The organism is Pseudomonas sp. MWU13-2105 (genome assembly GCF_023242315.1).
In the GTDB taxonomy this organism is placed as follows: Bacteria; Pseudomonadota; Gammaproteobacteria; order Pseudomonadales; family Pseudomonadaceae; genus Aquipseudomonas.
The window spans coordinates 56,169-170,283 of the sequence record NZ_JALLIY010000017.1 but is presented as its reverse complement, the minus strand read 5'-3'; the positions used below and the strand labels follow the sequence as shown (position 1 = coordinate 170,283).

The 114,115-nt window shown below is 61.2% G+C and carries 107 protein-coding genes, 4 tRNA genes and 1 pseudogene (2 of these 112 only partly in view); 37 read left to right on the top strand and 75 right to left on the bottom strand.

Annotation, left to right across the window (positions count from 1 at the left end; translation table 11 throughout):
- From M5B96_RS24125 to rluD, 19 genes are all read right to left on the bottom strand, one after another.
- Positions 1–174 carry the 5' portion of a glycosyltransferase family 2 protein gene (locus M5B96_RS24125; protein WP_248799501.1) on the bottom strand. The gene continues 894 nt to the left of window position 1, outside the view, so only the first 174 of its 1,068 coding nucleotides appear in the window; it begins with the start codon at positions 172–174; its stop codon lies off the left edge, out of view.
- A gap of 1 nt (position 175) precedes the next feature.
- The gene (locus M5B96_RS24120; protein ID WP_248799500.1) at positions 176–1,672 is read right to left on the bottom strand and encodes an oligosaccharide flippase family protein; all 1,497 of its coding nucleotides are present in this window, start codon (positions 1,670–1,672) and stop codon (positions 176–178) included.
- Between the two features lie 55 nt (positions 1,673–1,727).
- On the bottom strand, positions 1,728–2,507 hold the full coding sequence (locus tag M5B96_RS24115) for a cephalosporin hydroxylase family protein (protein WP_248799499.1): 780 nt from the start codon (positions 2,505–2,507) through the stop codon (positions 1,728–1,730).
- Entirely contained in the window at positions 2,494–3,216 is a 723-nt protein-coding gene (locus M5B96_RS24110) for a WbqC family protein (RefSeq protein ID WP_248799498.1), read from the bottom strand. The genes M5B96_RS24115 and M5B96_RS24110 overlap by 14 nt, the downstream gene beginning before the upstream one ends.
- A 7-nt stretch (positions 3,217–3,223) precedes the next feature.
- Complete coding sequence (locus M5B96_RS24105) at positions 3,224–3,736, bottom strand: GNAT family N-acetyltransferase (RefSeq protein ID WP_248799497.1); 513 nt, start codon at positions 3,734–3,736, stop codon at positions 3,224–3,226.
- Positions 3,733–4,887, bottom strand: coding sequence for a class I SAM-dependent methyltransferase (locus M5B96_RS24100; RefSeq protein ID WP_248799496.1), 1,155 nt, complete (start codon positions 4,885–4,887; stop codon positions 3,733–3,735). The genes M5B96_RS24105 and M5B96_RS24100 overlap by 4 nt, the downstream gene beginning before the upstream one ends.
- Positions 4,888–4,890: 3 nt before the next feature.
- On the bottom strand, positions 4,891–5,733 hold the full coding sequence (locus M5B96_RS24095) for a phytanoyl-CoA dioxygenase family protein (protein ID WP_248799495.1): 843 nt from the start codon (positions 5,731–5,733) through the stop codon (positions 4,891–4,893).
- 48 nt (positions 5,734–5,781) lie between these two features.
- Entirely contained in the window at positions 5,782–6,882 is a 1,101-nt protein-coding gene (locus M5B96_RS24090; RefSeq protein ID WP_248799494.1) for a DegT/DnrJ/EryC1/StrS family aminotransferase, read from the bottom strand.
- Positions 6,879–8,102, bottom strand: a complete 1,224-nt coding sequence (locus M5B96_RS24085) for a class I SAM-dependent methyltransferase (RefSeq protein ID WP_248799493.1) — start codon at positions 8,100–8,102, stop codon at positions 6,879–6,881. Before M5B96_RS24085 ends, M5B96_RS24090 begins: the two co-directional genes overlap by 4 nt.
- Positions 8,099–8,650: a dTDP-4-dehydrorhamnose 3,5-epimerase family protein gene (locus M5B96_RS24080; RefSeq protein ID WP_248799492.1), complete on the bottom strand. Its 552-nt coding sequence runs from the start codon at positions 8,648–8,650 to the stop codon at positions 8,099–8,101. Before M5B96_RS24080 ends, M5B96_RS24085 begins: the two co-directional genes overlap by 4 nt.
- Positions 8,647–9,726 carry a CDP-glucose 4,6-dehydratase gene (gene rfbG / locus M5B96_RS24075; protein ID WP_248799491.1) on the bottom strand — a complete coding sequence of 360 codons (1,080 nt, stop codon included), beginning with the start codon at positions 9,724–9,726 and terminating at the stop codon, positions 8,647–8,649. Before rfbG ends, M5B96_RS24080 begins: the two co-directional genes overlap by 4 nt.
- Entirely contained in the window at positions 9,723–10,493 is a 771-nt protein-coding gene (gene rfbF, locus M5B96_RS24070) for a glucose-1-phosphate cytidylyltransferase (protein ID WP_248799490.1), read from the bottom strand. The genes rfbG and rfbF overlap by 4 nt, the downstream gene beginning before the upstream one ends.
- A 194-nt stretch (positions 10,494–10,687) precedes the next feature.
- Positions 10,688–10,764 (bottom strand) — tRNA-Pro (locus M5B96_RS24065).
- 93 nt (positions 10,765–10,857) lie between these two features.
- A tRNA-Lys gene (locus M5B96_RS24060) sits at positions 10,858–10,933 on the bottom strand.
- 5 nt (positions 10,934–10,938) lie between these two features.
- Positions 10,939–11,015 (bottom strand) — tRNA-Pro (locus tag M5B96_RS24055).
- 9 nt (positions 11,016–11,024) lie between these two features.
- Positions 11,025–11,100: transfer RNA gene (locus M5B96_RS24050), tRNA-Asn, on the bottom strand.
- 398 nt (positions 11,101–11,498) lie between these two features.
- Positions 11,499–14,063 (bottom strand): ATP-dependent chaperone ClpB, encoded by a 2,565-nt coding sequence (gene clpB / locus M5B96_RS24045; protein ID WP_248799489.1) that lies wholly within the window; start codon positions 14,061–14,063, stop codon positions 11,499–11,501.
- A gap of 130 nt (positions 14,064–14,193) precedes the next feature.
- Positions 14,194–14,919, bottom strand: a complete 726-nt coding sequence (gene pgeF / locus M5B96_RS24040; protein WP_248799488.1) for a peptidoglycan editing factor PgeF — start codon at positions 14,917–14,919, stop codon at positions 14,194–14,196.
- Complete coding sequence (gene rluD, locus M5B96_RS24035; RefSeq protein WP_248799487.1) at positions 14,916–15,878, bottom strand: 23S rRNA pseudouridine(1911/1915/1917) synthase RluD; 963 nt, start codon at positions 15,876–15,878, stop codon at positions 14,916–14,918. Before rluD ends, pgeF begins: the two co-directional genes overlap by 4 nt.
- A gap of 150 nt (positions 15,879–16,028) precedes the next feature.
- Between rluD and M5B96_RS24030 the strand changes: the two genes are divergently transcribed.
- The 4 genes from M5B96_RS24030 (at position 16,029) to M5B96_RS24015 (ending at position 20,439) form a co-directional block, all read left to right on the top strand.
- Entirely contained in the window at positions 16,029–17,045 is a 1,017-nt protein-coding gene (locus tag M5B96_RS24030) for an outer membrane protein assembly factor BamD (protein WP_248799486.1), read from the top strand.
- Positions 17,046–17,280: 235 nt separating this feature from the next.
- Positions 17,281–17,514: a PP0621 family protein gene (locus tag M5B96_RS24025; protein ID WP_248799485.1), complete on the top strand. Its 234-nt coding sequence runs from the start codon at positions 17,281–17,283 to the stop codon at positions 17,512–17,514.
- Positions 17,504–19,093, top strand: a complete 1,590-nt coding sequence (locus tag M5B96_RS24020; protein WP_248799484.1) for a sensor histidine kinase — start codon at positions 17,504–17,506, stop codon at positions 19,091–19,093. The genes M5B96_RS24025 and M5B96_RS24020 overlap by 11 nt, the downstream gene beginning before the upstream one ends.
- 2 nt (positions 19,094–19,095) lie before the next feature.
- The gene (locus M5B96_RS24015; protein ID WP_248799483.1) at positions 19,096–20,439 is read left to right on the top strand and encodes a sigma-54-dependent transcriptional regulator; all 1,344 of its coding nucleotides are present in this window, start codon (positions 19,096–19,098) and stop codon (positions 20,437–20,439) included.
- A 12-nt stretch (positions 20,440–20,451) separates the two neighbouring features.
- On the opposite strand, the gene thiO is transcribed toward M5B96_RS24015, so the two are convergent.
- The 7 genes from thiO to M5B96_RS23980 are packed head-to-tail and all read right to left on the bottom strand — an operon-like array spanning position 20,452 to position 27,327.
- Positions 20,452–21,552 carry a glycine oxidase ThiO gene (thiO, locus tag M5B96_RS24010; protein ID WP_248799482.1) on the bottom strand — a complete coding sequence of 367 codons (1,101 nt, stop codon included), beginning with the start codon at positions 21,550–21,552 and terminating at the stop codon, positions 20,452–20,454.
- Positions 21,553–21,605: 53 nt separating this feature from the next.
- Complete coding sequence (locus M5B96_RS24005; RefSeq protein ID WP_248799481.1) at positions 21,606–22,004, bottom strand: type IV pilin protein; 399 nt, start codon at positions 22,002–22,004, stop codon at positions 21,606–21,608.
- 8 nt (positions 22,005–22,012) lie between these two features.
- Complete coding sequence (locus M5B96_RS24000; protein WP_248799480.1) at positions 22,013–25,141, bottom strand: pilus assembly protein; 3,129 nt, start codon at positions 25,139–25,141, stop codon at positions 22,013–22,015.
- A complete protein-coding gene (locus M5B96_RS23995; protein WP_248799479.1) occupies positions 25,128–25,634 on the bottom strand; it encodes a PilX N-terminal domain-containing pilus assembly protein in 507 nt (168 codons plus the stop codon). The genes M5B96_RS24000 and M5B96_RS23995 overlap by 14 nt, the downstream gene beginning before the upstream one ends.
- Positions 25,635–25,646: 12 nt before the next feature.
- Positions 25,647–26,339 carry a PilW family protein gene (locus tag M5B96_RS23990; protein ID WP_248799478.1) on the bottom strand — a complete coding sequence of 231 codons (693 nt, stop codon included), beginning with the start codon at positions 26,337–26,339 and terminating at the stop codon, positions 25,647–25,649.
- The gene (gene pilV, locus M5B96_RS23985; protein WP_412548645.1) at positions 26,336–26,845 is read right to left on the bottom strand and encodes a type IV pilus modification protein PilV; all 510 of its coding nucleotides are present in this window, start codon (positions 26,843–26,845) and stop codon (positions 26,336–26,338) included. The genes M5B96_RS23990 and pilV overlap by 4 nt, the downstream gene beginning before the upstream one ends.
- Complete coding sequence (locus tag M5B96_RS23980; protein ID WP_248799476.1) at positions 26,842–27,327, bottom strand: GspH/FimT family pseudopilin; 486 nt, start codon at positions 27,325–27,327, stop codon at positions 26,842–26,844. The genes pilV and M5B96_RS23980 overlap by 4 nt, the downstream gene beginning before the upstream one ends.
- 99 nt (positions 27,328–27,426) lie before the next feature.
- Here M5B96_RS23980 and M5B96_RS23975 point away from each other — a divergent pair, with 99 nt between their 5' ends.
- Positions 27,427–28,011 (top strand): GspH/FimT family pseudopilin, encoded by a 585-nt coding sequence (locus M5B96_RS23975; protein WP_248799475.1) that lies wholly within the window; start codon positions 27,427–27,429, stop codon positions 28,009–28,011.
- Here the strand turns inward: M5B96_RS23975 and ispH are convergent.
- The 6 genes from ispH to murJ form a co-directional block, all read right to left on the bottom strand.
- A complete protein-coding gene (gene ispH, locus M5B96_RS23970) occupies positions 27,988–28,935 on the bottom strand; it encodes a 4-hydroxy-3-methylbut-2-enyl diphosphate reductase (protein ID WP_248799474.1) in 948 nt (315 codons plus the stop codon). The genes M5B96_RS23975 and ispH overlap by 24 nt on opposite strands.
- Positions 28,936–28,970: 35 nt before the next feature.
- A complete protein-coding gene (fkpB, locus tag M5B96_RS23965) occupies positions 28,971–29,408 on the bottom strand; it encodes an FKBP-type peptidyl-prolyl cis-trans isomerase (protein WP_412548646.1) in 438 nt (145 codons plus the stop codon).
- 7 nt (positions 29,409–29,415) lie between these two features.
- Positions 29,416–29,931 (bottom strand): signal peptidase II, encoded by a 516-nt coding sequence (gene lspA / locus M5B96_RS23960; protein ID WP_248799472.1) that lies wholly within the window; start codon positions 29,929–29,931, stop codon positions 29,416–29,418.
- Entirely contained in the window at positions 29,924–32,755 is a 2,832-nt protein-coding gene (gene ileS, locus M5B96_RS23955; protein WP_248799471.1) for an isoleucine--tRNA ligase, read from the bottom strand. The genes lspA and ileS overlap by 8 nt, the downstream gene beginning before the upstream one ends.
- A complete protein-coding gene (gene ribF, locus M5B96_RS23950; RefSeq protein WP_248799470.1) occupies positions 32,752–33,702 on the bottom strand; it encodes a bifunctional riboflavin kinase/FAD synthetase in 951 nt (316 codons plus the stop codon). Before ribF ends, ileS begins: the two co-directional genes overlap by 4 nt.
- A 129-nt stretch (positions 33,703–33,831) precedes the next feature.
- Entirely contained in the window at positions 33,832–35,370 is a 1,539-nt protein-coding gene (gene murJ / locus M5B96_RS23945) for a murein biosynthesis integral membrane protein MurJ (protein ID WP_248799469.1), read from the bottom strand.
- Between the two features lie 253 nt (positions 35,371–35,623).
- Here murJ and rpsT point away from each other — a divergent pair, with 253 nt between their 5' ends.
- On the top strand, positions 35,624–35,902 hold the full coding sequence (rpsT, locus tag M5B96_RS23940; RefSeq protein WP_016967023.1) for a 30S ribosomal protein S20: 279 nt from the start codon (positions 35,624–35,626) through the stop codon (positions 35,900–35,902).
- Positions 35,903–36,101: 199 nt separating this feature from the next.
- Here the strand turns inward: rpsT and M5B96_RS23935 are convergent, their stop codons facing one another.
- The 5 genes from M5B96_RS23935 to rplU all read right to left on the bottom strand — a co-directional run bounded on the left by M5B96_RS23935 (position 36,102) and on the right by rplU (position 40,080).
- Positions 36,102–36,563, bottom strand: coding sequence for a CreA family protein (locus M5B96_RS23935; RefSeq protein ID WP_177096025.1), 462 nt, complete (start codon positions 36,561–36,563; stop codon positions 36,102–36,104).
- Positions 36,564–36,582: 19 nt separating this feature from the next.
- The gene (gene proB / locus M5B96_RS23930; protein WP_248799508.1) at positions 36,583–37,701 is read right to left on the bottom strand and encodes a glutamate 5-kinase; all 1,119 of its coding nucleotides are present in this window, start codon (positions 37,699–37,701) and stop codon (positions 36,583–36,585) included.
- Between the two features lie 205 nt (positions 37,702–37,906).
- Positions 37,907–39,130 carry an Obg family GTPase CgtA gene (cgtA, locus tag M5B96_RS23925; RefSeq protein WP_248799468.1) on the bottom strand — a complete coding sequence of 408 codons (1,224 nt, stop codon included), beginning with the start codon at positions 39,128–39,130 and terminating at the stop codon, positions 37,907–37,909.
- Between the two features lie 342 nt (positions 39,131–39,472).
- Positions 39,473–39,730 carry a 50S ribosomal protein L27 gene (gene rpmA / locus M5B96_RS23920; protein ID WP_042934223.1) on the bottom strand — a complete coding sequence of 86 codons (258 nt, stop codon included), beginning with the start codon at positions 39,728–39,730 and terminating at the stop codon, positions 39,473–39,475.
- A 35-nt stretch (positions 39,731–39,765) separates the two neighbouring features.
- Complete coding sequence (gene rplU, locus M5B96_RS23915) at positions 39,766–40,080, bottom strand: 50S ribosomal protein L21 (RefSeq protein ID WP_003176051.1); 315 nt, start codon at positions 40,078–40,080, stop codon at positions 39,766–39,768.
- 241 nt (positions 40,081–40,321) lie between these two features.
- On the opposite strand from rplU, the gene M5B96_RS23910 reads away from it, so the two are divergent.
- The 3 genes from M5B96_RS23910 (at position 40,322) to M5B96_RS23900 (ending at position 42,369) form a co-directional block, all read left to right on the top strand.
- The gene (locus M5B96_RS23910; RefSeq protein ID WP_100941439.1) at positions 40,322–41,290 is read left to right on the top strand and encodes a polyprenyl synthetase family protein; all 969 of its coding nucleotides are present in this window, start codon (positions 40,322–40,324) and stop codon (positions 41,288–41,290) included.
- A gap of 195 nt (positions 41,291–41,485) precedes the next feature.
- Entirely contained in the window at positions 41,486–41,827 is a 342-nt protein-coding gene (locus tag M5B96_RS23905; RefSeq protein ID WP_248799467.1) for a zinc ribbon domain-containing protein YjdM, read from the top strand.
- Positions 41,828–42,111: 284 nt separating this feature from the next.
- Positions 42,112–42,369 carry a hypothetical protein gene (locus tag M5B96_RS23900; RefSeq protein WP_248799466.1) on the top strand — a complete coding sequence of 86 codons (258 nt, stop codon included), beginning with the start codon at positions 42,112–42,114 and terminating at the stop codon, positions 42,367–42,369.
- 192 nt (positions 42,370–42,561) lie between these two features.
- Here the strand turns inward: M5B96_RS23900 and M5B96_RS23895 are convergent, their stop codons facing one another.
- Positions 42,562–43,179 carry an FKBP-type peptidyl-prolyl cis-trans isomerase gene (locus M5B96_RS23895; protein ID WP_248799465.1) on the bottom strand — a complete coding sequence of 206 codons (618 nt, stop codon included), beginning with the start codon at positions 43,177–43,179 and terminating at the stop codon, positions 42,562–42,564.
- Between the two features lie 109 nt (positions 43,180–43,288).
- Positions 43,289–43,777: a TIGR00645 family protein gene (locus tag M5B96_RS23890; RefSeq protein WP_248799464.1), complete on the bottom strand. Its 489-nt coding sequence runs from the start codon at positions 43,775–43,777 to the stop codon at positions 43,289–43,291.
- 170 nt (positions 43,778–43,947) lie between these two features.
- Here M5B96_RS23890 and M5B96_RS23885 point away from each other — a divergent pair, with 170 nt between their 5' ends.
- A complete protein-coding gene (locus M5B96_RS23885) occupies positions 43,948–45,774 on the top strand; it encodes a hypothetical protein (protein ID WP_248799463.1) in 1,827 nt (608 codons plus the stop codon).
- An 18-nt stretch (positions 45,775–45,792) separates the two neighbouring features.
- On the opposite strand, the gene M5B96_RS23880 is transcribed toward M5B96_RS23885, so the two are convergent.
- Both M5B96_RS23880 and M5B96_RS23875 read right to left on the bottom strand, forming a co-directional pair.
- Positions 45,793–46,113 (bottom strand): hypothetical protein, encoded by a 321-nt coding sequence (locus tag M5B96_RS23880; protein ID WP_248799462.1) that lies wholly within the window; start codon positions 46,111–46,113, stop codon positions 45,793–45,795.
- A gap of 181 nt (positions 46,114–46,294) precedes the next feature.
- On the bottom strand, positions 46,295–48,733 hold the full coding sequence (locus M5B96_RS23875) for a Lon protease family protein (RefSeq protein ID WP_248799461.1): 2,439 nt from the start codon (positions 48,731–48,733) through the stop codon (positions 46,295–46,297).
- Positions 48,734–49,007: 274 nt separating this feature from the next.
- Here M5B96_RS23875 and M5B96_RS23870 point away from each other — a divergent pair, with 274 nt between their 5' ends.
- Together M5B96_RS23870 and M5B96_RS23865 are read left to right on the top strand one after the other, a co-directional pair.
- Positions 49,008–49,496 (top strand): DUF3015 domain-containing protein, encoded by a 489-nt coding sequence (locus M5B96_RS23870; protein ID WP_248799460.1) that lies wholly within the window; start codon positions 49,008–49,010, stop codon positions 49,494–49,496.
- Between the two features lie 73 nt (positions 49,497–49,569).
- Positions 49,570–51,423 carry a DUF4105 domain-containing protein gene (locus M5B96_RS23865; protein ID WP_248799459.1) on the top strand — a complete coding sequence of 618 codons (1,854 nt, stop codon included), beginning with the start codon at positions 49,570–49,572 and terminating at the stop codon, positions 51,421–51,423.
- Positions 51,424–51,519: 96 nt separating this feature from the next.
- On the opposite strand, the gene M5B96_RS23860 is transcribed toward M5B96_RS23865, so the two are convergent.
- The gene (locus tag M5B96_RS23860; protein WP_248799458.1) at positions 51,520–51,870 is read right to left on the bottom strand and encodes a hypothetical protein; all 351 of its coding nucleotides are present in this window, start codon (positions 51,868–51,870) and stop codon (positions 51,520–51,522) included.
- 305 nt (positions 51,871–52,175) lie between these two features.
- Here M5B96_RS23860 and M5B96_RS23855 point away from each other — a divergent pair, with 305 nt between their 5' ends.
- A complete protein-coding gene (locus tag M5B96_RS23855) occupies positions 52,176–52,670 on the top strand; it encodes a GreA/GreB family elongation factor (protein WP_248799457.1) in 495 nt (164 codons plus the stop codon).
- A 288-nt stretch (positions 52,671–52,958) separates the two neighbouring features.
- Here the strand turns inward: M5B96_RS23855 and ettA are convergent, their stop codons facing one another.
- Complete coding sequence (ettA, locus tag M5B96_RS23850; RefSeq protein ID WP_248799456.1) at positions 52,959–54,623, bottom strand: energy-dependent translational throttle protein EttA; 1,665 nt, start codon at positions 54,621–54,623, stop codon at positions 52,959–52,961.
- Between the two features lie 291 nt (positions 54,624–54,914).
- Here ettA and M5B96_RS23845 point away from each other — a divergent pair, with 291 nt between their 5' ends.
- The 5 genes from M5B96_RS23845 (at position 54,915) to M5B96_RS23825 (ending at position 63,365) form a co-directional block, all read left to right on the top strand.
- Positions 54,915–58,766 (top strand): bifunctional diguanylate cyclase/phosphodiesterase, encoded by a 3,852-nt coding sequence (locus tag M5B96_RS23845; RefSeq protein WP_248799455.1) that lies wholly within the window; start codon positions 54,915–54,917, stop codon positions 58,764–58,766.
- 143 nt (positions 58,767–58,909) lie between these two features.
- Entirely contained in the window at positions 58,910–60,163 is a 1,254-nt protein-coding gene (gene glyA / locus M5B96_RS23840) for a serine hydroxymethyltransferase (RefSeq protein ID WP_248799454.1), read from the top strand.
- 384 nt (positions 60,164–60,547) lie between these two features.
- Complete coding sequence (locus tag M5B96_RS23835; RefSeq protein WP_248799453.1) at positions 60,548–61,861, top strand: C4-dicarboxylate transporter DctA; 1,314 nt, start codon at positions 60,548–60,550, stop codon at positions 61,859–61,861.
- 98 nt (positions 61,862–61,959) lie between these two features.
- On the top strand, positions 61,960–62,673 hold the full coding sequence (locus M5B96_RS23830) for a FadR/GntR family transcriptional regulator (RefSeq protein WP_248799452.1): 714 nt from the start codon (positions 61,960–61,962) through the stop codon (positions 62,671–62,673).
- A gap of 23 nt (positions 62,674–62,696) precedes the next feature.
- On the top strand, positions 62,697–63,365 hold the full coding sequence (locus M5B96_RS23825) for a GntR family transcriptional regulator (RefSeq protein ID WP_248799451.1): 669 nt from the start codon (positions 62,697–62,699) through the stop codon (positions 63,363–63,365).
- A gap of 168 nt (positions 63,366–63,533) precedes the next feature.
- Here M5B96_RS23825 and yjiA read toward each other — a convergent pair whose 3' ends face one another.
- The 3 genes from yjiA to M5B96_RS23810 all read right to left on the bottom strand — a co-directional run bounded on the left by yjiA (position 63,534) and on the right by M5B96_RS23810 (position 66,920).
- Positions 63,534–64,520, bottom strand: a complete 987-nt coding sequence (gene yjiA, locus M5B96_RS23820) for a GTPase (RefSeq protein WP_248799450.1) — start codon at positions 64,518–64,520, stop codon at positions 63,534–63,536.
- A gap of 120 nt (positions 64,521–64,640) precedes the next feature.
- A complete protein-coding gene (locus M5B96_RS23815; protein WP_017123431.1) occupies positions 64,641–64,838 on the bottom strand; it encodes a YbdD/YjiX family protein in 198 nt (65 codons plus the stop codon).
- A gap of 15 nt (positions 64,839–64,853) precedes the next feature.
- Positions 64,854–66,920: a carbon starvation CstA family protein gene (locus M5B96_RS23810; RefSeq protein WP_248799449.1), complete on the bottom strand. Its 2,067-nt coding sequence runs from the start codon at positions 66,918–66,920 to the stop codon at positions 64,854–64,856.
- Between the two features lie 245 nt (positions 66,921–67,165).
- Between M5B96_RS23810 and M5B96_RS23805 the strand changes: the two genes are divergently transcribed.
- Positions 67,166–67,534: a PilZ domain-containing protein gene (locus tag M5B96_RS23805; protein WP_248799448.1), complete on the top strand. Its 369-nt coding sequence runs from the start codon at positions 67,166–67,168 to the stop codon at positions 67,532–67,534.
- A 161-nt stretch (positions 67,535–67,695) separates the two neighbouring features.
- On the opposite strand, the gene M5B96_RS23800 is transcribed toward M5B96_RS23805, so the two are convergent.
- From M5B96_RS23800 to katB, 4 genes are all read right to left on the bottom strand, one after another.
- Positions 67,696–68,424, bottom strand: a complete 729-nt coding sequence (locus M5B96_RS23800; RefSeq protein WP_248799447.1) for a hypothetical protein — start codon at positions 68,422–68,424, stop codon at positions 67,696–67,698.
- 44 nt (positions 68,425–68,468) lie between these two features.
- Positions 68,469–69,836, bottom strand: a complete 1,368-nt coding sequence (gene radA, locus M5B96_RS23795; protein ID WP_248799446.1) for a DNA repair protein RadA — start codon at positions 69,834–69,836, stop codon at positions 68,469–68,471.
- 46 nt (positions 69,837–69,882) lie between these two features.
- Positions 69,883–70,434 carry an ankyrin repeat domain-containing protein gene (locus M5B96_RS23790; protein WP_248799445.1) on the bottom strand — a complete coding sequence of 184 codons (552 nt, stop codon included), beginning with the start codon at positions 70,432–70,434 and terminating at the stop codon, positions 69,883–69,885.
- 181 nt (positions 70,435–70,615) lie between these two features.
- On the bottom strand, positions 70,616–72,157 hold the full coding sequence (gene katB, locus M5B96_RS23785; RefSeq protein WP_248799444.1) for a catalase KatB: 1,542 nt from the start codon (positions 72,155–72,157) through the stop codon (positions 70,616–70,618).
- A 286-nt stretch (positions 72,158–72,443) separates the two neighbouring features.
- Between katB and mscL the strand changes: the two genes are divergently transcribed.
- A complete protein-coding gene (gene mscL, locus M5B96_RS23780; protein WP_248799443.1) occupies positions 72,444–72,857 on the top strand; it encodes a large-conductance mechanosensitive channel protein MscL in 414 nt (137 codons plus the stop codon).
- Between the two features lie 35 nt (positions 72,858–72,892).
- On the opposite strand, the gene M5B96_RS23775 is transcribed toward mscL, so the two are convergent.
- Positions 72,893–73,669, bottom strand: a complete 777-nt coding sequence (locus M5B96_RS23775) for a ferredoxin--NADP reductase (RefSeq protein WP_248799442.1) — start codon at positions 73,667–73,669, stop codon at positions 72,893–72,895.
- 416 nt (positions 73,670–74,085) lie between these two features.
- Between M5B96_RS23775 and M5B96_RS23770 the strand changes: the two genes are divergently transcribed.
- Together M5B96_RS23770 and M5B96_RS23765 are read left to right on the top strand one after the other, a co-directional pair.
- Positions 74,086–74,799 (top strand): helix-turn-helix transcriptional regulator, encoded by a 714-nt coding sequence (locus tag M5B96_RS23770; RefSeq protein WP_248799441.1) that lies wholly within the window; start codon positions 74,086–74,088, stop codon positions 74,797–74,799.
- A 148-nt stretch (positions 74,800–74,947) separates the two neighbouring features.
- Positions 74,948–76,072: a methyltransferase gene (locus tag M5B96_RS23765; RefSeq protein ID WP_248799440.1), complete on the top strand. Its 1,125-nt coding sequence runs from the start codon at positions 74,948–74,950 to the stop codon at positions 76,070–76,072.
- Between the two features lie 40 nt (positions 76,073–76,112).
- Here the strand turns inward: M5B96_RS23765 and M5B96_RS23760 are convergent, their stop codons facing one another.
- The 3 genes from M5B96_RS23760 to M5B96_RS23750 all read right to left on the bottom strand — a co-directional run bounded on the left by M5B96_RS23760 (position 76,113) and on the right by M5B96_RS23750 (position 78,814).
- Positions 76,113–76,280 carry a DUF2474 domain-containing protein gene (locus M5B96_RS23760; RefSeq protein WP_248799439.1) on the bottom strand — a complete coding sequence of 56 codons (168 nt, stop codon included), beginning with the start codon at positions 76,278–76,280 and terminating at the stop codon, positions 76,113–76,115.
- An 89-nt stretch (positions 76,281–76,369) separates the two neighbouring features.
- Complete coding sequence (gene cydB / locus M5B96_RS23755) at positions 76,370–77,377, bottom strand: cytochrome d ubiquinol oxidase subunit II (RefSeq protein ID WP_248799438.1); 1,008 nt, start codon at positions 77,375–77,377, stop codon at positions 76,370–76,372.
- Positions 77,378–77,380: 3 nt separating this feature from the next.
- Positions 77,381–78,814 (bottom strand): cytochrome ubiquinol oxidase subunit I, encoded by a 1,434-nt coding sequence (locus tag M5B96_RS23750; RefSeq protein WP_248799437.1) that lies wholly within the window; start codon positions 78,812–78,814, stop codon positions 77,381–77,383.
- 337 nt (positions 78,815–79,151) lie between these two features.
- On the opposite strand from M5B96_RS23750, the gene M5B96_RS23745 reads away from it, so the two are divergent.
- On the top strand, positions 79,152–80,414 hold the full coding sequence (locus M5B96_RS23745; RefSeq protein ID WP_248799436.1) for an MFS transporter: 1,263 nt from the start codon (positions 79,152–79,154) through the stop codon (positions 80,412–80,414).
- Here the strand turns inward: M5B96_RS23745 and M5B96_RS23740 are convergent.
- Positions 80,411–80,863: a DUF4879 domain-containing protein gene (locus tag M5B96_RS23740; RefSeq protein WP_248799435.1), complete on the bottom strand. Its 453-nt coding sequence runs from the start codon at positions 80,861–80,863 to the stop codon at positions 80,411–80,413. The two genes, M5B96_RS23745 and M5B96_RS23740, sit on opposite strands and share 4 nt — an antisense overlap.
- A gap of 249 nt (positions 80,864–81,112) precedes the next feature.
- On the opposite strand from M5B96_RS23740, the gene M5B96_RS23735 reads away from it, so the two are divergent.
- Positions 81,113–82,408 (top strand): NCS2 family permease, encoded by a 1,296-nt coding sequence (locus M5B96_RS23735; RefSeq protein WP_248799434.1) that lies wholly within the window; start codon positions 81,113–81,115, stop codon positions 82,406–82,408.
- Positions 82,405–83,484: a tRNA (uridine(54)-C5)-methyltransferase TrmA gene (gene trmA / locus M5B96_RS23730; RefSeq protein ID WP_248799433.1), complete on the top strand. Its 1,080-nt coding sequence runs from the start codon at positions 82,405–82,407 to the stop codon at positions 83,482–83,484. The genes M5B96_RS23735 and trmA overlap by 4 nt, the downstream gene beginning before the upstream one ends.
- A 145-nt stretch (positions 83,485–83,629) precedes the next feature.
- Here the strand turns inward: trmA and M5B96_RS23725 are convergent, their stop codons facing one another.
- The 3 genes from M5B96_RS23725 to M5B96_RS23715 all read right to left on the bottom strand — a co-directional run bounded on the left by M5B96_RS23725 (position 83,630) and on the right by M5B96_RS23715 (position 86,664).
- Entirely contained in the window at positions 83,630–84,469 is an 840-nt protein-coding gene (locus M5B96_RS23725) for an amidohydrolase family protein (protein ID WP_248799432.1), read from the bottom strand.
- A 138-nt stretch (positions 84,470–84,607) separates the two neighbouring features.
- Entirely contained in the window at positions 84,608–85,891 is a 1,284-nt protein-coding gene (locus tag M5B96_RS23720; protein ID WP_248799431.1) for an MFS transporter, read from the bottom strand.
- A 41-nt stretch (positions 85,892–85,932) separates the two neighbouring features.
- Complete coding sequence (locus M5B96_RS23715; protein ID WP_248799430.1) at positions 85,933–86,664, bottom strand: GntR family transcriptional regulator; 732 nt, start codon at positions 86,662–86,664, stop codon at positions 85,933–85,935.
- Between the two features lie 262 nt (positions 86,665–86,926).
- Between M5B96_RS23715 and aroQ the strand changes: the two genes are divergently transcribed.
- Entirely contained in the window at positions 86,927–87,367 is a 441-nt protein-coding gene (gene aroQ / locus M5B96_RS23710; protein WP_248799429.1) for a type II 3-dehydroquinate dehydratase, read from the top strand.
- Positions 87,368–87,372: 5 nt separating this feature from the next.
- Complete coding sequence (locus tag M5B96_RS23705) at positions 87,373–88,227, top strand: shikimate dehydrogenase (RefSeq protein WP_248799428.1); 855 nt, start codon at positions 87,373–87,375, stop codon at positions 88,225–88,227.
- 59 nt (positions 88,228–88,286) lie between these two features.
- Here M5B96_RS23705 and M5B96_RS23700 read toward each other — a convergent pair whose 3' ends face one another.
- Both M5B96_RS23700 and quiC read right to left on the bottom strand, forming a co-directional pair.
- Positions 88,287–88,964 carry a TetR/AcrR family transcriptional regulator gene (locus M5B96_RS23700; protein WP_248799427.1) on the bottom strand — a complete coding sequence of 226 codons (678 nt, stop codon included), beginning with the start codon at positions 88,962–88,964 and terminating at the stop codon, positions 88,287–88,289.
- A gap of 105 nt (positions 88,965–89,069) precedes the next feature.
- Complete coding sequence (gene quiC, locus M5B96_RS23695) at positions 89,070–90,980, bottom strand: 3-dehydroshikimate dehydratase QuiC (protein ID WP_248799426.1); 1,911 nt, start codon at positions 90,978–90,980, stop codon at positions 89,070–89,072.
- A gap of 414 nt (positions 90,981–91,394) precedes the next feature.
- Here quiC and M5B96_RS23690 point away from each other — a divergent pair, with 414 nt between their 5' ends.
- The 3 genes and pseudogenes from M5B96_RS23690 to M5B96_RS23680 all read left to right on the top strand — a co-directional run bounded on the left by M5B96_RS23690 (position 91,395) and on the right by M5B96_RS23680 (position 94,256).
- A complete protein-coding gene (locus M5B96_RS23690) occupies positions 91,395–92,651 on the top strand; it encodes an MFS transporter (RefSeq protein ID WP_248799507.1) in 1,257 nt (418 codons plus the stop codon).
- A gap of 61 nt (positions 92,652–92,712) precedes the next feature.
- Positions 92,713–93,266 (top strand): annotated as a pseudogene (locus M5B96_RS23685) (neutral zinc metallopeptidase); the annotation flags it as partial.
- On the top strand, positions 93,267–94,256 hold the full coding sequence (locus tag M5B96_RS23680) for an alpha/beta hydrolase (RefSeq protein ID WP_248799425.1): 990 nt from the start codon (positions 93,267–93,269) through the stop codon (positions 94,254–94,256).
- 153 nt (positions 94,257–94,409) lie between these two features.
- Here M5B96_RS23680 and M5B96_RS23675 read toward each other — a convergent pair whose 3' ends face one another.
- From M5B96_RS23675 to M5B96_RS23665, 3 genes are all read right to left on the bottom strand, one after another.
- On the bottom strand, positions 94,410–95,003 hold the full coding sequence (locus tag M5B96_RS23675) for an HAD family hydrolase (protein ID WP_248799424.1): 594 nt from the start codon (positions 95,001–95,003) through the stop codon (positions 94,410–94,412).
- Positions 95,000–95,869, bottom strand: coding sequence for an acyl-CoA thioesterase II (gene tesB / locus M5B96_RS23670; protein WP_248799423.1), 870 nt, complete (start codon positions 95,867–95,869; stop codon positions 95,000–95,002). The genes M5B96_RS23675 and tesB overlap by 4 nt, the downstream gene beginning before the upstream one ends.
- A 289-nt stretch (positions 95,870–96,158) precedes the next feature.
- Positions 96,159–96,728 carry a GNAT family N-acetyltransferase gene (locus M5B96_RS23665; protein ID WP_248799422.1) on the bottom strand — a complete coding sequence of 190 codons (570 nt, stop codon included), beginning with the start codon at positions 96,726–96,728 and terminating at the stop codon, positions 96,159–96,161.
- 93 nt (positions 96,729–96,821) lie between these two features.
- Here M5B96_RS23665 and M5B96_RS23660 point away from each other — a divergent pair, with 93 nt between their 5' ends.
- Positions 96,822–97,742, top strand: coding sequence for a histone deacetylase (locus M5B96_RS23660; protein WP_248799421.1), 921 nt, complete (start codon positions 96,822–96,824; stop codon positions 97,740–97,742).
- Between the two features lie 280 nt (positions 97,743–98,022).
- The gene (locus M5B96_RS23655; protein WP_248799420.1) at positions 98,023–99,261 is read left to right on the top strand and encodes a TIGR03862 family flavoprotein; all 1,239 of its coding nucleotides are present in this window, start codon (positions 98,023–98,025) and stop codon (positions 99,259–99,261) included.
- Positions 99,262–99,392: 131 nt separating this feature from the next.
- Here M5B96_RS23655 and M5B96_RS23650 read toward each other — a convergent pair whose 3' ends face one another.
- Both M5B96_RS23650 and yedA read right to left on the bottom strand, forming a co-directional pair.
- On the bottom strand, positions 99,393–100,727 hold the full coding sequence (locus tag M5B96_RS23650; protein ID WP_248799419.1) for a DEAD/DEAH box helicase: 1,335 nt from the start codon (positions 100,725–100,727) through the stop codon (positions 99,393–99,395).
- 57 nt (positions 100,728–100,784) lie between these two features.
- Positions 100,785–101,675: a drug/metabolite exporter YedA gene (gene yedA / locus M5B96_RS23645; protein ID WP_248799418.1), complete on the bottom strand. Its 891-nt coding sequence runs from the start codon at positions 101,673–101,675 to the stop codon at positions 100,785–100,787.
- A 161-nt stretch (positions 101,676–101,836) separates the two neighbouring features.
- Here yedA and M5B96_RS23640 point away from each other — a divergent pair, with 161 nt between their 5' ends.
- Both M5B96_RS23640 and M5B96_RS23635 read left to right on the top strand, forming a co-directional pair.
- Positions 101,837–102,298, top strand: coding sequence for an Lrp/AsnC family transcriptional regulator (locus M5B96_RS23640; protein WP_248799417.1), 462 nt, complete (start codon positions 101,837–101,839; stop codon positions 102,296–102,298).
- Positions 102,299–102,356: 58 nt separating this feature from the next.
- Complete coding sequence (locus M5B96_RS23635) at positions 102,357–102,572, top strand: type II toxin-antitoxin system Phd/YefM family antitoxin (RefSeq protein ID WP_248799416.1); 216 nt, start codon at positions 102,357–102,359, stop codon at positions 102,570–102,572.
- Positions 102,573–102,782: 210 nt separating this feature from the next.
- On the opposite strand, the gene M5B96_RS23630 is transcribed toward M5B96_RS23635, so the two are convergent.
- The 4 genes from M5B96_RS23630 to M5B96_RS23615 form a co-directional block, all read right to left on the bottom strand.
- On the bottom strand, positions 102,783–103,163 hold the full coding sequence (locus M5B96_RS23630; RefSeq protein ID WP_248799415.1) for a hypothetical protein: 381 nt from the start codon (positions 103,161–103,163) through the stop codon (positions 102,783–102,785).
- Between the two features lie 613 nt (positions 103,164–103,776).
- A complete protein-coding gene (locus tag M5B96_RS23625) occupies positions 103,777–104,388 on the bottom strand; it encodes a PolC-type DNA polymerase III (RefSeq protein ID WP_248799414.1) in 612 nt (203 codons plus the stop codon).
- A 26-nt stretch (positions 104,389–104,414) separates the two neighbouring features.
- Complete coding sequence (locus M5B96_RS23620; RefSeq protein ID WP_248799413.1) at positions 104,415–104,894, bottom strand: NYN domain-containing protein; 480 nt, start codon at positions 104,892–104,894, stop codon at positions 104,415–104,417.
- 339 nt (positions 104,895–105,233) lie between these two features.
- Entirely contained in the window at positions 105,234–106,019 is a 786-nt protein-coding gene (locus M5B96_RS23615) for a DUF2076 domain-containing protein (RefSeq protein ID WP_248799412.1), read from the bottom strand.
- A gap of 183 nt (positions 106,020–106,202) precedes the next feature.
- On the opposite strand from M5B96_RS23615, the gene M5B96_RS23610 reads away from it, so the two are divergent.
- A complete protein-coding gene (locus M5B96_RS23610) occupies positions 106,203–106,865 on the top strand; it encodes a YciC family protein (RefSeq protein WP_248799411.1) in 663 nt (220 codons plus the stop codon).
- A 10-nt stretch (positions 106,866–106,875) separates the two neighbouring features.
- Positions 106,876–107,958: an endonuclease/exonuclease/phosphatase family protein gene (locus M5B96_RS23605; protein WP_248799410.1), complete on the top strand. Its 1,083-nt coding sequence runs from the start codon at positions 106,876–106,878 to the stop codon at positions 107,956–107,958.
- Between the two features lie 53 nt (positions 107,959–108,011).
- On the opposite strand, the gene M5B96_RS23600 is transcribed toward M5B96_RS23605, so the two are convergent.
- From M5B96_RS23600 to cydP, 5 genes are read right to left on the bottom strand one after another with little or no spacing between them, the layout of a single operon-like run.
- On the bottom strand, positions 108,012–108,299 hold the full coding sequence (locus M5B96_RS23600; protein ID WP_248799506.1) for a cyd operon YbgE family protein: 288 nt from the start codon (positions 108,297–108,299) through the stop codon (positions 108,012–108,014).
- Positions 108,296–108,418, bottom strand: a complete 123-nt coding sequence (gene cydX / locus M5B96_RS23595; protein ID WP_248799409.1) for a cytochrome bd-I oxidase subunit CydX — start codon at positions 108,416–108,418, stop codon at positions 108,296–108,298. The genes M5B96_RS23600 and cydX overlap by 4 nt, the downstream gene beginning before the upstream one ends.
- A 22-nt stretch (positions 108,419–108,440) precedes the next feature.
- Positions 108,441–109,577, bottom strand: coding sequence for a cytochrome d ubiquinol oxidase subunit II (gene cydB / locus M5B96_RS23590; RefSeq protein WP_248799408.1), 1,137 nt, complete (start codon positions 109,575–109,577; stop codon positions 108,441–108,443).
- Complete coding sequence (locus M5B96_RS23585) at positions 109,570–111,141, bottom strand: cytochrome ubiquinol oxidase subunit I (protein ID WP_248799407.1); 1,572 nt, start codon at positions 111,139–111,141, stop codon at positions 109,570–109,572. Before M5B96_RS23585 ends, cydB (M5B96_RS23590) begins: the two co-directional genes overlap by 8 nt.
- Positions 111,138–111,323, bottom strand: a complete 186-nt coding sequence (cydP, locus tag M5B96_RS32820; protein ID WP_412548644.1) for a cytochrome oxidase putative small subunit CydP — start codon at positions 111,321–111,323, stop codon at positions 111,138–111,140. The genes M5B96_RS23585 and cydP overlap by 4 nt, the downstream gene beginning before the upstream one ends.
- Before the next feature lie 371 nt (positions 111,324–111,694).
- On the opposite strand from cydP, the gene M5B96_RS23580 reads away from it, so the two are divergent.
- The gene (locus M5B96_RS23580; RefSeq protein ID WP_248799406.1) at positions 111,695–111,883 is read left to right on the top strand and encodes a DUF2892 domain-containing protein; all 189 of its coding nucleotides are present in this window, start codon (positions 111,695–111,697) and stop codon (positions 111,881–111,883) included.
- An 89-nt stretch (positions 111,884–111,972) separates the two neighbouring features.
- On the opposite strand, the gene hrpB is transcribed toward M5B96_RS23580, so the two are convergent.
- On the bottom strand, positions 111,973–114,115 hold the 3' portion of the coding sequence (hrpB, locus tag M5B96_RS23575) for an ATP-dependent helicase HrpB (RefSeq protein WP_248799405.1). It continues 392 nt past the right edge of the window; 2,143 of the gene's 2,535 nt are visible here — the last part of the coding sequence; the start codon falls outside the window, past its right edge — the gene reads right to left on this strand; it ends in the stop codon at positions 111,973–111,975.

Genomic DNA, 114,115 nt, shown 5'->3' with positions numbered 1-114,115 from the left:
GACGACCCGACTATCTTGGCGACAATACTCAAGGACCATTTCCTTGGTACCATCTTTGGAAAAATTATCGTACACACAGACTTTTAGATCTTCAACATTTTGAGCCAGCGCGCTTTCAATCGCGCGCTTTAGCATTTCAGGGCGCTTATAAGTAGGAATGACCGTTGTAATCATTTTACACCCTGCTCCGCACAAACATAACAACCGCCTTCCTGACTTTCGGCAGAACCACCGCCACAGAAAAAAAACAAATAAGCGAAACAAAAGACAGAAGCCCGATATTCAAAAACCGCTCTGTTTGCGAAAATATCAACAGCTTCCCTAGCAGAAGGACAACTGCCCATCCTGTTACGGTTGGCAGCAATAAAGACTCTCGATACCAGCGCCACTTCTCGCCAATCAGGAATTTTTTATGCATTATCTGAATACCAATGAGCGCATAACTACTGTTCAACGCAATCCAGACAGACGCAGCGCCTACGCTACCCCATCTCAAACAGACAAAATAGATCATCGGCCCCAGGATAAATACCGCAACAGCATTGATGTACATGGCAAATCGCGTCCATCCATGGGCTAACTGCAGTGCGTAGGGTATGTTCATCAAACCATTAATTGCATTACCTATGGCCAAAACGCTGACCAACAACCAAGCGTTGTCTACCAGTTGCAGGTCAGAAGTCCAAACCAACAGAATTTCTTTCGAAAACATTGCCACCACGCAAGTAACAGGAATCACGACAAGAGCGACAATCTGACTGGCATAGTGATACTCCTCCACCAATGCAGGCTCATCCTCAAGCGACACCAACTGCGTAAACCGCGGCAGGTAGGCTGTAAACACCGGTGTAACGAATCTAAAAACAACAGCGGCGACAGCAGAAGCAAAGACATAATATCCAAATGCTTTCAAATCCAGCATTTTACTCAGAAGAATTTTATCAATCTGAGTCAAGAGTGTCGCCAACAACGCAATACCGGTCATTCCAAATGCAAAATCCCAGACACCGCGAAGTACATCCATCGAAAATTTTGGGCTTTTGTATGACAGCAATCGCCAAAACAGTGTACGAAAAACCAAAAGCTGCACCAATGCAATAAACCCTTGCCACGCCAAGAAAGCGTGAACCGTCGGACTCAGTAGCCACAGCACTAAAAGAGCACCAATGCTCTGCACAGTCGAGAACACAATAAGAATAATATTCAGGGAGACTTGGCGCTGTAGGCCATTCATACCCCCGGTATAAAGATTCAGCGGCCAGCGCAAGGCAACAACAAACGCCATAACGCATAAAGCTGTTCTCAGCGACTCTCTTGAAATACCCTCAGGATTCAACCAATAAAAAGCCAAATAATGAGAAATCAATGCCACCAACAACCCGACGAACAAAGCTACAGAACAATAGACGACCTCCAGTGTTCTTGCAGTGTGCGCCATCTGCACCTGACCGTCAGGAAGAACGGAAAGCCTGGCCATCTCTCTACCAAGAGATTGGGACAGGCCCAAGTCCAGAACCGCGAATACTGCTTGGAGAGATATAAAAATACCAATAACGCCGTATGCTTCAACCCCCATTAGCTTTATGTAAAAAGGTATGAAGGCCAAGCTCATCAGAGCTAACCAGCCCGCACCGAAGAAATTGGCCAGTACATTATTGCGAGTCGATGTCACAGATCCCAACCATAATAACAGTGGAAAGGGTGCTAGCACATTGCCAGCACCTCAATCATTTTACTTTTTTCAGATAGCCATCCGGAGCTACGGAAATCAATAATTTGTGGTCTATCTTCTTGTCAATTTCAAAATCGCCGTGCGCCTTCAAATACTCGTGAACAGCCGATTTAGGGCTATTACCCGCGCCCCAAGATCGGTCCACTATCAGGTCTTTTGGCATATCTTCAATCAGGGTATCGAAGACTACGCAATAACTGCCAACGCTGACGAGCCCCGCATAAGCCTCAAGCTCAGCAAGCACATGATCATGCGTATGATTAGAATCCAGGCAGACCAATACGCGCTTGTAGCCTTTCGCATATTCCCGAACCTTGAAGATCGTATCCTCGTCGATGCTCGAGCCCTGGATCATTTCAATCATGTTCGACAACGGATGCGCCTTGATCGCGTCATGGTTGTGCTGGCGAATATCGATATCGATGCCCAGAACGCGACGCTTGCTTGCACGTGGATCTAGACTGGTGCCCTGTTCAACGGCCTCGCAGTAATCGAGCATCGCCAGCATCGAGGCACTGAAAATCAACGAGCCGCCGTGGGCAATTCCGGTTTCAATAATCAGATCCGGCTTGATATCCCAAATCAGTTCCTGCATCGCCCATGTATCGTTGGGGAACTGAATCGCCGGACGACCGAACCAGGAAAAGTTATAGGCCCACTTGTGCCGGCTGATCTCGCGAACCCAAACCCGGGACAGCGCCTGCAGATCGGTGTCAGCTCCCAACGCTTCAATATTCTCTGCGACTTCCTGACGAAACTGCTCATGCGGGTTCATTCTTAAAGCTTCTCCAATCTGTAGTTCCAGAATTTATAGACTCAAGCCCAAGCTTGCCGCAGTTTGCCACCAGGTCCAGGGCAGAAACATACGGCGTAAAATCTCCGTGGGCTTGAGGGTAAGGCTTGCAGTTGTAGGTCATGTATTCGACGGCCACCCCCGAACGCTCGAACAGTTCGTGATCGAGGTAACGCCGGGCACCATGACCCGTAATGTACTTGTCACCTTCCAGGCATTTGACCACGGAAAGGACGCGATCGCTGCTGCTTCCCGGGATATCCAGGGACTCCACGTCAATAAAGCGACAGTGGGCATCCAGGCCAAAATACTCGACCAGTGCCATTAAGGATGCACGGGACAGTGCCCCGATATTAGCGTAATCCGCTGCGTAGACCCCCTCGACGAGCCCCAGCGCGTCGCGACGAAAGGGAGCATTCGCCAAGCTGCTTTCCAGCAATGCGAAGTGAACGTCTCGCCATTCTTTGCTAGGTGGCACCTGCACTTCGTTTATCTTTTGCCCAAGATGAAGATCCACCAAGGGAACCGCCATCCAGCGCATACCCTGAGGGGTCTTGACTTGTACCCGATTGACAAAACTGCCCTTTGAGAACTGCACGTCGTCGTAATGAACAAAAACGTCAGCCAGGCGTACTTGCTCCAAGAGCCCCACCCATGGAAAAAGCATCGATTGTGAAATGACGATGTTCATAATTCACTTAGCTCAAAAAAAGTTCCATAAGCACCACATCATGCCATGCACCGGAAATGAACACGTGATTCGAGAGCTTCCCACAGTGCTTGAAACCGGCCTTTTCATAACATCTTACTGCAGCGGCATTGTCGCCCCGGACCTTCAGCCAGATCTTACCCAGCCCCCAGGTATCGCGCATGTATGCACCGGCCAGGGCCAGCACCTCCTGGCCGATACCACGTCCCTGGGCAGTGGAGGCCAGGCAAATACCCAGCTCCGTATTCCGGCTGATAAAGTCGGTATTCTTGAACTGCAGAAAACCCAGTGCCGTGTCATCGGCAGGATCCGCCAGGATAAACATGAAGCTATCGTTGGCGCCTGCAAATCCTTTCAGCCAATCACGCACCTGGTTTTCATCACTGCCTCGCGGGCGGGCCAGCAATTGCGCCTGTAGCACAACATCGTTGCGCATACTGCGCAACAGAGGCAGATCAGCCTCTTTCCAAGCACGAAGAAGGACATTCTTTCCGGCGATCATGCCGATTGCTCATCCAGATACACCAGGGAAATATCCCGGTCTTTCAGCCAGCTCAAACCGTCGATGACTGCGTGAGCGATGCTGGGATTCAATCCCACATAAAGCACCTTCACATCCTCTGGCAGTGAATCAGGGGCGAGGATCGGCTTGCCGAACAGCTCTTTGCCCTGCTGGAAAGGACTGGCATCCAGGAAGCAGCTGACCTTATCGAAGTCATTCATTGCACTTGCAATATAGGCACCGTAGAAGCCCGACCCATAAATGGCCTTGGTGACACCGGCATGAGCTTTCGAAGTTTCGGAAATACACAGGTTGACCGACTCCCAGTAATGAGCCAACGATTCCGACTCCTTGATCGTTTCAGCGATCTCGAAAGCTATTGGCTTCTTGCTACCTTTACGAGCAGTAAAGACAAGAGCGCCCCGATGCGCGGCGGCGTCGATCTGGATATCGGTAAATCCGGCAGCGTCCAGTAAATAGGCCAGTGAAGGCGTGGTGAAATGGTTGACGTGATCAATCACCACAAAATCCGCGACGTTGCCGAAAGTGTCAGGAACGATGCCATAGAACACGCCACCGTCCTTGAGCAAGGCATAAACCTTTTTTACCGTGTCGATAGGCTGAGGGATATGCTCCAGTGCGAAGAAAGAGGTCAGCACATCAAAGTTGGATGCCCAGGATTGAGGCGTCGTATGAATCGCGTATTTTTCGGTACTGACGAATTTTTCCCAGTACTCCTTGTACATTGAACTGACATCGAACAAATGGATGTTCAGGTCGGTACGCACGCCACTCAACTTTTTGAGCGTGGAGGCCTTCGCGCAACCATAGTCAAGAACGGTAGCACCTTCAGGCAAGTTCAGCTTGCTCAGCAGAGTGGTTATCTGGTGGTCAGTGCGGTAGACAATTTCACCGTCCTTGACCTCATAAATCTGATCTTCTTCTTCATCACTCAGAAGAATCTTATAATCGGACTCATAATAAGCAACCGTATCGGCAAAAGCCTCGCTGCGCAGATGCGAGCACACCGGGCACGACCAAACATTGACTTGTCCATCGCGAAGCTCACACAGCGAAGTCAGGGACTGATTCGAGTTGGCCGCATAAATAGGCTTCTCGATCTCAGTGAGACAAACATTGCAGTGCATCATTTTTTACTCCGCGTGAAATAATTCTGGATGTACGGCGCGAAAATCGACGCCAGCTGCATAGGACCCTTTCCAGCCATGCGAGCGGCCGACGGGATCTGCAAAATTGAAGTACCTGAACTGCATGGACCAGCGCGCCCTATCACTCTTGTTATAACCAGAACAATGCAAGAGCATGAAATCGATGATCACCAGATCCCGCGGCGAAGTCAGGGGGGCGATCTTACTGTACTTCTCCAGGTACTGTTGCTCATCTTTGATCATCAACGCGTAGGCGCCAGTACGGCCAGCACCTTCAGGGTCGGCATTGCAGACAGGCAAGGCTCCCAGCTTATGCGATTCCGGGCAGAATACCACCGGCCCCAAGGCCTCCGTCACACTGACCAGCGGGCTCCAGAAAACCAGCCCATCGACACTACGCAGCTGGGCAGGGTATTCCTGATGCCACATCGCACGATACTTATCCTCGAATGGGCAATCGATACGAATGCCGTAGCCTCCCGCTGCGATACCGGGGGTAGACCCTTGCCTCAATTCCGAAAACAGCGATTCATGGCACGGATGGGCGACCAGTCGCATGAAGGCGGGAATCTGCTTCACCGCATCATAGACCTCCCCTCCCCAGGAACGGTTTACCTTGATCAGATCCAGAAAGCCTTTGTCGAATGCCTGCGGGTCATAGACACCTCTCTGGTCCGCGATACCGTGCCTGAGCATGACCTGACCAATGACCGTATAGATACCGCGCTGGACCGCATCGATATCGCACTCGTCATAGAAATTCCGAATAATCAAAACACCCTTGTGTTCAAACTCGGTGATCTGTTCTGGGTTCAAGTATTTATTCATGGCGCGCTCTGGATCAGGGTCTACGAACACTCGACCCATTCGAAGTTTTTACAGTGTCGAAAAAACCGAACACACCCGATCCACATCAGCAGTGGTGAGGTCGTGATAACTCGGTAGATTCATCGCACGCAGGGGAATGGAATAGGCGTTCACATTCTCAGGCCGCGCTTCGAACATCGGTAAGCTGGAGAGCGGATGGAAAAATACACGGGCATCGATATTGGCGGCTTGAAAAGCACTCTGCAGCCGCTCACGACTCATCCCGGTATGTTCTGCAAACACCACCGTTGGCATCCACGCACCAATGAGCGTGCCTTCACGCTGTGCATTGAGCTCAATATCCGGGTATGACTTGAGCCGCTCCCGATAGAGTTCCATGATTGCCCGCTTACGCTGGATCAGGTCCTCGATGCGCTCTATCTGGGCACAGCCTATTGCCGCCTGAATATTCGACATCTTGTATTTGAAACCAATGACGTCCGGCCAGAACTGCTTGGTCTGCCCCCTTGCCCTGCCATGATTTGAAAGCGTCAGCACTTTTTCATACAGAGCAGCATCGTTGGTGACGAACATGCCACCCTCACCGGTGGTCAGCGTTTTGGTGCCATGGAAGGAAAAACTGCCAAAAGCGCCCATGCTACCGGCGCGCTTGCCGTGATACTCCGAACCGATCGCTTCGGCCGCATCCTCGATAACGGGAATGCCGTGGCGCCGACCGATGTCCAACAAACGGTCCATATCACAGAGATTGCCGTACAGGTGTACCGCAACGATGGCCTTGGTCTTGGCGGTGATGGCAGACTCAACCCGCTCAGGATCAAGACACCAGGTATCGGGGAGAATATCGACGAATACAGGCGTAGCCCCGAGATGCTCGACAGGCGAGACGGTGGCAACCCAATTGGTGTCCGCCATGATCACTTCGTCACCCGGACCTATGCCCAGAGCAGCCATGCCCATGTGCAGCGCACCGGTGCAGCTGGAAGTAGCGATCGCATATTCAACACCAAGATGGGCCTTGAACGCATTCTCGAAACGCGCAATGTACTCGTAGCACCTATCGCCCCAGCCATTTCTGGCCGCGTCCGCAGCGTACTCGACCTCCAATTCGGTGATCGAAGGTTTGGTGTAGAAAATCCGTTCGCTCATTTGACCTCCAGCGTGGGAATGGCGGCGACAAACTGCCCCCCCCATTCTCTTACATAGCGATGATGGCCGATCACTTCATCGGCGATGTTCCAAGGCAGAATCACCACCGTATCAGGGTGGGTTTCCTTGAGTTTCTCTGGCGAATACACCGGGATATGGCTCCCCGGCAGATACTTGCCTTGCTTGGACGGCGCGGCATCACAGACATAGGATAAGAGATCGGGCTTGACGCCCGCATAATTCAACAACGTATTGCCCTTTGCCGCAGCCCCATAGGCGACGACCTGCTTGCCTGCACGTTTTTGCTCGAGCAGGAAACTGAGCAGGCCATTCTTGACCTCATCGGCTCGTCCCTGAAAACCTTGATAAATCCCAAGATCACGCAGACCAAACTGCAATTCGGCATCCAGGACACGAACGATCCCAGGACTATCGCTGCGCAGGTCTTCAGCGTGACAGCCATACACACGCAGGCTGCCGCCATGGGTCGGCAGTTCTTCGACATCGCAGACCCGCAAGCCGGCCAGGGCAAAGATCCGCTTTACGGTATAGAGCGACAGATAGGAAAAATGCTCGTGATACACCGTATCGAACTGAGTGTGCTGAATCAGACGCATGAGGTGCGGAAACTCAAGCGTAATGGTCCCACCTGGCTTCAACGCAGCCTTCAACCCACGCGTGAAATCATTGATATCCGGCACATGGGCAAAAACATTGTTGCCCGCGATCAGGTCCGCCTGACACCCCTCGGATGCGAGTCGCCGACCCAGCGTCTCGCCGAAGAACTCACGCAACACCTTGATGCCAAGGTCCTCTGCCGCCGCGGCCGTACTGGCAGTCGGCTCGATGCCCAGGCACGGTATATCGGCAGCGAAAAAGTTCTTCAACAGGTAACCGTCATTGGACGCCACCTCGATCACAAAGCTATCGGATCCCAGCGCCAGGCGCTCGATCATGGCTTTCGAATAGGCCCTGGCGTGCTCCAGCCAACTGGTCGAGGTCGATGAGAAGTAGGCGTAGTCCTTGGAGAAGAACAGGTCTGCCTGGGCGTAATCTTCGGTTTGTACCAGCCAGCAGTTGTCACACACCTTGAGCTTCAGCGGAAAGTAGATTTCCGGCGCACTCAACTCCGCTTCGCTCAGATACGAATTGGAGGGAGGAGCAAAGCCAAGGTCCAGAAACGTGTGCTGTAGCGGCTCACAACAATGGCGACATTTCATACATGAAGTCCGGCGAATTCGTTAGATAGCAAAGCGTGATTCTTGTCGCGCTCGGAAAGATCGGTAACGGGCAATGGCCAAGTGATTCCAACTCGTGGATCGTCGTAACGTACGGCCCCCTCGGCTGCCGGCTCATAGAAAGCCGTGTGCAGGTAGAGCAATTCGCTATCGGCCTCCAATACCTGAAAACCGTGAGCGCAACCTTGCGGAATCACCAGCATGCGACCGGTTTGCGGAGTCAGTTCTTCAGCGTGCCACTGCAGGAATGTCGGCGAGTCGGCGCGCAGATCAACCACAACATCCCATACGCGTCCCTTCAGGCAGCGGACCATCTTCATCTCCGCATGAGGCGGATGCTGAAAATGCAATCCACGCACGGCACCTACGGCGGTGGTGCGAGAATGATTGATCTGCGCAATGTGCAGCCCCCCCAAAGCCTGAGCCAGGCTCTTTTCGCAAAACAGGCGGCTGAACGCTCCACGGTGGTCCTGATAAGGCTGGGTTTCAACCACCAGCGCCCCATCTAGGGTTGTGGGCCGAATATTCATGACTCGACCCAGATACAACCGGCCTCTGCTGCCGCGCGGATATACCGCGCCAGCTGATCACGGGTGATTGCCTGCCCCGTGGAGGACTGATGACGATACCAATCAGCGGTCATTTCCAGGCTCTGCTCCAGACTCCAGACCGGCTGCCAACCCAGGCGCGCACGTGCTTGCGCGCAGTCGAGGTAAAGCAGGCTGGCTTCATGGGGCTGCGCCACCGATGTCGTGTGCCAGGAGAGTTCGGGCCAGTGTCGCTGCAGCCCTGTCAGCACCTCCGCAACCGTACGATTGTCTTGCGCGGCAGGACCAAAATTCCAGCCGCCGGCAACCGACTTGTCGGACGCCAGAAGACGCTGGCCAAGCAGAAGATAACCGGACAAGCATTCGAGCACGTGCTGCCATGGGCGTGTCGATTGGGGAGAGCGAATTTCCAGCGATTGGCCAGCTTGCACAGCCTTGACCAGATCGGGAATGAGACGATCCTCCGACCAATCCCCCCCCCCGATGACATTGCCAGCGCGTGCAGAGGCGATCAACGGCGCGCCATCCGCCCCCCAGAACGCCTTGCGATAGCTGTCGACAACCAATTCACTGGCAGCCTTGGAAGCACTATAAGGGTCATGACCGCCAAGGCGGTCATTTTCACGATACCCCCAAGGCCACTCTTGGTTGGCATATACCTTGTCCGTCGTGATCACGACCACCGCTCGCACACAGGGCGTCAGCCGGCAGGCCTCAAGGACGTTCGCCGTGCCCATCACGTTGGTCGACCAACTTTCCAGCGGGTCACGATACGAACGCCGAACCAGCGCCTGGGCTGCGAGGTGAAAAACGATTTCCGGCTGAGCCTGCTCGAACGCACTGCGCACCACCGCATGATCGCGAATATCACCACGCAAATCAATCGAAGCGCTGTTCAACAGATCCCAGTGAGCCGGTGCGCTCTCGGGAGCCAAACCGAGTCCCGTCACCTGCGCACCCAGTTCCAAGAGCCAAGTCGCCAACCAGCTGCCCTTGAACCCCGTATGCCCGGTCAGCAGGACCCTGCGGCCTCGATAGATCTCAGCGAACTGATTCATGCCCAGCGCTTCCAGGGTGGATTACCCTTGCTCCACAGGTCCTCGAGGTGATTCTTGTCTCGCAGAGTATCCATCGCCTGCCAAAAACCGCGGTGCTGGTAAGCCATGAGATTTCCCTCTTCGGCCAGTTGCATCAGCGGCTCGGCTTCCCAACTGGATTGATCGTCAGCGATATAGTCGATGACCGCCGGATCCAGCACAAAGTAGCCGCCATTGATCCAGGCGCCGTCACCGGCAGGTTTTTCCTGGAAGCTGTTGACCCGACTGCCTTGCATGTTAAGCGCACCATACCTGCCCGGCGGCTGGATGGCCGTTACGGTAGCAAGCTTCCCGTGGGCATGGTGGAAGTCGATCAACTCTCGGATATTGACATCAGCCACACCGTCGCCGTAGGTAAAGCAGAACGGCTCGTTGCCAAGGTGCTCTCGGACACGCTTCAAGCGCCCGCCGGTCAAGGTATCCTCACCGGTATTGACCAATGTCACACGCCAAGGCTCAACATAGCGCTGATGGACTTCCATGGTGTTACTGGACATATCGAACGTCACATCGGACATGTGCATGAAGTAGTTGGCGAAATACTCCTTGATCACATACCCCTTGTAGCCGCAGCAAATTACGAAATCATTGATCCCGTAGTAGGAATAGATCTTCATGATATGCCAGAGAATCGGCTTGCCACCGACTTCGATCATCGGCTTGGGACGCAGATGAGACTCTTCAGAAATACGCGTGCCCAGCCCACCCGCCAGAATTACCGCCTTCATGGAAAACCTTACCTACAAATGCCTATGAGAACCGCTCAATCCGCGGCAATGACCCTTATTTTTCGAGCACTACAGACAGATTGACAAAAGGAAGGTTTTAGCATGACCTCAACGCATTGAACAGTCCTTGATCCATCGCAGCCTCTTGAATCCAGATACAAAAAAGGCGTCCTATTGGACGCCTTGTTTGTATATGGTCGGGGTAAGGGGATTCGAACTCCTGACATCCTGCTCCCAAAGCAGGCGCGCTACCGGACTGCGCTATACCCCGGTAAAAAAAAGGCACCCGTTACAGGCGCCTTCTGCGATCAGCGCTTTTGGCCTCTGATCTTAAGATTCAATCCCAGCGAACTGGTATCAAAAATGGTGGGTCGTGTGGGATTCGAACCTACGACCAATTGGTTAAAAGCCAACTGCTCTACCAACTGAGCTAACGACCCAAAAATGGTCGGGGTAAGGGGATTCGAACTCCTGACATCCTGCTCCCAAAGCAGGCGCGCTACCGGACTGCGCTATACCCCGATTTGAAATTGGCTCCGTGACCAGGACTCGAACCTGGGACCCAATGATTAACAGTCATTTGCTCTACCGACTGAGCTATCACGGAACTACATATTTCAAGTTACAACCTTTACCGCAGACTTCCATCACTGAAAGCTTCCTCAACCAGGCTTTTGCATCGCTGCGTTCGCTTGTCTGAGGCGCGCTATTCTACAACTCTGGAAACCTCTGTCAACCCCCTAAATTGCTTTCAAGACAATGATTTGCAATCTTTTTTCCGAATTTCCCTTGTAAGAGAAGTCCGAGGGGTGACGTACTGCGGGGCGCACTTTACAAGCCTTTGCCCCTGAGTTCAACGCCCTTTCGAAAAAAAGCCTTCCAAAATCGCAATCCCCCCTTTGTAGGCGCCAGCTTGCTGGCGATAGCGGTCGCATAGTCGATGCAAGACTTAGCGGCCTCATCGCCGGCAAGCCGGCTCCGGGGATCGTGCAGATCCCCAAGGACTCAGGCAAACACGATCTCGTCGTTGGCCACCGTGGCCGTCACGCTGGTTCCCGGCAGGAATTGCCCCGACAGGATCAGTTGCGCCAACGGGTTCTCGATCCAGCGCTGGATCGCGCGTTTGAGCGGCCGCGCGCCATAGACCGGGTCGTAACCTACCGCGATCAGCTTATCCAAGGCCTCGTCGCTCAGCTCCAGCTTCAGCTCGCGCTCCGCCAGACGGCTACGCAGGCGACCCAACTGGATCTCGGTAATGCCAGCGATCTGATCTCGCGCCAGGGGCTCGAAAATCACCACCTCGTCAATCCGGTTGATGAACTCCGGCCGGAAATGCGTACTCACCGCGTCCATGACCGCCGCCCGTTGCGCTTCACGATCTCCCACCAGTTCCTGGATCTGTACCGAGCCCAGGTTGGAGGTCATCACGATCACGGTATTGCGGAAATCCACGGTACGACCATGGCTATCGGTCAGGCGACCGTCTTCCAGCACTTGCAGCAGGATGTTGAACACATCCGGGTGGGCCTTCTCGACCTCGTCCAGGAGGATCACCGAGTAAGGCTTGCGCCGCACCGCCTCGGTCAGGTAACCGCCCTCCTCATAGCCCACATAGCCTGGTGGAGCCCCGATCAGGCGGGCCACGGAGTGTTTCTCCATGAACTCCGACATATCGATGCGCACCATGGCCTCCTCGGTATCGAAGAGGAACTCGGCCAGCGCCTTGCACAGCTCGGTCTTGCCCACGCCGGTCGGGCCGAGGAACATAAAGGAACCGCTCGGCCGGTTCGGATCGGACAAACCGGCCCGGGAGCGCCGCACCGCGTTGGCCACCGCCACCACCGCCTCGTTCTGGCCGATCACGCGCTGGTGCAGCAGGCTCTCCATCTTCATCAGCTTGTCGCGCTCACCTTCGAGCATCTTGGACACCGGAATACCAGTCCACTTCGACACGACTTCAGCGATTTCCTCTTCAGTCACTTTGCTGCGCAGCAGCTGGTTCTCGCTCTTGCCATGCTGGTCGACCATCTGCAGGCTGCGTTCCAGATCCGGAATCACGCCATATTGCAGTTCAGCCATACGATTGAGGTCGCCCTTGCGGCGTGCCGCTTCCAGTTCCTGGCGCGACTGCTCGATTTTCTGCTGGATCTGCGCCGAGCCCTGCACTTCGGCTTTTTCCGAAGTCCAGACTTCTTCCAGATCGGCGTACTCGCGCTCCAGGCGGACAATTTCTTCCTGGAGTTTTTCCAGGCGCTTTTTTGCCGCTTCGTCGTCTTCTTTCTTCAGGGCCTGGGATTCGACCTTGAGCTGGATCAGGCGCCGCTCCAGACGGTCCAGCACTTCCGGCTTGGAGTCGATCTCCATGCGGATACGGCTGGCGGCCTCGTCGATCAGGTCGATGGCCTTGTCCGGCAACTGGCGGTCGGTGATATAGCGATGACTGAGCTTGGCCGCCGCGATAATCGCACCGTCGGTGATCGCCACCTTGTGGTGCACTTCATAACGCTCTTTCAGGCCGCGAAGGATGGCAATGGTGTCCTCTTCGCTCGGCTCATCCACCAGCACCTTCTGGAAGCGCCGCTCGAGGGCCGCGTCCTTCTCTATATATTGGCGATATTCATTGAGCGTGGTCGCCCCGACGCAGTGCAGCTCGCCACGGGCCAAGGCCGGCTTGAGCATGTTGCCCGCATCCATCGAGCCCTCGCCCTTGCCGGCGCCGACCATGGTGTGCAGTTCGTCGATAAACAGAATGATCTGCCCTTCCTGCTTCGACAGTTCGTTGAGCAGCGACTTCAGGCGTTCTTCGAACTCGCCGCGGTACTTGGCGCCGGCAATCAGCGCGCCCATGTCCAGGGACAGCAGGCGCTTGCCCTTCAGGCCATCCGGCACCTCGCCATTGATGATGCGCTGGGCCAGGCCCTCGGCAATCGCGGTCTTGCCCACACCGGGCTCACCGATCAGTACCGGGTTGTTCTTGGTCCGCCGTTGCAGCACCTGGATCGTGCGGCGGATCTCGTCATCACGACCGATCACCGGATCGAGCTTGCCCTCTTCGGCGCGCTTGGTCAGGTCGACGGTGTACTTGTCCAGGGCCTGGCGCGCGCCTTCGGCGTTGGGGTCATTGACCGCCTCGCCGCCGCGCAGGTTGTTGATGGCATTCTCCAGGGCCTTCTTGCTCACGCCCTGGCCGAGCAGCAACTTGCCCAGCTTGCTGTTCTCGTCCATGGCGGCGAGCAGCACCAGCTCGCTGGAAATGAATTGGTCGCCCTTCTGCTGGGCCAGGCGATCGGCCTGGTTGAGCAGGCGCGCCAGATCCTGGGACATGTTCACGTCGCCGGTGGGATTCTGGATTTTCGGCAGGCGATCGAGCTCTTTGCTCAGTTCCTTGCGCAGGCTGTTGATATCGAAGCCGACCTGTAACAGCAGCGGCTTGATCGAACCGCCCTGCTGCTCCAGCAGCGCCTGCATCAAGTGCGCAGGCTCAATGGCCGGATGATCGTGGCCGACCGCCAGGGATTGGGCGTCTGACAACGCCAACTGCAATTTGCTGGTTAAACGATCTATACGCATGAGTCACCTTCCTTTGGAGCAGGCCGGAGCAAAGGACGCACCTGAATAAAGAAACCTGCCAGATGCCCCAGTAGATGCGGCCTATTCTGAGAGATTCAAGCGTCACAAGCTTGACGAAGATCAGAAGAGTCTAGTCTTGCAGCCAGATCAGGGAGGCGAAGCGACCGGTACGCGGACTGCGCCGGTAGGAGAAAAAGCGCGGATCGCTGACCGTACACAGCCCGCCACCATGGACGGCGCTGATTCCACGGGCAGCCAGGCGCAGACGCGCCAGGGCATAGATGTCAGCCATGAAGCGCCCGGCATTGACGCTGGGGACGAAGGCTTCGATTGTTTCAGGATGCGTAGAGAGAAAGGCTTCGCGCACTTCCGCCCCGACTTCGAAGGCCCCGGGACCGATGGCCGGGCCGAGCCAGACGAGGATCTGCGAGGCCGGCACGTCCAGGCGCTCGACGGTGGTTTCCAGCACACCCGCGGCCAACCCGCGCCAACCGGCGTGGGCTGCCGCCACACGAGTACCGGCACGGTCGCAAAACAGCACCGGCAGGCAATCGGCGGTCATCGAGGTGCAGGCAATGCCCGGAGTACGGGTCCAGCTAGCGTCGGCTTCGGCGGTCAGCGTCGGATCGGCCTCGACCACCCCGACACCATGCACCTGGCGTAGCCAGGCGGGCTGAATGGCGAAGGTATCGGTGAGCCGGCGGCGATTTTCCGTGACGGCGAGCGGGTCGTCGTCGACATGGTCGCCGAGGTTGAGACTGTCGAACGGCGCCAGGCTGACGCCGCCCGCCCGCGTGGTCACGCAGGCCCTGACCCGGGCCGGCGCAGGCCAGTCGGGAATCAGCCAGTCACTCACCCGACGAACGCCTCGCGGTCCTGCTTGAGCAGCGTCAGCAACCAGACGAAATCGTCCGGCAGCGGCGATTCCCAGCTCATGCGCTTACCGCTGGTCGGATGATCCAACTCGAGGAAGCGTGCGTGCAGGGCCTGGCGCGGGAAGTTTTTCAGCGATTCGACCATGGTCACGCTGGCCGCCGGCGGAATACGGAAGCGACCGCCGTAGGCCGGATCGCCGACCAACGGGAAGTTGATGTGGGCCATGTGCACGCGAATCTGGTGGGTACGACCGGTCTCCAGCTTGACCCGGACATGGGTGTGGGAACGGAAGCGCTCCAGCACGCGATAGTGACTCACCGCCTGCTTGCCGCCCTCCATTACCGCCATGCGCTGGCGCTGCTGGCCGTGACGACCGATGGGCGCATTGATCTTGCCGCCGGCGGTGACCACGCCGATCACGATGCATTCGTAGATCCGGCTGACGCTACGGCTCTGCAATTGCGTGACCAACTGCGTCTGCGCCTGGATGGTCTTGGCCACCACCATCAGACCGGTGGTGTCCTTGTCCAGGCGATGCACGATACCCGCGCGCGGCACATTGATGATATCCGGCACGTGGTGCAGCAAGGCGTTGAGCAAGGTGCCGTCGGCATGACCGGCGGCCGGATGCACCACCAGGCCCGCGGGCTTGTTGATCACCAGGATATCGTCGTCTTCATAGACGATATCGAGTTCGATATCCTGGGCGATCCATTCACCCTGAGCTTCCTGCTCGGCAGTCAGTTCAAGAACAGCACCGCCATGGACAATGTCGCGTGGGCGGATAACCGCTCCATCCACAGTCAGGCGGCCGTCTTTGATCCAGGCGGAAAGGCGCGAGCGTGAGTGCTCAGCGAAGAGTTGGGCGGCGACTTGATCGAGGCGTTGACCGCCCAGTTCGGACGGCACCTCTGCGCGAAGTTCAATTTTATCGGACATGCTCGGACTAGGCGTCGGCACAGCCTTTGGTTTCGGCTGCGCGCTTGTGGTTAAATACGGCGTCTTTTGCCCCGAGGCTATCAACGGGGCACTCATCATAACAGGACGGCCCCGCCCAAGACAGCGGCCGTCATAGGGACGCAAGCCGCCATGCAAGTGAGACACCTGCTGCTGATCGCCATCCTCGCACTGACTGCTGCTTGCTCGTCGAAGGAAGTCGTCGACGAAAACTTGAGCGAAGTCGAGCTGTACCAGCAGGCGCAGGCCGACCTGGACAACCACAGCTATACCAGCGCCACCGCCAAGCTCAAGGCTCTGGAGTCGCGTTATCCGTTCGGTCGCTACGCCGACCAGGCCCAGCTCGAACTGATCTACGCCAACTACAAGAATGGCGAGCCGGAGGCTGCCAAGTCGGCCGCCGAGCGTTTCATTCGCCTGCACCCGCAGCATCCGAACGTCGACTACGCCTATTATCTCAAGGGCCTGACCTCGTTCGACCGCGACGTCGGCCTGCTGGCGCGCTTCCTGCCGCTGGACATGACCAAGCGTGACCCGGGCGCGGCCCGCGACTCCTACAACGAGTTCGCCCAGCTCACCAGCCGCTACCCGAACAGCCGCTACGCGCCGGACGCCAAGCAGCGCATGATCTACCTGCGCAACCTGCTGGCGGCCTACGAGATCCACGTCGCCGACTACTACCTGACCCGTCAGGCCTATGTCGCCGCGGCCAACCGCGGTCGCTATGTAGTGGAAAACTTCCAGGAAACCCCTTCGGTCGCTGACGGCCTGGCGGTGATGGTCGAGTCGTACCAGCGCCTGCACCTGGACGAACTGGCGGCCTCGAGCCTCGAAGTGCTGAAAAGCAACTACCCGACCCATCCATCGCTGGTGGATGGTCAGTTCGTGCCACGCGTGGCCGAGGCCGACAACCGTTCGTGGATGAGCAAGGTGACCCTCGGCCTGATCGAATCCCGTCCACCGCTGCCGCCGGGAGAAACCCGCGCCAACCAGGACGTGGTCCGGCAGTTCCAGGACGCCAAGGATGCGATTCCGTCAGACTTGAAACCACTGGAAGGCGATGCCGCCCAGGAAGATCAGCACCAGGCCGAAGGCAACAACAGCAACCGCTCCTGGTTCAGCTACATGACTTTCGGCGTGTTCGACTGAGTCCACTCTCTATGGGAGCGGAGCTTGTCGGATCACCGCACCGCCGCGAAGAGGCCCTTGAGGCCGCCAAAAGCTTCGCGGGCAAGCTCCGCTCCCACATGACCGGCGACAAGCATCAGAAAAGAGCCTTTCGAGGCTCTTTTTTTTGCCTTCCTGACGCCCCCCATCAAATGCGCTGTGCGCCCGGCATGTCCTTGGCTAAACTGCCGGATCATTTGCCAATAAGCGGGTTGCCATGGTTCGCCTACTGTTCTGGATTGCACTGATTGCGGCCGCCGTGTGGTTCTGGCGCAAATTCAATCGGCCCGCCGCCCCCACCCGCCCGGCGGACGCACTGGATGCCGCGCCCATGGTCCGTTGTGCCCATTGCGGCGTGCACCTGCCCCGTGACCGCGCCCTGAACGTGGAACAGGCCTGGTATTGCAGCCAGGCCCACCTCGAGCAAGGCCCGGGCCCTCGTGAGCGCTGAGACCTTCAGTCTCGGCGGTGCCCAGGCCCAGCGCCTGCTCCGGCTTTATCACCTCTACCGCCTGAGTATCGGCATCGCCCTGGTGTTGCTGATCTCCAGCAAGATGGACGACAAGTTGCTGGCGCTGGCCGACGGCGAGCTGTTTCGCACCGGCAGCTGGATCTATCTGATCCTGAATATCCTGGTGGTGGCCCTGCTGGAAAACCCCAAGCGCCAGGGCCAGGTCTTCACCCTGGCGCTGGCCGATGCGGTGATGCTGTCCGGCCTGTTCTATGCCGCCGGCGGCGCACCGAGCGGCATCGGCAACCTGCTGATCGCCTCCGTGGCCATCAGCAACGTGCTGCTGCGCGGCCGGATCGGCCTGCTGATCGCCGCCGTCTCGGCCATCGGTATCATCTACCTGACCTTCTACCTGAGTTTCAGCCGCCCGGACGCCGCCAGCTATTATGTGCAGGCCGGCTTGCTGGGCATCTTGTGCTTCGCTGCCGCGGTATTGGTGCAGGGCCTGACCCGGCTGCTGGCGGTGAGCGAAAACCTCGCCGAACAACGCGCCAGCGACGTTACCAACCTGGAAGAGCTCAACGCCCTGATCCTGCAACGCATGCGCACCGGCATCCTGGTGCTCGACGAGCAACACCGGGTACAGCTGGCCAATCAAGGGGCGCTGACGCTGATGGGCGAGCAGGACCTGAGCGGCCATGTGATCGACGCTTATTCCGTGGAACTGGTCGAACGCCTGCAGGTGTGGCAAAGCAACCCGACCCTGCGCCCGCGCAGCCTGAAAATCCTCGGCGCCGGCCCCATCCTGCAACCCAGCTTCATCGCCCTGAAACGCGGCGAACACACCCAGACCCTGGTTTTCCTCGAAGACCTGTCACAGATCGCCCAGCAGGCCCAACAGCTCAAGCTGGCCGCCCTCGGGCGCCTGGCCGCCGGCATCGCCCATGAAATCCGCAACCCGCTGGGCGCCATCAGTCATGCAGCGCAGTTGCTGCAGGAGTCGGAGCTGATGCCGGAGGCGGATCGCCGTCTTACGCAGATCATCCAGGACCAATCCAAGCGCATGAACCTGGTGATCGAGAACGTGCTGCAACTGTCCCGGCGACGCCAGACACAAGCGCAACTGCTCCACCTCAATGACTGGCTGCAGGCCTTCGTCAACGAATGGCGCGAACGCGCCCGCCCCAGGCAGTGCCTGCACCTGCAAATCGATGACGCGCACCTGCAGACCCGCGCCGATCCGCTGCAACTGGCCCAGGTACTGAACAACCTGCTGGAAAACGGCCTGCGCTACAGCGCCCAGTTGCATGAACTGGCGCAGGTCTGGCTGACCTTGGCAGTGGACCCGAACAACGGGCTGCCGACCCTGGAAGTCGTGGACAACGGCCCCGGCGTCGCCGCCGAGCAGCGTCAACATCTGTTCGAACCCTTCTTCACCACCGAGAGCCAGGGCACCGGCCTGGGCCTCTACCTGTCCCGCGAGCTATGCGAAAGCAACCAGGCCCGCCTAGACTACTCGGTACGCCAAGGCGGCAGTTGCTTTCGCATCACCTTCGCTCACGCACGCAAACAGAGTTGAACATGAGCCCACGGCAGAAGATCCTGATCGTCGACGATGAACCGGATATCCGCGAACTCCTGGAAATAACCCTGGGCCGGATGAAACTCGACACCAGCAGTGCCCGCAACGTGGCCCAAGCCCGGGAAAAGCTGGCCGAGGAAAGTTTCGACCTGTGCCTGACCGACATGCGCCTGCCGGACGGTACCGGCCTTGAGCTGGTGCAGCATATCCAGCAACGTTATCCGCAGTTGCCGGTGGCGATGATCACCGCCTATGGCAGCCTCGACACCGCAATCAACGCCCTGAAATCCGGCGCCTTCGACTTCCTGACCAAACCGGTGGACCTGGCGCGCCTGCGCGAACTGGTCGCCAGTGCCCTGCGCCTGCCCAGCAGCGGGGGCAAGCAGCCATCCATCGACAGCCGGCTGCTGGGCGATTCACTGCCCATGCGTGCCCTGCGCAAGCAGATCGACAAACTGGCGCGCAGCCAGGCGCCGGTGTATATCAGCGGCGAATCGGGCAGCGGCAAGGAATTGGTGGCGCGACTGATCCATGAACAGGGGCCACGCGCCGAACGGCCATTCGTGCCGGTGAACTGCGGGGCGATTCCGGCCGAACTGATGGAAAGCGAGTTTTTCGGTCATCGCAAAGGCAGTTTTACCGGCGCGGTGGAGGACAAGCCGGGGCTGTTCCAGGCGGCCAATGGCGGCACGCTGTTTCTCGATGAAGTCGCCGACCTGCCGCTGGCGATGCAGGTCAAGCTGCTGCGCGCCATCCAGGAAAAGGCCGTGCGCAGTGTCGGCGGCCAGCAGGAGGAAATCGTCGATGTGCGGATCCTCTGCGCTACCCACAAGGATCTGAACGCCGAGGTCGCTGCCGAGCGTTTTCGCCAGGACCTCTACTATCGCCTGAACGTCATCGAGTTGCGGGTACCGCCCTTGCGCGAGCGTCGCGACGACATCGAGCCCCTGGCCACCAATGTCCTTGAACGACTGGCCTCGGGCAGCGGCATGCCGGCCGCCCGCTTGCATCCGCTGGCGCTGGATACGCTCAAGGGCTATCGCTTCCCGGGTAACGTCCGCGAACTGGAGAACATGCTCGAACGGGCCTACACCCTGTGTGAAAACGAACAGATCGAAGCCGGCGACCTGCGCCTGGCCGAAGGCGGCGGGAGCTGCGCGCAAGTCGGTGAGCCGAGCCTGGCGCAGATCGACAATCTGGAGGATTACCTGGAGAGCATAGAGCGCAAGCTCATTCTCCAGGCGCTGGAAGAAACCCGCTGGAACCGCACGGCGGCAGCCCAGCGCTTGAACCTGTCGTTTCGTTCAATGCGCTATCGGCTGAAGAAGCTCGGGCTGGATTGAGGTCTATCCAGCTCAGATCCGGCCCGCGGGCGCATAAGGCGCCGGATTGATGATCGGCTCACGCCCGAGCAACAGATCGGCAAACAACTGGCAGGACGCCGGTGCCAGCACCAGCCCATTGCGATAATGCCCGCAGTTCAGCCATAACCCGTCGAACCCCGGCACCCGACCGATATAAGGGATGCCCTCGGGCGAACCCGGTCGCAATCCCGCCCAATGCCCGACCACTTCGGCCTGCGCCAACGCCGGAATCAACTCCACCGCCGACGCCTTGAGGCTTTCCAATGCCGACAGCGTCGGTGTCTTGTCGAAACCCTCATGCTCCAGCGTGCTACCCACCAGGATATGTCCGTCACGCCGGGGAATCGCATAACGGCCCTTGGCCAGGACCATGCTCGAAAGGAAATCCGCCGCGCACTTGTAGAGAATCATCTGGCCCTTGACCGGCTCCACCGGCAGCGCCAGCCCCAGGCGACCCAATAGCTCGCCGCTCCAGGCCCCCGCCGCCAGCACCACCTGATCGGCACGTAGCTCGTCGGTGGCGGTGCGCACGCCGACCACCCGCTCGCCGTCACGGAGAAACCCGACGACTTCGCACTGCTCGTGAATCGTCACATTGGGCAAGGCCTGCAAAGCCGTCTTGAGGGACTTCACCAGGCGCGGATTGCGCACATTGGCGACATCGGCCATGTAGATGGCCCGGGAATAGCCCTCGCCCATCACCGGCACCGCGTCGTGCACCGCCGAGATATCCACCGCGCTCAGGGGACGCCGTTCACGTTCGGCCCAGGCCAGGGCCTCGGCTTCGTCATCCAGGTCGAGCCAGTACAGGCCGGTGGTATGAACCTCGGGATCGACCCCCGTGCTGGCAAACAGGCGCTCGCCCAGTTGCGGATAGAAGTCCTGGGACCAATGGGCCAGGGCCGTGACCGCCGGACTGTAGCGCCAGGGATACAGCGGGGAAACGATACCGCCGCCGGCCCAGGAAGACTCCTGGCCAAGTCCGGAACGATCGAGCAAGGTCACTTGCCCGACCTCAGCGGCCAGATTGAAGGCAGTCAGCAGGCCAATCACGCCGCCGCCGATGATTACCACATGTTGTTGCCCGGCCATCTCATCATCCAACCAGAAAAGGAAACAGGCGCCAAACTACGCCCACAAAAGCCTCAACGCCCCCAGCAGTCCTTGGTCGTCGCGCCCACGGCGCCAGGATTGCCCCGCAGCCCAGTGTTGTCGAGTGTGTAATTGCCGCACATGTCACCCACCATCATCGACCCGGGGCTCGGCGTGGCCGTCAGGGTGTAGGTCGTAGCGGTAAGGGCGGAAGAGATACCGTAGTAGCTATTGCCCGCGCTCAGGCCAGTCGCACCGACGTAGGTCGCGTTTCTGGTATAGAACCGCTCCAGGGTTTGCGCCTGCTCGGAAATCAGTTCGGCGATTTCATAGCGATGGGTCTTTCTCACATACGCGCTGTAGTTGGGATAGGCCACGGCCGCCAGAATACCGACCACCGCCACAGCGATCATCAGCTCGATCAGGGTGAAACCGCTACTGGTTCTACGCATTGAGTCTCTCACTGTAATTGACGCCACATGATACGTCGGTTGTTCACACCACCGAGTTCCAACGGACCACCTGGCCCGCCCGGTCCACCCGGCAACCCCATCAACATCTGGGAACCATCGGAATTACTCATTAGCCCGGCCAGGTTCGGCACCCCGCCAACGAAGTTCATACCGCTGATAATCTGGTCGCTGGCATTGACCTTGCGGTCGCCATTGGTATCCAGTACCGCATAGGTCAGCATCGCCCCGGTGACGGCGTCGACATCCATGAAGCGCCCGGATCCCGAACTTGAACAGGGGTCGCTGGTGTCGACAATCGCCGTGGTGAAAAACAGTCGGCCAAAACTCAGCACCGCCGGGTAGATCACCCGCTCCCCGGTCAGCACACTGTTGAGCACCAGGGAAAAGTAGAAGCCTTTCTTGCTGGTGTAGTCGACGGCGTTCTGGCTGGAGGTGAAGTTCACACTGCCCGTGGCAGGCGCATTGAGGGTCTGCGCCACCAGGCTGCTTTCCGTGATACTGGCGGTGGCGCCATCGTTGTCGAGCACGGCATAGAACGCCTGGCGCGCGGTGCTGGTCTTGTCCGCCGTCTCGCTGAGCTTGCCGGTACCGAAGTAAACCAGCTTGCCCTGCCCCGGCAGATTGCCGATGACCGGCTGAGCAGTAATCGGTTGCGCCGCGCCGCCCGAGGCGGTGAACAGCGGGGCTCCGGAAAAGGCGACTTTCCAGTTGGCCGGGGCCGCGGCGGTCAGGTCGAACTTCCACATCTGCCCCTTGAGATCACCACCATAGGCATACAGCACCTGGCTCTGCGCATTGACCCGCAGCTTCACCGAGCTCAAGCCATTGTTGCCGGTGCTGTCGACGGGAATCTCGGTGATGACCGAGCCGTCACTCATATCCAGTACCAGCAGCGAAGCCACCCCGTTGAAACTGCCGTAGCCATTGCCAATGAACGCCGCCCAGCGACCGTCCTGCAAGCGCGCCACCTCCGGCTTGGCGTAGGCGTACCCCAGGTTGTTGTACTTGTTGCCGGTGGTGGAGACATCCGGAGCCTTGACGTCCCACAAGGCATTGATCGTATTACCGGCCGAAGCGTCATACAGCTGAATCGCGAAGAACGCCTTGCCCCCCGCCCCCACGCCGCCCACGGCAATGGTCTTCCAGGTGGTGCCAGGCTTGGCGTCCACCACCGATATCTGGCCGTCGGCGAGGAATTTGTGCGTGGTGCCATTGATGTAGGCCGGGTCAGCTACATAGTGCAGATTGGTCAGGACGCTGGAGGGCATGTAGGCATAAAGACGACTGCCCGTGGTCGGATTGATCACATTGAAGAAGCCGTCGTTGGCGTTCACCACCAAGCGCGGACTCATCCCGGTCGAGGAGGACTTGCCGTCCAGGTAAGCGGTATAGCTGGTATCACCGGTGAGATCGGACGCCGTATGGTCGTTGGGCGATGCATAGACCAGACGCGAATTGACGATATCGCCAAGGAGTACGGTGCGGGTCTTGAGGCCGGTCTTGTTGACGCCCATGCTCCATTGCACCAGGTCGCTGCCGCTGATCCCCGTGGGCAGGCTGGCGCTGAGGGCGTTTTGCTGAGGAATGGAGAAGTTGGTGTATGCCAGGGTGATTGCTGTATTGGGGGTTGTACCGGTATTCCAGGACTGGAAGGTTGCGGTGTTGGTGCTCCCTGGAACAATGGTGGTGTCGGTGGTCCAGTTGGCGCTGGTGTTGAGCGATCCGTCACTACCGAATCCGAAGGCCTTGATGGTCCCGCGCCAGTCGGTCGGGTCGTACTGGGAGGTGTAGTAGAGCGAGCCGGTATTCAAGCTCGACGAACTTGCGGTGCCACCACCACCGGAGCCGGCCTTGGACGTGATGTCGTTCAAGGCCGCCGACAATGCGGTATTCAGGCCGGCACTGTCAGAGGCTTGATAGTAAATACCGTGACCATAGCTGGCCGTATCGGCAAGCATCTGGTTGGCGGCGGTAAAACCCACGGCGTAGGTGAACATGTTCTGTTTCGGGTAGTCGCTTGCATCCCAGCTCTTGCCGGCGGCGTCGTTGCCAGCGGAGCGCATGTCAATGTCATAAGCGAACTTGGCCATGTCATCCAGGAACAGCGAGTCGCCCTCAGCGTCCCCGCCCAGCGGGTTGTTCCCATCGTTGTTGATGCCATCCCAGTTCGGAATATTCGCCCCCCCCAAAGGGTCATCGCTGGGGAAAGTCCGGTCATAGGTCGGAAAGCCGTCGGTGATCACCACACCATAGTTTTTCTGGCAACGGTACTGGATCGGGCTGGTGTAAGCGGTGCTCGACGAGTTGTAGTACGGCGTCATGCCACGAAAATAACGGGTAATCTCATAGTAGGTTTCAGCCAGTGGCGTGTTGGCAATCGCCGCCAGCCCGCTGATGGATGACAGCAAGGCGTTGTAGTTGGAGTCCGCTACGGCCTGGGTGGTCGAACTGGTCACCGCCAGATCGTTGATCGCCCGGACGATATAGCCACCGGGGCCGGAGTCTCCGGTACGAGGCGGGTTGAAGGTCGCCAGGCCGATGCGCAGGTTGCGGTTGCTGGTTACCAGCGTCGAGGACACGTTACGCGCCACGTTGACCCGGTAGTCGTTGGGGATCGAACCGTCGGTGTAGTCCTTGGTCGCGCCCGTCATTTGGCCGATCAGGTACGCCAGGTATTTGCTGGAGATACGCGTATTGCCACTCCCTACCGGATCGGGCAATTTGAGGCAGTAGACACTGCCACTGGACGTGAGCTTGAAACCGTAGTAGCCCGAGGTGCAGGTACCCCGATTGAAATTACCAATGATCAGGTTGTCACTGGTCATGTCCAGGGTAATAAGGTTGTTACTGCTGCAACTGGAGTTCGAACCACAGTTATAGACCTGGGGGCGGGTCGCGGTCGGGTCAAAACCTGTTGGCCAGATCAGGTTGTTCATACTGCCGGAGTCGTCCACCAGCAACATCACGTTCGGCGGCACGGAGCCTGCACTCAACAACGGTGAGTCAGAAGGGGTGAAAGCATAGGCCGGCGCACTGAGGTACAACCCCAGAAGGCCCCCGGCCAGCCAGGGCATCAGTTTCGAGCGCAGGCGATCCAGGCGCTTACTTCTTGACATAGATGCTCTCCAGCACGGTTTTCGAGGTGCCTTGCACACCCACGCCGGTAATTCGGTACAGGGTCCAGGGCAGGCTGTCTTCCATACCCGCCAGGTTCATGTTCACCGGATCCTTGGTGGTACCCAGCTTCTGGATGCCATAGAAACCGCTGCTGCTCGCGACCCAGGTCACCCCGGAAGTAGCGTTTGTTCCCGCGACCAGGGCCGTATTCGGATCCACCGCCTCGGCGGGCGGCGCGCATTTCGTCTTGTTCGGACACACGGCCAGGCTGTAGGCCTGTGCCTGCACTATGGTTTCCCCGGCCCGCAGGGCCGTTTCGGCGAACTGGAAGGACTCGTTGCGCAACTTGACGCTACCCGCCATTTTTTCCTGCAGGTTGGCGTTCTGCATCGACGAGATGCCGATCAGGGTCAGCAGCAGCAGGAATACCAGGCTGACCAGCAGGGCCATGCCGCGCTGCGCGCCCGAGCCCGGGACAGAATAATGATTCATGGACATCCCCCCTTATCTCAACCGATTGCGTACGGCCGCCACGACACTGAAGGTTTGGTTGCGCACTTTGCTGGTGGGGTCCTGCAAGGTCAGGGTCAGGCGCACGCTGCGGATCAGCGCCGGATTACCCGGGGTGACGGAGTAACTGGAGGCCACGGTATCGGCTGGCGTCTTGGCCATGCCGAAGAGCACGCTGAAGGCGTTCACATTGTTGATCAGGGCCTGCGCGCCAAGATAGATCTGGTTGGTCTTGAAGGTGTAGGCCACTTGCCGGAGCGGAATGGCGATCTGCCCTGCCGCCGGCGCAACTACCCCGTCGTTTGCCGTGGAAAGGACCAGGCAGTCGGACAGCACCGTCCAGTTCTGCCCCGTTCCGTTCGCTCCGACATCCGCGGTAACCAGGGTCAGGATATTGTTGCCGCTGTCCCAGGTGATCGGGTTCGCCATCGCCGTGGTATAGGTATTCGAAGCACTCAAGTCCGCCACGGTGCCCACGCACCCGATCATGCCCACCATACGAACTTCCTGGAGCATCTTGCTCAGCACGAAACGTGCGTCCTCCTGCATAGCCGCAGAAGCTGTCTGGCTGCTGTAGGTGGACTTGGCCGCAAAAAAAATCTGGATGATACCGGCGATCACCACCAGCCCCAGGGTCAGGGCAATCATGAGCTCGATCAGGCCGAAGCCTCGGGACTGCTTCTTCATGTTCCGGTCCATACAGTGGCGATCTGGCTGACCAGGGTAAAAGTAACTCTCGCGGTACCCGCACTGGTGTTCCCGGCAGCGGTATTGGCCGCATTGGCCGCTCGCGAGTCGTCCCAGGTGATGCTGATGGTGACCACTCCTCCGGCGATCGAAACCGACGCATCGGGTGCAGTCCCCCCCAGGTTCTTCACGTTGTTGGCAAAGTCCGACAGGTCCTGGTCACGCACACCGGATATCGTGGACGGCGCCGCGGCCACATTGGCCAGTTGATAAGCCGCACCCGGACTCGAACACGGACTGAACGACGCATTCGAACACGGATTGGCGCGAATGCGGTCGAGCAGGTCATAGGCAATGAAGCTGGCCTGGGTGCTGGTCGTCGAACTGTCGGTGTACCTCAGGGCATTGAGTTGCAGCGCAGCCGCGCCGAGCAGACCGACGGCCAGGACCAGCATGGCGACCAGGACCTCGATCAGGCTCACCCCGGCCTGACGATGACGCTTCATGGGCAACTCCCATTCAGTGCGATCCGCCCCGTGAGACAGACGCTGAGGGTATTGGTATAGGCACCCTCGACAAACGACAGGGTCACCGCCGTCGTCGGGGAAACCAGGGCCCCGAGGTTATTGAACTCGATGAAGGTAACCGTGCTGGCCGCCATCGTCGCGCTGCTCGACATGGCCGGCACCACCCGCAATACGTTCGCCCGCAAATTGGTCCCGGTCGTTGCTCCCGTCGTGGTGCTCTGCCCGCCCGTCCAATCGCTCCCGGCTCCGCTCGTGGGACCGATACGCACGTTCACGCCGCGGTTGATGGCCTCAAGACGGGTGTAGTTCAACGCACGCTGCAGGTCACTCGCCTCGGAGTCGGCCTTGCTCTTCTGGATGCTGCTGGTAAAGGAAGGCGCGGCAATGGCGGTCAGGATCGCCAGCACGGCGATCGTGACCATCAGCTCGACCAAGGTAAACCCTTTGGTACCTTGAAACATATGCGCACTCCCCCGCCCATTGCCCTGGACTATAACTAGCCTTACCGTCCGAACCACCCGACGACAGGATATACGGTTGTTTTGGATGGACCAGTGCACATGGACCGCGCAATGAAAATAAACAGGGAGGTGTTCGGCATGCCACAGCGAGGTCTAAGCCTGATTCAGTTACTGATCGGACTGAGCCTGATCGCCCTGTTCGCGCACCTTGCCATGCCATCCTTCAGGGAAACACTCGACGCCCACCGTCGACAGGTATCGGCCGAAGAGCTGGTCGCCGGTCTGCGCACTGCAAGAACGGAGGCCATCCTGCGCCAGCGCGATGTGGTGATCCATGCGCTGGAAGAAGATTGGAGTCGAGGCTGGCGGATCATCGTCGACCGCAGCGGCCAAGGTCACCTGGACCCGGACAACCCGGTGCTGGTTGAACGACGTGGCGATGGCCTGACACCGATCAAAGGCAACCGCTGGCTCGAGCAATTTGTCCGCTTCACCGCGCTCGGCTCAATCAACCCGCAGAACGGTGCCTCGATGGGAGGGACGGTGCATATCTGTGCCACCGACCGCGCCGTCAGCCACCATCAAGTGATCCTCGCGGCAACCGGCCGGATCCGGCTCGAAAAAAGAGAAATCCCGGAGGCGCTCTGCGCCTCCCCAGGTTTACAGCAAGGAGCGAACGCGTAGTTCCTTGGGCATGGAGAAGGTCACGTTCTCCTCACGCCCGGCCAATTCATCGGCACCGCTCGCGCCCCAGGCCTGGAGCTGCTGGATCACCCCACGCACCAGCACTTCCGGCGCCGAAGCGCCGGCGGTGATGCCGATCCGCTCGACACCGTCGAACCAGCTGCGCTGCAGGTCTTCGGCACCGTCGATGAGATAGGCCGGCGTCGACATGCGCTCGGCCAACTCACGCAAGCGGTTGGAGTTGGAGCTGTTCGGGCTGCCCACCACCAACACCACATCGCACTCGTCGGCCAGTTGCTTGACCGCGTCCTGGCGGTTTTGCGTGGCATAGCAGATATCGTCCTTGCGCGGCCCGCCAATGGCCGGGAAGCGCGCCCGCAGGGCATCGATAACCCGACTGGTGTCGTCCATGGACAGGGTGGTCTGGGTCACGAACGCCAGTTTTTCCGGGTTGCGCACCTGCAGGTCGGCGACGTCTTTCTCGTCTTCCACCAGGTAGATCGAACCGCCGTTGACGTCGTCGTACTGGCCCATGGTGCCTTCGACTTCCGGGTGGCCGGCATGGCCGATCAGGATACATTCACGACCGTCGCGGCTGTAGCGCGCCACTTCGATATGCACCTTGGTCACCAACGGACAGGTCGCGTCGAACACCTTCAGGCCACGCCCCGAAGCTTCCGTGCGCACGGCCTGGGAAACGCCGTGGGCACTGAAGATCACGATCACGTCATCCGGGACCTGGTCCAGCTCTTCGACGAAGATGGCGCCACGGGCACGCAGGTCTTCGACGACAAATTTGTTGTGCACCACTTCATGGCGCACGTAGATCGGCGGGCCGAAGACTTCCAGGGCCCGGTTGACGATTTCGATCGCCCGGTCCACGCCGGCGCAGAAGCCACGGGGGTTGGCGAGTTTGATATGCATGCTGTGCCTCGTGTCTTGCGCGCAAGGGGGAAATATTAAAGCGCCTTGACCTCGATGATCTCGACATCGAAGGTCAGGGTCTTGCCCGCCAGCGGGTGGTTGAAGTCAACCGTCACCTGGGCGTCGTCGAACACCTTCACCACACCGGGCAGCTCGGTATTGGCTGCATCGTTGAAGATCACCAGCAAACCTTCCGACAGCTCCATGTCCTGGAACTGCGAACGCGGGATGACCTGCACATTCTGCGGGTTCGGCTGGCCGAAGGCATTTTCCGGGGCCACTGTCAGATTACGCTTGTCACCGGCCTTGAAACCGAACAACGCCACCTCGAAGCCCGGCAGCAGGTTGCCGTCGCCAACCTTGAAGGTTGCCGGGGCCTTGTCGAAGGTGCTGTCGACAGTGTCGCCGTTTTCCAGGCGCAAGGCGAAGTGCAAGGTGACCTGGGTGTTCTGACCGATGCGTTGCTCAGCCACTGCGGATTCAGTCATGAGCGGGTTCTCCGGACTTTTTACTCTTGAACATATCCAGCGCCAGCATCACCGCACCCACGCTGATGGCGCTGTCGGCAAAGTTGAACGCCGGGAAGTACCAGCGGTTCTGCCAGTGCACCAGGACGAAGTCGATCACATGGCCAAGGGCGATGCGGTCATACAGGTTGCCCAGGGCGCCACCGAGCACCAGGGCCAGGGCGATCGCCAGCCAGGTTTCGTTGCGCCCCAGGCGCTTGAGCCAGACCACCAGCACGGCACTGACCACCAGCGCGATCAGCGCAAACAGCCAGCGCTGCCAGCCGGAGCTTTCGGCCAGGAAACTGAACGCCGCGCCGGTGTTGTAGGCCAGGGTCCAGCTGAAGTAATCGGGGATGATCACGATTTGCTGGTACAGGGTCAGCGAGCTTTCGAAGTGGAGCTTGCTGGCCTGGTCGATGACCAGGACCAACACGCTCAACCACAGCCAGCCCAGGCGGCCGAAACGGCCGGCACTGGCATTAGGCATAGTGGCGTACCTCGCCTTCGCCGCTGATATTGTCCACGCAACGACCGCAGATTTCCGGATGCTCCGGGTTGACCCCGACATCCTCGCGGTGATGCCAGCAACGGGCACACTTGGCATGGCCCGACTTGACCACCTTGAGCTTCAATCCGGCCACTTCGGTGACCACCGCATCCGCCGGGGCCAGCGCCAATGGCGCAACGGTCGCGGTGGAGGTGATCAGGACGAAACGCAGTTCGTTGCTCAGCTTGCCCAGGTCGGCCACCAGGGCCTCTTCGGCGAACAGGGTCACTTCGGCCTGCAGGTTGCCGCCGATGGCCTTGGCCGCCCGCAGGTTTTCCATCTCCTTGTTGACCGCGACCTTGACCGCCATGATCCGCTCCCAGTAGGCGCGGTCCAGCTCGATGCCTTCCGGCAGTTCGCTGAGGCCTTCGTACCAGGTGTTGAGCATGACCGACTCGTTGCGCTCGCCCGGCAGGTACTGCCACAGCTCGTCGGCGGTGAAGGCCAGGATCGGCGCGATCCAGCGCACCAGCGCTTCGCTGATATGGAACAGCGCGGTCTGGCACGAGCGCCGGGCCTTGCTGTTGGCGCCGGTGGTGTACTGGCGATCCTTGATGATGTCGAGGTAGAAACCGCCCAGCTCCTGCACGCAGAAGTTGTGCACCTTGGAGTAGACGTTCCAGAAACGGTATTCGCCGTAGTGCAGCTCCAGCTCGCGTTGCAGCAGCAGCGCGCGGTCCACGGCCCAACGGTCCAGCGCGAGCATCTCGTCGGCCGGCAACAGGTCGGTGGCCGGGTTGAAGCCGCTCAGGTTGGAGAGCAGGAAACGCGCGGTGTTGCGGATCCGCCGGTAGGCGTCGGCACTGCGCTGCAGGATCTGGTCGGACACCGCCATCTCGCCCGAGTAGTCGGTCGAGGCGACCCACAGGCGCATGATATCGGCACCCAGGGTGTCGTTGACTTTCTGCGGCGCGATCACGTTGCCCAGGGACTTGGACATCTTGCGCCCGGCTTCGTCGACGGTGAAGCCGTGGGTCAGCAGTTCGCGGTAAGGCGCGTGATTGTCGATGGCACAGCCGGTCAGCAAGGACGAGTGGAACCAGCCACGATGCTGGTCCGAACCTTCCAGGTAGAGGTCGGCGCGCGGACCGCTGTCATGGCCCATCGGGTGCGAACCACGCAGCACGTGCCAGTGAGTGGTGCCGGAGTCGAACCAGACGTCGAGGGTGTCGCTGATCTTGTCGTACAGCGGCGCTTCGTCGCCCAACAGCTCGGCGGCGTCCATCTTGAACCAGGCCTCGATGCCTTCGAGTTCGACGCGCTGGGCCACCTGCTCCATCAATTCGGCGGTACGCGGGTGCAGTTCGCCGCTTTCCTTGTTCAGGAAGAACGGGATCGGCACGCCCCAGTTACGCTGGCGGGAGATACACCAGTCCGGACGGTTGGCGATCATCGAATGCAGGCGCGCCTGGCCCCAGGCCGGGACGAACTGGGTCTCTTCGATGGCCTTGAGCGCGCGCTCACGCAGGGTGTCGCCGGCCACCGGGGCCTTGTCCATGCCGATGAACCACTGCGCGGTGGCGCGGTAGATCAACGGCGTCTTGTGCCGCCAGCAGTGCATGTAGCTGTGGCTGATGGTTTCGGTATGCAGCAGCGAACCGACTTCGGCCAGCTTGTCGACGATGCCCGCGTTGGCCTTGAAGATGAACTGGCCGCCGAAGAACTCCAGGGACTCGGCATACACGCCGTTGCTCTGCACCGGGTTGAGGATGTCATCGTTGACCATGCCGTACTGCTTGCAGATCTTGAAGTCGTCCTCGCCGTAGGCCGGGGAGCAATGCACGATGCCGGTACCGGCGCCCAGCTCGACGTAATCGGCCAGGTATACCGGCGACAGACGGTCATAGAACGGGTGACGGAAGTTGATCAGCTCCAGGGCTTCGCCCTTGGCAATGGCCAGCACCGAGCCTTCCAGCTTGTAGCGCGCCAGGCACGACTCCACCAGTTCTTCGGCCAGCACCAGCAGGCGGTCACCGACATCCACCAGGGCGTAGTTGAATTCCGGGTGGACGTTCAGCGCCTGGTTGGCCGGGATGGTCCACGGGGTGGTGGTCCAGATCACGATCGCCGCCGGCTTGGCCAGCGACGGCAGGCCGAACGCGGCGGCCAGCTTGTCCTGGTCGGCGATCGGGAAGGCCACGTCGATGGTCGAGGACTTCTTGTCCTGGTATTCGACCTCGGCTTCAGCCAGGGCCGAAGCACAATCGAAGCACCAGTTCACCGGCTTGAGGCCCTTGAACACGAAACCGCCCTTGACGATTTCGGCGAGGGCGCGGATTTCCCCGGCCTCGTTCTTGAAGTCCATGGTCTTGTAGGGGTTGGCGAAGTCGCCGAGCACGCCCAGGCGGATGAATTCGGACTTCTGCCCTTCGATCTGCTCGGTGGCATAGGCACGACACAGTTCGCGGGTCTTGTCCGCGCCCAGGTTCTTGCCATGGGTCACTTCGACCTTGTGTTCGATCGGCAGGCCATGACAGTCCCAACCCGGCACATAGGGGGCATCGAAGCCGGCCAGGGTCTTGGAACGGATGATCATGTCCTTGAGAATCTTGTTCAGCGCATGACCGATGTGAATCGTGCCGTTGGCATACGGAGGACCGTCGTGAAGAACGAACTTCGGACGATCCTTGCCAATCTCGCGCAACTTCCCGTACAGGCCAATGCTGTCCCAGCGCTGCAGGATCTGCGGTTCGCGCTGTGGCAGGCCGGCCTTCATTGGGAAGGCGGTGTCCGGAAGGTTAAGCGTGGCTTTGTAGTCGGTCATTTCAGGCTCTTTTTAAGCGGTGAACCCTGCCAGTGGGCACGGGCGGCGGCGACGTCCGCATTGATCGCCGTCTTGAGCGCCTCGAGGGAGGCGAATCGCTGCTCATCGCGCAGCTTGTGGTGGAAAACCACGGTCAAACGCCGGTCGTACAGATCACCGGCAAAATCCAGCAGATGCACTTCCAGGTGAGCGCTGCCATCACCTGAAACCGTGGGTCGCACGCCGATATTGGCGACGCCCGGCCACGGCTGGCCATCGATCTCGACGCTGACCAGGTACACCCCGGTCAACGGCACGCGACGACGCTTGAGCTGCACGTTGGCCGTCGGCGTGCCCAATTGGCGCGCCAGCTTCTGGCCATGCAGCACCCGTCCGGCAATGCGGAACGGGCGGCCGAGCAAACGCTCGGCCAGGGGGAAATCCGCTGCCGCCAGGGCATTACGCACCTGGGTGCTGCTGACCCGCAAACCGTCGAGCTCGACGGTTTGCGCCGCCTCGACAGTGAAACCGCGGGCGCTGCCGGCCTGCTGCAGGAACTCGAAGTCGCCGACGCGATCACAGCCGAAGCGGAAATCGTCGCCGACTTCCAGATGCTGCACGCCAAGACCGTCCACCAGGATGGTATCGACGAACTCGGCGGCGCTGAGCTTGCTCAGGCGCTGGTTGAAGGCCAGGCACAGGACCCGGTCGACGCCCTCGGCGGCCAACAGCTTCAGTTTGTCACGCAGCCGCGCCAGACGCGCCGGCGCGGTATCCGGAGCAAAGAACTCGCGGGGCTGCGGTTCGAAAATCACCACGCAGCTGGGTAGGCCCAACTCCAGCGCGCGCTCGCGCAGTCGGGCCAGGATAGCCTGGTGACCACGGTGAACACCGTCAAAGTTGCCAATGGTGGCGACGCAGCCCCGATGCCGGGGGCGCAGGTTGTGAAGGCCTCGAACCAGCTGCATAACGCGCTTCTTGCTCATAAAGTGGTCGATTATAACCACACCCGGCGGCCGACGACAGGCAACAGCAGCACCCAAATCGATCGAACCGACAAAACTCTCGCCTGCGACGCCCCACCGGGGTGCCCTGTGCTACATCAATGATTTGCGATTGAAATGCCGCAAGCGCATCCCCAACGCCAGCAACATGCCGAAATAGGCCAGCACACCCGCCCCCACCAACCCACCCAAACGCAGGAAACGCTCGAGCATCTGCCCCTGGTCCCAGGCCGGCATGACGTGCATCAAGCCCAGCAATACCGCCGACATCACCGCCACCGCCAGCACCAGCTTCGCCAGATACGACCACCAGCCCGGCTGCGGCACGAACAATTGCTGCTTGCGCAATTGCCAGAACAGCAGCCCGGCGTTGATGCAGGCCCCGGCGCTGATTGCCAGCGCCAGCCCGGCATGGGCCAGGGGCCCGATAAAGACCAGGTTGAGCAACTGGGTGACCGTCAGGGTGAAAATGGCGATTTTCACCGGCGTGCGAATGTTCTGCTGCGCGTAGAAGCCCGGCGCCAGGACCTTGATCATGATGATGCCCAGCAAGCCCAGGGAGTAGGCCACCAGCGCCCGCTGGGTCATGGCAGCGTCGAAGGCGCTGAACTTGCCGTACTGGAACAACGCCACCGTCAGCGGCTCGGAGAGAATCGCCAGTGCCAGGGAGCACGGCAGCACCAGCACGAAGCACAGGCGCAGGCCCCAATCGAGAATCCGCGAATACTCGTGGCGGTCCTTGCTGGCGTAGGTCTTCGACAGGATCGGCAACAGGATGGTGCCCAGGGCCACGCCGAGCACGCCGGACGGCAACTCCATCAAGCGATCGGCGTAGTACATCCAGGACACCGAGCCCGCCACCAGGAAGGAGGCGAAGATGGTGTTGATGATCAGCGAGATCTGGCTCACCGAGACGCCGAGAATCGCTGGCAGCATCTGCTTCATCACTCGCCAGACGCCGGAATCACGCAGATTCAGCCGTGGCAGCACCAACATGCCGATTTTTTTCAGGCTCGGCAGCTGGTAGAGCAGTTGCGCCAGGCCACCGGCCAGCACCGCCCAGCCCAGGGCCATCACCGGCGGATCGAAGTACGGTGTCAGGAACAGGGCAAAAATGATCATGCTCACGTTCAGCAGCGTCGGCACGAAGGCCGGCACCGAAAAACGGTTCCAGGTATTGAGGATCGCCCCCGCCAGGGATGACAGCGAGATCAGCAATATATAAGGGAACGTCACCCGCAACAGGTCGGAGGTCAGCTTGAACTTCTCCGGCGTGTCGGTGAAACCCGGGGCCGTGGCCCAGATCACCCAGGGCGCGGCGATCATGCCGAGCACCGTCACCAACGCCAGGACCAGGGTCAACAGGCCGCTGACATAGGCAACAAAGGTGCGGGTCGCCTCCTCGCCCTGCTGGCTCTTGTATTCCGCCAGGATCGGCACGAAAGCCTGGGAAAACGCGCCCTCGGCAAAAATCCGCCGCAGCAGGTTGGGCAGTTTGAAGGCGATAAAGAAGGCATCGGTGGCCATTCCGGCCCCGAAGATACGCGCGATAATCGTATCGCGAACGAAGCCCAGAACCCGGGAAATCATCGTGATAGAGCTGACGGCAGCCAACGATTTGAGCAGATTCATTAAAAGAGTGTGCGCCTTTGGAGAAAGAGCAGGCGAACAAAGCGCCCAGTTGTGCGATACTCCGCGCCGCAACAGCACAGAGCCAAAGCTCGCGAGTTTACAGGTCAGGCGCCGGAAATAAATCACCCGTCACTTCAAGATCGACCACTCAGCGGAACGCATCACCTGCCCTTGACAAGACTTCAACTCATCGGCATGATTCGCGGCCTATTTTGTTTGCTATTTCCTAAAAAGTCTTTCGAGGAGCTCGACGGTGGCCAACACACCTTCCGCCAAAAAACGTGCAAAACAGGCTGAGAAGCGTCGCAGCCACAACGCCAGCCTGCGTTCCATGGTTCGTACCTACATCAAGAATGTGGTTAAAGCCATCGACGCAAAAGACGCTGCCAAAGCTCAAGCCGCTTATGTTCTGGCTGTTCCTGTTATCGACCGTATGGCCGATAAAGGCATCATCCACAAGAACAAGGCCGCTCGTCACAAGGGTCGTCTGAACGGCCACATCAAGGCTCTGAACCTTGCTGCTGCAGCCTAAGCGACACGCGTGTTAAAAAGCCGACCCTAGGGTCGGTTTTTTATTGCCCGAAAGAAAGCATATCTATCGAATGTGGGAGCGGTGCTTGCCCGCAAAGCTTTTGGCGATCTTCAGCCCCCCCTCGCAGGCAAGCTCCACCCCCACACTCCAAGTCTGCGCTCGACAACCGAAACCCCGCCGAACCGACAACCTCAAGGCCTTACTGATGCGGCCAAGGCAGGATCGGAATCGCCGTCACCGCATTCTGCGGGCTGCCTTCGATCAAGCGGTCGCTATAGACCAGATACACCAGGGTATTGCGCTTCTTGTCGAGGAAACGCACCACCTGCATGGTCTTGAATACCAGCGAGGTGCGCTCCTTGAACACCTCCTCGCCATCCTTCAATTCACCACTGAAGCGAATCGGCCCGACCTGACGACAGGCCAGCGACGCCTCGGCACGATCCTCGGCCAACCCCAGACCACCTTTCAAGCCGCCAGTCTTGGCCCGGGACAGGTAGCAGGTCACGCCCTCGACCTTGGGATCGTCAAACGCCTCGACCACGATGCGATCGTTCGGCCCGACAAACTTGAAGACCGTCGACACCTGGCCAATCTCTTCCGCCGATGCCAGCAACGGCATCGCCAGCAGCAATCCCAACAATCCCTTTGCGATACCCATACCCATATCCCTCAATCCATCAGACCAGAATCAGGTTATCGCGATGAACCAGCTCAGGCTCCGCCATATACCCCAGCACAGCAACGATCGCATCCGACGGCTGGCCGATAATTTTTTGCGCCTCAAGCGCACTGTAATTTGCCAGCCCACGAGCAATCTCGCGCCCGTCCGAGGCCACGCACACCACCATCTCACCGCGACGGAAGCTGCCCTGGACCAGCTTCACCCCTACCGGCAGCAGGCTTTTGTGGTCCCGCGCCAGCGCATTCACCGCGCCATCATCGAGCACCAGCGTGCCACGGGTCTGCAGATGCCCGGCCAGCCACTGCTTGCGCGCCGCCAGCATGCCGCGCTCAGGCGACAGCAAGGTGCCAATGCGCTCGCCGGACTTCAGGCGATCCAACACACGCTCAAGGCGTCCGCCAACAATGATCGTATGCGCCCCGGAACGCGCCGCCAGTCGCGCCGCGCGCAGCTTGGTCTGCATGCCGCCACGCCCCAGCGCACCGCCGGTACCACCGGCCACGGCATCCAGCGCCGGATCATCGGCACGCGCCTCATAAATCAGCTGGGCATCGGGATTGTTGCGCGGATCGGCGTCAAACATGCCATCGCGATCCGTGAGAATCACCAGCAAGTCCGCCTCCACCAGGTTGGCCACCAGCGCCGCCAGGGTGTCGTTGTCGCCAAAACGGATTTCGTCGGTGACCACGGTGTCGTTCTCGTTGATCACCGGGATGACCTTGAGCTCCACCAGCGCCCGCAGCGTGCTGCGCGCATTGAGGTAACGCTTGCGATCGGAGAGGTCGTCATGGGTCAGCAGGATCTGCGCGGTATGCCGGCCATGCTCGGCAAAGCTCGACTCCCAGGCCTGCACCAGGCCCATCTGGCCAATGGCGGCAGCCGCCTGCAACTCGTGCATGGCCGTCGGTCGCACCGTCCAGCCCAGGCGACTCATACCCGCCGCCACCGCACCGGAAGACACCAGCACCAGCTCGACGCCCGCCTCGTGCAACGCCACCATCTGTTCGACCCAGACACCCATTGCGGCGCGATCCAGGCCCTTGCCGTCCGCCGTCAGCAGTGCGCTGCCGATCTTCACGACCCAACGCCGCGCACCTGTCACCTTGCTCCGCATCATCTTTCAACCTTGGCTTGCGGGCAGCGCGACCGAGCGCCGCCCATGCGATTGTTCAGGGTAGCCGGCTCCCAGAAACCACAACGCCGCTCGAATGAGCGGCGCCAGATGGAACAGGCTGATGACGATGATAACACCGCCGCCAACCGGATAGACCGCCCACTCACCCTCGAGCAGCGGCCAATCCGCACGACAAAGCCTGACCTCAGTCGCGCACGTAGATGATTTCCGGGCCATCTTCGTCATCGACATCTTCTTCGTCCCAATCATCGTCGCCGATGTCGTGGACGCTCTTGACGCCGCTGCGGCGCAGGGCGCGCTGGTCATCCAGGGCTTGCAGCTGGGCACGCGCCTCATCTTCGATACGCTGATCCAGATCGCGCAACTCGTCGGCATAGGCCGGGTCGTTGGCCAGGCGATCAAGACGATCCTCGAGATAGCGCATGATGTCGCGAGTCAGGCGCTCGGTCCCTTCCTTGGCAATCGCCGAGATCACATAGACCGGACCGGTCCACTGCAGACGCTCGACCACCTGCTTGACCCGCTCCTCGTGCTCTTCCTCGAGGATCTGATCGCACTTGTTCAGCACCAGCCAGCGATCACGCTCAGCCAGCGACGGACTGAACTTGGTCAGCTCGTTGACGATCACTTCAGCGGCATCTGGCGCACTGCTGTCATCCAGCGGCGCCATGTCGACGAGGTGCAGCAGCAAACGCGTGCGCGCCAAGTGCTTGAGGAAGCGAATCCCCAGGCCTGCACCCGCCGAAGCCCCTTCGATCAACCCCGGGATGTCGGCAATGACGAAGCTTTTCCAGCGATCGACACTGACCACGCCGAGGTTCGGCACCAGGGTGGTGAACGGATAATCCGCCACCTTCGGCTTGGCCGCCGAGACCGAACGGATAAAGGTACTTTTACCGGCATTCGGCAAGCCCAGCAGGCCGACATCCGCCAGCACCTTCATTTCCAGCTTGAGGTCGCGCTGCTCGCCCGGCTTACCTGGCGTAGTCTGGCGCGGCGCACGGTTGGTGCTGGATTTGAAACGGGTATTGCCCAGGCCGTGCCAGCCACCATGAACCACCAGCAGGCGCTGACCGGCCTTGACCAGGTCGCCGATGACTTCCTGGGTGGCGGAATCGATCACCGTGGTGCCGACCGGCACGCGCAGTTCCAGATCCTCGCCCTTCTTGCCGGTGCAGTCGGTGCTGCCGCCGTTGGAACCGCGCTCGGCATCGAAGTGCCGGGTATAGCGGTAATCCACCAGGGTATTGAGGTTTTCGTCGGCGACCATGTAGATCGAACCGCCATCACCACCATCACCACCGTTGGGACCACCGTTTTCGATGAATTTTTCCCGACGGAAACTCATGCAACCGTTACCGCCGTCGCCAGCTTTTACGCGAATCGATACTTCATCAACGAACTTCATAACACACGCCTCTCGTCACCAGGACGAGCCGAAAAAAATCACAGATACAAGTATAAGACCCTTGCAAAGATGAGCGCGGCGACTCAGGTTTTGCCCGAAACCTGCCTGCGCGTCGATCATGCTGCGCTTAAAACAACCCCGGAATGCTCATTTAGCGGACTAAACCGTGCTTCCTCGACTGTTTTTGCCTTGCCTGATCGCCGCTCGGCGAGCTTTCGAACAAACCCGCTCAACGACCGAAAAATCCAGCGCCGACAGCCCATACAAACAGCTTTGCAAGAGACTCACCCCACAAACGAAAAAGCCCCGTCGCAAGACGGGGCTTCTCCAGCATCCTCGCGATTAAGCCGCGACAATGCTCACGTAACGGCGGTTGAACGCGCCTTTTACTTCAAACTTGATCACGCCTTCGACTTTAGCGAAGAGAGTGTGATCCTTACCCATGCCAACGCCGTAACCGGCGTGGAATTGGGTACCGCGCTGACGCACGATGATGTTGCCCGCTTTGATAGCCTGGCCGCCATACATCTTCACGCCAAGGCGTTTGGCTTCTGAGTCGCGACCGTTACGGGTACTACCACCAGCTTTTTTGTGTGCCATGAGTTCAATTCTCCAAAAAGGGGATTAGGCTGAAATTAAGCCTGAATACCGGTGATTTTGATCTCGGTGTACCACTGACGGTGGCCCATACGCTTCATGTGGTGCTTACGACGACGGAACTTGATGATGCGGACTTTATCGTGACGACCTTGGGAGATCACTTCAGCCACAACGGTAGCGCCAGCAACAACTGGAGCGCCGATATTCACGTCATCGCCATTGGCGACCAACAGAACACGATCAAAGGTAACGGATTCGCCAGTGGCGATTTCCAGTTTCTCGATCTTCAGGTATTCACCTGGAGCGACTTTGTACTGCTTGCCGCCGGTAACGATTACTGCGTAAGACATGGTATTTCTCCGATAATCCTGCTCACCCAGCGCTTTATAGGTAAAGGTATTGGCTGGCATGGCTGCATGGGGCTGGAACGGCCCAGATGCAATTGCGTAAGGCAGGTGCTGCCCAGGAAGTTCAGGGTGCGCGATTGTACGCAAGCCATCAGGCCATTGCAAGCCTGCGGACCGCGTGCCTTGACAGCGTAGACCCCCCGCCCTAGCATGCCGCGCAACCCTTCTGGAGCGACTCCCGCTGATGCAACCCCAAGCTTTCTACCGCGCGGTGGCGGACGATTTTAGCGCCGTCGATGGCATCATCAAGAAGCAGCTGACTTCCCGGGTGCCGCTGGTCTCGAAAATCGGCGATTACATCACCTCGGCCGGGGGCAAGCGCCTGCGTCCTTTATTGGTGCTGCTGTGTGGCAAGGCCCTGGGCCGCGAAGGCGACGACCTGCGCCTGCTGGCCGCCACCATCGAATTCCTGCACACCGCGACCCTGTTGCATGACGACGTGGTCGACATGTCGGGCATGCGCCGCGGCCGCTCCACCGCCAATGCCATGTGGGGCAACGCCCCGAGCGTGCTGGTCGGCGACTTCCTGTACTCGCGCTCCTTCGAAATGATGGTCGAGCTGGGCTCGATGCCGGTGATGAAGATTCTTTCACAAGCCACCCGCATCATCGCCGAAGGCGAAGTGTTGCAGTTGTCCAAGGTCCGCGACGCCAGCACCACTGAAGAAACCTATATGGAAGTCATCCGCGGCAAGACCGCGATGCTCTTCGAAGCCTCGACCCACAGCGCCGCGGCCCTGTGCCAGGCGACGCCGGAGCAGACCGAGGCGCTACGGACCTTCGGCGACCACTTGGGCGTGGCGTTCCAACTGGTGGACGACCTGCTGGACTACAAGGGCGATGCCGAGACCCTGGGCAAGAATGTCGGCGACGACCTGGCCGAAGGCAAGCCGACCCTGCCGCTGATCTACACCATGCGCGAAGGCACGCCGGAACAGGCGGCCCTGGTGCGCCAGGCGATCCAGAAAGGCGGTATCGAAGACCTCGAAAGCATTCGCGAAGCGGTACAGGCTTCCGGCTCCCTGGACTACACCGCGCAACTGGCCCGCGACTATGTGGCCCGGGCGATTGCCTGCCTGGAAGCGCTGCCGGCAAGCGAATACCGCGATGCCCTGGTGGAATTGAGCGAGTTCGCGGTCGCCCGCACTCACTGATTCTCCCCTGCAAGCACCGCCCGTGGGAGCGGAGCTTGTCGGATCGCCGCACCGCCGCGAAGGTGCCAGTAAGGCCACTAAAAGCTTCGCGGGCAAGCTCCGCTCCCACAGTTTCCAGTCGCCGCTGCTACACCTTCGCCGACAAAAACCCTATATAATGTGCGCTTTTCACCTTCCCGAAACCGAGGAACCTTAGTGAGCACGTTGCCACCCTGCCCGAAATGCAATTCCGAATTTACCTACGAAGACGGCACCCAACTGGTCTGCCCGGAATGCGCCCATGAATGGTCCGCCGGCGGCGAAGCCGAAACCGCCAGCGACGACACCGTGAAAAAGGACTCCGTGGGCAACGTCCTGCAAGACGGCGACACCATCACCGTGATCAAGGACCTGAAGGTCAAGGGCACCTCCCTGGTGGTCAAGGTCGGCACCAAGGTCAAGAACATCCGCCTGTGCGATGGCGACCACGACATCGACTGCAAGATCGACGGTATCGGCCCGATGAAGCTCAAGTCCGAGTTCGTCAGAAAGGTCTAAGCGGCCCAACGCTGCAATTCTGGTGGGAGCCGGCTCGCCGGCGATGAGGCCCTTGGGCCATACAGCGACCTTGCGGACGCCATCGCCGATAAGCCGGCTCCCACAATGCTCCGCGCCGCCCCTGGTTACGACGCCCAGGTCAGGAGCGTGTCTACCGCCACACCACCTGCCTTCATTGACCTCAGACAAATCCCCCTACAGAAAACCCGACAATCGACCAATAGGCACTTGCTATTCATTGAATAAGAATTATTCTCATTGAAACCCATCAAGGAGATGAGAACATGACTTATTTGATCGATGCCTGGCTGGACCGCCCACACCCTTACCTGCGCATCCTGCATCGGGAAACGGGGGAAGTCTGTGCGGTACTGGAGGAGGAAGCCTTGAACGAGTTGCAGGACCAGGGCGACCTGGACGTCAGCGGCTTGAGTTCCAGCGAACCCTTGGTACTCAAGGAGTTGGTACGCAACCTGTTTCTGTTCTGCTATGCCCGGGCGTTGCGTCCGACGGAAGACCTGAACAGCAAGCTGCGGGTGTGACGGGAATAGCTGTCTCAATGCCCCCCCGGACAGGACGGGCCGAAGACTTGTGGAATACCACTCCAGACAGCACCGGGACCTTGTCTTGTGGGAGCGGAGCTTGCCCGCGAAGAGGCCAGTGGACCGCTACAAAGCTTCGCGGGCAAGCTCCGCTCCCACACAAGCACCGCCCCGACACAGAGGCAGTTCGTATTACAGAACGTCGAGCAGCTCGACGTCGAACACCAGTACGCTGTGCGGCGGAATGCCGCCGACGCCCTGGGCGCCGTAAGCCAGTTCGCTCGGCACGTACAGGCGCCATTTGCTACCGGCATTCATCAGTTGCAGCGCCTCGGTCCAGCCGGCGATCACGCCGCCGACCGGGAATTCGGCTGGCTGGCCGCGCTCGTAGGAGCTGTCGAACACAGTGCCGTCGATCAGGGTGCCGTGGTAGTGGGTACGCACGCTGTCCTCACGGGACGGCTTGGCGCCCTCGCCCTGGGTCAACACTTCGAACTGCAGGCCGGAAGCCAGGGTAGTGATGCCTTCACGCTTGGCGTTTTCCGCGAGGAATGCCAGGCCGGCGCCCGCCGCGGCTTCAGCCTTGGCAGCGGCTTCAGCCTGCATGACTTCGCGGATCACCTTGAAGCTGGCGGACAGTTCTTCCTGGCCCACGCGGCTTGGCTTGCCGTGAAAGGCGTCGGTCAGGCCGGCCAGGATCGCGTCGAGACTCACGCCCGGTGGCGGGTTGTCACGCAGTTGGTCACCCAACTGACGGCCGATACCGTAGCTGACGCGGGTTTCGTCGGTGGACAGATTTACTTCGGACATAACACTGCTCCGCTGTGGGCTGCGGCGGCAAATACCGGTTGAACACGGTATCGCCCCACGCACCCGGAACCAAAAAGGGCCAGCAGACTAGCACACAAGCACAGCGGGGTCAGTGCTTGGTCAGCTTGTCCAGGTAACCCATTGCAAAGGCCGACACGACAAAGGTGATGTGGATGATCACATACCATTGCAGGTGCACCGGATCGATGTTCTTGGCATCCATGAACACCCGCAGCAGGTGAATCGAGGAGATCGCCACGATCGACGCCGCCACCTTCATCTTCAACGAGGTGGAATCCATCTTGCCCAACCAGCTGAGCTTTTCCTTGCTTTCATCGATATCCAGCTGAGACACGAAGTTCTCGTAGCCGGAAATCATCACCATCACCAGCAAGCCCCCCACCAGTGCCATGTCGATCAGCGACAGCAGCACCAGGATCAGGTCGGCCTCGGCCATGGCGAAGACATTGGGGATAACGTGAAAAACCTCCTGGAAGAATTTCAGCGCCAGGGCCAGCAGGCCCAACGACAGGCCGAAGTAGATCGGCGCCAGCAGCCAGCGCGAGGCATACATTGCATTTTCGATAAAACGTTCCATGGATCTCATACCAACTGAAAATGGCCGCGAGTATATCAGCGCTCAAACCCAAGGGAAAAAAGCCCTGCGCAGGCGCTTGTTCAACATCGGGACAGCTGCGCCAGGGCGATTTTCTGCTAGTGTCGGCATCAACGACATCGCGTGTGCACTGTGTACAGGAAAACTGAACAATGGATTTGCGACTTCCCCTGGGTTGCCTCGGGCTATCGGTGGCTCTGCTGGTGAGCGGCTGTTCCCCCAAAGACAAGCAACAACACACCAGCCTCGAGGAAAGGACCGCGCAGTTCGAGAAGACCCTCGACACCCTCCAGGACCCCAAGCTCAAGGATGCCGTGGCCGACCTCGGCGGCTCCCTGCTGCTGCTCGAACGGGCCCGTCTGCGCCTGCGCGACAAGCCCATCGAAACCGAGTACAGCGACGATGCCCTGGCGCTGCTCAAGCACTACCCCAGTCCGCAGGCCCTGGCCGACACCTATATCAACGGCCTCTTCGTGCTGCGCAAGACCTCCAGTTCCGACTACCTGACCGACCTGCAGCCGATCTTCCCGTTCAGCTTCAACTACCCCACCGAATTCCCGTTTCCCCATGCCCTGGAATGGCAGTCAGTAACCCTGAGCAACAAACAGGTGATCCCGTTCCAGCCTGAATGGTCGGAGACCGATCCCGGTATCCAACTGAGCCCTTCCAGCTCCAACACCACCAACCCCGACGACCTGACGATCACCTATCCCTACGTCGAAGGCATGGAAGTCGACGCGAAAAAACAGCCGCAGCCCCTGACCCTGCACGGCAAGGTCGAAGTGATCGCCCCGCGCAAGGTGGTAACCTTCAACCTGACCCGCCAGGACGTCGGCAAGCTGCAAAACAGCGACAACGTCAGCCTGACCCTGGTGTCGCTGGACAAGAACAACGCCGAAATCGAATTGAACAGCAATGCCGCGCAAGCCCCCCAGGTCGGTGACACACCGCTCAACCCACTGATCGTCCAGGCCATGGACGCTAGCGGACAGTTTCTCTCGCGAGCCGGGGCCATCAACGAAAACGCCGCGCAGATTGCCTTCTACCAGCAGCAACTGGACGAAATGCTCAAACAGAAGAGCTGGAGCGACGCGTTCGAGAAACAGCTCGACGACGAGCAAAAAGCCTTCGAGGCGAAGCAGACCAGCCACTACACCCGGGTCTACTTCAACGGCATGATCGACAAGCTGGAAATCAGCGTGATGGATTTTTCCGCTGCGACGGTCAACCGCAAGGAGCTTGACCTGCCGGTACGCGAGTTCAACAACACCACCAGCAAGGATGTCCAGCCGCTGCCGATGCCGGTGGTGGTCTATGACGACCAGGCCGCAACCTACCTCAAGGGCGCCAACCTGGATGCAGAAAAACTGAAGAAGAGCGTGGTCATCAGCCAGTCGGTGGACGACGCCAGTGCGGCGAATATCGAGTTCGACCACCCCAAGACCTTCAACGACGAATTGCTCGGTTCACCCAGCGCCCCCAGCAACAGCCCGGTAACCTTCTTTACCGAAGACGAACAAGGCAAGCGTGGCGAGCCCCTGGAATTGCCCGCAGAGGCCTTCGAGGTCAACCCGTTGGAGGGCACCATCACCTACGACCTCAACCTGTTCCCGGAAACGCCGGCCTATGCCGTCGGCTCAATGCCGTTGTTCCTCGCCGATATCCAGAAGAACAGCCTCGACGCCCATCAATTACCCGCGGGACTGGAGCTCAAGGGCAACGCGCTGATCGTCGACCAGAAGCGCTTCCCCGCCGAGTCCTGGCGTTTCTACGCCAAGGACGACAGCGGCAATTACCTCAAGGAAATCCTCGCCACCAGCCATAGTGACAAGGCCGACTCGCCGTCGGTCTACGACGTGCACTACTTCTACGGGCAGCCGAGCCAACTGGAAAGTTACCAGCGCACGGCCTTGAACACCGTCGAATACGGTTTCGAGGTCAAGCTCGACAAGGCCCAGGCTTCAGGTCCCGCCGAGTAATGCTCCCGGGGTCGCGGCCTAGTGTTCCAGGCCGCGGCCTCGCGAACCGTTGATCTCCCGTAGCTGGGCCTGCAAATGCAGGCACCAGATCTGCGGATCCTCGGCCAGCTGATAGCCATGCAGGGTCAGGCTTTCGACAATCGACTCAAGGATGGATTCGGCCACGACCGGGCCATGGAACGGGCCCTGGGCCTTGATGGCCGAGGGTTGTTCACCAGCCATTCCGGCGGCGAACAGAAGGGTCCACATTCCATTATCGCCGGCGAGCGGGCGAATACTGCATTCGATACGGGTCACAAGACCCAGGCATTGACGGGTGAGGCAAAGGTTGCGCGGCATGGCGGCGACCCTCGGTAAATCCTGTCTTCAGCCTCCGGTGGGAGGTTGCATCGGTCCGGTGACTACAGTGGAGGTCCTTGCCCAGAGAATAGAATAAATCCACAGGCAGCAAGCATTTGCAGGACCAACGGGCGCCAAGTTGGCATGCGCCAAAGCCTTGACTCCCGCGGCCCTTATATCCTCAGGACGGCTTGACCTCCGCCAACGCCTGCTCGGCCGCCTCCTTCTCCGCTTCCTTGAGGTCATCCTCGCTGATCATCTCGGCGATCACCCGCAGGCGCTCCACCACTCGCGCGTTGACGCTGCCTTCCGGGAATTGCCCATCGGCATCCGGTTCACCGGCCGGCTCACCCACCAGCAGGCTCAGCGCCTCATCGGCCTGGCGCACCGCATACACGTGAAACTGACCGGCGCGTACCGCCTGCAATACCCGCTCATCGAGCATCAGGGTGGCGACGTTCGCCTGGGGAATGATCGCCCCTTGCTCACCGGTCAGGCCACGGGCCTCGCAGAGTCGGAAGAAGCCCTCGATCTTTTCGTTGACCCCGCCCACCGCCTGCACTTCGCCGAACTGGTTGATCGAGCCGGTAATGGCGAAACACTGCTTGAGCGGGGTTTTCGACAGCGCCGAAATCAGCGTGCAAGCCTCGCCCAGGGAGGCGCTGTCGCCGTCGACATAACCGTAGGACTGCTCCAGGGCGATGCTCGCGGAAATCGCCAGGGGGAATTCCTGGGCATAACGGCTGCCCAGGTAACCGGTGAGGATCATCACGCCTTTGGAGTGGATCGGCTGGCCGAGGTTGACCTCGCGCTCGATATCGACGATCCCGCTGCCGCCCGGATACACCGTGGCGGAGATCCGCGCCGGTACGCCGAAGGCCGAATCGCCGACCTCCAGCACCGTCAGCCCGTTGCACTTGCCCACCGCGGCGCCCGCGGTGTCGATCAGGATGATCCCCGCCAGCATGTCGTCGAGAATCCGCGCCGAGACCCGTCCGGTGCGGGTGGCCTTGGCCTTGAGCGCCCGTTCGATATGGCCGGCGTCGGTCATGTCGTCATTGGCCAGGTGGCGAATGAAATCCGCCTCGCTGACCAACTGGAACAGATCGCCGATCCGTGCCGACAGACGCCCCTGGTGCTCGGCCAGGCGCGCGCTGTAGGTCGCCAGGCGCGCCACCGCATCAGCGGTCAGCGGCGCCATGCCTTCTTCCGAGGTACGGGTCTTGAGCAACTGGGCGAACTGTTCCAGGCTCTCGTCGACCATGGGAATGTCTTCGTCGAAGTCCACCAGCACGCGGAACATCTCCTGGAAGTCCGGATCCAGGTCCTGCAGCGTGTAGTACAACTGGCGGGCACCGATGATGACGACCTTGACTTGCAAGGGGATCATCTGCGGCGTCAGGGTCACGGTGGCCAGGCGCCCCAGTTCGCCAAGCGGCGATTCCATCTTCAGCTTGCGCGATTGCAGGGCGCGCTTGAGCGCATCCCAGACAAAGGGCTCGCTGAGCATTTTTTCGGCTTCGAGAATCAGGAAGCCGCCGTTGGCCCGATGCAAGGCACCCGGACGCAACTGTCGATAGGTGGTGTAGAGCGCGCCCTGGTCAGTGCTGTATTCGATGCGGCCGAACAGGTTGTCGTAGGTCGGGTGCGGTTCGAAGACCACCGGCGCACCGCCATTGAGCGGTTGCCCCACCACCAGGCTCGGCGCGTACTGCTCTTCCAGTAGCTTGCGGGCCACGGCGTCGGTCTTGCTGTCGTCGACCAACTGCTCGACCACGGTTTTCAGCAGATAGACCTGCATGGCTTGCAGGTAACCGCAAACCGCCGCGTTCTCCGCGTATTTTTCCGACAACGGCGCCAGCAGGGGTTGCAGGGCCAGGGTGATGGTTTCTTCGTTCAACTGGCGCAACTGATTGCTCGATTCACGCTTCCATTGCGGCAGGCTGGCGAGCTCCTCGTTGAGGCGCTCCTCCAGGTCGGCGATATCGGTATGGAAACGTTCACGCTCGGCTTCCGGCAACTGGGCGAACTCCGCCTCATCCAGGGCCTTGCCTTCGCTCATCGGGGTAAAGGCGATATTGGTGCTGTCGCGATACAGCGCGACTTCCTTCTCCAGCGCCAGGCGCTCGATCACATCCAGGGCGCGGTCATAACGCTGGTTGAAGGCGCGGTCGATGGCGCTCTTCTTCTGCTGGTAGGACGGGTGCTCGAACACAGCAGGAAAAGTCGCCAGCAGGTTGTCGATCAAGCCGTTGATATCGGCGATGAAAGCCCCCGCCTCGCCCGCAGGCAGCTCCAGCGCCCGTGGCTCGCGAGGTTCGTCGAAATTATTGACATAGACCCAGTCGGACGGGGTCTGTAGGCGTTTGCCTTCAGCTTTCAGATAGCGTTTGACGAACGAAAAACGCCCGGTGCCGGGCTCGCCCATGACAAACACGTTGTAACCGGGGCGTGGCATCGCCACGCCGAACTGCAAGGCTTCAACCGCGCGTTCCTGGCCAAGCACACCGCGAAAAGGCTCCAGATCATTGGTGGTAGAGAAGCTGAACTGTTCAGCGGAAAAAGGACGGGTCAGCGCTTCGGGCGCTAGTCGCAAGCTGGCAGCAACAGAATCAGGCATCGGTCTTCCTTACATCAGGCGGGGCAGATGAAAGCATTCTGGCGCTCGCCATGCCTGACTGGCAAGGCGAGCGATGGCTGAATCGCTACGCCGTGACAAAAGTCCTCAGACAGGGACTACAAACCTCCAGCTTTATTCACCAACGGAAAAAACAATGGAACCCTTGGAACCTGCCTAAACTCCAACGTGCGAGGCTGGATCGATAACCAGCCTACTGGCGCTGAACCAGGCCAGATCCCCTTGTCATTGGCACGCACATAAAGAGAACAAAGCTATGAAACGGATTCTTCTGGGTACTCTCTTCACGGTTGTCTCCCTCAATGCCATGGCCGAGTCGCCAGGCGGGCCGGATTGCGGCTGGGGTAATATGCTGTTCAAGGGCCAGCGCGGCACTCCCGCCCACATCCTGGCATCCACCACCAACGGCACCTCCGGCAACGCCACCTTCGGCATGACCTCCGGTACCAACGGTTGCTCCACCCGTGACTCACTGACCTATGGCGGCCGCTCCTGGATCGCCATGAACGGCATGATGAACGAACTCTCCGAAGACATGGCCAAGGGCCAGGGCGAAGCCCTGACCACCTACGCCGTGGTCCTTGGCGTAGCCCCGGAAGACCGTGAGCATTTCGCGGCCGTCACCCACGAGCACTTCCAGCAGATCTTCAGCAAGGCTGATGTGACTGCCGACGACGTGCATACCAATACCCTCGCGGTCCTGAAAAGTGATCCGCGCCTGGCCAAGTACGCGACCCAGGCCTGAGTCCGCCCCGCCCGCCCCTCCGGGGCGGGCTTTGTGTATGTTGCCTTCTTTCGTCTGACAACAGTTGCCGACCATGCTCAAACGCCTTGCCTACCTGGCGCTCTGTGCTTGCGCCCCGCTGTATGCCGCACCGCACCTCGACGCCCAGCGTTTGCAGCAATTGGCCCATGACCCGTTCTGGATTTCCCTCGGCCATTACGAGTCGGCCAAGCTCGGCGGCTGGCGCAGTTATGTCAGTGACAAAAAATTTTTCCTCGCGGCCGATGGTGCCCATCACCCGGACGCGGAGCTGCAAGCCACCCTCGACGCCCTTTATGCCCCAGCCAGCCTCGGCAACCGGCACGCCCAGTGCGTCTATCCGGCCCGCACGCGCTGGCTCAAGGCACAACTGCAGCTGACGGACCTGCCCGCCCCCGAGTGCACGGAATTCAACCAGTGGTTCAAGGATGTCGCGCCCCACAGCACGGTGATGATCTTCCCGGCGGCCTACCTGAACAGCCCGTCGTCGATGTTCGGCCATACCTTGCTACGCATCGACCAGGCCGACGTGCAGCGCAACCAGACCGCCCTGCTCAGCTACGCGATCAACTTCGGCGCCTACATCGAAGGTTCCGACAACAGCATCCTCTATGCCTGGAAAGGCCTGGCGGGCGGTTACCCGGGCCTGTTCGCCCTGGTGCCCTACCAGCAGAAGCTCGCCGAATACCGCAGCCTGGAAAACCGCGACCTGTGGGAATACCGACTGAACCTGACGCCCGAAGAAACCCGGCGCATGGTCGAGCATGTCTGGGAGTTGAAACAGATCCAGTTCGACTACTTCTTTTTCGATGAAAACTGCTCCTATCGCCTGCTGGAGCTCTTGCAGGTGGCGCGCCCGAGCCTGCACCTGACCGAACAGTTTCCGCTGACGGCGATTCCCACCGACACCGTCAAGGCGGTGAAGGACGCCGGACTGGTGGAAAGGATCGATTACCGGCCGTCCCGCGAGCGCGAGCTGCTGGAGCGGGCCAAACCATTGAATCCGCAAGAACAGCAATGGGTACTGCAAGTCAGTGCCGATGCGCGGCAACTGCAGTCGAGCGGTTTCAGGCAACTGCCCAAGGCTCGCCAGGCGCTGATCATCGACGCCGCCTATCGGCTGGAGCGCTACCGGGCCAATGGCCAGGAGCGTGATCCGGCGCAAGCCCAACGCAGCTTCGAACTGCTGCGGGCGATCAACCAGAACCCGCCGCCGGAGCTGCGGATCGAGCGTCCGGGCCTGCCGGAAAATGGCCATGAATCACGTACCTGGCAGGCCGGGATCGGCAGCCGGGGCAGCCGGACGTTCGGCGAGTACGGCTTGCGCATGGCTTATCACGACCTCAACGACAATGCCGAGAGTTTTCCCCTCGGTGCGCAGATCGAAATCCTGCAGACGAAACTGCGCCAGTACGAAGGTAACCACTGGCAGTTGCAGCAACTGGATCTGGCGACCATCCGCTCGCTGACGCCGCGTAATGCGCTGTTGCAGCCCTGGTCATGGCAAGTCACCGGCGGCCTGGAACGGGTGCCGGGGCGGCACGACGACCAGACCCTGGTCAGCCATGTGAATGGCGGCGCGGGAGGCACCTGGCAATTGGGCGACGATGTGCTGGGCTTTGCCTTGGGCACCGTGCGGGTCGAGCACAATGCCGACTTCGCGGCGATTGTTTCGCCGGCGGCGGGGTTCGACAGCGGCCTGCTATGGAAAAACCCGCTGGGTAACCTGAGCCTGGAAGCCAAGGGTGACTACTTCACCAATGGCGAAGTCCGCCGCAGCCTGAGCCTCAACCAGCAATGGGAGCTGTCGCGCAACCTGGGCCTGCGGTTAAGCGCCCAGCGCGAGTTCAGCAAGCTGGCGACACCGGAGAACGAGGTGATGCTGGAAGTGAAGTGGTATCACTATTGAGCGGCGCCTGCCTCAAGGACCTCATCGCCAGCAAGCTGGCTCCAGGCGGCCATGCCCAGGCAGCATTTTGTATTCCACGCGGGCTGCCAGCGGACGCTACTCACACCCTGGACTCGGCCGCCCCGACTCGCGCAGCAGCAACTCGTCATGCCGTCGCAGGCAGCGCTCGTAATCGCGCCGGGCCATATTGTCGATGGTGATATTGCCCACCTCCTCCGGCGCCGTCCGCTCGCCGAAGTGGATATCCACCAGCGGCACCTCGGGCCGCAACTGAAACAGGCTGGGCGACTTCTCGTCAGGCGTCTGCACCTGAGTCACCACTGGCAACTGCTCCGGCGTTACGCCATAACGGCCCAGCAAGGAACTCTCAGGTAATGGCTCGCCCACGGCGACACAGGCGGACAAGGTCAGGCCGACACCCACGCCCTGGGTTTTGAAACAACTCATACACAACACTCGCTTTCTTTGACCGCCATCGTTCCCCACGCGCCGGCGCTGGGCTGAAACACCCGGCGTAGAGCGCCCGGTGTCGCATGACCCTACAATAAAAAAGAACGACCGCCGGCCGAAAAATTTACCACCCGGGTTCACAAACCGCTCATTGCCCCCGCTCCAGGCCCGAATCAGCGAACCTTGAGCCCCGCTCGAAAAGCCGACACGGTGCGGATCCAACCACCACAGGTCGCTTACGGATATACCGGCAAACTCAAACCCTGCGAGCATGCACCGATACCCATGCACGGGAGAGCAGCATGAGCCGCGCCTTCGTCAACGAGGACAACGCCGCCGCCCAGGCCGAACAGCCGGTGGAGCGCCAGGTCAGTACCCAGCCCAATTACGTCACCCCACGGGGCCTGGCGCAATTGCACGCGCGTGTCGCGGCGCTACAAGCCGAATACGGCCAGCAAAGCGCCCTGGGCGAGGCGGCCGACAAACAGCGCCAGGCCGATATCGAGCGCGACCTGCGCTACTTCAATCAACGCCTGTCCAGCGCCCAGCTCGCCGCGCCGGCGACCTCCAGCGAGGTGGTGCAGATCGGCAGTCGCGTGACCTTCGCCAACGAACAGGATGAAGAACAACAGGTGCAGTTGGTCGGCGAGGACGAGGCGGATGCCCCTCGCGGTTTGGTCAATTGGGGCTCGCCCCTGGGCCGGGCGTTGCTGGGCGCGCGCCTGGGCGATGAGGTGCTGTGGAAACGACCTGCCGGGGATCAGTCGATCGAGATTGTGCGGATCGAACCGGCTTAGCGGCACGCAATAAAAAACAGAGCCCCGAAGGACATGATGCCATTCCGTTAAGGGCATTTGAGGCGTAGCGCGGTCTTGTGGCGAGCGGGCTCGCCCGCGCTGGGGCGCGAAGCGCCCCTCAAGTCAGTGACTTCATTGTGTCAGGCAGAACGCAGTCGCAGGCTTCAGGGCTGCTTTGCAGCCCAGCGCGGGCAAGCCCGCTCGCCACAAATATCGCTCAGACTCAAGATCGCTCTTAACCGACAGGCGTGAGCCCCGAGGGGCTCCGCTTTTCAACCACCGACCCGATCAGGCCAGTTTCTTGTGCCGTACACGGTGCGGCTGGGCCGCAGCGTCACCGAGACGCTTCTTGCGATCGGCTTCGTACTCGGTGTAGTTGCCTTCGAAGAACACCGCTTGCGAATCGTCTTCATACGCCAGGATGTGCGTGGCCACCCGGTCGAGGAACCAGCGATCGTGGGAGATCACAATCGCCGCGCCCGGGAAGTCCAGCAGGGCTTCTTCCAGGGAACGCAGGGTTTCCACGTCGAGGTCGTTGGACGGTTCGTCGAGCAGCAGGACGTTGCCGCCCTCTTTCAGGGTCAGAGCCAGATGCAAGCGCCCACGCTCACCACCGGACAGGTCCTTGACGAACTTCTGCTGGTCGCCGCCCTTGAAGTTGAAGCGACCGACATAGGTACGCGACGGAATCTCATAGTTGCCGATACGGATCTGGTCGGAACCGTCGGAAATCTGCTGGAACACCGTCTTGCTGCCGTCGAGGTCGTCACGGCTCTGGTCGACACAGGCCAACTGCACGGTTTCACCGACTTCGATGCTACCCGAGTCAGGGGTTTCCTTGCCCATCAGCATGCGGAACAAGGTCGACTTACCGGCACCGTTACCACCGATCACGCCGACAATCGCGCCCTTGGGCATGCTGAACGACAGGTTGTCGATCAACACGCGGTCGCCATAACCCTTGCTGACGTTCTTGAACTCGATGACCTTGTCACCCAGGCGCGGACCGGCCGGGATGTAGATCTCGTTGGTCTCGCTGCGCTTCTGGAATTCCTGCGACTGCATTTCCTCGAAGCGTTGCAGGCGGGCCTTGGATTTCGACTGACGGGCCTTGGCGCCTTTGCGCACCCACTCCAGTTCTTCCTTCATGGCCTTTTCATGGGCCGACTGCTGCTTGGATTCGGCGGCCAGACGATCGGACTTGGCTTCCAGCCAGCCCGAGTAGTTGCCTTCGTACGGGATACCAGCGCCGCGGTCGAGTTCGAGAATCCAGCCGGCGACGTTGTCCAGGAAGTAGCGATCGTGGGTAATCGCCACCACGGTGCCCGGGAAGTCGTGCAGGAAGTGCTCCAGCCAGGCAACGGAATCGGCATCCAGGTGGTTGGTCGGTTCGTCGAGCAGCAGCATGTCCGGGGCCGACAGCAGCAGGCGGCACAGGGCCACGCGACGCTTTTCACCACCGGACAGGTGTTCGACCCTGGCGTCCCAGGCCGGCAGGCGCAGCGCATCGGCGGCGACTTCCAGCTGGCGCTCCAGGTTGTGCCCGTCGCTGGCCTGCAGGATTGCCTCGAGCTTGGCCTGTTCAGCGGCCAGCTTGTCGAAATCGGCGTCCGGGTCGGCATAGGCGGCGTAGACTTCATCCAGGCGCGCCTGGGCGTCCTTGATCACGCTGACTGCTTCCTCGACCACTTCACGCACGGTCTTGCTTGGATCGAGCTGCGGCTCCTGGGGCAGGTAGCCGACATTCAGCTCGGGCATCGGCCGGGCCTCACCGTCGAATTCGGTGTCGACACCTGCCATGATCTTCAGCAAGGTGGATTTACCCGAACCGTTCAAGCCGAGCACGCCGATCTTGGCGCCCGGGAAAAACGACAGGGAGATGTTTTTCAGGATTTCCCGCTTCGGCGGAACAACTTTGCTCAGCCGATGCATGGTAAAGACGTATTGAGCCATGGAGAACCTAGCGTCAGTGACGGATGAATAAAGGCGCGAGCGGTACCCGCAGTGAACAGGCCGTGTGCCAGCCAAGAGGTCAATCCATGGCCGCACCGGTCGATACCCTGAATAGGGAGCGTGAATTGCTGGCGCGTAACCGGTAAAACTACCTGAATGCGGCAGACAGGGCAAACCGCTCGGTCGAACGGGACTGGCACTTTGCCACAACTCAAGGCATGCTAGCCGCCCTTCGGGCGTCCGGCTTATAGTGCATGTCGCGCCAATCCAGCCCAACCGCAGGATCACAGTTTGACCAACGCCAATCCGCCATCGTCCGCGCGCGCAGCCAGCCCTGCGTCATCTCCGCCCCTGCGCGGGACACTCAAAGGCATACTGGCCACGCTGGTGCTGTTCCTGCTCGCCCTGCTGTTTTGGCAACTGATCGATCAATTCCAGCAAACCCGCCAGCTGCAGCGCCAGAACAGCATCGATTCCAGCGCCGACATGGCCGAGCGCGTCAGTTTGAACATGGCGTTGAACGCGCAGATCGCCCTCAATTTACTACCGATCTTCGAGAAACCCAACAACCGTGAAGAACTGCAGGCCCTGCTCGGCCGGGTGCGCGTGTCGATGCCGGACCTGCAGAGCATCGCCCTGCTCGACGACAAGGGCGCGTTGATCAGTGACAGCGCCAGCGACAGCCGCGATGCCGCCTTCCTCGCCGAACAGGTCAAGCACAGCAACCGCAAGCAGGCCTACTACTTCACCAATGACGATCACGGCTCGGCGGTGCACCTGCTGTTGCAGCAGGCCAGCGGCGAGAGCAACGGCTACTGGGTCCTGCGCCTGTCGCCCCGGCTGTTCCAGGATCTCACCCGCCAGGGCAACCCGGAACCGGGCGCGAGCTGGCTGATCGAGAACCGCAACAATCACCTGGTAATCAGCCGTGACGATGACATCGCGCCCACGCCCACGCTGCTGAGCGCCGACGAAGAAGCCAACAGCGTACTGGTCGCGCCCCTGTCCAACAGCGACTGGCAACTGCGCGGCCTGTTCGACCCGCGCAAGGTGATCGAAGACCTGCTCCCGGCCCTGATCGGCAAGTGCCTGCTGGGCCTGGGCTTGTCGCTGCTGCCGGTATTGGCGCTGCTCAACATGCGCCGACGCCAGCGCCAGGTCACGGAAGGACGCCGGCGCTACCAGGATATTTTCGAGGGCACCGGCGTTGCACTGTGCGTCCTCGACCTCTCCGGGCTGCCGGGTTTCCTCGAACAGCATCGCCTGCTGGACAGTGAATCGCTCAAGCACTGGATCGCCCATGACCCCGAGCACCGCCGGCTGCTGCTGCAGGAACTGCGGGTCACCGAGGTCAACCTGGTGGCCTTGCGCCTGCTCAATGTCGACTGCCGCGAAAGCGCCTGGGGCAGCCTGATCGAAGGTTCGCCGAGCAATGCCGCCGGTATCGGCTACCCGCTGGTCGAAGCACTGCTCAACCACCAGAGCCAGCTGGAGCTGGAGATCAAGCTGACCGACGCCCACGGCCAGGATCAGCATCTGTGGCTGGTGCTGCGACTGCCGGAAGACCCTGGCGACTACCAGGCGGTGATCCTCAGCATCACCGATATCACCAGCCGCAAGCTGATCGAACTGTCGTTGCTGGAGCGCGAGGGCTTCTGGTCCGACGTGGTCCGTACCGTGCCGGATCACCTGTATGTGCAGGATGTGATCAGCCAGCGGATGATCTTCAGCAACCACCACCTGGGCCAGACCCTGGGCTACAACAAGACCGAACTGCACCAGATGGGCGAGTACTTCTGGGAGATCCTGCTGCACCCCGAAGACGCCGAGCACTACCACCGCCTGCGCCAGCAGCAGCGTCATGCCGGTTACAGCCAGTTGCTCCAGTGCCAGTTGCGTTTCCGTCATCGCGACGAACACTGGCGCCACTTCGAGGTCCGCGAACAAGCCCTGGCCCGGGACAAGTACGACCAGGTCACGCGAATCATCGGCGTGGCCAAGGACGTCACCGACCAGATCGAGGCCAGCGAGTCCCTGCGCGACAGCGAGAAACGCTACCGGATGCTCGCAGAAAGCATCAGCGACGTGATTTTCTCCACCGACAGCCAGTTGAACCTGAACTATGTCAGCCCGTCGGTCCAGGCTGTGCTCGGCTACGAAGTCGACTGGGTGTTCCAGCACGGCTGGCAGTCGACCATAGCCAACCCGCAGCAACTCACGGGCATTTACCTGCTGATGGAGCGGGTCAGCAAGGCACTGGACAAGCCCGAGGCCCTGGCCGAGTTGCGCGAGCAGGTGCAGACCCAGCTGTTCCTGTTCGATTGCCTGAAAGCCGACGGACGCAAGATCCCCATCGAACTGCGCCTGGTGCTGGTCTGGGACGAACACGGCGCCTTCGAGGGGATCCTCGGTGTCGGTCGCGACATCAGCCAGCAACGCCGCGCGGAAAAAGACCTGCGCATGGCGGCCACGGTTTTCGAGCACTCGACCTCGGCGATCCTGATCACCGATCCGGCCGGCTACATCGTCCAGGCCAACGAGGCATTCAGCCGGGTCAGCGGCTACGCCGTGGCCGATGTGCTGGACCAACTGCCGAACCTGCTGACCGTCGACAACCAGCAGGAAGCCCACCTGCGTTATGTGCTCAAGCAACTGGAGCAGCACAACACCTGGGAAGGTGAAGTCTGGCTCAAGCGCCGCAATGGCGAGCACTACCCGGCCTGGGTCGGTATCACCGCAGTGCTCGACGATGAAGGCGACCTGGCCAGCTATGTGTGCTTCTTTACCGACATCAGCGAGCGCAAGGCCAGTGAGCAACGGATTCACCGCCTGGCCTACTATGACGCCCTGACCCACCTGCCCAACCGCACCCTGTTCCAGGACCGCCTGCATACCGCGCTGCAACAAGCCGAGCGGCAGAAGTCCTGGGTGGTGCTGATGTTCCTCGACCTGGACCGCTTCAAGCCGATCAACGACTCCCTGGGCCACGCCGCCGGCGACCGCATGCTCAAGGAAATGGCCACCCGCCTGCTGGCCTGCGTGGCCGACGACGACACCGTGGCGCGCATGGGCGGCGACGAGTTCACCCTCCTGCTGCAACCGCGGGCCACCCGGGAAATGGCCTTGAACCGGGCCATCAATGTCGCCGAGCAGATTCTTACCAGCCTGGTGACGCCGTTCGTGCTCGAGGGTCGCGAGTTCTTCGTCACCGCCAGTATCGGCATCGCCCTGAGCCCGCAGGATGGCAGCGAGCTCAGCCAGCTGATGAAAAACGCCGACACCGCGATGTACCACGCCAAGGAACGCGGCAAGAACAACTTCCAGTTCTACCAGGCCGACATGAACGCCAGTGCCCTGGAACGCCTGGAACTGGAAAGCGACCTGCGCCATGCCCTGGAACAGAACGAATTCGTCCTGTATTACCAACCGCAGTTCAGCGGCGACGGCAAACGCCTGACCGGTGCCGAGGCCCTGCTGCGCTGGCGCCATCCACGCCGCGGGCTGGTACCGCCGGCGGACTTCATTCCAGTACTCGAAGAGCTCGGGCTGGTGGTGGACGTCGGTGACTGGGTGCTGGCCGAAGCCTGCCGCCAGCTCAAGGCCTGGCACCTGGCCAAGGTGCGGGTGCCCAAGGTCTCGGTGAATATCTCGGCGCGGCAGTTCTCCGACGGCCAGTTGGGCACGCGGATCGCCAACATTCTCAAGGAGACCGGTGTGTCGCCGGCCTGCCTGGAGCTGGAACTGACCGAAAGTATCCTGATGCGCGAAGTCAGCGAAGCCATGCTGATCCTCGCCGGGCTGAAGAACCTCGGGCTGAGCATCGCCGTGGACGACTTCGGCACCGGTTACTCGTCGCTGAACTACCTCAAGCAGTTCCCCATCGATGTGCTGAAGATCGACCGCACCTTCGTCGACGGCCTGCCGTCGGGCGAGCAGGACGCGCAGATCGCCCGGGCGATCATCGCCATGGCCCACAGCCTGAACCTGGCGGTGATCGCCGAAGGCGTGGAAACCCACGAGCAGCTCGACTTCCTGCGCGAGCATGGCTGCGACGAAGTGCAGGGCTACCTGTTCGGCCGGCCGATGGCGCCCAATCGTTTTGAAGCGCAGTTCAGCAACGATGCGCTGTTCATGTTCGATTGAGCCCCTCTGGCGCCTGGCCAGTTCAGGCGCCACCTATCCCAAATGAGCGCCGCTTATCCGCGACATGACGCCCTTTCATATGCCAGATAAAAGCCATTGGGTTAGAATGGCTTCTTTTCTGCCCCCGATCCTTGAGGACCGCCATGTTCAGCCGTGATTTGACTATTGCCAAGTACGACGCCGATCTCTTTGCCGCCATGGAGCAAGAAGCTCAGCGCCAGGAAGAGCACATCGAGCTGATCGCCTCGGAAAACTACACCAGCCCCGCGGTGATGGAAGCCCAGGGTTCGGTCCTGACCAACAAGTACGCCGAAGGCTATCCAGGCAAGCGTTACTACGGCGGCTGCGAATACGTCGACGTGGTTGAACAGCTGGCCATCGACCGCGCCAAGGAACTGTTCGGCGCCGATTACGCCAACGTCCAGCCGCACGCCGGCTCCCAAGCCAACTCGGCGGTCTACCTGGCCCTGCTGCAAGGCGGCGACACCATCCTGGGCATGAGCCTGGCCCACGGCGGGCACCTGACCCACGGCGCCAGCGTCTCCTCCTCCGGCAAGCTGTACAACGCCGTGCAGTACGGCATCGACGCCAACGGCCTGATCGACTACGACGAAGTCGAGCGCCTGGCGGTCGAGCACAAGCCGAAAATGATCGTCGCCGGTTTCTCCGCCTACTCGCAGATCCTCGACTTCCCACGTTTCCGCGCCATCGCGGACAAAGTCGGCGCCTACCTGTTCGTCGACATGGCCCACGTGGCCGGCCTGGTCGCCGCCGGCGTCTACCCGAACCCGGTACCGTTCGCCGACGTGGTCACCACCACCACCCACAAGACCCTGCGCGGTCCACGGGGCGGCCTGATCCTCGCGCGTGCCAACGCCGAGATCGAGAAGAAGCTCAACTCGGCGGTATTCCCGGGCGCCCAGGGCGGCCCGCTGGAGCACGTGATCGCGGCCAAGGCGATCTGCTTCAAGGAAGCGCTGCAGCCTGAGTTCAAGGTCTACCAGCAACAAGTGGTGAAAAACGCCCAGGCCATGGCCGAAGTGTTTATCGAACGCGGTTTCGACGTGGTTTCCGGTGGCACCAAGAACCACCTGTTCCTGCTCTCGCTGATCAAGCAGGACATCTCCGGCAAAGACGCCGACGCGGCCCTGGGCAAGGCCTTCATCACCGTGAACAAGAACTCGGTGCCGAACGACCCACGCTCGCCGTTCGTCACCTCCGGCCTGCGTTTCGGTACCCCGGCGGTCACCACCCGTGGCTTCAAGGAAACCGAATGCCGCGAACTGGCCGGCTGGATCTGCGACATCCTGGCTGACCTGAACAACGAAGCGGTGATCGACGCCGTTCGCGCGAAGGTCAAGGCCATCTGCGCCAAGCTGCCGGTTTACGGCGCTTAATCAGCCCGTATCCCGCCGCAATAAAAGAGCCCGGTCAGCGATGACCGGGCTTTTTTTCATCTGGAGAAAACTCGCCGTCCGTCGCTCCCGCAGCCAAGCCGTGCCTTTACGGTGGAACACCATTTTGTGGGAGCCGGCTTGCCGGCGATGGCGGTCTTGAGGCTTGCATCGCACTTGCGGGCCTCATCGCCGGCAAGCCAGCTCCTACAGGACCCGCACTACTGGTCAGACCGGTCCAACCAATTTTGCGTAAACCCCTTGTGATTCCGGAAAAACCGAGCGTAGACTGACCGTGCACTGGACATACCGGTAAGACCACAACAATTAAGTTCCGAAGCCGCGGCCCCAGGCCCGGACCAAGGAACGCCGACCAGGATCCTCCCCATGCTCAGATGGTGCTCGCGTTCGATTTTCCTTCAGGTTGTCCTTGGACTGGTGCTCGGCATCATCTGCGGACTCGCCCTTCCCGAATTTTCCGTCCAACTCAAACCCCTGGGCGACGGCTTTATCAAACTGATCAAGATGCTCATCGGATTGATCGTCTTCTGCGTGGTGGTCAGCGGCATCTCCGGTGCCGGCGACCTGAAGAAGGTTGGCCGGATCGGCCTGAAATCGGTGATCTACTTCGAAATCCTGACCACCATCGCTTTGTTGATCGGGCTGATCCTGGCCTTCTCCACCGGCATCGGCAGCGGCGCCAACATTCATCTGGAGCAACTGTCCAAGGTGGCCATGGGCGACCTCGCCGACCGCGGCCAGCACCTTCGCGGGACCACACAGTTCCTGATGGAGCTGATTCCCAACTCGGTAATCGGCGCCTTCGCCGACAACAACATTCTCCAGGTGCTGTTGTTCTCCGTGCTGTTCGGCAGCGCCCTGAACCTGGTGGGTGAATCGGCCGCGGGCATCTCCCGGCTGATCAACGAGCTCAGCCATGTGATCTTCCGCATCATGGGCATGATCGTGCGCCTGGCGCCGCTCGGGGTGTTCGGCGCCATTGCCTTCACCACCAGCACCTACGGCCTGGACTCACTGCGCCAACTGGGCAGCCTGGTGGCACTGTTCTACGTGACCTGCCTGACCTTCGTACTGGTGATCCTCGGCGTGGTGATGCGCCTGTCCGGCCTGCGGATCCTGCCCCTCCTCAAGTACCTGCGCGAAGAACTGCTGATCGTGATGGGCACCGCCTCCTCGGATGCCGTGTTGCCGCAGGTGATGCGCAAGCTCGAACACTTAGGCATAGGCAGCTCGACTGTGGGCCTGGTGATCCCGACCGGGTACTCGTTCAACCTCGACGGTTTCTCGATCTACCTGACCCTGGCCATCGTCTTTATCGCCAACGCCACCGGCACCCCGCTGGCGCTGACGGACCTGCTGACCATCCTCCTGGTGTCGCTGATCACCTCCAAGGGCGCCCACGGTATTCCCGGTTCGGCCCTGGTGATCCTCGCCGCCACCCTGACGGCGATCCCGGCGATCCCGGTGGTCGGGTTGGTCCTGGTGCTGGCGGTCGACTGGTTCATGGGCATTGGCCGGGCGATGACCAACCTGATCGGCAACTGCGTGGCCACCGTGGCCATTGCCCGCTGGGAACAGGACATTGATGTGCAACGCGCCCACAAGGTCCTCGACGGCCAGCAAGGTTATGCCTTTACGCCGAGAAAGCCGACACCACCGGCTCATCAGCAGGAGTTCTGATGCGCAGCGCCCAGGGACGGGCGCCTGCACCGGCCCAGGCAAGCGCAACCATCGCCGGCCGTGGGTCGTGGCCTGACCGTTTTTTCTGGGAGTAAACCGTGATCAGTTCGTCAACCGTCGTCAATTCAGTAGTAGAAAAACTCCGCGCCGCCCTGGCCCGCGGCCAGTGGCGCCACGGTGAGATGCTGCCCGGCCAGCGTGAACTGGCCGAACAACTGGGCATCAGCCGCCCGAGCCTGCGCGAAGCCGTGACCGTACTGGAAACCCTCGGCCTGGTGCGCTCGATGCCGGGCAAAGGGGTGGTGGTGCTCAATGCCGCCCCCAGCGAAACCTCGGCCATCCACAGCGGCGTGGCCGACGCCAGCCTCGAAGATGTGCTGCAACTGCGCTACACCCTGGAGCCGTTTATCGTCGGGCTGGTGGCCCAGTCCATCAGCAGCAAGGAAATCGGCCAGTTGCGCCTGACCCTGATGGACATGCACGAAGCCCTGGAGGCCAACGATAGCGAAGCCGGAATGAACGCCTACATCGCTTTCCATGAAGAACTGTTCGCCCTGACGTCCAACCCGATCTTCCAGAACGTGGTGCAGCAGACCAGCAACGCCCTCAAGCAGAGCGCCGAGGTCCTGCGCAACTCGCCGGAGCACCTGGCCGAACGCCTGCGGGAAAATGAAGCCGTGGTGCGCGCCATCCGCAACAAGAACAGTGCGCTGGCCAGCGCGGAAATGCGTCGGCACATCCTCCAGGAAGGCCGGCGCATGGGCATCGAACTCACCATCCCGGACGACCATCTGGGCAGTACCGAGCAATAACCCACCCGCCAAGGGGAGACCATATGAACAGCGTTGCGACACCCCTGCCCTTCACCGCCCGGCGCCCGCCCGTGCTGCCAAAGGGCCCGGCCTACTGCGCCGAAACCCTCTACGCCCAGGTGTTCGAAGACATTCTCGAGCGGCGGTTTGGCGAGGGTTTGAGTGAAGAAGCCTTGATCCGCGCCTATGGCGCGGGGCGCAGCCAGGTGCGACGCGTGATGACCCGCCTGGTGCGGCAACAGGTCATTCTTGCCCGCCCCAACCAACGAGCCCGGGTCGCCGAACCCGACGCCGAACAGATCCGCCAGACCCTGCAAGCGCGGCGATTGGCGGAGACCAGCGTTATCGAGTTGGTTTGCGCCAGGGCTGGCGGACCCGCTTTCGAGCCGCTCCGCGCGCTGGTTGCCCGAGAACGCCAGTATGCCGAAGCTGGCCGACAGAGCACGGCGACCCGACTGGGCGGCGAGTTTCATCTGGAGTTGGCCAGGCTGGCCGGCAACGTGCCCCTGGCGCACTTTCTCGGCGGGCTGGTGCCGTTGACCGGATTGGCCCTGGCGCAACATTCGGCGCAAGCCGAAGATTGGCGAGTGCGTGAAGCCCTGGTTGCTGCCGTGGAGAACGGCAATGCAGAGCTGGGCGTCGAGTGGCTGACGGAGTATCTGGATCGGCTTGCCGTCTTGCAGTGGTCCTGAGCCTGCCAGAATCTCAGCCGGGAGCCCGCCGCCCCAGTTAAACGCCGCATCGAGTCTGGCCGAGATGTGTGGCGAGCGGGCAAGCCCGCTCGCCACAAGATCACGCTCCGATTCAAGCGGCCTTAACTGAACAGCATCAGGACACGTCCACTCACCACAAGGCTCGCATCAAGCGGCAGCCACCTTCGCAAAGCCTTCGCGAATCTTCTCTTCCGGCAGCTCATCGGCGATAAACACGATCACGCTCTCCCGCGCCGCGCCCTCCTCCCACTCGGTGTCCCAGTCGAAACCGTACAACTTGAGCACCCCCTGGAACACCATGCGCCGCGGCTCCCCGGCAATATTCAGCACGCCCTTGTAGCGCAGCAACTGCTTGCCGTGATCTTCCAGCAGTTCGTTCATGAACTCGCTGAGCTTATCGATATCCAGCGGCTGCTCGGTGCGCAGCACCAGGCTGGAGATGCGGTCGACGGACGGGGCCTTGCCGACCGGGCGCAAACTCAAGCCACCGCCCAGGTCGGCATTGAGATTGAAGCCACGCACATCGAGCAGCTCCGCCAGGTCGATATTGCCGTGCTCGACGATACGGATCGGCGCCCGACGGTTGATCCGCGCCAGCCGTTCGCTCAAGGCGCTAAACGTCGCCTCGTCCACCAGGTCACGCTTGCTCACCAGCAACCGGTCGGCAAAGCCGATCTGCGCCTGGGCGATGGCCTGGGTCAGGTGATGCTCGGCATGGGCGGCGTCCACCAGGGTGATAATACCGTCGAGCAGGTAGCGCTCGCGCAATTCCTCATCGATAAAAAAGGTCTGCGCCACCGGGGCCGGATCGGCCAGGCCGGTGCATTCGATGACCAGGCGGTCGAAGGCGATCTCACCGCTGTCCAGGCGTTCCAGCAGCAGGTACAGGGCCTTGGTCAGATCAGTGTGGATGGTGCAGCAGACGCAGCCGTTGGACAGCGTCATCACCTGCACCGGCTCGCCCCCCAACAGCTGGGTGTCGATTCCGGCGTCGCTGAATTCGTTCTCGATCACGGCGATTTTCAGGCCGTGCTCGGCTTTGAGCAGATGGCGCAACAGCGTGGTTTTGCCGGCACCGAGAAAGCCACTGAGCACAGTGACGGGAATAGGGACTGACAAACGAAGATCTCCCATACGCTAAAAAAATTTGTGGGAGCCGGCTTGCCGGCGATGGCGTCCGCAAGATCGCCATCGCCGGCAAGCCGGCTCCCACAGTGACAGTGTTCAGCCGTGAAGACTCAACATGCCCTCAAGTCAACAGCACTTCGGTCCGCCCTTGCCGCCATAACGGGCTTCCTGGCGCTCCCGGAAGAACGCCTCGTAGGTCATGACCGGCTTGTCAGGATGCTTGTTCTGCATATGCTCGACGTAGGTGTCGTAGTCGGGCATGCCGACCATCAGGCGCGCCGCCTGACCGAGGTACTTACCGAGGCGACTCAGGTCGTTGAACATGGCGGTATTCCTCTTTTACGCTTCAGGCACGGCCTGGAACGGAGTTTCTTTGTCCGTGCGTTCCTTGTTGCCCCAGGCCGAGACACCGACCTTGATGGCATAGAACAGCACACTGAATACCACAAACAGGAAGAGTGCCGTCAAAGCCGCGTTGGTATAGGCATTGAAGATCACGTGCTGCATCTGGTTGATGTCCTTGGCCGGGGCAATCACCTGCCCGGCCTCCAACGCTACGCTGTATTTCTTCGCCAGGGAAAGGAAACCGATGGCCGGATTGGCGTCGAACAGCTTGATGAAGCCGGCGGTGGTGGTACAGATCAGCAACCAGGCGGCCGGCAGCAGGGTCACCCAGATATAGCGCTGGCGTTTCATCTTGATCAGCACCACGGTGCCGAGCATCAGCGCGATACCGGCCAGCATCTGGTTGGAGATACCGAACAGCGGCCACAAGGTGTTGATGCCGCCCAGCGGGTCGATCACGCCCTGGTACAGCAGGTAACCCCACATGGCCACGCAACCGGCGGTGGCGATCAGGTTGGCGGTCCAGGACTCGGTGCGCTTGAGCGCCGGGACGAAGGAGCCGAGCAAATCCTGCAACATGAAACGCCCGGCACGGGTACCGGCATCCACCGCCGTCAGGATAAACAGTGCTTCGAACAGGATCGCGAAGTGGTACCAGAACGCCATGCTGTTCTCACCGGGCAGCACATGGTGGAGGATCTGCGCGATACCGACCGCCAGGGTCGGCGCACCGCCGGCACGGGACAGCACGGTGGTTTCACCGATATCCCTGGCCACGGCCAGCAGGGCGTCAGGAGTGATCGCAAAGCCCCAGCTGCTGACGGTCTGTGCCACCGTCACCACATCACTGCCAACCGCCGCCGCCGGGCTGTTCATGGCGAAGTACACGCCTGGCTCGATCACCGAAGCGGCAACCATCGCCATGATGGCCACGAAGGACTCCATCAGCATGCCGCCGTAACCGATGTAACGGGCGTTGGTTTCCTTGTCCAGCAGCTTGGGCGTGGTCCCGGAGGCAATCAGCGCATGGAAGCCGGAGACCGCACCGCAGGCAATGGTGATGAACAGGAACGGGAACAGACCGCCTTTCCAGACCGGACCGGTACCGTCGACGAATTGGGTCAGCGCCGGCATTTTCAGCACCGGCATGGTGATCAGGATGCCGATCGCCAGGGCGACAATGGTACCGATCTTGAGGAAGGTCGACAGGTAGTCGCGCGGTGCCAGGATCAGCCACACCGGCAACACCGCGGCGACAAAACCGTAGCCGACCAGCATCCAGGTGATCTGTACGCCCGTGAAGCTGAAGGCCTTGGCCCAGACCGGATCGGCGGCGATCTGCCCGCCAAGCCAGATCGAACCGAGCAACAGAAGCACGCCGACAATGGAGATCTCACCGATGCGGCCCGGGCGGATGTAGCGCATGTAGACGCCCATGAACATCGCGATCGGGATGGTCGCCATCACAGTGAAGATGCCCCAGGGGCTCTCGGCCAGGGCCTTGACCACGATCAGCGCGAGCACCGCGAGGATGATGATCATGATCAGGAAGCAGCCGAACAGGGCGATGGTCCCTGGCACCCGGCCCATTTCCTCACGGACCATGTCGCCCAGGGAACGACCGTTGCGCCGGGTGGACAGGAACAGGACGATAAAGTCCTGCACCGCACCGGCCAGCACCACGCCGGCAATCAGCCACAGCGTACCGGGCAGGTAGCCCATCTGCGCCGCCAATACCGGGCCGACCAACGGTCCGGCACCGGCAATGGCGGCGAAGTGGTGACCGAAAAGAATGTGTTTGTTGGTCGGCACATAGTCCAGACCGTCGTTGTTGAGCACCGCCGGCGTGGCCCGATTGGCATCGAGCTGCATGACATTATTGGCGATGAACAGACTGTAGTAACGATAGGCAACCAGATAGATCGCCACGGCGGCGACCACGATCCACAAGGCGTTGATCGCCTCGCCACGGCGCAAGGCCACTACGCCCAGGGCGCACGCTCCAACGATCGCCAGCAGCAGCCAGGGTAAGTGGCGTAGCGGGCTATTATTATTTTTCATTTTTATATTCCAGCCAGGGAGGACAAGAAAGACAGCCATATTGAGTTTAGCGCCTACAGGGCCAAAGGCCATACCCGACATTGCCCGAAAACGGCTTTTTATGCCCTGGCGCAGCAGCTTGCGCTGGACCCCAACGATAGCCCATGCCGGCCCAACTCGTGTGGTATCCGGCTATCCATCGCAAGCCGGCTCGCTCCCCCCGGCTGTGACGTCTATAGTCAGGGGATCCGCACAGGAGCCACGTCATGAGCGACTCGCATTCCAATCGCCGTCAATTCAAGCGCATTGATTTTGACGCCGACACCACCCTCAGCCAGGGCTCTAGCGTCTGGTCGGCGCATCTGATCGACCTTTCGCTCAAGGGATTGCTGCTTCAGCGGCCGGGAAATTGGGACGACAGCCACGAAGGCATCTTCCACATCGATATTCGCCTGGCGGCGAACGCCCATGTCGAAATGGATGCCGAACTGGTGCACCGGGAAAAAAACCATCTGGGTTTCAAGTGCCTGCACATCGGCCTGGAGTCGATCCAGCACCTGCGGCGCCTGATCGAGCTCAACCTCGCCGATGCGGAGGAGCTTGAGCGCGAGCTCGGCGCCCTGATCGAGCTGTAGACCAGACCGCCCCTAGGCCCCCTGCTGCCTGAACGCAGGCTTTTGTGGGAGCGGTGCTTGTCGGACCGCCGCACCGCCGCGAAGGGGACCGCGAGGCGGCTAAAAGCTTCGCGGGCAAGCACCGCTCCCACAAACCACCTTTGACACCCGCGCCTGCAAGCTCAGGGAAACGCCGAGGGCTGCGGAAAATCGCTCTCGGTGTCCCAATACCCCGCCTCTTGCCGCGATGACAATTGCCAGGCGCCGTCCTGGAAGCGATAGGTGCGGTAGGTGGTGACAAACTCCTCGTCCTCGCCCGCCGGCGACGATGACACCTGCTGGATCTGTGCCACACCGTCCGCGCCCGGCGCACCGACCTGCCAGGCGGCCTTGCCGGTCTGGGCCAGGAACAGCGCTTCGCTCTTGCCCTCCGGCGTCCGATAGAGCGTGGTATTGAGCTTGCCCGCGGACGGCATCAGCACTTGGGTAGCCGGACCGCTGTAAGTGCCCATGGGCGCGGTTTCGTCGATGGTCAGGAAAAACGCCGGGGCCGGCAGGCCCACCAACGGTGCTTTCTCGACGCTGGCCAGTGGATAACCCAGGCTTTTGCTCTCCAGCGCCTCACCGGACGCCGCCAGCAAACGCACCTGGGCCTCGACCAGCGGTGTTTTCTCGATATCTGCCGCCAGTAGGTCGTCTTCGAGGTTTTCCGGATCCGCGCCATTGCCCCACAAGTCACGATGCAGATCCGGGCTGATGCGCACGTCCTCGAGAATCTCCAGCACCTGGCCATCATTGATCGGCAGTTGCTGGGCCACGCGATAACCGGCGGGCACCTGCGCCGCCGCTTGCGCCAAAGCGCACCACGCGAGCATTCCCAGCACCAGCACCGCCGAGCCGAAAACTTTCATCCTTTGACTCCCTTCATTAGGTGGATTGATGGATAAAGCGAGCATTATTCGAACAACGCATCCAGGGCCTGCTCCAAGCGCGTGACCGCGATGATCAACAGCCCCGGCGGCGCCTCCTTCGGCGCATTGCCCTTGGGCACGATGGCCCGCTTGAAACCGTGCTTGGCCGCCTCTTTAAGGCGCTCCTGGCCGCTGGGCACCGGTCGCACTTCGCCGGACAGGCCGACCTCGCCAAACACCAGCAAGTCATGCGGCAAGGGCCGATTGCGCAGGCTGGACATGATCGCCGCCAGCAACGCCAGGTCCGAGGCGGTTTCCAGGACCTTGACCCCGCCGACGACGTTGAGGAACACATCCTGGTCATGGGTCGGAATCCCGCCATGCCGGTGCAGGACCGCCAGCAGCATCGCCAGGCGATTCGGATCGAGCCCGAGGGTGACCCGGCGCGGGTTGGCCAGGTGACTGTCGTCCACCAGCGCCTGCACCTCCACCAGCATCGGCCGGGTGCCTTCCCAGGTGGCCATGACCACGCTGCCCGGCACTTCTTCCTGAGCCCGGGTGAGGAAAATCGCCGAAGGGTTGGAGACTTCCTTCAGGCCGCGGTCGGTCATGCCGAACACGCCCAGTTCATTGACCGCGCCGAAACGGTTCTTCACCGCGCGCAACAGGCGCAGGCGGCCATCGGATTCGCCCTCGAAATACAGCACGGTATCGACCATGTGTTCGAGCACCCGCGGTCCGGCCAAGGCACCTTCCTTGGTCACGTGACCGACCAGGAAGATCGCCGTGCCGCTCTGCTTCGCATAACGCACCAGCAAGGCCGCGCTCTCGCGGACTTGGGACACGCCGCCCGGTGCCGATTGCAGTTGCTCGGTGAAGATGGTCTGGATCGAGTCGATCACCATGACCTTGGGCTTTTCCACCCGGGCGGTGGCAATGATGGTTTCGATGCAGGTCTCGGTCATCACCCGCAGCTGGTCCTGGGGCAGGCCCAGGCGGCGGGCACGCATGGCCACCTGCTGTTGCGACTCCTCGCCGGTGACATACAGCGCCGGCATGCGCGCGGCGAGATTGCACAGGGTCTGCAGGAGAATGGTCGACTTGCCGATGCCCGGGTCGCCACCGATCAGCACCACCGAGCCGTCCACCAGACCGCCGCCGAGCACCCGGTCGAGCTCCCCGGAGGCGGTGGAAAAGCGCGGAATTTCCTCGACGCTGACTTCGGCCAGGGTCTTGATCTGTGCCTGTTGCCCGGCCCAGCCGGTGCGACCGCTGGGCGCCGCGGCAGCGCCGCTTTCGACCATCGTTTCGGTCAGGGTGTTCCAGGCCCCGCATTCGCCGCACTGCCCGGCCCACTTGGGAAAGGTCGCGCCGCACTCGGTGCAGCCGTACATGCGCTTGGCCTTGGCCATCTGAACCCCCACGCAAAAACCGCGATGATAGCTCAGCTGGCGCCGATCAGCGCGGCGCCGGTGTACGGATTTCGCCACTGGCCAGGCGCGCGGCGCTATTACCCAAGGGGTCTTCGGCATCGAGGTTGGCGCCCTTGGCCGCCAGTTCGTCGAGCAGGCCGAGACGCTTGAACAGTCCGGCGTACATGGCTGCTGTCTGGCCGGCGCCGTTGCGCTGGTCCGGGTTGCAGTCGCTGGCGAGCAGGCGGCGGGCAATATTCACTTCACCCTTGAAGATCGCGCCCATCAACGCGGTGTTGCCGCGCTTGTCCTGGACACAGGCATTGGCCCCGGCGGCGAGCAGGCGCTCGACGGCGGGGCCTTGGCCATGATAGGCGGCCAGGATCAGCGCGGTGTAACCCTGGACGTCCTGGGTGTCGAGACTGTAGCCGGCGTCTATGAACGTGTTGAGCATCTCGACGTCGCCACGGCGGGCGGCATCGAAGTAGTAATCCTTGAGCTGCGCCTGGAGCGCGACCGGATCGTCGGGAACCGGCGGTTCCTGGGCTGAAACAGAGAACGTGCAGGCGAATAGAAACAGCAAGGCAAAAGTGCGCATGGAGAGACTCCGTTGCGGTGGGAAGCCGGGAAGTGTTTGGTGAGTTCAAGGGCCCCTTCGCGGGCAAGCTCCGCTCCCACCGGATTTGAGTCGTGGGATCTTCCGTGTACGACTCAAAACCTTTGGGAGCGGAGCTTGCCCGCGAAAGGGCCGGCACTGACACAACAACCATCAGGGCTGACTAATCCGCCAGCTTCGCCGCCAACGCCTTGACCCGCGCCAGGTCCCCCTTGGCCACCTTGGTCACCCCCGCGCCATACTCCGGATCAGCCTTGTAGAGAAACGACAGCATGATGTGCTTGCTCTCGTCATCGGTGTCCGCCAGGGAACCGCCGAAGTTCTCGATCAGGTCCTGCTTTTCCTTCTTGCTATAGGAGCGGTACAGATCACCGGCCTGCTTGAAGTTCTGCTCGCGCTGGATCTTCGCCTGCTGGGTGCTGCCGGCCAGGGCCAGCTGGCTGTAGCGGGCCGCCTGCGGTTCTTCGCGGGGCAGCAAGCGGCTGGGCTGGTAGTTCACTCCGGTGCTGCTGTGAGCGCTGTTCATCGCCCCATCCTGGTTGCCGTTGTTGACCGCGACTTTCGGCGCATTGATCGGCAACTGCAGGGCGTTCGGCCCCAGGCGATACATCTGGGTGTCGGCATAGGAGAACACCCGGCCCTGCAACAGCCGGTCCTCGGACGGCTCGATACCCGGCACCAGGTTGGCCGGGGCCATGGCCACCTGCTCGGTTTCCTGGAAGACATTCGCCGGGTTGCGATCCAGGACCATCTGCCCGACCTTGCGCTCAGGCACGCCCGGCCAGATCTTGGTGGCATCCAGCGGGTCGAAGTCGAACTTGCCCAGGTCCTGTGGCGTCAGGACCTGGACATAGAGGTCCCACTTCGGAAAGTCACCCTTGTTGATATGTGCCACCAGGTCGTGGGTCATATGGCTGTAATCCTTGCCCTGGACCTCGACGACGGCCTTGGGGTCGAGGTTGCGAAGCCCTTGCAGGCTCTTCCAGTGAAACTTGACGTAATGCACTTCGCCCTTGGCATTGATCAATTTGTAGGCATGCACGCCATTGCCATCCATCTCCCGATAGCTGGCCGGCGTGCCGGAGTCCGAGTACAGCTCGGTCAGGGTGCGGGTGGCTTCGGGCACATGGGAGAAGAAGTCGAAACGCCGCGAGTCGTCATCGAGATTGCTCCGCGGATCAGGCTTGAAGGCATGCACCATGTCCGGGAATTTGATCGCATCACGAATGAAGAAGGTCGGGAAGTTGTTGCCGACCAGGTCCCAGTTGCCATCGCTGGTATAGAACTTGGTGGCAAAGCCGCGTGGATCGCGCAGGGTCTCGGGCGAGTGGTTACCGTGCACCACCGCGGAGAAACGCACGAACACCGGGGTGGCGCTGCCGGCGGCAAACACCTTGGCCTTGGTCAGGTCGCTCAGGTCATCGGTGACGGTAAAGGTGCCGTGGGCACCGGTCCCCCGCGCATGGACGACGCGCTCCGGGATACGCTCGCGGTCGAAACGCTGGAGTTTCTGGATCAGTTGCACGTCCTGCAGCAACACCGGCCCGCCGGCGCCGGCGGTCTGCGAGTTCTGGTTATCGCCGACCGCGGCACCGTTGTCGCGGGTCAGGGTCGCGGCCTGGACGGACAGGGATAACAGGCTGGCGCTCAAGACGCACAGCACGCGCCTTGACGAAACGACTCCAAGGGCAGGAATGATGTTCATGTCGGACTCCTCTGGTTTTTGTAGGGCGCATTCCGATGCGCTGACCAGAGGCTAGTGACTGACGCGCCGTTCTCTAAATAGAAAAGGCTGAAGAGGTCGATTGAGAAAATAGACGGGCCATCCTCCGCCAAGGCGCGTATTTCGCGCGATTACTGGCACTTTGAAAACTTTTTGCCGGGCCGCCGGTCGATTACACCAGGCGCAGCCGACCCCAAGCCTGCAGCAAGATGCCCGCGGCTCCATTACACTGCGCTTACTCCCCTCATCTGTAACAAGGAATAACGCTATGAGCGTGCTCAGTGAGTTCAAGGCCTTCGCGGTCAAGGGCAATGTAGTCGACATGGCCGTCGGTATCATCATCGGGGCCGCCTTCGGCAAGATCGTTTCGTCGTTTGTCGGCGATGTGGTGATGCCACCGATCGGGCTGCTCATCGGTGGGGTCGATTTCGGCGCCCTGGCCATTACCTTGAAAGCCGCCGACGGCAATGTGCCTGCCGTGGTCCTGGCCTATGGCAAATTCATTCAGACCTGCATCGACTTCATCATCGTCGCCTTCGCCATTTTCATGGGGGTCAAGGCCATTAACCGACTCAAGCGCGAAGAAGCGGTAGCCCCGACCCTGCCACCGGTCCCGACCAAGGAAGAGGAACTGCTGGGCGAGATCCGCGACCTGCTCAAGGCCCAGGCCAACAAGCCCTGAAGCCACACCGCCGGCCCTTGTAGGGGCCCCTGCCCCTACCAGTAATTCTCCACCGCCACCTGCCCGGGGCGTCGGCTCAGACTGAGCTGCAAGCCCCGTTGCTTGAGCAGCGCCCGGGTGTCATCGATCATCTGCGGATTGCCGCACAGCATCACCCGCGAGTGCTCGGGTGACAGCGCCACTCCCGCCAGCCGCTCCAGCTCACCGTTCTCGATCAGTTGGGTAATGCGCCCGTTCAACAGCCCCGGGCAGTGCTCGCGGGTGAGCGTGGCAATGAACTGCAGCTTGTGCGCGTGTTCAGCCAGGTAATCGCGCCCGGCAAGGCCGCCGATCAGTTCCCGATAAGCCAGCTCGGCCGCCTCGCGGGCACTGTAGACCAGGATGATTCGCTCGAAGCGCTCCCAGGCCTCGAAATCCTGCAGGATCGACAGGAACGGCGCAACACCGGTGCCGGTGGCCAGCAACCAGAGGTCACGTCCGCCGACAAAACGGTCCAGGGTCAGGAAGCCGAACGCCTGCTTGTCGACCAGCAGGGTGTCGCCCTCGCGCAGGCGACTCAACTCGCTGGTGAATTCGCCCTCGGGCACCACGATGGAAAAGAACTCGAGGAATTCGTCATGGGGCGAGGACACCATCGAATAGGCGCGCCACACGACACTGCCATCGGCCTTGCTCACCCCGAGACGGGCAAACTGGCCAGCCCGAAAACGAAAGCCGGCATCACGGCTGGCACGCAAGGTGAACAGGCTGGGCGTCAAGGGTTGGACCCCGAGCAGGGTCTGGCGGGTGAACTTCTCGGCGCTGGCGGTCATGACGTTCTCCGTGAGGCAGTGAACGTCAGTGTCGCGCAAAGAGCAGCCGAGAAACACCGATGGTTTGTAGTGGTATAGATTCTCTTAAAACCTGTACATACTCAAACCATATGTACACCCCTCACTAGAAACAATAACTTATATATTCCCCAGCTCGCCCTTTAATACATATTCACACACCGACACTTACACAGCGTGAGGAACGACCACTTCCAGACTAGTCTAGTCCACGGGAACAACATGCGAAATGATAGCAAAACGCCCCTAACTACAGTACAACGGGCGATAACCATGATCTTTTAAAGATTATAAAAATATCGGCCCCAGGCCAAAAAACATCGCCCACCAACGCCGATATTTCCTACACTATTTCCGTCACCTTCGACCGTTACACGCAATCACGGAAGGGCACTTCAATGGAGAACTGGCAGGATAATCAACTGCATCAGCTCATGAGTGAAAAAGAAGAACAGGCAATCTTCAACGCAGTTTTCAATCTGGCCGTGCAAATTGGCTTCACCTACGCATCATTCAGAATGACCACCCTACTTGGAAGCCATCAGACAAACAGCACACACTTCAACAACTACCCAAACGAATGGAACAGATGCTATCAGCGTAACAACTACCAAACGATCGATCCGTTGGTTTTCCACTGTCATCGTTCGGTGTTCCCGATCCTCTGGTCCCCGGAGGTCTTTCAATCCACCCCAACACTCTGGAGAGACATGCAGGAGCATGGGTTGAGACAAGGATGCTCACAGTCAGTCCATGACGTTCGCGGCATCGTCAGCACCTTGAGTCTGGCGCGCAATTCGGTCCCGATTACCACCGATGAGTTCTACAGCAAGGCCGGGCAAGTCCTCTGGCTGTGCAACTGGCTGCATTCCGCGCTGGCAGACAAGCTGCTGCCAACCCAGAGGTCGGACAACAGCTACCCGTTGTCGCCGCGCGAAGCCGAGATCATGAAGTGGACCGCGGAAGGCAAGACCGCCTCCGAGATTGCCGACATTCTCCACCTGACAACGCGCACCGTGGGCTTTCACATGAGCACCATCATGAGGAAGTTCGGGGTCAACAACAAAGCGTCCGCCGTCTTGTGTGCCGCCAAATCAGGGCTGCTTTTCTGAACGAGCAAGGACCGCACCCGGCAGAGGGATCTGCCATCAGAAGAAACAGGCAATCCGCGACAAACCCACGTAAAATCCTTCGATCTTCAATTCCCGCTTGTCCTGTCCCAACCCGTGACGAGGCAACATCGACGCTCCAGAGCCCCCCATGCCCCTGCTAGAAAGCCCGTTTGCCCGACTCGACCTGATCCGCCAGCCCGAACAACAGAACGAGCCGCTGCAAGCCTTCGATGCCGCGGATGAATACCTGCTCGCGCACCTGGCCGAACAGGGCGTGTCGGCCGAGACCCGGGTGCTGGTGCTCAACGACAGCTTCGGGGGCCTGGCCAGCAGCCTGGCCGGGCATGTCCGGGTAACCAGCAGCGGCGACTCGTTCCTTGGGGCCCTGGCGTTGGAGAAAAACCTGGTACGCAACGGCCAGGCCTTCGACGCGGTGCCTCACGTCCCCGCCAGTGAGGCCTGGGTCGGGCCATTCGACCGGGTGCTGATCCGGGTGCCGAAAACCCTCGCCCTGCTGGAAGAACAGCTGATTCGCCTGCAAGGTCAGTTGGCCCCGGGTGCCCGAGTGATCGCCAGCGCCATGATCAAACACCTGCCCAGGGCCGCCGGCGATCTGCTGGAGCGCTATATCGGCCCCGTGCAGGCCTCCCTGGCGGTGAAGAAGGCGCGTCTGCTGATCGCCACGCCAGCGGCACGGGAAGCGGCCGTATCGCCTTACCCGACACGCTACCGGCTCGACGAACCGGCCATCGAGCTGCTCAACCACGCCAATGTGTTCTGCCGCGAAGGCCTGGACATCGGCACCCGGGCCTTCCTGCCGCACCTGCCCGGCAACCTGGGCAGCGCGCAGGTCGCGGACCTGGGTTGCGGCAACGGCGTGCTGGCGATCGCCAGCGCGCTGCAAAATCCCCAAGCCCACTACACGCTGGTGGACGAATCCTTCATGGCCGTGCAATCGGCGCGGGAGAACTGGCAAGCGGCGCTGGGCGAACGCGAGGCGGTGATCAGGGCAGGTGACGGCCTGGCCGGGCAAGCGCCGCAGTCGTTGGATGTGGTGTTGTGCAACCCGCCATTCCACCAGCAGCAGGTGGTCGGCGATTTCCTCGCCTGGCGGATGTTCCAGCAGGCCCGCGAAGCGTTGGTGGTCGGCGGTGCGCTGTATATCGTCGGCAACCGCCACCTGGGTTATCACAGCAAGCTGGCACGTTTGTTCCGTGGTGTCGAACAAGTGGCGGCGACACCCAAGTTCGTGATTCTCAAGGCACGCAAGTAACCACAACCCACCGCTCCCACAGGCCTCTAAAAAGTCCAGCCTAGTGTGTGGTCAACCCAGCCGCACTCATGAACAACCGCATCAGGCTGGCGACCACGAACAGCGCCAGCACACTGCCCGTCCAGATGATCACCAGCCAGCCGATACGTTGCCAGAGCGGTTTCTTTTCCGCCGCTTCGATCTCGTGCAAAGAAGGTTTGCCTGCCATGAGCCCAATCCTCGTCGTTCAAGCACGATGGCGTAGCCAAGCACGCCATCGTCAACCCGCCCGCCCCTGCACGGAGCGGGCAGTGCGCCCTAGTGATAACCGTCCTCGTGAGTCACCTTGCCGCGGAACACGTAGTAGCTCCAGAAGGTGTAGCCCAGGATGAACGGGATGATGAACAGCGTTCCCACCAGCATGAAGCCCTGGCTTTGCGGCGGCGCGGCGGCGTCCCAGATCGAGATCGACGGCGGCACGATATGCGGCCACAGGCTGATGCCCAGGCCGCTGTAGCCGAGGAAAATCAGCGCCAGGGTCAGCAGGAACGGCGTGTAGTGGGCATTGCGCGCCACCGCCCGGAGCAAACCGTACAGCGTCACCAGCACCAGGATCGGTACCGGCAGGAACCAGAACAGGTTCGGCAGGGTGAACCAGCGTGCGGCGATCTCGGCGTGGGTCAGCGGGGTCCAGATACTGACCACCCCGATCACCGCCAACACCACATAGGCCAGGGGCCGCGCCAGGTCGTGCATCTGCTCCTGCAACCTGCCCTCGGTCTTCATGATCAGCCAGGTACAGCCGAGCAAGGCATAGGCCACCACCAACGCCACGCCACAGAACAGCGTGAAGGGCGTCAGCCAGTCCAGCGAGCCGCCGGCGAACTGGCGGTCGACCACCGGAATGCCATCGATGAAGGCCCCCAGCGCGACACCCTGGAAAAAGGTCGCGGTCAGCGAGCCGCCGATAAACGCCTTGTCCCAGATATGCCGCTTGTGCTCCTTGGCCTTGAAACGGAACTCGAAGGCCACGCCGCGGAAGATCAGTCCGACCAGCATCAGGACCAACGGCAGGTAGAGCGCCGAGAGCACCACCGAATAGGCCAGCGGAAATGCGCCGAACAGGGCCGCGCCACCGAGCACCAGCCAGGTTTCGTTGCCGTCCCAGACCGGCGCGACGGTGTTCATCATCACATCGCGATCGCGATCACCCTTGACGAAGGGGAAGAGAATGCCGATCCCCAGGTCGAAGCCATCCATGACCACGTACATCATGATGCCGAAGATGATGATCACGGCCCAGATCAGCGGAAGATCAATACCCATGACTCAGTTCCCCTTGTTCAGGTGGTGAGCGTCTTCGGCGCCATCATCGGCGGCGGAGAGCGGACGGGCCGGGGTGCGTTGCTGGCCGGGACCACCGTGGCTCGACTCGGCACCTTCGTTGGTTTTCGGCCCTTTGCGCACCAGGCGCATCATGTAGCCGAGGCCGGCGCCGAACAGCGAGAAATACACCAAGACGAACAGCGCCAGGGTGATACTCATCTGCACCAGCGTGTGCCCGGACGACGCGTCCGCCGTGCGCATCAGGCCGTAGACCACCCAGGGCTGGCGACCGATCTCGGTGGTGAACCAGCCGGCCAGGATCGCGATCAGGCCCGAGGGTCCCATCCACAATGCCAGGTACAGGAAGCCGCGGTTGCTGTAGAGACGGTCACGCTTGCGCAGCCACAGGCTCCACAACCCGGTGAAGATCATCAGCAAACCCAGGCCGACCATGACCCGGAACGACCAGAACACGATGGTCGAATTCGGCCGGTCTTCGGCCGGGAACTCCTTGAGCGCCGGCACCTGCTTGTCCAGGCTGTGGGTCAGGATCAGGCTGCCCAGGTACGGGATTTCCACGGCGAAGCGGGTCTTCTCGGCCTTCATGTCCGGCAGGCCGAAGAGAATCAGCGGGGTCGGTTCATTGCCGACGTTTTCCCAGTGACCTTCGATGGCGGCGATCTTCGCCGGCTGGTGCTCGAGGGTGTTGAGACCATGGAAGTCACCGATCACCGCCTGGATCGGCGCGACGATCAGCGCCATCCACATGGCCATCGAGAGCATGGTGCGGATCGCCGGATTGTCGCGCCCGCGCAACAGATGCCAGGCCGCCGACGAGCCGACGAAGAACGCCGTGGCGACAAAGGCCGCCGTGGCCATGTGCATCAGCCGATAAGGGAAGGACGGGTTGAACACCACCGCCAGCCAGTCCACCGGGATCACCCGGCCGTCGATGATTTCGTAGCCCTGCGGCGTCTGCATCCAACTGTTGGACGAGAGAATCCAGAAGGTCGAGACCAGCGTACCGATCGCCACCATCACCGTGGAAAAGAAATGCAGGCCGCGGCCGACGCGGTTCCAACCGAACAGCATGACGCCGAGGAAACCGGCTTCGAGGAAGAACGCCGTGAGCACTTCATAGGTCAGCAGCGGCCCGGTGACCGCGCCGGCGAAGTCGGAGAAGCGACTCCAGTTGGTCCCGAACTGATAGGCCATGACCAGCCCGGAGACCACGCCCATGCCGAAGTTGACGGCGAAGATCTTCGACCAGAAGTGGTACAGATCACGGTAGGTATCGTTGTGCGTCTTCAGCCACAGGCCTTCGAGTACCGCCAGGTAACTCGCCAGACCGATGGTGATCGCCGGGAACAGGATATGGAACGAGATGGTGAACGCGAACTGGATTCGGGCGAGATCTAGCGCCTCCAAACCGAACATAAGTCTTCCTCTGTCAGGTAATACCGGTTGCCGGCCTGGAGGCCTGCACCACTGCCCCCACGGATACGGAGTGCGGCGAATTCGAATTCGTTCTTTTCAACCATCGCGACGCAGGGAGTCGCGATCCAGGCCAGTACCGAAAATGGAAGTGACCTGGATCAATCAACGTTGAAAGAGTAGCCCCATTCCGACGACCGGGCTGTGTGGTCTTTTGCCGCGTGACAGGTTGCCTCAGGCGCAGATACCAACTGATCCGGAGAAAACATAGGCAGCTCAGCAACTTTTTGTTACATGGGAATGATAATCTGCCTTGTCCCCTGCCCTGACGAGTCCTCCGATGCCTGCCGAGACGCCGATGCTGCTGCGCCACCACCGCCCTTTCCTGGCTTTCTGGCTGGCGCGGATCTTTACCGTCAGCGGTTTCCAGATGCTCACCGTGGCCATCGGCTGGAACCTCTATCAGTTGACCGGGAACGTGCTGGACCTGGGCCTGGTGGGCCTGGTCGAGTTCGCCCCACGGGTGCTGTTCATGCTGCACACCGGGCATGTCGCCGACCGTTACGACCGGCGCAAAGTCGCGGCGCTGTGCCAGACCTTGCAGGCGCTGATCGCCCTGAGCCTGGCCATCGGCAGCGCGACCGACCATGTGACCCGGGAAATGATCTTTATCCTGGCGTTCCTGCTGGGGGCGGCGCGCTCTTTCGAAATGCCCACCACCCAGGCGCTGCTGCCGTCCATTGTGCCGACCGCCCTGTTCCCCCGCGCCGTGGCCGCCGCGCAGTCGGCCCAGCAACTGGCGACCATTGTCGCCCCGGCCCTCGGTGGCCTGCTCTATGCCCTGGGTAGCACCTGGGTTTATGGACCGACCGTGGCCCTGTATGTGATCGCCTGCTCACTGATGCTCAACCTGCCGGCGCGGCAGACCCCGCTTAACAAGGGCAAGGCCACCCTGCACTCGCTGTTGGCGGGGATTCGTTTTATTCGCAGTCGCCCGGACATTCTCGGCGCGATTTCCCTGGACCTGTTCGCCGTGCTGCTGGGCGGCGCCACGGCCCTGCTACCGGTGTTCGCCAAGGACATCCTGCTGACCGGCCCCTGGGGCCTGGGCCTGTTGCGCTCGGCTCCGGCGGTGGGCGCGTTGCTGATGTCGCTGTGGCTGGCGCGCTTCCCGGTGGAGCGCAAGGTCGGGCGGATCATGTTCAGCGCCGTCGGCGTGTTCGGCGTGGCGACCATCGCCTTCGGCCTGTCGACCTCGTTCTGGTTCTCCCTGGCGGTGCTGGTGGTACTGGGCGCGGCGGACATGATCAGCATGGTGATCCGTGCGTCCTTCGTACAATTGGAGACCCCGGACGAGATGCGCGGTCGGGTCAGCGCGGTGAACGGGCTGTTTATCGGCGCGTCCAACCAGCTCGGCGAATTCGAGTCAGGGCTGACGGCCCACTGGTTCGGCACCGTGCCCGCCGTGGTGATGGGCGGTATCGGCACCCTGCTGGTCACCGGGAGCTGGATGAGACTGTTTCCGACCCTGGCCCGGCGCGACCGCATGCACGAAGCCGCCGCGCAACCGGTGCAAACCAGCGCACCGGCGAACGTCGCTTAGTGGGGGGTGATTTGAATTTCCGCGCCCATGGTCTGAACCGGGGCCGTCAGCGAGCGGTCGCCGACGACGAACGTGACCGCCTGCTGCCTGTCCAGTTCAAAGACATAACTGAAGCGGTAACCCACCACCTTGCCGACGCTGCAAGGTACGAACGGCCGGCGGAATTCACAGAGTGAACCGCGCGACGCGTATTGCAGCGGCACACCATTGAGGAAGGCCTGCAGACCGCGGCCATAACCCGATTCCACCACCGTCACGGTGATCGGCCCGCTGTGCTTGCAACGGGTTTGCATCCGACCGTCGGACACGTCCTCGACGCAGTCCTGGGACGCCACCGTGTAGATGGCCACGCCGATCAGCGACTGGGCCGGCGCGGCGGAGAGCGTCAACACCGCGCTGGCCATTACCGCCCCCAGGCCCAGGACCAGACTCTTCACTCGACTGCTCATAAATCCCTCCGAAAGGAGCCCGCAGTATGCCCCATGGACCCGGCGACAGCATTGCCACACCGCAGGCGCGGAAGTTTTTTGCTGATGTCCTGGCATCTTGCTTGCAACGCGCAGCCAACCGGCACAAACCACTGGTATGATGCGCGGCTTTTTTCCACAGACAGAAGCTCATCAGGCCGCTAGAGTCTGTGCTTGGCTGTTTGCGGATCGATTCATTCACGGCGCCGAGTGCGCCACGGGGGAGCAGAGATGCTGGAAAGGCTGTTTCAACTCAAGGCACACAACACCAATGTGCGCACCGAGATACTCGCGGGCGTCACCACCTTCCTGGCCATGGCCTACATACTGTTCGTCAACCCGAGCATCCTCGGCGAAACGGGCATGGACAAGGGTGCGGTGTTTGTCGCCACCTGCCTGGCCGCGGCCATCGGCTCGACAATCATGGGGCTGATCGCGAACTACCCGATCGCCCTCGCGCCGGGCATGGGCCTGAACGCCTTCTTCACCTACACCGTGGTCCTGCACATGGGCCACACCTGGCAAGTCGCGCTGGGGGCGGTGTTCATCTCGGCGGTGTGCTTCTTCCTGCTGTCGATCTTCCGCATCCGCGAATGGATCATCAACAGCATCCCGCTACCGCTGCGCTCGGCGATTGCCGCCGGTATCGGCCTGTTCCTGGCGCTGATCGCCCTGCACAATGCCGGGATCGTGGTGAGCAACCCGGCGACCATGGTCGGCCTCGGTGACCTCAAGCAACCGGCACCGATCCTCGCCACCCTGGGCTTTGCCGCCATCGTCGCCCTCGACGCGCTGAAAGTCCGTGGCGCGGTGCTGATCGGCATCCTCGGGGTGACCATCGTCTCGATCCTGATGGGCTTCAGCCCGTTCGGCGGCATCGTCTCGGCCCCGCCGTCGCTGGCCCCGACCTTCCTGCAACTGGATATCAAGGGCGCGCTGAACATCGGCCTGGTCAGCGTGATCTTCGCGTTCCTGTTCGTCGACCTGTTCGACAACTCCGGAACCCTGATCGGCGTCGCCAAGCGCGCCGGGCTGATGGGCAAGGACGGCTACATGCCGAAAATGGGCCGGGCGCTGATCGCCGACAGCACCGCCGCGATGGCCGGCTCGCTGCTGGGCACCTCGACCACCACCAGCTACATCGAGTCGGCGGCGGGCGTCAGCGCCGGCGGCCGGACCGGCCTGACCGCCGTAGTGGTGGCCGTGCTGTTCCTGCTGGCGCTGTTCTTCGCCCCACTGGCCGGCAGCGTCCCGGCGTTCGCCACCGCCCCGGCGCTGCTGTTCGTCGCCGTGCTGATGACCTCGGGCCTGGCGGAAATCAACTGGGATGACATCACCGAAGCCGCACCGGTGGTGGTCACCGCCCTGGCCATGCCCTTTACCTATTCCATCGCCAATGGCATCGCGTTCGGCTTCATTGCCTGGACCGCGATCAAGCTGCTGTCCGGTCGCGCCCGCGAACTGAACCCGGCGCTGGTGATTCTGTCGATACTGTTCGTGATCAAGCTGGGCTGGTTCAACGCATGACTTTCGATTCCAACACTTACACCGCTCAGCTCGAAGACAAGGTCGCGCGCTTGCGCGACCTGCTGGCGCCGTTCGCTGCCCCCGAGCCACGGGTGTTCGACTCGCCGCTGCAGCACTTTCGCCTGCGGGCGGAGTTCCGCCTGTGGCGCGAAGCCGGTGAACGCCACTACGCGATGTTTTCCCAGGACGACAAACGCACCCCGATCCTGATCGAAGACTTCCCCATCGCCAGCCTGCGCATCAATGCGTTGATGCCCAAGCTCAAGGCCGCCTGGCAAGCCAGCGCGCCGCTGAGCCACAAGCTGTTCCAGGTGGAGTTCCTGACCACCCTGGCCGGCGACGCGATGATCACCCTGTGCTATCACCGCCCGTTGGACGAGCACTGGCAGACCGCCGCCGAGCAGTTGGCCGCCGACCTTGGCGTCAGCATCATCGGCCGCTCCAAGGGCAAGCGCGTGGTGATCGGCCACGACTACGTGGTGGAGAAATTCGAGATTGCCGGGCGCACCTTCAGCTACCGGCAACCGGAGGGTGCCTTCACCCAGCCCAACGGCACGGTGAACCAGAAGATGCTCAACTGGGCCTATGAGGCCCTGGGCGAACGCTCCGACGACCTGCTGGAGTTGTATTGCGGCAACGGCAACTTCACCCTGCCGCTGGCGACCCGGGTGCGCAAGGTGCTGGCCACCGAGATCAGCAAGACCTCGGTGAGCGCGGCCTTGAGCAACCTCGACGAGAACGGCGTGGACAGCGTGACCCTGGTGCGCCTGTCCGCCGAGGAACTGACCGAGGCGCTAAACGAGGTGCGGCCGTTCCGGCGCCTGCACGGCATCGACCTGAAAAGCTATGAATTCGGCAGCGTATTCGTCGACCCACCGCGTGCCGGCATGGACCCGGACACCTGCGAACTGACCCGGCGCTTCGACAATATCCTGTACATCTCCTGCAACCCGGAAACCCTGGCGGCGAATATCGCGCAACTGCACGATACCCACCGTATCGAACGCTGCGCGCTGTTCGATCAATTCCCCTGGACCCACCATATGGAATCCGGGGTGTTGCTGACCCGCCGCTGAAACCGGGTAAGGGCCAATCCCGTAAATCAAGCCCGAACGCGTCCCCTGTGGGAGCAGAGCTTGCTCGCGAAGAGGCCCTTGAAGCCGCTAAAAGCTTCGCGGCGGTGCGGCGATCCGACAAGCACCGCTCCCACAGCCACCCAGTTCAGTCCCTCACAAACCCGAACAACTCGGCCGCCGTGTCGCACAGCAGATGCTGGCGCAGCGGTGCGGCGCAAGCCAAACGGCGCAGACAGTCGAACTCGGAGGCGAAACTCACCTCCTGCTCATGCTGGGTATGCGGCCAATCGCTGCCCCACAACAGCCGCTCCGGGCCCACGGTTTGCAACATCAGCGACAAGGCCTTTTCCGCGAAATGCAGGTTTTCCGTCGACGTCCCACCCAGCCGGTAAATGCCCGAGACCTTGATCCACAAGCGCCCGCCTTCACCCAGCGCAAGCAGACGGGCAAAGGCCGCTTGCTCGAGCCCAAGCCGAGCATCGGGACGGCCAAAATGATCGACCACCACCTTGCATCCCAGCACCAGCAGGCCCTCGACCAACACCGGTAGATCCTCCAACTGGCGATGCACTTCGACATGCCAGTCGAGACGCCGCAAATGCTCGAAAAACACCTGCCACGACGCCTCGGCAAAGTCCGGCAACGGCTGCCCCATCAGGTTCAAGCGCACGCCCGCGACACCGAGCCCGGCCATCCGCGCCAGCTCGCTGAAGGCAATATCGCGCTCGACCACCACCACGCCCCGCAAGCGTTCGGGCGCCTGCTGCAACGCCGCCAGCAGATAACGGTTGTCGCTGCCGAGAAAACTCGGTTGCACCAGCACCCCGTGGCTCAGGTCGTTTTCCCGCAAGCGTTCCAGGTAGTCGGCCAGGGTCGCATCGTAGGCCGGCGCATAACGGCGCACGGCCGCAAGCCCCAGGCCACGTTGGAAAACATGGGCATGGGCATCGATGCCGCGAATCGGCAATGGGCAAGTCTCGGACATGGAACTCATCTATGGAAAGGTTGAATACACCCCCAGCAGGAGCCAGCTTGCCGGCGATAGCGATTTTCCAGGCGACGGCGATGTCGCTCATCAGATCGCCTCGCCAGCAAGCTGGCTCCTACAGGGGTTTTGTCATTCTCAGGATAACTGGCTGACATTGGCGTCCTTGGCCGACACAGTCTCCGTCGCGACCTCCTGCAAATTACGCCCTCTGGTCTCCGGCAAGGCCAACGCCGCCAGCACCGCCACGCCATAGGCGATCCCCGCATCGATGCCGATGGCCGAGCCGAGGGACATCGACTCGCTCATATGCCCGACCATGAACGGAAACACCGCCGACAGCACACGCCCAAAGTTGTAGCAAAAGCCCACCCCGGCACCGCGCACATCCGCCGGATACAGTTCATTGAAGAACGAGCCGAGGCTGGCCGGGATTCCGGCGGCGAAGAAGCCCAGGGGAAAACCGAGGAACAGCATCTGCGTGTTGCTCAGCGGCAGGAACAGATAGCACTGCACCGTGACCACGCAGCAGAAAGCGAAGAGGATGATGTTCTTGCGCCGACCGATGCGGTCCAGCAGCAGGCCGCTGACGATACAGCCGAACCAGAACGCGACGATGATCACCGCCAGGTAACCGCCGGAACTCAATACCGAAAGGTTGCGTTCGGTCTTGAGGAAGGTCGGCAGCCAGGTCATCACTGCGTGGTAGCCGCCATGGGCGCCCAGGCCAAGGATGCCGCCGAGCAGCGTTACCCGCAGCAACTCGGGACGGAAGATCGCCGCCATCGAGGCCAACAGGCCACGGCCCGCGGCCTTGGCCTGGCGTTGCGTGCCATCGGGTTCGACCACGCTGCGCCGCACATAGATCACCAGCAGCGCCGGCAACAAGCCCACCAGGAACATCACGCGCCAGGCCATGGCCTCGGGGACGAAGGTGTAGATCAGCGTGAACACCCCGACCGCCGCGCCCCAGCCGATGGCCCAGGCGCTCTGGACCGCGCCCATGACCTTGCCGCGGAACCGCGCCTGGATGGTCTCGGCCATCAGCACCGCGCCCGCCGCCCACTCGCCACCGATGCCGAAGCCTTGCAGCGCCTTGACCACCAGCAACTGCTGGAAGCCGCTGACAAAGGCCGAGAGGAAGGTGAACAGCGAGAACCAGAGAATCATCCATTGCAAGGTACGGACCCGACCATAGCGGTCGGACAGCGTGCCACCGAGCCAGCCACCAATGGCCGAGGTCACCAGGGTCACCCCGCTGACCAGCCCGGCATCGCCCTTGCTCAGGGCGAAGGCGGCGATCAGGGCCGGGATCGCCAGGCCGAACATTTGCACTTCCAGTGCGTCCAGGGACCAGCCGCCAAAGCAGGCCCAGAATGTCTTGCGCTCCCTCGAGCTGATGTCGCGATACCAACTGAACATGATTTCTTATCCTTATAGGTAAACGGGGACGCGCCCAGGGCTCAGCGGATCTCGACGCTGTAGCGGAAGTGGCTGGCATGGCCACGGGAACGCCGCCACTCCAGGGGCTGGCCAGCGTAGTCACGGGCCAGTCGCTCGATCACCACCACCGGGCTGTGGGTGTCGATCTGCAACAGCCGCGCATGCACCTCGCCCACGACTTCAGCGGTGAGGGTTTCCTCGGCACAGGCGACGACCTGACCGCACAGCTCCTCGTAGATCGGATAGAGCAGCGGCCCCTGGCGATCCAGGTCAGCGTCCAGCAAGGCCTGGAACGGCGCCTTGGGCAGCCAGATTTCCTCGGCCAGCACTGGCGTGCCTTCCAGCAGGCGCAGACGGACCAGGCGAATCACCTCGGCCTCGGGCGGCAGCCCCAGGGCCTGGCTGACCGCCGAGGGCGCGGACAGGGAGTCGATATTGAGGATGCGGCTTTCGGGTACCTGGCGCTCACCGGCCAGGGTCTGGAAGCGGAAAAAGCGGAACAGCGAAGACTGGAACTGCGGACGGCGGATAAAGGTACCGCGGCCTTGATGGCGTTCGAGGACGCGCTCTTCCACCAGCTTGTCGATGGCCTTGCGCACGGTGCCGATGGACAGCTGGTATTCGCCGGCCAGCACCGCTTCGGTGGGAATCGCTTCGCCCGGGCGCCAGCGGTTGTTGGCAATTTGCCGGGCCAGCTCGTCGCGCAGGCGTTGATAAAGGGGCAGGCGTGCATCGCTGGAAAGAGCATTCATTTTTGTAGTTATCCAGTCATCTATATGAATTTTTGCCGAGTATTCGCCTGGAATGGAAACGCGTCAAGCACTCAGCCGATCACTGGTTGACCCCTCCACTGAAAGATCGCACGGGAACTGTTCGCTGATCGAACACTAAACAACGTGGTTTCTTCCTGGCGTGCTCTGTTCATTTGACTTGGATTAACCAGTTAGTACATTTTATTCCCGCAGACCTGATCAGCTTTCGGTCCAAGCCAAAAACAACAACGGAGATCTCCTCATGCCCCCTATCGTCCTGGTGCTCAACGGCCCGAACCTGAACCTGCTCGGCGTGCGCGAGCCGGCGACCTACGGCCACGAAACCCTGGCGGACCTTTCCGCCCTGTGCGGTCGCGCGGCCACTGAACTGGGCCTGACCGTGGAGTTTCGCCAGACCAACCATGAAGGCGAACTGCTCGACTGGATTCACGCGGCCCGTGGCCGTTGCGCCGGGATCGTCATCAATCCGGCCGCCTGGACCCACACCTCGGTGGCGATCCGCGATGCGCTGGTGGCCAGCGAATTGCCGGTGATCGAAGTGCACCTATCCAATGTCCATGCCCGCGAACTGTTCCGCCATCACTCATTCGTATCGTCCATCGCCACCGGGGTGATGTGCGGGTTCGGCAGCCATGGCTATCGCCTGGCGCTGGACTATTTCAGCCAGAAATTGAAGGGATAAATGCAATGTCGCAAAACCACAGCAAAAGCGTATTGGCGGGGCTGATCGGTGCCGGTATCCAGGCTTCGCGCACGCCGGCCCTGCATGAACGCGAGGGCGATGCCCAGGGGCTGCGCTACCTGTATCGGCTGATCGACCTGGACCCGTTGCAGCTGGACAGCAATGCCCTGCCCGAACTGTTGCTGGCCGCCGAACGCATGGCCTTCACCGGCCTGAACATCACCTTTCCCTGCAAGCAGGCGATTATTCCGTTGCTCGATGAGCTGTCCCCGGAGGCCCGGGGGATTGGCGCGGTAAACACGGTGCTGCTCAAGGATGGCAAACGGGTGGGCCACAACACCGACTGCCTGGGGTTTGCCGAAGGTTTTCGCCGTGGGCTCAAGGGCGTCGCGCTGCAGCGCGTGGTGCAAATGGGCGCCGGCGGCGCGGGCGCGGCGGTGGCTCATGCGCTGCTTGGCGAAGGCGTAGGACAGTTGACGATCTTCGACGTGGACAACAGCCGCGCACAAAGCCTGGCGGACAACCTCAATCAACATTTTGCCGGTGGCCGGGCCAGGGCCGGGGGCGACTTGCCCACGGCCATGGCGCAGGCCGATGGCCTGGTCAATACCACGCCGATGGGCATGGCCAAGCTGCCGGGCATGCCGGTACCACTGGAGTTGCTGCGCGCCGAACTATGGGTCGCGGAGATCGTGTATTTCCCACTGGAGACCGAACTGCTGCGCAACGCCCGGGCCCTCGGTTGCCGCACGCTGGACGGCGGGACAATGGCGGTGTTCCAGGCGGTCAAGGCATTCGAGCTGTTCAGTGGCGTAACCGCGGATTCACAGCGGATGCTGGAGCACTTTCAGAGTCTGTGAGACTCAGCGAGCTGAGCTTTATGCAAAATAAAGCTCAGCACGGGTCAATGCAGGGGCACTCAGGCCTGCAAATACCTCAACACCGACTCGCAAATCATCTCCCGATGCCGCGCCTTGATCTGCTCGTCCGAGAAGTCGAGCTGGAAGATCTCGCCGATGGTGTGGCGGTTCGAGACCCGATAGAAACAGAACGAACTCACCAGCAGGTGCACGTCCAGCGGCTCCAGGCCACTGCGGAACAACCCCTGCCGCGCACCACGCTGGAGGATCTCGCCCAGGGCGGTCAGGATAGTGACGTTCAACGAGCGAATCGCCTTCGATTGCTTGACGTACTCGCCCTTGTGGATATTTTCGATGCTGACGATCCGGACGAAATCGACATTGCGGTCGTGGTGATCGAAGGTGAATTCCACCATCCGTCGAATCGCCTCCCGTGGTTCCAGCTCCGTCAGATTCAGGCGGCTTTCGGTGCTGCGGATATCGCCATAGAGCTTCTCCAGTACCTCGACATAGAGCCGCTCCTTGCTCCCGAAATAGTAATAGATCATTCGTTTCGAGGTATGGGTGCGCTCGGCAATCGCATCGACCCGCGCGCCGGAGAGCCCTTGCTGGACGAACTCGACAATCGCTTCCTGGAGGATGTTTTCGCGGGTCTTCTCGGGGTTGTTCTTGCGACTCTTGCGCGGTACGACGGGCGGCGCGTCGGGCATGGCGGTAAGTTCTGAAGTCATGGTCATTCTGGGCTCACGGCCTTCTCAGCAGATGCTGGCGATTATGGGCTGCGTCCCACAACGAAGGAAGCAGGTAGACAGGCCAATTCCTATCTCCTGCATCCCAAAAGCCTACAACCTGGCCTGCCGCACCCCACCACTGCGGGACTTGGCCATCGCCGCCAGGCGTACCGCCACGTTCGCCGCGCCATATCCGGCATAACCATTGCGCCGTTGCAGGATCTCGAAGAAGAAGCGCCCCTCGAACGGCTCGGTGTACACGTGGAACAGCTCGCCGCCCTGGGGATCGCGGTCATACAAGACGTTGTAGTAGGCCAGTTCGCTGAGGAACTCATCGTCGAAATCGAAGCGCGCGGCCAGATCGTCGTAATAGTTGAGCGGGATGTCCAGCAACGGCACGCCCGCTGCCTTCGCCCGGCTGACCTCGGCGAAAATATCGTCACAGTCAAAGGCGATATGGTGCACGCCAGAGCCACGGTAGCTCGACAGCGCATGGGAAATCGCCGTGTTGCGGTTCTCGGAAATGTTCAGCGGCAGGCGGATCGAGCTACAGCGGCTGCGCAGTGCCCGGCTCTTCACCAGGCCATAGGGATCGGGCAGCACCACTTCATCGTCGGCTTCGAAATCCAGCAGGCTCTTGTAGAACAGCACCCAACTGTCGAGGCTGTCGGCGGGCAGCGCCATGGCCATGTGGTCGATGCGCTTGAGACCCGCGCGTGAAGGCGTGACGGGCAGCAGGTTGAAATCGGTGGCATAGAGTTTCTGCCCGGTAGCGTCCTGGTCCACCAGGTAGATCAGGCTGCCATCCGGCGCCCGCACCGCCGCCAGCTCCAGTTCGTTCGGCCCGACCAGGCCACGATAGGGCTGGCCCTTGTAGGCCACGGCCCGGGACAGGGCGCTGGCGCTGTCGTTGACCCGGATCGCCGTGGCACACAAGGACGGGCCATGCGCCTCGAAGAAACTGTGGGCAAACGAGTAGGGTTCGGAGTTGAGGATCAGGTTGATATCGCCTTGACGCAACAGACTGACGCTTTTCGAGCGGTGCTGCCCGGCCTTGGCAAAGCCCAGGCGTTCCAGCCAGAGGGTCAGCTTGGCGCCCAGGCTTTCATCCACGGCGAACTCGAGGAATTCGATGCCATCGTTTTCACTGACCGCAGGCGCGCAGAACAAGGTCTCGAGATTGGCCACCGGCTCGGCCTCTTGCGCCAGCAGTTCGCGGGTTTTCTCTTCCAGGTACAGCAACGAACGCAAGCCGTCGGCGGCATTGGCCCGGGGCGGGGCGGCGCGAAAACCGTCGTTGAAGATCTCCAGGGACAGCGGCCCGGTATAGCCACTCTTGATGATCGGCGCGAGGAAGCCCGGCAGATCGAACTCACCCTGCCCCGGGAAGCAGCGGAAATGCCGGCTCCACTCCAGCACGTCCATCGCCAGGATCGGCGCGTCGGCCATTTGCACGAAAAAGATCTTGTCGCCGGGGATCTGCGCGATGGCGCTCGGATCGCCCTTGAGCGACAGGGTATGGAAACTGTCGAGCAGCACCCCGAGGTTCGGATGATCGGCCTGGCGGACAATCTCCCAGACCTGTTGGTAGGTATTGACGTGCCGGCCCCAGGCCAGGGCCTCATAACCAATACGCAGGCCACGGGCACCGGCGCGCTCAGCCAGCAGGCGCAAGTCGTCGACCAGGATCGGTCGGTCGCCGACGCTGTCGGCCGACGCATTGCTGCACACCAGCACCAGGTCAGTGCCCAGTTCCTGCATCAGGTCGAACTTGCGCTCGGCGCGCTCAAGGTTGCGCGGCAAACGCTCGCGGCGGCAGCCTTCAAAGTCGCGAAATGGCTGGAACAGGGTGATGGCAATCCCCAGGTCGGCGCACATCTGGCGGATTTCCCGCGGGCTGCCGTCGTAATACAACAGATCGTTTTCGAAGATCTCCACACCGTCGAACCCGGCGGCGGCAATGGCTTCGAGTTTTTCCGGCAAGGTGCCACTCAGGGACACGGTGGCAATGGAACGCTGCATATGACGACTCCCGACAGTGGGCATTATTATTGTGGCGAGACACCGGCCTTGCGGCAGTTGGCTTGCCGGCGATAGTGGCCAGTCAGGCGCCGCCAGGCTCACGGGCCTCATCGCCGGCAAGACCAGCCTCAAGAGCTGAGCGAATTATTGATGCAGGGGAACCCGGACTTCAATCGAAGTGTACGAACTAGTTAGTTTTGTGTGCGATTATCGACCACAATAGCCCGCAGCGAATTGACGGTTTTTTGTCCACTGCGCACCATCATCCCGGCCAAGGCAATGCTTCAACCGCTGCAGAAACACACCCAGACAATTCCAAAAAACGGGTAATCGCTCATGCTCTCGACTTCACAAAGCTCCCCTGTCCCCCAGGGCAGCACCCGCGGCGGTATCGCCGACAAGATTCGTGGCGCCATGGCTGTCGGCACCACCCGCTGGGGCATGCTGGCCCTGGTATTTTTCGCCACCACCCTGAATTACATCGACCGCGCCGCCCTGGGCGTCATGCAACCCATCCTGGCCAAGGAAATGAGCTGGACGGCGATGGACTACGCCAACATCAACTTCTGGTTCCAGGTCGGCTACGCCGTGGGTTTCGTCCTGCAAGGGCGACTGATCGACAAGATCGGCGTGAAGCGGGTGTTCTTCCTCTCCGTGCTGCTCTGGAGCCTGGCGACCGGCGCCCACGGCCTAGCGACTTCGGCACTGGGTTTCATGGTCTGCCGGCTGATTCTCGGCCTGACCGAAGCCGCCAACTACCCGGCCTGTGTGAAAACCACCCGCCTGTGGTTCCCGGCCGGTGAACGCGCGGTGGCCACCGGCATCTTCAATGCCGGGACCAACGTCGGCGCGATGTTCACGCCCATGCTGCTGCCGTTGATCCTGCAGGTATGGGGCTGGCAGGCGGCGTTCCTCTGCATGTCGGCGCTGGGCGGTATCTGGCTGGTGTGCTGGGGCTTGAAATATTTCGACCCGCAAGAGCATCCTTCGGTGAAGTCGTCGGAGCTGGCGTATATCCAGCAGGAAGTCGAACCGGCCCAACCCGCCGTACCCTTCTCACGAATCCTGCGCATGCGCGGCACCTGGGCCTTCGCCCTGGCCTACTCGCTCACCGCACCGGTGTTCTGGTTCTACCTGTACTGGCTGCCGCCGTTCCTCAACCAGCAATACAACCTGGGTATCAGCGTGACGCAGATGGGCATCCCGCTGATCATCATCTACCTGACCGCCGACTTCGGCAGTGTCGGCGGCGGCATCCTCTCCTCGTTCCTGATCGGCCGCGGGCTCAACCCGATCCGCGCCCGCCTGCTGTCGATGCTGCTGTTCGCCTGCTGCATCGTTGGCGTGGTGATGGCGGCCGGTGCCAGCCACCTGTGGGTCGCCGTGGGCGCAATCTCCCTGGCCATCGGCGCGCACCAGGCCTGGACCGCGAACATCTGGAGCCTGGTGATGGACTACACCCCCAAGCACATGATGAGCACGGTATTCGGTTTCGGCGGCATGTGCGCGGCCATCGGCGGCATGTTCATGACCCAACTGGTGGGCTACATCCTGACCGTCACCAACAACAACTACGCCGTGTTGTTCACCCTGATCCCGGCGATGTACTTCATTGCCCTGCTCTGGCTGTACTTCATGGCACCGCGCAAGATCCCCAACCTCGCCGACTGACCCCACCCTCCGCAGAGGCCCGACTCCGGGCCTCTTGCGGTTTATCGGGCGGGCCGCCGGTCAATACAAAGACCCGACCCTGGTGCGGTTCCGCCGGCGGGTCGCCTCCGCCCGCGGCCTCGCCTTCTCCACCAGCGGGCCGTTCTATTGTCCGGCGGATCAACGGGTCTGCCTGGACCTGGACTTCTTCCGCGAAATGTCCCGGCGTTTCAAGGCCTCTGGAGACTTTGTCCAGGCTTATGTCATCGCCCACGAAGTCGGCCATCACGTACAAACCCTGCTCGGCGTGTCCGCCAAGACGCAGGCGGCCCGCCAACAAGGGCAAAAGATGGAAGGCGACGGCAGCCTGCCGGTCCGCCAGGAGCTATAAGCCGACTGCCTGGCCGAGGTCTATGCTCAGCAACGTCTGAAATGGCTGGAACCCGACGATATCGCAGCAGCCTTGAATGCCGCCAACGCTATCGGTGATGATCGCCTGCAGCAGCAGGGTCAGGGACGCGTGGTGCCGACTCCTTCACTCATGGCACCTCCCCGCAGCGGGTGCGCGGGTTCAAGACCGGCTTCGCCCAAGGGCAACTCAACCAATGCGATACCTTCGCCGCCAAGAGTCTGTGAATGAAAAGAACACTGTTCGGGTCATTGTTGTTGGGCATGTGCGTCATCGGCGGCCAGGTCCAGGCCGCTGAAAACGGGGTCAAGGAAGTCAGCCCCAATCACTTGAAGCTGTCGGCCGGAGAGCTGAGCGTCGGGCTCAATCGCGACTGGCAAGGACCGATGCCTGATGTGCAGCGGGTGCTGATCATCGTGCACGGACGGCTGCGCAATGCCATGACCTACCTGCGAAGCGCGGAAACCGCCGCGGCCCAGGCGGGTCAGGCGCGCAACACCCTGATCATCGCCCCGCAGTTCCTCAATGAAAGCGATGGGCGGCGCAATCACCTGCCGGGCAACCTGCTGCGCTGGCAGGGTGATGACTGGATGGCCGGCGCGGACTCGACCGGGCCGGCGGCGATGAGTTCCTATGCGGCCCTGGATGAAGTCCTGGCGCGCCTGGGCAATCGGAAGAAGTTTCCGGCCCTGCGCGAGGTGGTCGTCGCCGGGCACTCCGGCGGTGGCCAGGTGGTGCAGCGCTATGCGCTGGTGGGGCATGGCGATACGCAGTTGGCCGGGAGCGGCATCAAGCTGCGGTATGTGATCGCCAACCCGTCGTCCTACGCTTATTTCAGCGCCCAGCGGCCGGTGGCGGGGTTCAATCCGGCGAGTTGCCCGGGGTTCAACGACTGGAAGTATGGCCTGCAGAACCTGCCGGACTACGCCAAGGGGCAGTCACCGGCGCAGTTGGAACAGGCTTACGGACAGCGCGATATCACCTACCTGCTGGGGCAGCAGGACACCGACCCAAATCATCCGGCCCTGGACAAGAGCTGCGGCGCGGAGGCCCAGGGGGCTTATCGATTGATTCGCGGGCATAACTACTTTGCCTACCTGCAACAGCGTCATCCGCAAGGGTTCACGCAGACGCTGGTCGAGGTGCCCGGGGTTGGGCATAACGGTGATGGCATGCTGACTTCGCCGCAGGGGCAGAAGGCGTTGTTCGGGAAGTAAGCGATCCATTGTGGCGAGCGGGCTTGCCCGCGCTGGGCTGCGAAGCAGCCCTAAAACCAGTGATCGCGGTGTGTCAGGTAGAACACGGTGATCGATTTTGCGACTGCTTCGCAGTCGAGCGCGGGCAAGCCCGCTCGCCACAGAGGTGCATTATCAAGCCGAAAGCATCTGCCGAAGCGCCAGGCAATCCTCGGCATGCCAATCCGTCAGTTCCGGCCACGGGTTGTCCGGCAGATTGACCAATATCGTCCTGGCCCCCGCCGCCCGCCCGCAATCCAGGTCGAAGCGATAATCACCGACCATCACCATCTCGCTCGGCGCCACGTTCCAGGCTTCGGCCAGCTTCAGCAAACCGCCCGGATGCGGCTTGGGCGGCGCCTCATCGCGCCCCAGTACATCGGCCTCGGCGAAACAGTCCGCCAGGCCAATCGCCTCCAGCGTCACATGGGCCAGCTCGCGGGCGTTGCGCGTCAGGATGCCGAGGCGATAACCGCGCCCGGCCAACTCACGCACCAGCTCCACCGCCCCCACCGCCGGCTTCGAGCCCAGCGCCAGATCCCGCTCGTGCTCCAGCAACCAGGCATGTTTGGCCGCGGCTTCATCGGCCGGCAATGCCGCCAGATGCGTGAGGATGTCGTGTTCCGGCGGAATCGCCAGGGCCACGCGGATCGCGGCGAAATCGTGCACGGCCACGGTCAGGGTGCCGTCCATGTCGAACACCCAATGCCGTACCTCGGCCAGACTCATGCCCAATCCTTGCGATGACGGATCAGGCCTTCCTGGGTCACCGAGGCCACCAGCACGCCGGCGCGGTTGTACACGCTGCCCCGGGAGAACCCGCGGGAGTTACCGGCCCAGGGGCTGTCCATGGCATAGAGCAACCAGTCATCAGCGCGCAGGTCGGCATGGAACCACAGCGAATGGTCAAGGCTGGCGACCTGCATATCCTTCTGCCACACCGACTTGCCATGGGGCAGCAACGAGGTGGTCAACAGGCCGAAGTCCGAAGCGTAGGCCAGCAGGTATTTATGCAACGCCGGCAAGTCGGCCAGCGCCCCGTCGGCGCGGAACCAGACGTACTTGACCGGGTCCGCCGGCTGCGGATTGTAAGGGTCCTTCTCGGTGACCGGGCGCACTTCGATGGGCTTGGGGCACAGGAGCTTTTCACGCATGTGCTCGGGAATCAGGTGCGCGCGTTGCTGGGTCAGCTCCAGCTCCGTCGCCAGGTTCTCCGGCCCCACCACCTGCGGCATGCTGCTCTGGTGCTCGAAGCCTTCTTCGTCGTACTGGAACGAGGCGCTACAGGTGAAGATCGGCTGGCCCTTCTGGATCGCCGTGACGCGCCGGGTACTGAAACTGCCGCCGTCGCGCACCCGGTCGACCGAGTAGACCACCGGCAGGCCGGCATCGCCCGGACGCAGGAAATAACCGTGCAGCGAATGCACATGCCGCGCTTCCTCGACCGTCTGGCTGGCCGCCGACAACGACTGGCCAAGCACCTGGCCGCCGAACAACTGGCGAAAGCCCAGGTCCTGGCTGCGGCCGCGAAACAGGTTTTCTTCAATCGGTTCCAGGGTCAGCAAGTCGACCAGGTCTTCCAGCACTTGGCTCATTCAAACGCTCCTCACACAGGGCAATACTGTTCACTTAACGACGAGATCAAGCCATCCGTGCTTGTGTGGTCGGGGGCTTCCAGTGCCGATCATGCGGAACTGAAATATTGAACACACCGCGTCCCTTGCAGGAGCTGGCTTGCCAGCGATGGCGATGCCAGGTTCACCGCCGCCATCGCTGCAGTGCGGGGTCCCGACAAGCCAACTCCTGCAGTGGACGTCACCACAGGCCTCGAATGATACAGCGTTTACCGCTTGCGGCGGTGCAGCGGATCGGCCAACCCCGGGGTTATCCTTGCAGGGTGCGTAGCCATTGCGCGTGGCTGATGCGGTAGAGCACGTGACGACGCAATGGATGTTCAGCGGCCAGCAGCGGATGACTGAAGTCGGACTGCGGATCGTAATGCATGCCGATAGCCTGCATGACCTTCTGCGAGGCCGTGTTGCTCTCACTGGTGAAGGCCACGACCTCGTCCAGGGACAGGCGCTCGAAACCGCAGCGCAAGGCGGTCCAGGCCGCCTCGCTGGCATAGCCCAGGCCCCAGTGTTCGCTGGACAGGCGCCAGGCGATTTCCACCGCCGGGGTGAAGTCGGCGTCGAAGTTCACCTGCATCAACCCGGTCAGGCCGATAAAGGCACCGCTGTCCTTGCGCTCCAGCGCCCACAGGCCAAAGCCGTATTCGGCGAAATGCCCGCGAATCCGACCGATCAGCGCAGCACTTTCCAGACGATTGAGAACCGTCGGAAAGTAGCGCATTACCTGAGGATCGGCACACATCCGGGCGAATTCCGGCAAGTCCTCGTCGCGCCACTGACGCAACAGCAAGCGTGCACTCTCAAGTTGCAGTATCGGCTCCATCAACTCTCCCTCCGGATTCTTTCAACGCGGACGCCCTGCTCGTCAGTGTATCGCGCTGATAAGATCATTCACCTCTTCCTACATGAATTCGCCATGCCGCTGCCTTTGATCTACCACGATGACTACAGTCCGGACTTTCCCGCGGAGCATCGCTTTCCCATGGACAAATTCCGCCTGCTGCGCGATCACCTGGTGGACAGCGGCCTGACCCGCGACGCCGACCTGCTGCGCCCGCGGATCTGCCCTGTGGATATCCTCGCCCTGGCCCACGATCGTGGCTATATCGAGCGCTATATGGCCGGCGAACTGTCCCGCGAAGACCAGCGCCGCCTCGGCCTGCCCTGGAACGAGGCCCTGGCGCGACGCACCGTGCGCGCGGTGGGCGGCTCGCTGCTGGCCGCCGAACAGGCACTGGAACACGGCCTGGCCTGTCACCTGGCGGGCGGTACCCACCATGCCCATTACGATCACCCGGCGGGTTTCTGCATTTTCAACGACCTGGCGATCATCAGCCGCTACCTGCTGGAAAGCGGTCGTGTGGGGCGCGTGCTGATCTTCGATTGCGACGTGCACCAGGGCGATGGTACGGCGCGCATCCTGGAACACACCCCGGACGCCATCACGGTCTCCCTGCACTGCGAGAAAAACTTCCCGGCGCGCAAGGCCCACAGCGACTGGGACATCCCCTTGCCGATGGGCATGGGCGACAGCGACTACCTCAAGGTGGTGGATGACAGCCTGAATTACCTGCTGCCGCTCTACCAACCGGACCTGGTGCTATACGACGCCGGTGTGGACGTGCACAAGGACGATGCCCTGGGTTACCTGAAGCTGACCGATGAAGGGGTGGCCGCCCGCGATCAAAGCGTCATGCGCCATTGCCTGGGCCGCGATATCCCGGTGGTCGGGGTGATCGGCGGCGGCTACAGCAAGGATCGCCAGGCCTTGGCCCGGCGCCACGGAATCCTGCACCACAGCGCGCAGGAGGTTTGGGCGTCATCAGGTTGTCACTGAAGCCTGGGCTTACCCACAATGGCTGTGGAACCGCCTGTGGATAACCTGAGTGAAATACGCTGCGGGCCTTATGGGGAAAGGGCTGCGCAAGACTGTATGTTTTTCGTACAGCGTCTCTGAAGCCATCATCCTTCCTACAAGAGAATGCGATCTCCTGTAGGATCCGTGTCATACAGAGGAGCGGGGGACATCAGCAGACCAGCCCCAGGGGCCGCGTACACCACATCATCGGTGGAAAAACGTAGAATGCCCGGCTCGTTCAGCCAATTCGCCGCCCGCCATGACCCAGCCAGCCCCCGCCCCCTCCCCCCACGTCGCCATTATCGGTGGCGGCCCCGCCGGCCTGATGGCCGCCGAGGTGCTGAGCCAGGCGGGTATCCAGGTCGATCTCTATGACGGCATGCCTTCGGTCGGGCGCAAGTTCCTGCTCGCCGGCGTCGGCGGCATGAATATCACCCATTCCGAAGCCTATCCGGCGTTCCTATCCCGCTACGCCGAACGTGCGCCATACATCGCCCCGCTGCTCCGGGCTTTTGGCGCCGATGAACTGTGCGAGTGGATTCACGGCCTGGGGATAACTACTTTCGTCGGCAGTTCCGGTCGGGTTTTCCCCAGCGATATGAAAGCCGCCCCGCTGCTGCGTGCCTGGCTCAAGCGCCTGCGCGAAGCCGGGGTAGTTATCCACACCCGCCATCGCTGGCAGGGCTGGCGCGACGGCAAGCTGGTTATCCACAGCCCCGAGGGCGAAAAAACCCTGCGTCCCGAGGTCACGCTCCTGGCCCTGGGCGGCGGCAGTTGGGCACGACTGGGCTCCGACGGAGCCTGGCTGCCGCTGCTGGAGCGACAAGGGGTGACGGTCGCGCCCTTGCAACCGAGTAACTGCGGCTTCGACGTCGCGGCCTGGAGCGAGGTCCTGCGCGGCAAGTTTGCCGGTGCGCCGCTGAAGAACGTCGCCATCGCCCTGCCCCACGGCACGCCGCGCCTGGGTGAATGCGTGATCACCGCCAGCGGCATCGAAGGCAGCCTGATCTACGCGCTGTCCGCGCCGATTCGCCAGCAGATCAACCAGGACGGCAGCGCGACCATCGAGATCGACCTGCTGCCCGGAAAGTCCTTGGCCAAGGTCCAGGCCGCGCTGGCCAAGCCGCGTGGCTCGCGTTCCATGGCCAAGCACCTGCATAGCCAGTTGGGGATCGACGGCATCAAGGCTGCGTTGCTGCGCGAGCTGACCAATGCCCAGACCTTTGCCGACCCGGCGCGTCTGGCCGGCGCCATCAAGGCCCTGCCGCTGACGCTGGTCAAGGCGCGGCCGCTGGACGAGGCCATCAGCAGCGCGGGTGGCGTACCGTTCGAGGCAATGGACGAGCGACTGATGCTCAAGGCTTTGCCCGGGGTGTTCTGCGCCGGCGAGATGCTCGACTGGGAAGCGCCGACTGGCGGCTACCTGCTCACCGCCTGCTTTGCCAGCGGGCGGGTGGCGGGACAAGGGATGCTGGAGTGGTTGCGGCGCCAGGCTTGAGAGTTACCGGCGAGGGGAAGTGCTCCCAGAGGAGTAACGGCTAACGCAGACAACTTTAGGAGCTGGCTTGCCCGCGAAGCCTCTGGCGGCCTCAAGGGCCTCTTCGCGGGAGCCCGGCGCCCCACACAACCTTACGGCTTGCGCTTGCGCGGCCCGGTATTGAACACCGGTACCTTGCGCACCGGCTTGATCGACTGCACCACGTCTTCCGGCTTCTCGCCGCTGTCGACCCACTTGCCCAGGTTGCGCTTGCCGCCGGCGGCCTTCGGTTTTTTCGGCTTCTTCGGTTTCTTGATCACACTGCCCGAGGCATCGGTGTCCGGCACCCGGTGATCCGGCTCGAAACCGGCTTCGTCCTGGCGCTTGAGAGTCTGACGGGTCAGGGTCTCGATGGCCGACAGCAGATTTACCTCATCGGCGCAGACCAGGGAAATAGCCTCACCGGTGGCGCCGGCACGGCCAGTACGACCGATCCGGTGAATATAATCCTCGGCCACGATCGGCAGATCGAAGTTGACCACCAGCGGCAAGTCCTCGATATCCAGGCCACGGGCCGCCACATCGGTGGCCACCAGGATCTGGATCTCGCTCGCCTTGAAGCGGTCCAGCGCACGCTGGCGGGTAGCCTGGGGCTTGTCGCCGTGGATGCCATCGGCATTGATGCCCAGGCCCTGGAGTTTTTCCACCAGTTGGTCGACACCATTGCGAGTCTTGGCGAACACCAATACCTGCTTCCAGTGCTGCTTGCGCATCAGGTGCACGAACAGCTCCGGCTTGCGCTTCTTGTCCACCGTCACCAGCCACTGCTTGACGGTGTTGGCGGCGACGTTACGCGGGCTGACTTCGATGCTCAGCGGGTCGTTGAGCATCTGCCCGGCCAGCAGGCGGATGGCATCGGAGAAGGTCGCGGAAAACAGCAGGGTCTGGCGCTTCTTCGGCAGGGCCTTGTAGATATTGCCCAACTCTTCCTGGAAACCGAGATCGAGCATGCGGTCGGCTTCGTCGAGCACAAGGGTCTGCAGTTGGTTGAACTTGAGGGCGTTCTGGCGATACAGGTCGAGCAGGCGCCCGGGAGTCGCCACCAGCAGGTCGACGCCCTTGCGCAGCTTCATCATCTGCGGATTGATGCTGACGCCGCCGTACACCGCATAGGTGCTCAGCGGCAGGTGCTCGGCGTACTGACGCACACTTTCATGCACCTGCTCGGCCAGCTCGCGGGTCGGCACCAGGATCAGCGAACGCACCGAGTTGGCGGTGACCTTCGGTCCTTCCATGGTCAGCAGTTGCAGCAGCGGCAAGGCGAAACCGGCGGTCTTGCCGGTGCCGGTCTGGGCCGCGGCCATCAGGTCGCGGCCGGCCAATACGGCGGGAATGGCCTGGGCCTGGATCGGTGTGGGGGTCTGGTAACCCAGGGTGTCCAGGGCCCGCGTCAGGGGTTCGATCAGGCCGAGTGTGGCGAATGTCATGGAAATACCGTAGGAAAAGTGTCAGCGCCGTGAAGCAATGCGCGGCAGTTTACCCTGTCAGGCCTCTTTCGGCTTGCGCCACTGCGGTAAACCGATCAACACCACGGCGCTGATGATCACGGCCATGGCCATGCACTCGTGCCAACCGATGTGTTCGTCGGCGAAGAGGATGCCCAACAACACCGCCACAGCCGGGTTGACATAGGCATAACTGGTGGCTGCCGCCGGGCGCACATGCTTCAACAGGTACATATAGGCGTTGAAGGCGATGATCGAGCCGAAGACGGTCAAATAGGCCATGGCGATCCAGCCGTCGGTCGTCGGCATCTCGGTCAGGCGTTCGCCGCGGACAAAGCTGGCCAGCAGCAGCACCAAACCGCCCACCAGCATTTCCGCGGCACTGGCCATGCCGCCCTGGGGCAGCGGCAGATGCTTGCTCCACACCGAACCGAAGGCCCAGGTCGCGGCGGCCAACAATAGCAGGCCGGCGCCGAGTGGGCTGGCTTGCAGGTTGGAACCCATGTTCAACAGGGCGATACCGATCAGGCCGAGCACTATCCCGGCCCATTCGAGACCGGTATTGCGGTTGCCCCAGAAATAGCCGCAGAGCAAGGTGAACAGCGGCACCGTGGCCACCGTCAACGCGGCAACGCCCGAGGCCACGCCCATGTGTTCGGCCAGGGTCACCGCGCCATTGCCGAAACTGAGCAGCAGCACGCCGATGGCCGCCGCCGCTTTCCATTGCCGCCAGGTCGGTGCCGGCACCCCGCGCAAACGCTGATAGCCATACAGCAGGCTGCCGGCGATCAGGAAACGGATGCCGCCCATCATCAATGGCGGCCAGGATTCCACGCCGATACGAATGGCCAGGTAGGTCGAGCCCCAGATGAAATACAACGCAAAAAAGGCACCGATCAGCGGTAACGGGAAACGGCGTGGGGCAGGCATGGGGGGCAGATCCGGGCAGGACAAGGGAGGCTTATTCTAGAAAGGCGTCCGGCAAATAATAAGTTACAAAACCGTGTTATAAGGCCAGTACACTTTGTAAAGCATGGATATTGGGGTTTTCTGGCGTTGTTTCGAAAGCCCGCGTCATAGAGAGCCTGTGGATGGATAAATACGATCGTTTGATCCTCGGTGAGCTGCTGGACAATGGCCGCGCCTCATTTGCCGAACTGGCGCGCAAGGTCAACCTGTCCGCGCCGGCGGTAGCGGAGCGGGTGGCGAAGCTGGAAAGCAGTGGGGTCATCACCGGCTATCAGGCCAAAGTGGACCTGGCGAAGATCGGTTTGCCGATCCAGTGCGTGATCGAGTTGCGGCTCAACCAACATGGCAAGCAGCAGGTCTACGACGACCTGGCGCTGATTCCGCAGATTACCGAATGCCATCGGGTGACCGGGGATCCCTGTGTGATTCTGCAGGCGGCGGTGGGGAGCATGGCGGAGCTGGAACAGCTGATCAATCGGATTGCCCAGTTCGGCTTCAGCAAGACCTCGATTGTGCTGTCGAGCGCGATTGAGCGGCGGGTGCCGTTGGGGCATTTGGACATGAATGGAAAAGCAAAAAGCTGATGGTTGGGCGTGGGTGTCTTTAAAGTGACGCCGGTACAGACCTAAGCGAGTTGCAATCATGAGCGAGCTGAAATCCGGTGTTCCCGATCTGAATCGACAAGAGCCATCGACCATCAAACGGTTAGGAAATCCAGACGACGATGCCGGGCCCCATGGCAGGGACAACGCCATAGCAATTGCCCGGCTACTGGCAATCAGCTCCGACGAGTACGCGAAGGGATTGTTTCTAACCGTAGACGAAATACGTGAGCGCAGGGCCAGAAAGCAATCGTAAAAACCTGGGATGGCGATGGCATGCTGCCTGATAGTCCGCATTTACCGGTTCTGGGGGCGCTTCGCACCCCATCGCGGGCAAGCCCTACTCCTACAGTACGGCGTCGTGCGCAACCTGTATGTTTGACGCAGAACTGCAGGAGCAAGCTTGCTCGCGATCGCTATCTACCAGACGCTGCCACACTCACTGACCGGAACCACCTGCGGCATATCACGCAGCCGAATCCACGGTTCTTTCCGCCAGTGCAGCAGGCTCAGTGCTCCGCCATCCCACTCCAGAATTCCAAGGCTCGGTGCCTGGGTCAACGCCAGCTGCGGCTGACCGCGCAACATCGGCAGCACCTGGTGCGTCAGCCATTGGCGCAGGTGGCGAGACCAGCATTGCGTAGAGATGCCCGATATCACGGGCGCAGAACCAGGCTTCGTCATGCAGGAGCAAGACGCGGAGTTTGAGGTGGCGGCGGGTAAAGACTTGCGGTTCAAAAGCAATGTCAACGGCAAGACCAAGCTGCGTTGACGAATCAAGAGCACTGCCGTTTTCAAGAGGATTTTGTATGGTTTCAGTGGGTCTTTCGAGAATGACTTTTTCCATTTTGGAATACTTCGAGAGACTCAAGGAGCTGCCATAAAAGCCTTCCTACGGACTTGGATGGCAGCCGTACGCGGGGTAGGAACCGAGCTCTCTCGGGACACTCGGCCACGAATCAACGTACCCGCGCACGGCCGCCATAACAGACACCCGAATACAAAATCGGGGCGATCGGGTGGATGCTCAGTACCAACAGAGTCAATTGCAAGGGTTCCTACGCCCTGTCACCGATTTGGCGATGACAGGAGAAAGGCTAACGTCACTGCACCGTTCGGAAAATACAGCACCGGTCGCCACCAGCAGTACGATATTTCCTAAAAACCACACGACAAAAGACCTATCCAGGGCCAATGCCTGTCAGCTAAGGAAGCTTCGCAGGCGAGTTCGGTCTTGTGGCGAGTGGGCAAGGTTAAGCCCGAGCACGATCCCTGTGGGAGCAGAGCTTGCTCGCGAAGAGGCCCTTGAGACCGCTAAAAGCTTCGCGGGCAAGCTCCGCTCCCACAGGTTAAGTGGCCTTTTCAATATCCCATTCGCCTTAAGTGAACGGCATTAGGGCCTGCCCACTCGCCACACATCTCGGCCAGACGTAACCCTTCGAATTGTCCGCACAGCGCCCTCAAACGCCCCGATAGCGCTTCAAATGCTCACCGATCTTCGCCGCCGGCACCTTCTGCAATTTGCACAACCAATCATGGGACAACACCTGCACCCCATGCTTGTCGCGCAGCTCGCCGGCCATATGCGCCAGCAGGTTCGCCGCCATCTCGGCATCGGCCATGGCCCGGTGCGCCTGGCCCGTATTCGGCAAGCGGGCGAACGCGGTCAACGTACCCAACTTGTGATTCGGCGCCGTCGGCATCAAACGCCGCGCCAACAGCAACGAACAGGCAAAGTTCTGCAACCGGGTGCGCTTGATCCGCCCCAGCTCGAAGTCCCAGAACTTCTGGTCGAACGCGGCGTTATGCGCCAGCAACGGGGTGGTGCCGACAAACTCGTTGACCTCGTTCATCACCCGCTCCGCCGACGGCGCGGTACGCAACATGGCGTTGCTGATCCCGGTCAGTTGTTCGATAAAGGCCGGCACGCGCACGCCGGCATTCATCAGGCTCTGGTAACGGTCGACGATGCGCCCTTGTTCCAGGATGACCACGGCGATTTCCGTGGCCCGGCACCCCGCGTTCGGGGTGATGCCGGTGGTTTCAAAGTCGATGACCGCAATACGTTCCAAAAGCCCAGCCCTTTGCAAAATCGGTTTCAGTTTCTCAACAACAACGCGCCTTCGATGGGCACGTAGCGGCTCGCGGCACGGATCAATGAATTGGCCGTCAGCCCCGGCACGCCATAGGCCACGGCTTCAACACCGTGCTTGCCGATGATGCGCGTGAGCAGCAGGTCGAAATCGCCATCGCCGGAGGCCAGCACCACTTCGTCGACATGCGGTGCCGCGTCCATGATATCGATGGTGATGCCCACGTCCCAATCGCCCTTGGCCGAGCCGTCGCTGCGCTGGATATATGGCTTGAGCTTCACAGTGAAACCCAGGTTGCGCAGGATCTGCTGGAACTGCTGCTGCTTGCTGTCACCGCGATCGATGGCGTAGGCGTAGGCCTCGACGATCTCCCCGCGCTGGCTGATATCGGCCCACAGGGCGGCATAGTTGAAGTGGCAACCATAGGCCTGGCGAACGGTGTAGTAGAGGTTCTGCACATCGGCGAACACAGCGATTTTCTTCACCGCGAATCCTCATGGCGCACAAGCGCACTGGCGGGTGATGACGAGCGCTCGGAAGCGATTAGGTGCGCAGTATGCCAGCCTGGGGGGAGATTCAGCGAATAATCGGCGGGGCGAGGATGGGCCGGAGGAACAGATTTTCAGGAGCCTGGTTGTCTACAAAGCTTTTGGCGAGCTTGAGGGCGCTTTCGCGGATAAATCCGGCTCCCACAATTACCGGTCAAACCAAAAATCCACATTCAACCGTATACCCATTGTGGGAGCGGAGCTTTTGGCGGCCTTGAGGACGCTTTCGCGGGCAAGCTCCGCTCCCACAGGTTATGCGTAACCCTCCTTCATCGGTCAGACGAAGGAATCGTCGTCGCCAGAAAAGGAAGAACTGTCATCATCGAAATCGGTGTCGGCGAAACCACCCTGGTTGTTATTGCTGCCCCAGGAGTCGTTGTTGGCCATGCGCTGATCATCACCCCAACCACCGCCACCACCGTTGTTGCTCATCGGGCTCGGCTCGATGATTTCTTCGATGATCTGCGGTTGCTGCTGATTGTGATGGAACAGGCTGCTTATACCTTCCGCCAGCATCACGCCACCGGCCACACCAGCTGCCGTTTTCAGCGCGCCACCGAGGAAGCCGCTACCCATAGGCGCCGCCGGGGCCGCCTGCTGTGGCGCGGGCTGGGCGTAGGCAGGCTGCTGATAGTTGGGTTGGGTGTTGTAGTTCTGCTGCGGTGGCGGAGCATTGAACCCAGGACGCCCCGGCTCACGCCAGCCGCCACCGGAGTTGCTCGGTGCAGGCGCTGGAGCCGGATCGCGGCTGCCACCGAAAATGCTCGACAGGAAACCACCGCTGCTCGACGCCGGCGCGGCGCTCTGGGCACGGGCCTGCTGCAATTCGTCCTGCAGCTGCTGCACCTGCGCCTGCAGTTGCTTGTTCTGTTCGTCAAGACTCTTGAGCGCGTGCTCTTGCACCAGGATCGACTGGGTCATGTAGTAGGGTGCAGCCGGTTGGCGAGTCAGGTGTTCCTTGATCCGCGCCTCGGCCAGGGCGTCACGCGGGGCTGAATCCATGCCGGCCTGCTGCAACCGTGAAAACAGTCCATCGATCAGGGTTTGCTCTTCGCTGTTCATGGCGACCTCATTAGATTGCCGGGTAGAAATCGATCGCCTCGACCCAACCGGGCCCAGGCGTCCTCCAGTTATGGGGTTGTTACAGGAAGTTTCAATAGTCCTTACCTAACGTTTACATTTGAGTGTCGGCCCGCGCCATCGGTTAAAGTGTGGCCCTGCCTCAGCCTGCGCGATAGACAACCGATGAACCCGTTCAATGTAATCCGCGATTCCCTGTACTTTTTCCAGCGCAACCTGCGCCAGATCGCCTGGCTCTGCCTGCCGCTGGTGATCCTCGAGACCCTGCTCCAGCAATTGCTGGACAACGCCGTGGGCCCGGATGCCTCGCCGGCCTATGGCCTGGTGGCCGGACTGCTGGTCTATCCACTGTACACGGCGGCGCTGATCCTGTTTCTCGATGCCCGCAGTCGGGGCGAAGCGCCAGCCAATCGCGATCTGCTGGCCATGTCCCTGCGCCTGTGGCCACGCTTTGCACTGCTCTCGGCGGTCAACACCATCGCCATCGTGCTGGGCCTGTCGCTGTATTTCATTCCCGGCATCTGGCTGACCGTGATCCTGGCCTTCTCCGAATACCTGCTGGTACTGCGCGGGCGCGAGCCGCTGCGGGCGATGAAGGAGAGTTTCGCCTTGAGCCGCGGCCACTTCTGGCTAACCTTCACCTGCATCCTGTGTGTAATGGGGCCACTCTGGCTGCTCAAGGGCCTGAGCCTGAGTGTCTACCCGGCACCGCAGAACCCGGTGTTGATGCTGATCATCGACAGCGCCCACAGTTTCCTGCAACTGTTCAGCAGCATCGTGCTGTTCCGAATCTACATGTTGATCGGTGAAAACTCCGCCAAAGACTGAACCGAGGCCCATGACTCGTCTATTACGTTACCTGGTGGCCGGCCTGCTGATTGTCGCGGGCCTCACCGCCCTGCTGGTCTACAGCCTTACCTGGCGTCCGGAAGAGCGCGAAACCCTGCCGGTGCGCTGCACCGCCGGGGCCCCGGTGCTGGTCCCGGGCCAGGCCCTCAAGGTAATGACCTGGAACCTCCAGTACCTGGCGGGAAAACGCTACGTGTTCTGGTACGACCTGCCCGACGGCAGCGGCCCGGACGAACGTCCGACCCCTGAAGACATGGCCTTCAGCCTGGACGAGGTGACCCGGGTGATCCGCGACGAGCAGCCGGATATCGTGCTGTTGCAGGAAGTCGACGAAAACGCCAAGGCCAGCGCCTACCAGGATCAGTTGAAATTGCTCCAGGAGCGTCTGGCGGACCTGTACCCCTGCAGCTCCCAGGCGTTCGATTGGAAAGCCGACTTTGTCCCGAACCTGCATATTTTCGGCAGTGTCGGGCGCAAGCTGGCGACCTTGAGTCGCTATCAGGTCGAACACGCCGAGCGCCAGCAACTGCCATTGTCCCCGGGCAATCTGCTCAAACGGCAGTTCCAGCCCCGGCCGGCGCTGCTGGTGAACTACCTGCCGCTGAGCGATGGCGGACAGCTGGCAGTGGTCAATACGCAACTGGGCGCCTATGCCCAGAACGACACCCAACTCAGGCAAGCAGGGACAACCCTGCAACTGCTCGACAAGTTCGAAAGCCAGGGCACGCCGTGGCTGATCGGCGGCGATTTCAACCTGCTGCCGCTGGGCCAGTATCTGCGCCTGCCGCCACGCTTGCGCGGCGGTTACTCGGCGGACAGTGAGCTGCATCTGCTGTGGGACAAGTACCCGATGATCCCGAGCAACAACGAAGCCAGCGGCATCGACCGTGAGCAGTGGCTGACGTTTTACCCGAACGATCCCGACGTCAGCGGGCCGGATCGGACCCTGGATTACTTTTTCTACAGTTCCAAGCTCAAGCGGATCGAGGCCCGGGTACGCCAGGACGATAGCTTGACGATTTCCGATCATCTGCCAGTGCTGGCGCGGTTTCTGTTACCGGCGGCGCAATAACCGCCGACAACGGGCTCTGCCTGATGGGCGCCGGCTGCGGCGCCGGTCAGGACTCAATGCAGGAACTTCACCCAGCCGGCAATCGCAAGCGCCGCCAAGCAGGTCCAGCCTGAGAACAGCCAACGCCAGACACGCATTTGCGGGACAAAACCCACCCCCCTGACAAAAGCCGCGCTCATGGCAACCAGCAGTGCGCCGGCCAGGACATGATCGGCTTTCCCATCGGGGGCCGCCATGATGAGCGGATAGAGCGTGCAGACAAGCATGATCGAAACAGCGACCAGCAAACTCGGCCAACGAATTCGGGAGGACGCCTGCGCATCAGCGAGCTGCGGCATCAGGACTGCGCCTCATCACTGTCGCTCAAGGCCCGACCCGCTTCGTTCTCGCCCCACATTGCATTCAATATCGCCAGCAGCAATGCAAAACCCACTCCCAGCATCCAGGCGAAATACCACATGTTCTTTGCTCCTCTGCTGGCCCTAGTAGGCTGAATGTTCGTTGGCTTTGATCTGTGCAACGGTCACCTTGCCGCGCATGACGCGATACGCCCACGAGGTATACAGCACGATCAGTGGCATGAAGATCAACGCGGCCCAGAACATGATGGCCAGGCTCAAGTGACTGGAGACACTGTCCCATACGGTAAGGCTCGCAGCCGGCATCGATGATGACGGCATGACGAACGGAAACATCGAGACGCCCGCCGTGCAGATGACCCCGATCACCGCAAGCGATGAGGCGACAAACGCCGAAAGGGTATGCCGCGTTATCAACAGCATCGCGGCACCCGCAGCCCCAGCCAGGCCCAGCGCGGGTAACAGCCACAGCAAAGGATAATGAGCATAGTTGGCCATCCAGGCCCCGGCTTCGCGCACGACCGACTTGCCAAGAATATCCGGCAGCCCGGCGGTATCCACTACCGAGGTAATGCGATAGCCATCGATCGATTGCAGCCAGATGCCGGCCACGAGGAATGAACACACCAGCACGATCGCCGCAGCCACCGCGCCCTTGATTGCCCTGGATTGGATAGCCCCTTCAGTGCGATGCGCCAGGTACGTGCCGCCCTGTAGAGTGATCATTGCGCTGCTGACGATGCCGCTCAGTAGCGCGAAAGGATTCAACAGTTGCCAGAAACTGCCGGTATACGTGGATACCAGGTAGTTGTCGAAGTGGAACGGTACACCTTGCAACAGGTTGCCGAACGCGATCCCGAACACCAGCGGAGGCACCGCGCCACCGACAAACAGCCCCCAGTCCCAAGTGCTGCGCCAGCTGGCATTGTGGATCTTGCTGCGATAGTCGAAGCCCACCGGACGGAAGAACAACGCCCAGAGGACCAGGATCATCGCCCAGTAGAAACCACTGAATGCCGTGGCATAGACCACTGGCCAGGCCGCGAACAAGGCGCCGCCCGCGGTAATGAACCAGACCTGATTGCCATCCCAATGCGGCCCCACGGTGTTGATCACCACGCGCCGCTCCATGTCATTGCGGCCCACAAAAGGCAACAACGTGCCGACCCCCATGTCGTGGCCGTCCATAATGGCGAAGCCGATCAGCAGTACGCCAACCAGTGCCCACCAGATGACTTTCAGGGTGGCGTAATCAAGCATGATGGAGTTCCTTCAAATGGGCATCGTGGGCATAACGGCCGGTACCAAGACTGCCAGGACCTTGACGGGCGAACTTGACCATCAGGAACATTTCGACCACCAGCAGCACGGTGTAGAAAACGATGAATCCCGCCAGCGAGCCATACAGGTTGTTGACGTTGAGCGTGGAGACGCTCATGTGGGTCGGCAACACGCCGTAAATCGTCCAGGGTTGACGGCCGTACTCAGCGACGAACCAGCCCAGTTCGCAGGACAACCATGGCGCGGGCAGCATGAGCAGTGCCCAGCGCAGCAACCAACGGCGTCGTGTGCAGGTCGACTTCAAGGTGCTCCAGAAGGCCAGGGCGAACAGCACCAGCATGCTGAAACCAAGCGCCACCATGATCCGAAATGCCCAGAACATCGGGGTCACGCGCGGCACGGTATCGTTTACGGCTTTTTCTATAATGGCCGGCGTGGCCTGGTTGACGTCCTCGACATATTTTTTAAGCAGCAGGCCGAAACCGAGGTCGGCTTTATATTCTTCAAACCGCTGCAAAGCGGCCCGATCGTCACGATGCGCGCGCAACGCTTCAAGCGCATTGACCGCGGTGATGCCACGCAGGATGCGAGCGCGGTTCTTTTCCTTGATGTCATGAATACCTGGAATCTGCTTGCTGACCGAGCGGGTGCCGATCAGGCCCATCAGCCATGGCACTTCAACTTCCCAGTTATTTCTCGACTCGGCTTCGTTGATGCTGGCCAGCAATGTCAGGCCGGCTGGCGCCGGCTTGGTTTCCCACATGGCTTCCATGGCGGCCATCTTGGTTTGCTGTGCTTCCCCCACCGTGTAACCCGACTCGTCCCCCAGCACGATCACACTCAGCACCGATGCCAGACCGAAGGCAGCCGCCACCCGGAAACTACGTTTGGCAAACTCGACATCGCGATTCTTGAGCAGATACCAACTCGAAATCGACAGCACAAACATCGAACCGGTGACGTAACCCGCCGAGACGGTGTGCACAAACTTGGCCTGCGCCACCGGATTGAAGAGCACCGCCCAGAAATCGACCATCTCCATACGCATGGTGATGTAACTGAATTCCGACCCCACCGGATTCTGCATCCAGCCATTGGCGATCAGGATCCACAACGCGGAAAGGTTTGTGCCCACCGCCATCAGCAGGGTGACCAGCAAGTGGTGCTCTTTCTTCAGACGATCCCAACCAAAGAAGAACAGGCCGATCATGGTCGATTCGAGGAAGAACGCCATCATGCCTTCGATAGCCAGCGGAGCACCGAAGATGTCGCCGACGTAGTGCGAGTAATACGCCCAGTTGGTCCCGAACTGAAATTCCAGTGTGATACCTGTCGTCACCCCCAGGGCGAAGTTGATGCCGAACAGCTTGCCCCAGAAGCGCGTCATGTCTTTCCAGATAACATTCCCAGTCATCACATAGACACTTTCCATGATGACCAGCAGCCACACCATGCCAACGGTAAGAGGTACAAAAAGAAAGTGGTAAAGCGCAGTGGCTGCGAACTGCAGCCGTGACAAATCCACCAGTTGTTCTGATATCACTTACTTGCCCCTTGAGCCGATTGAGTCGAGGTGGGTACGCCAAGCCTGTCGCTGATGGTGTTCGAATCGACGCTCACGCGCGAATCCCGGATGAACAGCCACCACAGTACCGTCAGCGCTATCAGCTTGATCAGTACTGCTGTGAGCAGATAACGCCGCAGTCGTTTGTCGGAAAATGTCATGCCTGTAGTGATAGCACAGCGTATGCCAATTCGAGATATATAATTTTATTGTTTAATAACAATGACTTACACATTCAACCCAGTGAAAGCCGTGAGCTTTTGGCAGATCAATACACTGCCAAATTTCCAGGATGGCAGTCATTGGCAGCCCAGCGCTTGTCCGGGGATACGCAGCCCGATCCCCAGGGCCACTTGGCCCAGGACAGAAATCAATGGAGTTTGTCCTATGTCATCTGCCAGGACTTGAATGGGGTCAAACTGACGTTGTTCATCGCCGGGCGGCACTATCGCGTGGCTGTTGCTCACGCGGCTCGGCATCTTGCTGTTTACTGCGCTGGAGACCCGGCGCAGCCATTGATCGGGAGGTCGCCATGAAAGCAAACCTTGGAACCATTGACCGGAGTCTGCGCATCGCCGTTGGCCTGCTGCTCATTGGCCTCAGTCTGTCCGGTGTGATCGGCTTGTGGGGCTGGATCGGCCTGGTACCCTTGGCCACTGGCGTTTTCAGTTTCTGCCCGGTCTATACCCTGCTAGGCATCCGAACCTGCAAACGCAGCTGAGAGAGAAGCGTTGCGGGCGCCTGGGGCGCCCGTGACCGCTCAGGCGACGCGGCGCTGATCCGGTTCTTCGGACAGGATGGCTCAAGCCATTATATTTTCCGCGGTTTCACTCTGGCGGTCGCCTCAGCCACCAAGGGATCATCCGGCCAATAATGCTTGGGATACCTCCCCTTCAGATCCTTCTTCACTTCGGCATAGGTACTGCGCCAGAAGTTCGCCAGGTCCTGGGTCACCTGCACCGGACGGCGAGCCGGCGACAGCAGGTGCAACTTCACCACCTGGCGACCGCCGGCAATCCGCGGTGTCTCGGCCAGGCCGAACAACTCCTGCAGGCGCACCGCCAGGATCGGCGGCTGCTCGCTGTAGTCCAGGCGGATCGACGAACCCGACGGCACGTTCAGATGGTGCGGTGCCAACTCCTCCAGACGCTGCGGCAACGGCCAGGGCAACAGGCTGTGAAGGATCCCGGCCAGTTCCAGATTGGCGAAATGACTGAGCCGCGAGACCCGCCCCAGATACGGTTTGAGCCACTGTTCCAGGGTCGCCAGCAAAGTCTTGTCGCTGACATCCGGCCATTCGCTCTTTCCCGGTCCGTCCAGGTCCAGCTGGCGTAACAAGGCCACCCGCGCCTGCCATTGGCGCAGCTCCGGGGTCCAGGGCAACAATTCCAGGCCCTTGCGTCGGACCAGGTTGACCAGCGCCTGGCTGCGCGCCGCCTCGTCCAACCCGGTCAAGGGTTCGCGAGCGAGGATCAGTTCGCCGACCTTGCGCTGGCGCTCGGCCCGCAACACGCCTTCGCGCTCGTCCCAGTCGAGTTGGTCGAGCGTGCTCACCTGCTCGGCCAGCACCGTATCGAACAGGCCAGGATCGAACTCCGCCGCCAGGTAGATACGCTCTTCACGCTGGCCCTGCCGGCTGCCCAGGTCGGCCACCACCAGCCAGGGCTGTTTCATCAGGCTATCGGTTTCGCTGAACAAGGCCGCCCGACCGTTGGCCAGTCGATACTCCGCGCTGCCCTCGCGGCGCTGTTGCGCGACCCGATCCGGATACGCCAGGGCCAACAGGGCTCCCAACCAGCGCGGATGATCCGGGTCGGTCACCGGGGTACTCGCCGCACCGCGCAAATAGCCGCGATACTGCCGCGCCAGTTGCCGTGCACGCTGCACACCGCCCTGGGCACCACGTGCCGCCCGTTCCTCACCCGCCAGCAAGGCCAAGCGCGTGTGCAGGTCGGCTCCGCCACCGCGCTGGATATCCCGCTCACCCAGCAGTGCAGCGACATCACAGGCCATCGACGCCAGCCCCAGCGCCTGGCCGCGCAACAACAGATGGGCGATACGCGGATGCGCCGGCAACTCGGCCATGGCCTGACCGTGATTCGTCAATGCGTACTCGGCGCCTGTCTTGCCAACCAACGCCCCAAGCCGCTGCAACAGCTCCTGTGCCTGGGCATAGGCGGCGGCGGGCGGCGCGTCCATCCAGACCAACTCGCCGGGCGCCACGCCCCAGCGCGCCAGTTGCAAGGCCAGCCCGGCGAGGTCCGCCTGGAGAATTTCCGCACTGCCGTAGGCCGCCAACTGCTCATGCTGGGCCTCGGACCACAGCCGATAACACACCCCCGGTTCCAGCCGTCCGGCACGGCCCGCGCGCTGGGTGGCGCTGGCCCGGGAGATACGCTGGGTATCGAGACGGGTCATGCCGCTGCCGGGATCGAAGCGCGGCACCCGCGCCAGCCCGGCGTCGATCACCACCCGCACGCCATTGATGGTCAGGCTGGTTTCCGCGATGTTGGTGGCCAGCACCACCTTGCGCTTGCCGGCCGGCGCCGGTTCGATGGCCGCGCGCTGCGCCGAGAGATCCAGTTCACCATGCAGCGGGCACAGCAGCACATCGGCCCGTGCGCCCAAGCTCTCTTCCAATTGCTGATGCACACGACGGATCTCCGCCTGCCCCGGCAGGAACACCAGCAGGCTGCCGTGTTCGGCATCCAGCGCCTCGTGCACCGTCTGCACCACCCGTGGTTCGATAAATTCGCCGGGTTGAAAGGCCCGGCCCCAGCGCAGGCTCACCGGGAACATGCGCCCTTCGCTGCGCACCACCGGCGCGTCGTCCAGCAGCCCGGCCAGGCGTTCGCCTTCCAGCGTGGCGGACATCAGCAGGATCTTCAGCGGCTGCTCGTCGCGAAACATCTGACGGCCATTGAGGCTCAAGGCCAGGGCCAGGTCGGCATCC

Bases quoted from the DNA above. Each gene is read 5' to 3' on its own strand.
- M5B96_RS24115 (WP_248799499.1), bottom strand. From the start codon at position 2,507: ATGAACCCGCATGAGCAGTTTCGTCAGGAAGTCGCAGAGAATATTGAA.
- M5B96_RS24110 (WP_248799498.1), bottom strand. From the start codon at position 3,216: ATGAACATCGTCATTTCACAATCGATGCTTTTTCCATGGGTGGGGCTC.
- M5B96_RS24105 (WP_248799497.1), bottom strand. From the start codon at position 3,736: ATGATCGCCGGAAAGAATGTCCTTCTTCGTGCTTGGAAAGAGGCTGAT.
- M5B96_RS24100 (WP_248799496.1), bottom strand. From the start codon at position 4,887: ATGATGCACTGCAATGTTTGTCTCACTGAGATCGAGAAGCCTATTTAT.
- M5B96_RS24095 (WP_248799495.1), bottom strand. From the start codon at position 5,733: ATGAATAAATACTTGAACCCAGAACAGATCACCGAGTTTGAACACAAG.
- M5B96_RS24090 (WP_248799494.1), bottom strand. From the start codon at position 6,882: ATGAGCGAACGGATTTTCTACACCAAACCTTCGATCACCGAATTGGAG.
- M5B96_RS24085 (WP_248799493.1), bottom strand. From the start codon at position 8,102: ATGAAATGTCGCCATTGTTGTGAGCCGCTACAGCACACGTTTCTGGAC.
- M5B96_RS24080 (WP_248799492.1), bottom strand. From the start codon at position 8,650: ATGAATATTCGGCCCACAACCCTAGATGGGGCGCTGGTGGTTGAAACC.
- rfbG (WP_248799491.1), bottom strand. From the start codon at position 9,726: ATGAATCAGTTCGCTGAGATCTATCGAGGCCGCAGGGTCCTGCTGACC.
- rfbF (WP_248799490.1), bottom strand. From the start codon at position 10,493: ATGAAGGCGGTAATTCTGGCGGGTGGGCTGGGCACGCGTATTTCTGAA.
- clpB (WP_248799489.1), bottom strand. From the start codon at position 14,063: ATGCGTATAGATCGTTTAACCAGCAAATTGCAGTTGGCGTTGTCAGAC.
- rluD (WP_248799487.1), bottom strand. From the start codon at position 15,878: ATGTCCGATAAAATTGAACTTCGCGCAGAGGTGCCGTCCGAACTGGGC.
- M5B96_RS24030 (WP_248799486.1), top strand. From the start codon at position 16,029: ATGCAAGTGAGACACCTGCTGCTGATCGCCATCCTCGCACTGACTGCT.
- M5B96_RS24025 (WP_248799485.1), top strand. From the start codon at position 17,281: ATGGTTCGCCTACTGTTCTGGATTGCACTGATTGCGGCCGCCGTGTGG.
- M5B96_RS24015 (WP_248799483.1), top strand. From the start codon at position 19,096: ATGAGCCCACGGCAGAAGATCCTGATCGTCGACGATGAACCGGATATC.
- thiO (WP_248799482.1), bottom strand. From the start codon at position 21,552: ATGGCCGGGCAACAACATGTGGTAATCATCGGCGGCGGCGTGATTGGC.
- M5B96_RS24005 (WP_248799481.1), bottom strand. From the start codon at position 22,004: ATGCGTAGAACCAGTAGCGGTTTCACCCTGATCGAGCTGATGATCGCT.
- M5B96_RS24000 (WP_248799480.1), bottom strand. From the start codon at position 25,141: ATGTCAAGAAGTAAGCGCCTGGATCGCCTGCGCTCGAAACTGATGCCC.
- M5B96_RS23995 (WP_248799479.1), bottom strand. From the start codon at position 25,634: ATGAATCATTATTCTGTCCCGGGCTCGGGCGCGCAGCGCGGCATGGCC.
- M5B96_RS23990 (WP_248799478.1), bottom strand. From the start codon at position 26,339: ATGAAGAAGCAGTCCCGAGGCTTCGGCCTGATCGAGCTCATGATTGCC.
- pilV (WP_412548645.1), bottom strand. From the start codon at position 26,845: ATGAAGCGTCATCGTCAGGCCGGGGTGAGCCTGATCGAGGTCCTGGTC.
- M5B96_RS23980 (WP_248799476.1), bottom strand. From the start codon at position 27,327: ATGTTTCAAGGTACCAAAGGGTTTACCTTGGTCGAGCTGATGGTCACG.
- M5B96_RS23975 (WP_248799475.1), top strand. From the start codon at position 27,427: ATGGACCGCGCAATGAAAATAAACAGGGAGGTGTTCGGCATGCCACAG.
- ispH (WP_248799474.1), bottom strand. From the start codon at position 28,935: ATGCATATCAAACTCGCCAACCCCCGTGGCTTCTGCGCCGGCGTGGAC.
- lspA (WP_248799472.1), bottom strand. From the start codon at position 29,931: ATGCCTAATGCCAGTGCCGGCCGTTTCGGCCGCCTGGGCTGGCTGTGG.
- ileS (WP_248799471.1), bottom strand. From the start codon at position 32,755: ATGACCGACTACAAAGCCACGCTTAACCTTCCGGACACCGCCTTCCCA.
- ribF (WP_248799470.1), bottom strand. From the start codon at position 33,702: ATGCAGCTGGTTCGAGGCCTTCACAACCTGCGCCCCCGGCATCGGGGC.
- murJ (WP_248799469.1), bottom strand. From the start codon at position 35,370: ATGAATCTGCTCAAATCGTTGGCTGCCGTCAGCTCTATCACGATGATT.
- M5B96_RS23935 (WP_177096025.1), bottom strand. From the start codon at position 36,563: ATGGGTATCGCAAAGGGATTGTTGGGATTGCTGCTGGCGATGCCGTTG.
- proB (WP_248799508.1), bottom strand. From the start codon at position 37,701: ATGCGGAGCAAGGTGACAGGTGCGCGGCGTTGGGTCGTGAAGATCGGC.
- cgtA (WP_248799468.1), bottom strand. From the start codon at position 39,130: ATGAAGTTCGTTGATGAAGTATCGATTCGCGTAAAAGCTGGCGACGGC.
- rpmA (WP_042934223.1), bottom strand. From the start codon at position 39,730: ATGGCACACAAAAAAGCTGGTGGTAGTACCCGTAACGGTCGCGACTCA.
- rplU (WP_003176051.1), bottom strand. From the start codon at position 40,080: ATGTCTTACGCAGTAATCGTTACCGGCGGCAAGCAGTACAAAGTCGCT.
- M5B96_RS23910 (WP_100941439.1), top strand. From the start codon at position 40,322: ATGCAACCCCAAGCTTTCTACCGCGCGGTGGCGGACGATTTTAGCGCC.
- M5B96_RS23900 (WP_248799466.1), top strand. From the start codon at position 42,112: ATGACTTATTTGATCGATGCCTGGCTGGACCGCCCACACCCTTACCTG.
- M5B96_RS23895 (WP_248799465.1), bottom strand. From the start codon at position 43,179: ATGTCCGAAGTAAATCTGTCCACCGACGAAACCCGCGTCAGCTACGGT.
- M5B96_RS23890 (WP_248799464.1), bottom strand. From the start codon at position 43,777: ATGGAACGTTTTATCGAAAATGCAATGTATGCCTCGCGCTGGCTGCTG.
- M5B96_RS23885 (WP_248799463.1), top strand. From the start codon at position 43,948: ATGGATTTGCGACTTCCCCTGGGTTGCCTCGGGCTATCGGTGGCTCTG.
- M5B96_RS23880 (WP_248799462.1), bottom strand. From the start codon at position 46,113: ATGCCGCGCAACCTTTGCCTCACCCGTCAATGCCTGGGTCTTGTGACC.
- M5B96_RS23875 (WP_248799461.1), bottom strand. From the start codon at position 48,733: ATGCCTGATTCTGTTGCTGCCAGCTTGCGACTAGCGCCCGAAGCGCTG.
- M5B96_RS23870 (WP_248799460.1), top strand. From the start codon at position 49,008: ATGAAACGGATTCTTCTGGGTACTCTCTTCACGGTTGTCTCCCTCAAT.
- M5B96_RS23865 (WP_248799459.1), top strand. From the start codon at position 49,570: ATGCTCAAACGCCTTGCCTACCTGGCGCTCTGTGCTTGCGCCCCGCTG.
- M5B96_RS23860 (WP_248799458.1), bottom strand. From the start codon at position 51,870: ATGAGTTGTTTCAAAACCCAGGGCGTGGGTGTCGGCCTGACCTTGTCC.
- M5B96_RS23855 (WP_248799457.1), top strand. From the start codon at position 52,176: ATGAGCCGCGCCTTCGTCAACGAGGACAACGCCGCCGCCCAGGCCGAA.
- ettA (WP_248799456.1), bottom strand. From the start codon at position 54,623: ATGGCTCAATACGTCTTTACCATGCATCGGCTGAGCAAAGTTGTTCCG.
- glyA (WP_248799454.1), top strand. From the start codon at position 58,910: ATGTTCAGCCGTGATTTGACTATTGCCAAGTACGACGCCGATCTCTTT.
- M5B96_RS23835 (WP_248799453.1), top strand. From the start codon at position 60,548: ATGCTCAGATGGTGCTCGCGTTCGATTTTCCTTCAGGTTGTCCTTGGA.
- M5B96_RS23825 (WP_248799451.1), top strand. From the start codon at position 62,697: ATGAACAGCGTTGCGACACCCCTGCCCTTCACCGCCCGGCGCCCGCCC.
- yjiA (WP_248799450.1), bottom strand. From the start codon at position 64,520: ATGGGAGATCTTCGTTTGTCAGTCCCTATTCCCGTCACTGTGCTCAGT.
- M5B96_RS23815 (WP_017123431.1), bottom strand. From the start codon at position 64,838: ATGTTCAACGACCTGAGTCGCCTCGGTAAGTACCTCGGTCAGGCGGCG.
- M5B96_RS23810 (WP_248799449.1), bottom strand. From the start codon at position 66,920: ATGAAAAATAATAATAGCCCGCTACGCCACTTACCCTGGCTGCTGCTG.
- M5B96_RS23805 (WP_248799448.1), top strand. From the start codon at position 67,166: ATGAGCGACTCGCATTCCAATCGCCGTCAATTCAAGCGCATTGATTTT.
- M5B96_RS23800 (WP_248799447.1), bottom strand. From the start codon at position 68,424: ATGAAAGTTTTCGGCTCGGCGGTGCTGGTGCTGGGAATGCTCGCGTGG.
- radA (WP_248799446.1), bottom strand. From the start codon at position 69,836: ATGGCCAAGGCCAAGCGCATGTACGGCTGCACCGAGTGCGGCGCGACC.
- M5B96_RS23790 (WP_248799445.1), bottom strand. From the start codon at position 70,434: ATGCGCACTTTTGCCTTGCTGTTTCTATTCGCCTGCACGTTCTCTGTT.
- katB (WP_248799444.1), bottom strand. From the start codon at position 72,157: ATGAACATCATTCCTGCCCTTGGAGTCGTTTCGTCAAGGCGCGTGCTG.
- mscL (WP_248799443.1), top strand. From the start codon at position 72,444: ATGAGCGTGCTCAGTGAGTTCAAGGCCTTCGCGGTCAAGGGCAATGTA.
- M5B96_RS23775 (WP_248799442.1), bottom strand. From the start codon at position 73,669: ATGACCGCCAGCGCCGAGAAGTTCACCCGCCAGACCCTGCTCGGGGTC.
- M5B96_RS23770 (WP_248799441.1), top strand. From the start codon at position 74,086: ATGGAGAACTGGCAGGATAATCAACTGCATCAGCTCATGAGTGAAAAA.
- M5B96_RS23765 (WP_248799440.1), top strand. From the start codon at position 74,948: ATGCCCCTGCTAGAAAGCCCGTTTGCCCGACTCGACCTGATCCGCCAG.
- M5B96_RS23760 (WP_248799439.1), bottom strand. From the start codon at position 76,280: ATGGCAGGCAAACCTTCTTTGCACGAGATCGAAGCGGCGGAAAAGAAA.
- cydB (WP_248799438.1), bottom strand. From the start codon at position 77,377: ATGGGTATTGATCTTCCGCTGATCTGGGCCGTGATCATCATCTTCGGC.
- M5B96_RS23750 (WP_248799437.1), bottom strand. From the start codon at position 78,814: ATGTTCGGTTTGGAGGCGCTAGATCTCGCCCGAATCCAGTTCGCGTTC.
- M5B96_RS23745 (WP_248799436.1), top strand. From the start codon at position 79,152: ATGCCTGCCGAGACGCCGATGCTGCTGCGCCACCACCGCCCTTTCCTG.
- M5B96_RS23740 (WP_248799435.1), bottom strand. From the start codon at position 80,863: ATGAGCAGTCGAGTGAAGAGTCTGGTCCTGGGCCTGGGGGCGGTAATG.
- M5B96_RS23735 (WP_248799434.1), top strand. From the start codon at position 81,113: ATGCTGGAAAGGCTGTTTCAACTCAAGGCACACAACACCAATGTGCGC.
- trmA (WP_248799433.1), top strand. From the start codon at position 82,405: ATGACTTTCGATTCCAACACTTACACCGCTCAGCTCGAAGACAAGGTC.
- M5B96_RS23725 (WP_248799432.1), bottom strand. From the start codon at position 84,469: ATGTCCGAGACTTGCCCATTGCCGATTCGCGGCATCGATGCCCATGCC.
- M5B96_RS23720 (WP_248799431.1), bottom strand. From the start codon at position 85,891: ATGTTCAGTTGGTATCGCGACATCAGCTCGAGGGAGCGCAAGACATTC.
- M5B96_RS23715 (WP_248799430.1), bottom strand. From the start codon at position 86,664: ATGAATGCTCTTTCCAGCGATGCACGCCTGCCCCTTTATCAACGCCTG.
- aroQ (WP_248799429.1), top strand. From the start codon at position 86,927: ATGCCCCCTATCGTCCTGGTGCTCAACGGCCCGAACCTGAACCTGCTC.
- M5B96_RS23705 (WP_248799428.1), top strand. From the start codon at position 87,373: ATGTCGCAAAACCACAGCAAAAGCGTATTGGCGGGGCTGATCGGTGCC.
- M5B96_RS23700 (WP_248799427.1), bottom strand. From the start codon at position 88,964: ATGACCATGACTTCAGAACTTACCGCCATGCCCGACGCGCCGCCCGTC.
- quiC (WP_248799426.1), bottom strand. From the start codon at position 90,980: ATGCAGCGTTCCATTGCCACCGTGTCCCTGAGTGGCACCTTGCCGGAA.
- M5B96_RS23690 (WP_248799507.1), top strand. From the start codon at position 91,395: ATGGCTGTCGGCACCACCCGCTGGGGCATGCTGGCCCTGGTATTTTTC.
- M5B96_RS23680 (WP_248799425.1), top strand. From the start codon at position 93,267: ATGAAAAGAACACTGTTCGGGTCATTGTTGTTGGGCATGTGCGTCATC.
- M5B96_RS23675 (WP_248799424.1), bottom strand. From the start codon at position 95,003: ATGAGTCTGGCCGAGGTACGGCATTGGGTGTTCGACATGGACGGCACC.
- tesB (WP_248799423.1), bottom strand. From the start codon at position 95,869: ATGAGCCAAGTGCTGGAAGACCTGGTCGACTTGCTGACCCTGGAACCG.
- M5B96_RS23665 (WP_248799422.1), bottom strand. From the start codon at position 96,728: ATGGAGCCGATACTGCAACTTGAGAGTGCACGCTTGCTGTTGCGTCAG.
- M5B96_RS23660 (WP_248799421.1), top strand. From the start codon at position 96,822: ATGCCGCTGCCTTTGATCTACCACGATGACTACAGTCCGGACTTTCCC.
- M5B96_RS23655 (WP_248799420.1), top strand. From the start codon at position 98,023: ATGACCCAGCCAGCCCCCGCCCCCTCCCCCCACGTCGCCATTATCGGT.
- M5B96_RS23650 (WP_248799419.1), bottom strand. From the start codon at position 100,727: ATGACATTCGCCACACTCGGCCTGATCGAACCCCTGACGCGGGCCCTG.
- yedA (WP_248799418.1), bottom strand. From the start codon at position 101,675: ATGCCTGCCCCACGCCGTTTCCCGTTACCGCTGATCGGTGCCTTTTTT.
- M5B96_RS23640 (WP_248799417.1), top strand. From the start codon at position 101,837: ATGGATAAATACGATCGTTTGATCCTCGGTGAGCTGCTGGACAATGGC.
- M5B96_RS23635 (WP_248799416.1), top strand. From the start codon at position 102,357: ATGAGCGAGCTGAAATCCGGTGTTCCCGATCTGAATCGACAAGAGCCA.
- M5B96_RS23630 (WP_248799415.1), bottom strand. From the start codon at position 103,163: ATGGAAAAAGTCATTCTCGAAAGACCCACTGAAACCATACAAAATCCT.
- M5B96_RS23615 (WP_248799412.1), bottom strand. From the start codon at position 106,019: ATGAACAGCGAAGAGCAAACCCTGATCGATGGACTGTTTTCACGGTTG.
- M5B96_RS23610 (WP_248799411.1), top strand. From the start codon at position 106,203: ATGAACCCGTTCAATGTAATCCGCGATTCCCTGTACTTTTTCCAGCGC.
- M5B96_RS23605 (WP_248799410.1), top strand. From the start codon at position 106,876: ATGACTCGTCTATTACGTTACCTGGTGGCCGGCCTGCTGATTGTCGCG.
- cydX (WP_248799409.1), bottom strand. From the start codon at position 108,418: ATGTGGTATTTCGCCTGGATGCTGGGAGTGGGTTTTGCATTGCTGCTG.
- cydB (WP_248799408.1), bottom strand. From the start codon at position 109,577: ATGCTTGATTACGCCACCCTGAAAGTCATCTGGTGGGCACTGGTTGGC.
- cydP (WP_412548644.1), bottom strand. From the start codon at position 111,323: ATGACATTTTCCGACAAACGACTGCGGCGTTATCTGCTCACAGCAGTA.
- M5B96_RS23580 (WP_248799406.1), top strand. From the start codon at position 111,695: ATGAAAGCAAACCTTGGAACCATTGACCGGAGTCTGCGCATCGCCGTT.